Raw genomic sequence first — 115,343 nt, 5'->3', positions numbered from 1 at the left:
TGCAGCCAATAATTACCCAGATGGACCAGTTAAAATTATTGTACCTTATTCAGCGGGTGGTGGCTCAGACAGTGTGAGCCGTGCATTAGCAGAAGCACTAAAGCCTGATTTTCCAAAAGGTATCGCAGTAGAAAACAGGACGGGTGGTGCAGGTTCGATTGGTATGTCATATGGCATGAACTCAAAAGCTGACGGCACCATCGTGACCATGATTGCACCAGAACTGGTTATGCTTCCTCATACTGGTAATGGTGGCGATATTGATTATAAAAAATTCAAGCCACTTGCCATGGTTAACTCAGGCTATGCGGCAATTACAGTGCCTTCCGACTCACCTTATAAGAATCTAGACCAACTTATTGAGGGCGCTAAAACAAATAACCTTCTATTTGGTAACTCGGGGACTGGCTCAATTTGGCACCTAGCAGGCGCAGGTATGGAGCAAGCTGCTGGGGTTGAGTTTACTCATGTACCTTTCCAGGGCTCTTCAGCGGCAATTACTTCACTACTTGGTCATCACCTAGATGGTGTCTCTGTTTCTTACGCTGAAGTCGCGTCTCATGTCGAAGCAGGCACATTAAGAGCTTTGGCTGTTCTTGCACCAAACCGTCTGAAAGACAATCCAGATGTCCCAACAGCGAAAGAGCTCGGCTATGACGTCGTTATCGGTACATGGCGTGGTTATGCGGTTCCATCCAATACGCCAGAAGAGACAGTAGATTTCCTAACTAAGTCGATTCTTAATGCGGCAGAGACAGAGACCTTTGTTAAGTTCATGAACAATACTAACAATGATATTGAAGTCATCGGGACTGATAAGTTTGCTCAGAAAATTGCAAACGAAGATAATTTCTATAAGCAACTAATTGAAAGTATTGGTCTAAATAAATAACTGGCACTGTGGGTCAATGGCACAGGGTTGATGCCATTGACCCATGCAGTTAGGAAGTCATTATGAGATATGGAAAGCTTGTTATATCAGCCATGTTTATGGCGCTATCCCTCTTTACGATATATTTTGCAAACCAGTTACCAGATTCTAGAGGAGGAGTGCCAGGTCCTGCTGTGTGGCCAATATTGATTTCGGCAATCATGTTTGTAGCGGCGTTTATTGTTGGTATTGCGGCACTTAGAGAAAAAGAAAGCCTACCTTTAGAGCTTCTCGGAGATAATCAAATACGCGTATACATCACCATGGTGGCGTTAGTTGTTTACTTCGTTTGCATGAATGTAATTGGTTTTGTGGTATCTACTTTTGTAATGCTATATGGATTTATTACTTGGTTTAGCAATTACAAGTTACTTCAGCGAATAGGTTTTTCGTTAGTTATTACTACCGTGGTTTACTGCATCTTTAACTATGTTCTGAAAGTCCCTTTTAGATTCGGTATTTTATTTTAGGAGTTAATGATGTTAGCTGAAGCGTTAAATTTGGTTCTGCAACCATCTATTATCTTATATATAATACTTGGCGTTGCTGGTGGGATGTGTATAGGGTGCTTACCTGGACTGACCACAACAATGGGTGTTGCTCTGGTATTGCCACTGACATTCGGAATGGATGCAGTACCTAGTATATTGTTGCTGATTGGTGTGTATGTTGGTGCAGTCTACGGTGGTTCAATGGCGGCTATTTTACTAAATACCCCAGGAACACCAGCCTCTGCAGCTACCGCTTTGGATGGCTATAAAATGGCCTGCAAAGGTGAGGCGGGAAGAGCGCTAGGTATTTCAACGACAAGTTCGTTTCTTGGTGGTTTAATTAGCTGCATATTTTTGATTTTAATCTCTCCGATATTGGCGAAGTTTGCTCTCAAGTTCAGCGCCCCTGAATTCTTTATGCTGGCCATGTTTGGTTTGTGCATTATCTCTTCGATATCCGGTAAATCTTTGCTGATAGGATTACTCAGCGGTGGGCTTGGTATTTTACTTGCCACGATAGGTATCGATGACATCACGGGCAATATGCGCTTTACCTTTGACTATATGAACCTTTACAGCGGCATTAATTTTATCCCTGTAATGATTGGTCTATTTGCGATGAGCCAAGCATTGATTGGGGTAGAAGACATACTGAAAAAGCCAAAGTCAACGGGCAAGATCACCCATGTTATTCCACGACGCTCTGACTGGGGTGTCATTATCAAAAACAGTATTCCTTTCGGTTCATTAGGCGCGTTTATTGGCTCTATCCCAGGCGTCGGTGCAGACATCGCTTCGTTTATTTCCTATGGTCAAGCGAAGAGTATTTCTAAGCATCCTGAAAAGTTTGGTACTGGTGTCCCTGAGGCAATATCTGCACCAGAAGCAGCCAATAATGGGGTAACGGGTGGGGCATTGATCCCTATGCTGACCTTAGGTGTTCCGGGGGATGCCGTAGCCGCCATTATGATTGGCGCGTTAACAGTACAAGGTTTACAACCTGGTCCACTGTTATTTGCGAATGATGCACCGACTGTCTATGCAATATTTATTGGCTTGCTTATCGCTAACGTTTGTATGCTAGTGCTTGGCTTGAACAGTGTACGTATTTTTACCAAAGTGTTGTCTGTACCTAAAGCTGCGCTCGTACCGATTATTTTCTTGCTCTGTTTTGTTGGCTCTTATGCTTTAGCCAACAACATGTTTGATGTTGTTGTTATGCTGTTCTTCGGATTTCTTGGTTATTTTTTCCAGAAGCTGGAAATATCATCGTCACCCGTTATTCTTGGCTTAATCCTTGGACCTATGGCAGAGAGCAACTTCCGTCGAGCACTACTTATGTCGCGAGGTGATGCAAGTACATTCTTATCGACAGGAATCTGTTGGGTTTTCTTTATTCTTATTTTGGTTTCCTTGTTCTCACCATTAATAAAGAAAAAGTTTGCATCTAAAGGTCAGCATACTCATGGAGAGCAATATTAATTTTTATCGCTATATAGAAATTAAAGCCTAGTTAATTATCTAGGACCATTACCAAGCACATAGTCAATGTTTAGGTGGTTTAGCTTCATGGCAAGCTAAACCGCGGGGTTTTGTTGTTCTCATCAAACGCTATTTTAAGTTTTAAGCAAGGTTAGGTTATGAAGATTATTGATGTTAAACCACATGCTATTTCCGTACCTTTAGATACGCCTTTTTATTTTTCTCAAGGGTGGGTACACAATCGAAGTGCAATGATAATTGAAGTCATCACTGATGAAGGGGTTACTGGTTATGGTGAAGCGCTTTGCCATGGCTTACAAAGTCCGCAAATTGCAGCTTCAATTGTAGAGCACACCTTTAAACCATTATTACTTGGCCGCAGTCCTTTTGACGTCGAAGTTCTTTGGGAGGAAATGTACAACACGACAAGACCTTTCGGCCAAGCTGGTGCAGCAGTTAATGCAATTAGTGGTGTTGATATCGCGTTGTGGGATGTTATCGGTAAGAGTCTGAAAAAACCTATTCATCAGCTTATCGGTGGGGCGTTTAGAAAAGAAGTGACGCCTTACGCAACTGGTTTTTATCGAGTTGCTGATGGCCATTACCCTAATGACTCTGTCGATGAAGCTTTCCGATATATCGAAGCGGGTTTTACTGCATTTAAATTAAAGATTGGTTTCGGTGTTGATGAAGACATTAAGCTAATTCGTTCAATACGAGAAGCGGTAGGAATTAATGTTCGAATTATGGCTGATGCCAATGGTGCATATAATGCCTCAACAGCTCGCCGCATCATCAAAGAGACAGAAGAATTCAATTTGTTCTTCTTGGAAGAGCTGCTTGCGCCTGAAGATATTGGTGGATATCAAGAGATAAAAACGATGTCGAAAACACCTATCGCGGCAGGAGAGCAGATCTTTGGCAAAATGGGCTATCGCCCGTGGCTGGAAAGTCGTGCTCTAGACATTATCCAACCAGATTTGTGCTCCTCAGGTGGTTTTACCGAGTGCAAGAAAATCGCTGCTATGGCACAAGCCAACCATATCAATATGATCCCACACGTTTGGGGATCGGGGATTGGTATTGCAGCCTCATTGCAATTTATCGCATCAATACCGAGTTCACCTCTTTCGCTTAATCCACAGCAGCCCATGTTGGAGTTTGATCAATCTTCACACCCGTTCCGCAAGGATCTTATTTTTGATGGTATCCAAATGGAGAACGGGAAAGTGCAAATTTCGACTAAGCCGGGTATTGGTGTTGATGTAAATCCGGATGTTATCTATCAATACAAGGTTAATTAAATGAATAATAACAGAACGATAGACTGGATAATTTTAGACTGGGGGACCACTAATTTTCGTGCCTTTGCCATGAGTGAAGGTGGTGAATTAGTGGATAGAGTTGAGCATAAGCTTGGCTTGCTGCAAGTGCAAGATGGTAACTTCGCTGGCCAACTTGAGGTGGTATTAAGTGATTGGTTGGGCGAGTTTGAACATCTACCTATTTATATGGCGGGGATGGTTGGTTCTGCCCAAGGGTGGGTGAATGTTCCTTATGTTAGTACTCCAGTTAAATTAGAAAATTTAGCAACAAATACGCATCAATTTACTCTGCCATGGGGCGCTGAAGCGACAATTATTCCAGGAATAAGCCATTGTGATGAAAGTGGTAGTTACGATGTGATGCGTGGCGAGGAAGTACAGTTATTCGGCTTGCTTGAAATTACCGGCAAATCAACCATTGAGGCTGCTTTTCCAGGAACGCACTGTAAACACTTACAACTCAAAGATAATACGCTGTCTTCCTTTAAAACCTATATGACGGGTGAGCTATTTTCCGCCTTATCCGACCACACCATTTTAGGACGAGGGCTTCCAGAGCAATATCCGTCCAAGGCTGCGTTCGAGCGCGGGATATTGGAAAGTGAGGCTGGGAACTTAACCAACCAGATATTCAAGGCTCGTACCCACCGACTGTTTGGCCTATTAGATGATTCGGAGGTACACGAGTACCTGTCAGGGTTGCTTATCGGCAATGAGATAAGAGAACTGAATACGCAGCATATTTACCTTATCGGCAGCAAATCGCTATGTATGCGATATGAAAGAACCTGCCAATTACTTAACAAAACCAGTGAGCATATAAGTGGCGATGAGAGTTTCCTTGCCGGAATGCTGAAAATTAAAGAGGCGATGAATAATGACTATGCGTAGTTTTGATCTTGCAGCTGAGCTTCCTTTGGTTGCAATACTTCGTGGGCTTGAACCAAGTAACTGTGTCCGCATTACTAAGATCTTGATTGAAGAAGGCTTCACCATGATCGAAGTCCCGCTGAACTCTCCAGATGCGCTTACCAGCATTGAGGTTTTGGTAAAACATTTCGGTAGTGATTATTTGATTGGTGCAGGCACAGTGACATCGCTCGATAAAGCCCGTGCAGTGATAGAAACTGGAGCAAATTTGATAGTGACACCAAACTTCAACCAAGAGGTGGTCGAGTTATCAGTCGCTGCTAACTGCGTGACTTTCCCTGGTGTAGCGACACCAACAGAAGCTTTTGCGGCACTTGCTGCTGGTGCAACTGGCCTTAAATTGTTCCCTATTCAAAGCTTGGGGCTGGTTGGCTTTAAGGCGTTAAAGTCAGTGCTACCTAAAGAGACGATTTGCCTACCAGTTGGAGGTATATGCCCGACTGAAGAAAGCATGAAACCTTACCTGGATGCGGGTGCCAATGGATTCGGTTTGGGCGCCTCGTTATATAAGCCAGGTTTAACCGACGATGAAATTAGAGCAAACGCAAAACAATTTAAACAAGCTTTCGAATCAGCTAAGGGCTAATTGAGCGAGCCAAAATACGGAGATAAAAAGATGGCAAAATACTTAATCACTGGTGCGAGTACTGGGATTGGCGCGGAGACTGCCCGAAAACTAGCGAAAGGCAATGAGTTGTTTTTGGTTTACAACCGTTCAAAAGGCAAAGCCGAGGACTTAGCAGTAGAGCTAGAGAATCGTGGTGCCAAAGTTCAGCTATTTCAGGCAAACTTAACCAGTGAAGCGGCGTGTATCAAGTTGTTTGAAGAGATAGGCGAGGTGACTGATACGCTTGATGCTGTCGTTAATAATGCAGGAGGAATGGTGCAAAGGCAGGGGGTGGATGAACTCACCTGGGATACGATGCTGGATGTGTTCAACTTAAACACATTTTCTTTGTTCAAAGTAACATCGCTTTCCGTACCGTTTCTCAAAAACAGCAATAAAGCCTGTATTGTCAATGTGACATCTATTGTTGTTCGCCATGGTGGGCCAACAGCGACATTGTATGGGGCTGCTAAGGGTGCCGTTGACACCTTTACTCGTGGTGCTTGTAGGGAGTTGGCTCCTCATATAAGAGTAAACTCTGTCTCCCCCGGAGTTATAGAAACGCCTTTCCACGATAAGGTGTCGACTGATGAACAGATGAAAACATGGGCCGAGAACAACCCGCTGCAACGTAACGGAAAAGCGAGCAATATCGCCGATGCGATTCACTTCTGTATCGAAAATGACTTCATCAATGGAGAAAGCATCGATATAAATGGCGGGCTGTTTGTTCGTTAACAGAGTCAATCATCGATAAAAAAACGCCGTCATCATGACGGCGTTTTTTTATTACTCTTAGCGTCTACAACCAGATTTCTGAGACCGGTGTATCCGGAGAAAAGTGGTAAGCAATTTGTGCTTGCAACAACTCAGCTGTTGCAAGAGCATCCGTCATGGCGTGATGGGGGGGATAATCCGGTAACCCATAGCGTTGTCGACAACGTGCAAGTCGCACTGAGCCAGGACGTTTCCCTTTTAGACGGTTGATAAACCCGCCAAAATGACGTTGTTGAATTGCCATCTCAATCGCCATGGTATCAACAACCGGAAAATGTATGCCTTCTTCTAATCGGCTGAGCAGCGCTTGGTTCATGAACTCACGTTCAATTTTCTGATAGTGAACAACAACGATTTTGCCTGCTAGTGCTTTTAGTACACGTTCGAGGATCTTCAGCAAATCAGGGGCGTTTTCTACTTCGGAGTCAGTAATACCATGGATAATGACTGACTCTTCATTAAGTGGACGGTGAGGATTCACAGTCCATTGCGCGGATTCACGACAACGGATGCGTTGCAGGGTGAAAGGAACGAGCCCAATACTGATGATTTCATCTTTTTTAGGGTCAAGCCCTGTTGTTTCGAAGTCTAGTGCTACGAACGGCACCTCACTGAGCGGAGTATCGCCACTTACCATAGGCGCGGAATAGAAGCTTTTTAACCTCTCATCATTGGCTTTGTCGTGCAGTGTTTGGAAAAACGTTGGCCAATCTGGAGTACTGCGGGTATTCAACAGTTGGCGATGCTGTTTGGGTTTATTAACTGTCATACTACTTATTAACGACGGTTACCTTGGTAGCGGAATTTAATAAAGTTTTGCGCGTTGCTCAAGATTTGGAATGCCGCTTTGAGGTTACGGCGCTCAAAGTCTGACATGTTTTCCGGCTCGATACTGTTATCCGCTTCAATTCCTGCTTCTATATCTAATGCCTGGTGGCGAATACGAACCATGTAAATCAATTCCATGGCGTCACGTAAGTCTTGGCCTCGGCCTTTGGGTAAGATCCCTGCTTCAATCACATCATCAAGACGCTCAAAGGAGTTTTGCGAGCGGGAACCTATTGCCAAAGCGTGTACACGAATTAAGTCAGCCAGCGGGGCTGTACCACGACGTTTCAGGTTTATCGAGTTGTTGTGCCTGCCATCTTTTTCCATCACGAAATCTTTGAAGAACCCAAGCGGCGGCGTGCGGCTTATAGCATTGCGGGCAAGGCAAGCCAAGAAGCGGTTGTTTTTGCGGGCCCGGCGCACGACATAGCTGTTGAGTTGCTCGGCCCATTTCTCACGGCCACAGACTCCAGACAAATCGAAGAAGATTGAGCTATTGAGCAGAGCTTGTGGCTTTGGATTGTCGATCCATTCGGCGAAGCACTCTTCCCACTGTGAACGGGTTTTACGCCACTCGGGGTTAGTTGCCATAATATCACCGGTACAGTAACTGTAACCACAAGCCGCTAGTCCGTCACAGATAAACTTGGCGAATTTCTCGAAGTATTCACCGTGAAGTTTTTCGTCGTAGCTATCGTCTAGGATCAAGGCATTGTCCTGATCAGTAACAATGAGCTGTTCATCTCGGGCCATTGAACCCATTGCCATTAGGCAGAATGGAATAGGGGCAGGCCCTAATTCCTCTAGGGCTAATTCTGCAAGGCGTTGCTTGAAACTACGTCCTATCACCGAAAGGGCACTACCAATCATATGGGCATTGGCGTCTTCGTTGACCATTCGAACGAAGCAATGCTTGACCTCTTCAGACACAACCTGAAGTTCTTCAACAGACTGTTGCTGGAAAATGGTGCTTACCAACAACAGGCTGTTTTGGGACTCGTAACGGACGATGTCGGTCAAACCGATGATGCCAATTGGATTTTTGTTTCTTAGCACCGGAAGGTGATGAACATTGTACCTGAGCATCGTCAGCATCGCTTCGAAGACATAGGCATTGTAATCGAGCGAAATAAGCTCGGTACTCATTACCTCAGAGACAGGCGTCGAGGTATCTAGACCTTTGGCAATTACACGAGAGCAAAGATCTCGATCGGTAATAATACCGACTAGTGGGTCATAATCATCATCATCACTGTCTTCATTGGGTTCAACGATTAACATTGCCGAGATATTTTCTTCTGCCATGGTTATAGCAGCGGTTTGAATACTTTCATCCCGGCTGATAGTTACAGGGTCACGAGAAAGTAAAGTGCGGACTTTCGATGTTGTTAGGTCGTTTTCTTCGGCTTGGGTAGATACGACATTACGCAATCTTGCGCTATCTTCCAATTCGACAAAATCAGCAAAAGTATCGAATTCATCGCAAAGCTTGTTAAAGATATCTTCAGGGATGCAATAGACCAAGGTGTCCTCGATGGCTCGGGCTGGCATCCTTACCTTGTTGTTCATCAACAGGCCCATTTGCCCAAACAGATCACCTTCGTCTATCCGATTATACAGTTCTCCCTTACGGCGGTAGATTTCAACAGCACCACTTCTAATGAGGTAGAGATCATGAATTTCATCGCCAAAATTGAGGATCATTGAGTCAGCACGGTAATAGGCAACTTCAATATTGAGGGCGATTTCTTTTAACGACTCTTCCGGGAGTACCTTAAAAGGGAGGTATTGACTGATAAAGTTGAGAATTTCCAGCTGTTCAGCTTCCATCTTTTGATCCGCAATGCTTATGGAGAATGGATACTAGTATACCTAATTCAATCAAGATTGCTTGTGCTAGGCGGTGGGGTTTTTCACTATATGACTGAAAAACAATGACTAGATTACTAACTCGGTATAGAGTTTATGCAGTAGGTGGTTTTGGTGTTTACAGTCTAATTTGTGAAGTATGCTTTTTATCTGCGATTTTGTTGTCTCTTTGGAGACCCCTCTAAGCTGGGTGATCTCACTACCATCGCAACCTTGAGATAATAAATGAATGACTTGCCGCTCTGCTGGGGTTAAGTTTTTCGGTAATTGTATACTTCCGTGATGCAGGGGCGTTGAACCAAATTGGTCAATGAGCTTTTGAGTTGATAGATAAAACTGTGACCACGGAATAAGTTCACCCATAAACTGTTGTAGTTGAACTTGGCAATTTGGTGGGAAAGGGGATGAGTAGCGATGAAATGTAAGTACCTGTACTTCTTGTTTGCTTATAAAGCTATATCCACTAATCGAAAACTTAACTGAAAGAGTGGGGAGCATCACTTCTCTAAACCAGTCATCGTCAATTTTTTTGAGGGGCAACATGGATTGAAGAGGAACCATTTTCCCCTGAAAATGGTGTGTAGAGTAGTGCTGGAGGTAAGCATCATTTTCAGAGTGGCGGTGGTAAAAATCGAGTAGAGCATCTTCGATGCCGCAATAGAAGGTATGCCCAGGTCCAAATCTCGGGGAGGGACCTAAAAATAGTACGCCAACATCGGCCTCGATAGCATGGCATATTTCAGCCAGTACGAGGTTTATATCAGAAGGAGATTGACCCGCTTCTATTAATTTCCTCACCCATAGGCCAGCTAAACTCATATCAAACCTAATCCGTTAAGTCTTATAATGAATTTTGACAATAACGATACTGATTACAAAAAAAAAGCGTGCATCTTGTGAACCCGATCGGTATATGTGTACGGTTTAAGGTGTGGCAACAAGTTAAGAAAGGATTATATGCACATAACATATTGCTCTTATGCACGACATGCTGGTGAGATGCTAGATATCTTTAATGATGCTATTTTGAATACAACGGCGCTGTATGAGTACGAACCCCGAACTATGGCCGTTATGGAACAATGGTTCGAGTCAAAAAGGCAAGGCGATTATCCCGTGATTGGAGCTTTTGATGAAGATGGCAGGTTAATGGGCTTCGCTTCGTTTGGTAAGTTCAGGGAGCAACCTGCTTTTCAGTTCACCGTTGAGCACAGTATTTATGTTTCCGGTGACTACCGCGGCAAAGGGGTGGCAATGGAGTTGATGAAAACGCTCATTGTGTTGGCTTCTCGCCAAGGTTACCGCTCATTAATCGGTGCAATAGATCTAGAAAATATTGCTAGCTTGCGGTTACACCAGAAATTTGGCTTTGAAGAAGTCGGCATTATTAAAAGCGCAGGATATAAATTCGAACGGTGGTTGGATCTAGCTTTTTACCAGTTAGCTCTTGATCTCTGAGCATGATGGGCAGATGGATATTGAGATATATGTCAATCTGATGTCAGAAGCGACTAAAAAATGATCACGCAAGCAGGATTGTTGTCAAAATACTGTATTTTAGTACAGTTATCGTAATGTAATACGGTATACTGGTTATTTATCCAGTTAACGAGACAACGGCAGTTACACACTAAGATTACAATTAAGAACGAAGGCAAATGGTGCCTGAAATTTTGGATGTGAAACTGTCTTGTATATGTGATTACAGTGGCTAATTTCAACACACATCTTGGAACAGCCGCATTAACGAGTAGTTTAGCGGCTACGGCCCTGTTATCTGCAGGGCATATTGTACCGATCACCGCATTATGGTTAATGCTACTTGGTACGATTGGCGGTTTATTGCCGGATATCGACTCAGACAACTCGACGTCGATGACTACATTATTCCGGCTATTTGGTGGTTTAATTACTTTCAGTTTTGTCGGCCATATCTATCAATTGGTGTCGATGCTTGAGCTGGTTGTATACAGTACATTTTGTTATTTGACGATCCGGTATAACTTCAAATCATTATTAGAGAAAATTACAGTCCATCGAGGGTGCTGTCACTCCCTGGCCTTTATTGCGGCTTCGGGGCTACTCACTGTATGGCTTGTATACTTACTGGGCTACAGTGATGTGACAGCTTGGCTATCCGGCGCCTTCCTCTTCTTTGGCGGGGTTGTACATTTGCTTCTTGATGAAGCTTACAGCGTTGATTTAGCCAACCGCCGGTTGAAACTCTCTTTTGGCTCAGCACTGAAGGTTTTTTCACCGAAAAACCCTTTTATTAGCGCTTTCCACTGTTTGTTGATCGCTATTTTATATCTCCATGGCCCTTCGATAGATAATACATGGAACCAGGTGAGTAATTGGAGTGAGTTTCGATTCAAACCAGAGTGGTTAAATCGTGATGAGGTAATGCACTTTTTTGATGCTGTGATTACCTCTACAAGAGAGGCGATGAGCCAAAACTCGAAAGAAGGTTAGGGTGAAAAGCGGTGTGATAACACCGCTTTTTTCGTTTATGCTGAGACGTTTTTTTGACGGTGGCTGTCATAAAATTTACGGTGTAAACGTATTGATAAAAATCAAAATAAGAGTGAAAATTCATGTTAAAGTTGCATTCTTATTACGATTTATTTTTTATTCTTTCTCATGCTATTAAATATTAATAATATATCTGTACGGAAGCAGGTACTTGTTCCAGTTTTACTCATCTGCGTGATTATGGCCATTGCATTTGCTGTAGTGACAAAGGAATCTCGTGCCCAGCGTGCGCAAACCAGTCAAACGACTTTTTCAGCTTTACAGCAAAAAACAGCGTCTCAACAAATACTTGAAAACAGTTTCGCTGCGCGTGTCAGCGCAATTTATGCGCTCTATGACCCATCCGCTTTCAATAACTTGGATACAGCAGTAAAACAAGGGTTTGATGCTAACCGGGTATTACTTGACCAACTTTCACAAACACCGGCTCTTACACGGAATATAAATGCAGTGAAAGAGAAAATGGCTAACTATGAGCGCTTTTTAAATAGTGATCTAAAGCCATTTGTTGCTCGCAAAAATAGCATTGGTGTCACGATGCAAGAATCAGAAATGCTAGCGTCTAACTTCAGGGTTGTAGGTAGCGAATTAATTCAATCGATTGATGAATTAACTATCGCCATTGACCGCTATGTCGAGCAAGAAATTGCAGCCGTTGAAGCAGAATACCGCCAAATGATGCAGAGCGTCATGCTAATTATGGCTGTTATGGTTGTTAGTGGATTAGTGATAGCGTGGCTGGTTTCAGGCCGTATGGTTAAACCTATTCTTGAAGTACGTGAAGTCCTCAAACAGCTTTCTTTAGGCAATTTGACTGGCCGTGTTCATGTCTTAGGTTCAAATGAAATTGGGGAACTTAGCCGAGATTTGAATAATACGCTGGAAAAGATGCAAGATACGATTTCTCACTTGAACCGTATTAGTGAAGAAGTGGCGGCAGCATCGACGGAACTGGCTGAGGTAATGAATAGTTCGCAAGCAAATGCTCAACAAGAAATGGCAGAGATTGAGCAAGTTGCTTCGGCGGTTAATGAACTTTCAAGCACAGCTGATAACGTTAGCACTAATGCTCAGGATGCAGATTCTTGCGCGAAACAAAGCCAAAGAATGGTCGATGAAGGCCGAAATGTCTTTACTCAAAGTGAGCAATCTAATCAGGTTACCTCTGAGAAAATGTCAGAAGCGGCCGATGTTGTGATGCACTTGCGAGAGCAATCGGATCAAGTGAGTAAGGTCATTGAAGTGATTCAGGCTATTTCTGAGCAGACCAACCTTCTTGCTTTGAATGCGGCGATTGAAGCAGCCCGTGCCGGTGAGTCTGGTCGAGGTTTTGCTGTCGTTGCCGATGAAGTACGCATGCTGGCCGCCCGTACCCAAGAATCGACTCAAGAGATCCAAGCGATCATTGAAGATCTCCAACGTCAGTCAGCAAATGCCAACGATGGGATGCAGCAATCATTGCAGATGCTGAAAGAGTCAGAAGAGTTAACTAGCCTAGCTAATGAAGTGTTTGAAGGGATTACTGATGCCATTACCACTATCGGCGATATGAATACCGAGGTTGCAACAGCGGCTGAGCAACAGTCGATGGTGACGCAAGATATCAATAAGAACGTGGTCAATATGTCTGAGCTTGTTAACCAAAATGTGGTGGGCATTAGCCAGAGTGCAAGTGCTAGCGAAGAGTTATCACAATTGGCTGAGCAGCAGCGCAAGCAGCTGGCATTTTTCCGATATTAGCGTGTGAGTATAATTTCAAAATTAAAGGAAGCATTGGCTTCCTTTTTTTATGCCTGTTTGTTTATTGAGCTATATCAAGCCGTTTTAATATTTAATGCATCTAGTGAGTTTTATCCCCCGTGTGGGTGATGCGAGCAAAATTTATCCTGCATATAACCTCAATAACAGCTCTTAACTTAACCGAATAATGAGAATGACGAGGGCTGTATTGTGTAGAGGATAGACAAGGAAGCATGTATGAAACGGCATCCAATAGCTGTCGCAGTAGGGCTAGGCACCTTATTGACGATAGCGGCTTGTAATGACGATAGAAATCACAGTGTCGTACAGCCAATTCCTGAGCCTACAACATCCATGAGTGTCAAAGCGTTAGATGGATATCTCCATAATGCATTTGTCTGGTTAGATATAGATAAAGACTACCAATTTGATGAAGGCACTGAACCAAGCGGCAGGAGTGATAACGGCATCGCAACCTTGGATGTCAGTGGAGTGGACAACCCGCAGTCTTATCCGGTGGTGGTAAAGGCTATTGAGAATGAAACGGTCGATCTCGATAACCCTGATATGACGGTATCAAAGAGCTTTGTGATGTCAGCACCTAGCGGCAGTTCAGTGGTATCGCCTTTGACGACTATGGTTGATTTCAAAATGCGCCAAGAAGGGTTGACGCAGGAAGAAGCAAAAACTGATGTGGCGCAGATGTTTGGTGTCGAGCCAGAGTTGTTAGACAGTGATTATGCAGACACAGAGACAGTTGGCTCTAGTGTTGCTGTAAAGTTGGTCCAACAGTCAGCAAAATCCATTGTCACAGCGGGTGTATTACCTGAGTCAGAAGCTGAGTTGGATGAAAACAGCCTTGATGGAGTTGTATCTCAAGTTATTGAAGAAGGGAACCAAGTTGGTGACGCATTGATCACTGACCGGGGGGAAGCGCTCCCTGATGATTACGATTTTGACCGCGTAGTCAGTGAAGACAATAAGACAGTTGAGGCTGATACAGACAGTGACGGTGTCACTGATTCAGAAGATGATTTCCCGAATAACAGCGCTGAATGGGCAGACACTGACGGTGATGGTTATGGGGATAACAGAGCCGATAAGTTCCCGAATAACAACGATGAGTGGGCAGATCAAGATGGGGACGGTTACGGTGATAACCTTGCTGACAAATTCCCTGATGACAAAACAGAGTGGGCTGACTTTGATTCAGACACCATCGGGGATAACAGTGATCCCGATGATGATAATGACGGCGTTCACGATACGCTCGATGCTTTTCCTTTTGATGACAGTGAGTCGCTCGATACTGATGGCGACAAAATAGGGAACAACGCTGACCTTGATGATGACGGCGATAATGTAAATGACGAGGATGATGACTTTCCACTAGATAGCACCGAGTGGATAGATAGCGATGGGGATGATATCGGTGATAATAGTGATGAATATCCCGACGATCCGGAAAAGTCGGTAGCGGATGTTGTCACAAATAACGTGTATACCTCGCCAATGTTTATCGATATTTTGATGGATACGAAAACGCTGGATGTTATTCACGATATAACTATCGAAACATTAAACAACACGGATGTCCGTAAGACTGAGACCATTACTTATACCGACTCGGAGTCAGGTATATTGTTCGGAGAATGGGAAAGTCATGCGACATATAACAAAGATGGTCGTTTTGAGCGACATAACTTTGGTTATTACGATTACAATCTAGACGGTCAGTTTCAATATGAAAGTCAATCGTTAGATATCGGGACATACACTGACGGTCAGGAAAGTTTCTGGCGTTATATTGATGAGTCAGATGCAGCATTAGAAGGCGGCAGTAACGGTGGTAATCGTGTCTTTGATGATATTGATATTCCTTCACAAGTTGCCCTTGAGAATCTTGACGGTATTGATGCCGTACAATATCTCACTGTTTCTACTTCCAGCCAGCAAAATGTTGCCACAAAGCAAACCGTACTAGAGCAGTACGAGTTACAAGGTTGGGTGTTTGGCGATAAAAATGGTGGGCTTAACTACCGCGCAGAGGCGACTACCAGTGATAGTAACGGGATAGTTGTTGATCATCAGGATAAACGTGATTGGCAAGCTAACGGTGTCATTAATACCTTGATTGGCTTCTCGGTACTCAATGAACATCAATATACTTTTAGCCACTTCAGGCCAATATGGGCAGCACCTGAGCAACCGTATTTTGAAGAGTATGCTCAATATAGCTTTGTACCAGATAAAGCCGATACCTTAGGTAACTACTGGTATGAAGTAACAACAGAATACGATCGAGAAGCTAACTCTGAGCGTGTAACTGGTTATCGCTATCTATTATCAGGAAATGAAGGAAAATTGACAGATGAAGCCAATCCCTATGGGGTCATGTTTAATTCCTTTAGCTTAACAAGAACAGCGATAACAGAGTCAGAATACAGTGAAGCAGTAAATTGGGAGCATATGCCTGTATCTGTTGAGTATTTTGATTCCCCTAATAGTAACTTTACTGTCCAACAGCCTGATGAGGGTCAAGACTACAAAGTGTTTATCCTGGGTGACAATGGGTTGCGGGTAGGCCATCGTTTTGCTGAGTGGGGAACACAGCAGGTTATCGATTTAGCCGGTAAAGTCGAAGGCTTGCGCAGTAGTGGATACAGTCTGGATGAAATAGGCGCCGATCTTCTTCCTGGTTTGAGTGACTACAACGGCATGTTGCTGGATCAGTCATTCCAATATGACACCTTGGGCTCGCCAAGGCAGTGGTATGTTGTGTCGAACAATGATCTATTAACCCCAAATCAAGACGGTGAGTATCAGCTTGTTTCCCTGCAACTAGTCAACGATGGTATTAAGCCAAATTGGCGAGTTGATGATACAAGAAGCGGAGCATTGGTGATTTCCATTCCGCATATAGATAACCCATGGAATTGGTACGATGCATATTGGCGGGCAATGGTTAATGCCGATGACATCGATGTGGCAACTGGCGCTTGGAGCAGTTGGCTAGGCGAGTTTTACTTATCACAAGATGAAGCTGAAGCCGCGATTATTCAACACGGTAGGATCTGTAACCTTGGGAATACCGAGTGGGATGCTGGTGGGCCGATAGATGAACCGCAATATAGTGATTATGCCGATATTCTCGAACAGTGTGTCTATGTGCAAACGACAGAAAGTGAAGTAGTTGGACAGTCATATTACTTGTTCAATGGCCAAGAGCTTCAGCAATGGCATTTCTACGAGCAAGGTAGTGGTCAGGTTATTTTCCCTGATGACACGTCAGCATTGTTTACTTGGCAAGTGAATAGCGATGGAGTCGTTGAGATCACTTATGACTGGGGGGCTGTTGATTACTTTGCGATTACTGGCCGTGATGATCAATATGTCGGGTTTAAAATATATAGCCAATGGGATGAAGAAGGGGGCGAGCGGTTCAATATATGGGCTGCAAGAGTCACAACGTATCCACCAATGATAACAAGCTGCCCGATAGACCAGCAGAATGCTACCTTGGATGACTTTTATCAAGCCATAGAAACCTGTGGTGGCTATACCCCAATTGAAGGTGATTTCAACGATACGCTAGGCGGCATGACTTTTGTGAGAGTGAGAAGTGATGGCGATACACGCGCTTATCAGTTCCATGAAAGCGGTCAATTTAACTGGATTCGAGCGGGAGATTGGCGTTCAGAAGAAGGCACAGAGTGGCAGATTACCCATGATGGTATTTTGCAAATGGTCTCTGATATCAATAATGCAGAGGAATTCATGATGTTGGCCCATCAGCAATACTACGATAACCAAAGTAGCTTTGTTGTGTATGAGCAATATCGAGAAGACGATGAGCTGTACAGTGATATTTGGAGCCTCGTGTTCCGTGAATATGAGCAAGGCCAAACACTTGCGGTCTGTGATGTTGGTGATACCCCTTGGAATGACGTTGACGATCAACCAGCAAGTTATGCGACAGAACAAGCGTATCAGGATGCTGTTCAGCAATGCTTGGTATGGACTGATAATCGGATGTTGAGATTCACTGAAGATATGTTGATAGGCAAGGGGGCAGATCAGCAGACAACTTGGCGGATAGCTACGGATGACGATGGGGAGATGATCCGATTCAGTCCTGATCATACTGGTGCTTTTATTGACCCACAAGACGGTGATTTCCCGTTTAATTGGCAATTGCTAAACGGTCAGGTACATATCACCATTACCCACCCGGAATACACCGGTTCCTCAGAGATCCTCGCGATTACTGAGTCTGATGGTATTCAGTTTGCCATCAAATCTTTCTGGGTTGATACCTCCGGTGAGTGGAGTAGCCCAGCTCCTGAACAAGGTGAAGGGGAGGTTTGGGGCTATATATTAGAATTACAAAGTAAAGAGTAACGCAAATGGGAGCCACTAGGCTCCCATTCTTTGTCATATCTATGCGGCTGCTTCTCTAGGTGATGGTTTGAAGATATTGATGACGGCCTTTACAGTGTAATATCCGCAGAGAACGGTGAAGGAAATTGCACTTATCGACTCACCAAAACTGACTGAGGCACCAATGAAATTGAATATCTCACCACCGAAATCCCTGACATGATCCAATGCCCACTTGTATACCAAATATAACTTTGTGAGGGTAATGAAAACTAGGTAAGCTTTACCGTAAGGTGTAGTTAGAAAATACTTAATTTTACTCCAAAGACTTTTCACTTTACTTGCAACCTCGTTATTTATCGGACGAGGTGAAGTGTAGAAAAAACCACCTTGATACATTTATCAATTCGCGCCATCGATGGGCGAAAAACGTAGCGCACTATGGATAGCTATATTGTTATCTTCGTTATCTTTTTGATTGTTATAGATTAACTATTACTGGGTATAATTGTTTTTTCGTAAGAGATAACTTGATCTTTGCCATGGCGTTTGGCGTAAGCCAGTGCGAGATCAGCTTGGTGAAGTACCGTTGCCGGTAAAGCTGTGGCATCAATAAGGGTGTTAACACCAATACTAATGGTGAAATTAATTTCGCCCTCAGGAATAAGAACATCTAACTTGCTGACTCGCCAACGTAAGCGCTCAGCGAGTAACAATGCAAAATGATGTGACGTGTGGGGAAGGAGAATGACAAACTCTTCTCCACCCCAACGACCAATGAAATCAGATTGGCGGATACTTGATTTACAGCATTGTGAAAATAACCGGATGACCTCATCCCCGGCTTGGTGACCATAGCTGTCGTTGATCAATTTGAAGTCATCAATATCGATATACAGGCATGAGATTGGATAGTTGTACTTCTGAGCTTTAGCTAATTCACTGCTCAGTATGGATTCAAACCGATTCCGGTTAGTGAGCCCTGAGAGTGAGTCAATCGATGCTTGTTGCTCGAGTTGGTAAAAGTCGTTGTACTTTTCAGTGATATCAATAATTGCCAATTGAATCGCCATTTCACCTTTCCAGTGCACAATTGATTCCGCAGCTAGAACGTGAGCGATTTTGCCAGAAGGCTTGGTGACTTTGAATGTCTGCACTCGAGGTCGAGTTAAACCTTCCATCAATCGGTGATAGTGGGCCAGAGCAAGATCAGGGTTGATATCGACAATCAAGTTTAACAAATTAGGCAGAGACATGTCGTTAGGTACTTCGCCTACACCAATGATGTTGCAGAGGTTCTCATCGACATAGAGGATTTTGAATTCGTCATGGATCAGAATGCCGAAATCAGAGGCAAAAGTGTTATCAGGGTCAAGATGGATCTGAGGAAATTCAATCATCTAAGCTACTACTACCGTAAACTTCCATGGTAAGACCTAAATGGGTCGACAACTGCTTTGATAAAAGCATCAATAAAAACAATATGTGACACCGATTCCAAAATTTCAAGCTAAATTGCATTTTATAAGCAAGTTAATTCAGATAATCAGAGGTTTATCATCATTTTTGCAATGATAAAGTTCGTAAATGCAAATTTGTGCTTGCTGGCGCGAATTGATAAGAATCTTTAGCTGTAAAACCTACAATGCAGGCATTGAAAGTTATTAACTAATTGTATGAATACAATGAGGTTGTAATGAGCCAGCAAAGTAAAGCGACAGCAGAACTAACAACAACAGAGCAACAAAATCAGAATCAAGTCACAGAGAGTAATATTGAAACCGATAGCCAGAAAAACAGTGGTGAACAGGCACGGGATCCACGACGAGCGACTTTAATTACACTGCTAGTTTGTGCAGGGTTGTTTATTTTTTATCTCGTCTCTGACCGGGTGATTCCGACAACGGATATGGCAAGGGTAAGAGCCAATATTGTGCCATTAGCCCCATTAGTGAGTGGCCCTGTAACGAAAGTGCACGTTGAACCCAATGATATTGTCGAAGCCGGTCAGCCATTGATAGAGCTTGATCGAACGGATTATGTTATTGCCCTTAAGCAAGCTGAAGAGGATTTGGAAAAGGCAGGTAAGGAAGTCGGTGTTCAGACCGCATCTGTTGAATCGGCACAAGCACAGTTAAGTGATGCAATTGCTAACCAGCAGAACGTTCGCCGTCAGGCGGATCGTGTGTTTGCCATGGTGAAAAAGGGGATTGTAACTCAAGCTGATGCGGATAAAACCCATGCCGCTTTGGCGCAAGCAAGTGCCCGTGTTGATCAAGCGAGAGCTTCTGTTGATCAGGCCAAAAAGCAACTAGGTGCGAAGGGAAATGAGAATACTGAAATTCAAGCCGCCATTCTGGCCCTTCAAAAAGCGCAGTTGGATCTTGAACGTACTGTGATCAGGGCGCCTTCTGCTGGCGCAGTGACAAACTTTAGGTTAGATGAAGGTATCTTTGCCAATAAAGGCCAGCCTCTGATGACCTTTGTATCTGGTGATGAGAGTTGGGTCGAGGCTTATTACCGTGAAAATAGCCTAGGTAATGTTAAGCCGGGCGATAAGGTTGAGATTGCATTGGACAATGTACCAGGTGAAGTTTTTGCTGGAGAAGTTACAAGTATTGATTACGGTGTTGATTGGGGACAGGCACAACAAACAGGCCAATTAGCGACTGTGACTAACCAGTCTGGTTGGCTTCGTCAGACGCAGCGCTTCCCGGTTATGATTCGTTTTGAAGAGCAGATGCCAAAGGGAAGCCTTAGGGTTGGCGGTCAAGCCGATATCATGATGTATACCGATAAAAGCTCACTGATGAATGTGTTCGGAAAAATCTGGATCCGAGTGATCACTTGGTTCTCATATATCCGCTAATACCTTTGGAGGCAGAGGCATGCGTTTAGAACAAAGTCGAAATATCCTCCGATATGTAACGGGTGTGATGTTCTCATTGGTATTGGCTTACAGCCTAAACTGGACACTGGCATATGTAATGCCAGTGTTTGTTGCCAAGCTTCTAGTAGATAAACCTGTCGCGGATAAACAAGTCATGACGGAACTCGGTTTATCTATGGTGGCGACGGTAATCATTGCTTTGTTAGTGACAAATGGGTTAGCTCAATACCCAATTATCATGCTGACTCTTGTGGGCATTTTGATGCTTTGGGCTTATTACTTGTTCCAAGAACAAAAATGGAATTTCTTCGCGACCATGCTGATGATATCGGCATTGTTATTGCCTTATTTGGGTTTGATGCAACCTGTTATTGCTCTTGAAGTTGGTAAGGCCTTAATGCTAGCCGGGGGCGGAGCTGTCGTTGTTTATGGATTAATGCATTGGGTGTTTCCATCTCAACCTACAATGCTACCAACGGTTGAAGAAAAAACGCTAGAACAAGTGCGTCAGGAACAACAACTGAAGATGAAGGAGTCATACAAAGCACTGTTGATTAGTTTTCCGGTCATTGCGTTTTGCTATTTTTTTCAAACCACAGGCGCAATTCTAACAATGATTTTCGTTGGTATTTTGTCGCTGCAGTTAACTGCACCTAAAAGTGTCAAGTTGAGCATGTTTTTGCTGATGACCAATATTGTGGGTGGTTTTTTAGCAATCATTGCCTATGAGCTGTTAGTTACCGTACCTTGGTTCCCGTTCTTGGTTGCGATGATGGCGTTCTTTACATTGAGTTTTGCCAATAAGATATTTAACCAGCCAGAGAAAGCCCCGATATATGCCGGTATCTTTTCAGCGCTTTTGGTGATTTTTGGTGCTGTTGTCGCCAGTGACACGAAGCTAATGGATGTCAATTTCTACACCCGAATTTGGCAACTAGTCCTATTGAGTGTTTATATGATCAGTGTCTCTACATTGATTGAAAAATGGCAATCAAGGAACAATGTGAGTGATGATTCAGGTACCCCGGTGTTGCCGGGCTAAGTGACAAATTGTTTACGGTAGTCTTTGGGAGGGAACCCCGTAAGCTTTCTAAATGCTCGTGAAAAATGGGCAATATCGGCATAGCCTAACTCAACAGCGATGTCGGTTAACGAGTAGTCTTTGTTTTCCATTAGGCGACAGGCTGTTGCCAGCATAATGTTGTCTCTGATGTGCTTAAAGCTGGTGTGTTCCTGAGACAATCTGCGCTGAAGTGTTCTTGGCGTTGTTCCTAAAATGTTGGCAGCGTCAGAAATGGTCATAGATTGTTTGCATAGGTATGGAGCGAGCGCGTGATAGATAGACTCGATATATGTGATTTCTCTAGGAGAGTCACTAGAAGGACTTGAAACAGTAAACCTAGCAGAAGAGTGATAGGGAAGAGCAAGGATGTCATTACTTAATGCAACGGCACCGAGCTTGCGCTTGGTATAATAATGGGTGGTGTTGGATTTCAGAATCAGCGCTAATTTGTCAGCCCCATCGGATTGCATGGCGATATAGCTAGGAGACCAGTCTTGCTTGCTGGCGTAGCGAATAAACTCAATGATGAACAGAATTGCAAATATTTCTGACCAGACATAGCCATCAGTCTCTTCGACTGGCTTAAATCGGCACAACCACGGAGTATCATTGAAGTAACCTATGCTTAACTGAGTGGTTGGCGACTCATGCAGCACTGCTGTTCTCATTTGCTCAATAGCATCGCCAATACTTTCCGGATTATCTAGGTGTTCTAGTAGTTTAGGAATGAAGTATTCACGAATAGAAGTAACCAGCAAACCCCCATAGAACTCAGGTTCAGCGCGCTCGGCCATCATACCTAAAAGGTTTCTTATTGGCGCTTCAGGTAGGTATTCGTGATGCTGCTGCAGTATATCATCAGGGATACCAGCCGCACTTAACAATGGATAAATATCACTTTCGAAATGCTTGACTAAAGCAATGATCGTACTGGCATTTACTGTTTTGATTAGCGGTACCAATTGACCTTGTTGCATCTTTATCGCATTCCAATATGTGTAATCAACAAATTATAACGCTTTTTTCTTAAGCTAAGAACGTTTAATTGAGATTTGTAATCGGGCTTAAGAGAGGAGAGTAGTACCGCCCTTGAGGAATACAGAATAGTACAAAGAGGTACATTGCTAATATTGTGTCGTCAAAGTGCGAACTTTATTCTGCGTTAAAAGAATACTGTTTTATTGGTGTGTGCAATGAATTTGATACGTGATGCATTTAGTACTTATAAAGTCACTTGTCGTAATAAGCCGAAAAGTATAGCAAAATATATTTTACGCGGGGTAATTCACCACAAACCGCTAAAGATATTGAATGAAAATTTTAGAACTGGTGAACGTGTCCAGGTCTTTAGAAACCAACCTGAGTTCGCTCTTAAAGCAATGCGGCCTTATTTAAGGACAGGTTTAACGCGTATGCAAGCCGTCCAGGCTGTTGTTGATCATCATCAGTGGCTAGATTCACACTTCAATTCAACGGCTCGACAGACTATTTATCAGCATGGATTGACCTTACATCGTTTTGAAGTCGGTGATGAGAGTTTTGAACTCAAGTTTCTTTTCCTAGATAGCTACCGCAGGGAAGGTGAGTTAACGTTAGCGCTTTGTGATAGCTCAGGTAAGAAACGTTATGTCATCACGTTTACCGTACATGAAGGTAACGCCTATGTGGGCGGGGTTCAAGGTAGTACAGATACTGACAACTTCAGTAAGAGATTCACCAAAACGGTTTATGGCATTAGGCCTAAAGCGTTTGTCGTCGAAGCATTGAGAATGGTTGCGAATTATTTTGGGATCAAAAGAATCTATGCAGTGAAAAATACAGCCCATGTTTATGCAGATTCACGTTATAAGAAAAAGCTAAATTTTAATTATGATCAGCTTTGGCAGGAACAAAGTGGTACGGAATTTAATGAGTGGTATTATCATTTACCGTTAGTCAGTGAGCGAAAAGAGATCGAATTGGTGAAACGGCCTAAACGTAAAATGTATCGAGAAAGATACCAATGGCTTGACCAATTAAACCATGATTTGAAGCTTGAGCTAGATAAAGTCTCTATAAACTAGGTCTAGCGCTATCGATTCGTATTTCTAAATAGATAGCAGGTGATACATTCTCGTAGAATGTATCACCTTTAATTGCTATAAGTCATGAGCGAATTTAGCCCGTGTCACTAACACTTTCGTAAAGATTACTTTTTTCAAATTCAATTTGCGCTTGCTCTAACTCTGCCATCAAAATCTCAATGTCTGCTTGGTTGCCTAACCTGATTGCTTCACGCACTCTATCCCGACAATGAATTAGCTTTTCTCGTGGAGTTTTTTTATCAAAAAGCTCACGCAATCTGTCCGCTTGATCCATAAATCACCCCATCCCGTTTAACAACTTGTAAAGATCAGTCAGTTTGCGGATACCAATAACGTCAATGTGAAGTAACTATTATGCTTATATGAAAAAGATATCATATTGGTAGGATAGTAATAGTGTTTCTGTGTGATGCTTTTCACGCTTTCATAGTTATTAATTCTAAATCTGTATATTCACTTGTGTTAATTACATTTACGCTTCACATTTGTTTGGCTTTTGTATGAGGTGTGTAAGGAAAGATAAGTGGATAAAGCGACTTTTAAGGCCAATGTTGAGTGGGTTAGGAACAAGCAGGAAATGTTTATTGGCAATAATTTTAGTCGATCACACCAATGGCAGTTCGATGGTGGAGTGTGCGTGCCAGCGAGCGCTTCTCATCAGATCGTCCCATTACCGTATTCTAATCCAGAAAATGTTGACCCTGAAGAAGCCTTTGTTGCAACACTATCAAGTTGCCATATGATGGCCTTCCTCACAGTTGCTTCAAAGAAAAAGTATGTTGTGGAGAGTTATATTGATCATGCGATGGGTGTTTTGGAACAAGGGGAGACGGGGAAGTTTTCGATAACAGAGGTAACGCTGCGGCCTGATATCCGGTTCTCCGGTAGCAGATTACCGTCAGCAGTTGAATTGCAAAAGATGCATAACGTGGCCCATCAGAACTGCTTCATTGCAAATTCTGTCAATACACGGATTAATATTGAAATCTAGTTGATAACAGATTGATAAAGTAATGCCGCCTCAAGAGAATAGGCGGCTTCGACGTTTCACTGATTAGTGAAGAGAACTCTTGTTAGGACCGTTACGAACTAGGTCTTTACCATTCTCATACACTTCTTCGGTTACCCAGCGGCCCATTAGGAGTTGGTGTTTGTCATCAAGGACAGCGACAAAACGACGGCCGTCAGCATTGTTGGTTGCCAATGCAATACCCGCGACATTAGTAAGTCCCAAACCACCGTTCTCAACAGAAATCAGGAAAGCTTCTAGCTCTTCCAAGGTGGTGATAATTTCATTTTCATTGATCATAATATGTATCTTATCAGAAAGGTTGTAGCTGCATTTTACAGAGGATAGAGGAGAAATTGAATTTTGGCCGATTTAGTTGCTTATTTTTAATTCTACCTTGTAGCAATGAATCGTGTGTAAGACATTGTTCTTGCTGGATTGCTCAAATCATGTACATTATTTACCATCAGGTAAAGGTCAGTAGTGGAACAGTATTGGAAAGGAGTCCGTAAGAATGGTTAGCAAAACGTATGTTGTGATTGGTGCAGGTGCTATCGGTGGCTATTACGGGGCTAGGCTCCATCATGGTGGTCACGATGTACATTTTCTTTTCAACACTGATTACGACTATGTTTGCGCAAATGGACTTTCTGTCGATTCTCATTATGGTGACTTTTCAATTTCCCCTGAACGACTCAATGCTCATGGTTCGAGTCAAACGGTGCCAAAAGCCGATGTGGTACTCGTTGCATTGAAAACCACACAAAACGATGTTTTGGAATCTTTAATTCGTCCCATGCTAAAACCAGAGACATTAGTGGTTTTGCTGCAAAACGGTATAGGTGCAGAGCCAGCCCTGGCAGCAAAGTTGGGGCTTGACCATATTGCCGGTGGTTTATGTTTTATCTGTTCAAACAAAACTGGGCCAGGCCAGATTCAACATATTGATTACGGGCGGCTGACTATGGGCGTTTATGGCGAGTCTGGTATGCCTGCGCTCAATGATGTAGCTGCTGATTTTAGACAAAGTGGTGTCGATGTTGATGTGGAATGCAGCATCATGGATGCGCGATGGAAAAAGTTGTTATGGAATGTGCCATTCAATGGCCTCTCAGCCGTTTTGGATACCGATACTAGTTTGATGATGGCCTGTCCCCAGACAGCTGATTTGGCAAAGGCAATCATGTTGGAAGTAAGGGAGGCTGCTCTTGCGTCCGGTTCAACGATTGATCTGTCGATGGTTGATACCATGTTGGCCAACACCGCCAAAATGAAACCTTACCTGACTAGTATGCTCCTCGATAAGCGTAATCGTCGGGAAATGGAGTTGCAGTACATGTATAAAAATGTGCTCGATCTAGCAGATGGCTTGGGTGTGGAAATGCCAAAAACTGAAATGCTGTACCAACAATTGTGTTTTATTAACCTCCAAACGGCAAACAATCGGTAATTTACCTATTATTCTGTCAGCCAATGCTTGTTAGTTGCTACTAAAACAGGGGCTGGACTGTTAGACTGCGCATCCAATTTTTCTATAGTGGTAGTTAATAACCATGACTTTTGCTTCACTGCAACTTAATAAGTCGGTATTGGGGGCTTTACCTAGCCAGCTTTGTCAACCAACCGACATTCAACGCCTTGCTATACCTTCAATAATAAAGGGTAGTGACGTTTTGGCATTGGCGCAGACCGGTAGCGGCAAAACATATGCTTATGGTCTGCCGATGTTGCAGCGAATTGATACAGAAAAAAAGCACGCGCAATGTTTGGTCTTGGTGCCAACTCGTGAACTTGCTTCTCAGGTGAGCGATTCCTTAAAAGATGTTGGTGTTAAGCTGGGTATACAGGTAGCCATGTTATGCGGTGGTGTCTCTGCTGAGTACCAGCAAGCTGAGATAGAAAACGGTGCTCAGCTTGTCGTCGCGACACCGGGCCGCTTGTTGGACTTCCTCAATAAAGAGCTGATTTCGCTTAAATCTTTAGCAATGTTTGCGCTTGATGAAGCTGATAGGTTATTGGAAATGGGCTTTTGGCCTGATGTTCAGAAAATCTTTTCTTTTGTCCCAGCGTCTCGGCAGACTTTGCTGTTTTCTGCCACCTTGCCTGAAACTCTTGAGAATGCCGCGTTAGGTTTAATGTCCAAACCTGAGCGCGTTATTGCCAATGCGCAAAACAGTGTGGTTGAAGACATTCATGAGCAGCTCTACCTAGTCAATAAAGGCAGCAAGCCACAAGCTTTGATTGCCTTGTTGAAGCAGAATAACTGGCCGCAAGTGTTGGTTTTCGTCGCAGAGAAGAAGGCGGCAGATAATTTAGCCAAGCGACTGTCTAAAGCCGGCATCAATGTAGACTCCCTTCATGGTGATAAAGAGCAAGCCACTCGCGAGCAAACATTGGCAGAGTTTAAAGCACAAAATACACAAGTGTTAATCACGACCGATTTGCTATCACGAGGTATTCATGTTGATGAGTTACCAGTGGTGATCAACGCTGACCTGCCTGAAAATGCGGCTGTATATGTTCACCGTGTAGGCAGGACTGCTCGTGCTGGTAATAATGGCCTAGCGATTTCCTTAGTATGCCACGGTGAAACGTTAGCTCTGAATGCAATCCGTAAGCTAACTGGTAGGCCGATGGAAACGACAGAGCTTGAAGGTTTCCCAGTAACGGATAAACCTGCAGATCTCACATCAAACACTGAACGTAAGCGGCCACCGCGTGATAAAAAAGCTAACCGCCGTAGCCAAGCTAAGCGCAGTATTAAGCAGTTCAAACCGAAGAGAAAATCAAACTAATTTTCATATCAATTAAATCTAATGAGCAACTTCGGTTGCTCTTTTTTTTGCTACATGGTTTGACATTGAACTTTGTGATGTTTAGTATCTGCGCCTAATTTTTAGCACGCCGTTATCGTGCCTAGTTCAATGGGTATGAAATTGTGTTTATGGGTATAGCAGAGGTCTAAATGAAAAACGTGTTGTGTGTTGTTTTGTTAATTCTGGTCTTGCCAATTAATGCCAAAACAAGGACTGAAACGGCTGGAGATATATTGCAAGTAGCTCTCCCTTTGACTGGACTAGGTGTGGCATGGTGGAAGGGGGATGATGAAGGTTTGGAGCAGCAAATCAAAGGTGCATTAATCACTGGAGCCATTACCCATGGATTGAAATTTGCTATTGAAGAACAGAGACCAAATGGCAAAAATTGGGACTCATTTCCGAGTGGGCATACCTCTGCAGCGTTTAGTGGGGCTGCTTTCTTACATCACCGCTATGGTATCGAATACGGCCTTCCTGCGTATGTTGCAGCTTCCTATGTAGGTTACAGCCGCTGTTATGCATCCAAACATTGGGAGACGGACGTTCTTGCTGGGGCAGTACTCGCTTATACGGTTAGCTATTACGTTACTACAGAATACAACGATCCAAATCTTACGGTAGCGTCTGCTCGATTCGGTAATAGTGACGCACAAGGGATTTTGTTCAGCTATTCCATTTAATTGGAATAGGGGATCGGGTCAATAGTTATTTTAGCCCTTTATTCATTGCAACCTTTTATCCAGTCTACACTTTCTAGGATTGTTGATGAAAATGACAGGGATGTTAAATGAAAAAATATTGGGTCACAGCCTTTGTTTTGATGATCACAGCCAGTGCCAAAACTCAGGCTCAAACGTATGTGCGATATGCATTTGAGGATCAGGTTAAATATGGCATCTTGCAAGGAGAGAATATACAGCCTTTAAAAGGATCCCCCTTTGACGCCACATTACCTGATGGAAAGCCTTTGAAGTCAAACCAAGTTCAGATGCTCCTACCGACAGTACCTGAAAAAGTGTTTGCGGTTGGGATGAACTTTGCCAGCCATATTTCATCTGATAGTCAATCGCCACCGCCCCTGTTTTTGAAATTACCCTCATCATTGATTGCTACCGGTGAGCCTATAGTTTTCCCCCGTGACGCAACGAATGTACATTTTGAGGGTGAGTTGGTGTTGGTGATAGGTAAGACCTTGAAGGATGCTGATGAAGGTGAAGCTAAAGAAGCGATTTTCGGAGTATTAGCAGGTAACGATTTAACAGAACGTAGTTGGCAAAGTCGCGATCTGCAATGGATGCGGGCAAAAGCCAGTGATGGGTTTGGGCCGATTAGCAACCAGATAGTCACCAATGTGGACTATAACAATGTGTTGCTAACAACCCGCCTTAACGGTGACATAGTCCAGCAGGAGAGCACCAAAAATATGATCCACAAACCGGAAAAAGTGGTGAGCTACCTGAGTCACTATTTTACCCTTAAGCCCGGTGATTTGGTGTTTATGGGCACACCAGGTCGTACCAAAGCGCTAAGCAAAGGTGATGTGGTCTCCGTTGAGATTGAAGGTGTGGGAAAAGTTGAAAACCGTATCAAGTAGGTAAAAGGTGAGGTATTACCAGCACGCTGGTTCACGACTGTTCCTTGCTATTGAGTACTGAGTGATTAGATAATCATTTTGAGAACTCAGGAGACTGAAATGGAACAGATATATGTGGCTGGTGGGTGCCTGTGGGGTGTTCAGGAATTTATGAAACACCTACCCGGTGTGATTTCTACCGAAGCTGGCCGAGCAAACGGGACAACAAGCACCACAAAGAGTGATTATGATGGTTATGCCGAATGCGTTCGGATAGATTTTGATGCCACGGTTGTGAGTGTTGAACAATTGATGGGGTACTTGTTCGAAATTATTGATCCCTACAGCATTAATAAGCAGGGTGAGGATGTCGGTGAAAAGTACCGTACCGGCGTATATAGCAAAGACCCGGCACATATAGATAAGGCTAGGCAATATATCAATGCGCGAGAAGACAAAGAGCGAATTGCCGTTGAAGTACTTCCTTTAGCCAATTACGTCAAAAGTGATGAAGAGCATCAGGATAGGCTAACGCGTTTTCCTAATGATTATTGCCACATTCCGTTAGACCTTTTGCACAAGTATAAGAAGGCAAACTAACTATGATTGAGGGCAATTAGCCTTTGATATACCGGTAAAATAAAAAGCCCGAGCCAATCAGGTTGGCTCGGGCTTGTTGTTTATAGCTTGCGAAGGCTACTCACAAAGATCCAATTCGTTATGGATTAACACCACACATTGGGAAGCGAAAATCATCTTTGGCCCAAGGCTTATCTTCTGGGTACCAAGGCGTTCCAAGCTTTTGAATGTCTTCTTCGGCATAGGAATGTGGTCGGTGAGTAGGAAGCATGAGTTACCGCTGAACTCTTGTTCGCGGATTGAAGCCCCTTTCTTGTCCATCATGTAAAGTTGGTAATCTTCAGCCAGATCTTTGACCAGCTTTTCGAAGCTCAATGTACGGACCGTAATGCCAGGCTCGACCTGACGCTCTTGCTCTTTGGTCATTCCACGTGATACATCGAGTGCTTTGGCTACTTTACTAAGCAATGCTTGCTCATGGAAACCACCGATATTGGTCATTTCATTGGCAACAAAAGTGACTGTGCGGGAGTAGTCTTGGGTGCTTTCTAGTACCAAGTGCACAATCACATCTTCACGGTGCGATTGCGCCACAAAGATCGAATTCATTAGGGTATGGGCCAAAATTTCGGTGTGAGCTTCTTGGCCAACTGAAGCCAGTAGTTGCTGGCTGTCGGTAGGAGCGGATCTGGCTCGTAATACAAAGGCGCGCATTGAAGAATGTCCTACAGATAAAATTACTTTTGAATCAATATTTTGATATCAACCGAGTCTACTCGGCAATCAGAAGGGCAAGATTATCGCACCTTTGCAGTGATATGTAACTGAAATAATGCTTGAGAGTGACATGTGGTGCGCGAGTAATTAAAAATAGGCCACCGAATTGAGGTGGCCTATTTTTAAATGGAGCATCGATAAGGTGCCCTTTTAAAGTTCAAACACTTCTGACAGGGTATCTATCATTTGATCATAGTAAGGGTTGAATGTCAGCCGAGCGTGGACCTTATCTGGTTCTCGGTGATCCCATGCGCTATACCATACCTCACCGCCAGTACGGCAGTAATCTTCAGCCTCCTGCGACTCTTGCCCGTTACGGCAAATAGTTTCACTGCCATTTATGCCATAGTAAGGGTTCTTTGGTGAATATAACACCCCCATATGGGACATATTACTTACACGCAATTCGGGTACTCTGCTGTTTACAAAAACGACGTTATCTTGGTCGAGTTTGGGGCTTGTGCCGTACCACATTAGCTTGTTGTCAGGGTGGGTGAACCGAGTTTGAAATATGTCTTTGATAGCCTTGGTATCCAACACACTGTCATGCTCTGTCAATACCATGAATGTCGGGCGGTCAAATTGACGTTTTTCTAAATCTTCCATGGTAGCTTTGCTTGTGTGGTAATACTGGGCAAAGCCATTGGTCGGCATATTGCTGTAGCGGGTATAGTTGGTTTCGCCATTAGGTATGTTTGTGCGAAGCCAAGGCCTTACCGAAGAGAGCAAGGGGGTCATAAATGCCATAGGCTCATTGGATTGGAAGCCTGGCGAAAACAGCATCAGCCCCGCAATGTCTGGGTTATCCGCGGCATGAAGATAGGCAAGGTTGCCACCGGTTGAAAAGCCACCTAAGTAAACCTCCTCAACCTCTTCCTCAAGTAACGCTACTTGTTTATCAACGAGTTTTTGCCACTGATCATGATCAGCATTCATCATGTCTGCTGGACGGGTTCCATGTCCATCAAGCAGGACGGTCCTGACGAGAAACCCGTTCTCTACCAAGGATTGGCTGATATCAACAAACGAATACGGGGAATCCCCCAAACCATGGATCAGTAATATCCCTTTTCGAGGGCTAGCGGGATTATCAGCAGCCTGCTCTTTGCTTGATTGGGGCCTTAGTTCAAAAGGCATATTTGCTTTTAACTCTTGCTGCTTGTTCTCAGTCAAGTAATACCGGTGCTGGCTGAGTTGTCTCTGCGTTTGGCTTAAATACTCATCGAAAGAATGGTAGCCGTTAACCGGCTGGCTGCCCGACGACTGATACAGTGGATGGTCGACTGTGCTTTGGCAACCAAAAAGGGCAAGAGCGGCGACAGTTGCACTGAGGATTATTGTTTTACTTGGTTTCATAGCAATCTAATGAGTGACGTTATTGTTTATCAGGTTAAAGCTACCACTATCAATATGAATAGGGGATTAAGATGTAGAACAATTTAATTACGTTATTATTCAGGAAAAAGTTGTGCGCATATGTCAAAATGCGCCGTCTCCAGCAAAAAATCTGTAATGTAATGAACTATCAAGCTGCTATTTTCGATATGGATGGTTTGCTTCTCGATACAGAACGCGTCTGTATGCGTATCTTTAAAGAAGCCTGTGAAGTACAAAACCTTCCATTTTATGAAGATGTTTACCTATCAATCATTGGCTGCAATGCGGCGGGAATCGAGGTGATATTCCGCCAAGCCTATGGTGATGATTTAGACCGCCTGCATAACGAGTGGCGTACTCGTTACAATGCAGTGGTAAAACATCAGGCAATCCCGGTAAAAGAGGGAGTGATAGAGCTATTGGAGTGGCTGAAATCGCAAGGAACGCCGATTGCTATCGCGACGTCTACTGCCAAAGATGTTGCCAAAACAAAGTTAGAACTGGCGGGTATTGCCAAGTACTTTGATAACCTCACTACGGGTTGTGAAGTTGCCAACGGTAAGCCTCACCCTGAAATTTACCAACTAGCGGCGAGTCGTCTGAATGTCGCGCCTGAGCACTGTCTGGCTTTTGAAGACTCAAACAATGGTGTAAGGGCGGCGGTTGCTGCAAACATGAAAACCTATCAGATCCCTGATTTGGTCGACCCATGTGATGAAGTGCGTCAATTTGGGCATGCTATTGTCCCATCGCTCTGTGATGTGCTTGCTGAGTTAAAATCGGCGTAATATTGAAAAGCCTCTGTTAATGAACAGAGGCTTTTTTCTTTAGGGCATTGCGTAGGTCTTGGCTCGTTAGTTACCGGCTTCAACTAAACATACAGGCGCATCGACAAGGCTCTGGTAGCCTGTTGGCGTGATTTCTCCCGTTTCGGTGTTACGATGAAAGCTCACGATATTGTTAGAGTGCTGGTTGGCAACTACTAGCCATTGCCCATCTTTGGAAATAACGAAATCCCTTGGAAATTGTCCATGGCAATCATAGGTATGTAATGGTTTCGGCTCCTCGCCTGAAACGTCAAAGGAGCTGATGATGTTTTGTGCTCGACAAGACACATATAAGTACTGCTCATTCTTTGAAAGACGAATAGCCGACGCCGCTTCACCGTTTTCAACTTCAGGCAACAGCTCGCATTGATGTGTTATCTGCCAAGTGCCGTCGTTAAGAGTTAGGACAACGAGCGTTTCAGATAGCTCACACACTACATAGGCACGGGTTTCATTGTGATTGAACACCATGTGGCGTGGTCCAGCACCTGCTGGCATTGTGATAGTTTGCGTTAATTGGAATGTGTGCTGGCCGTTTTCATCATCAAACTGATAAAACCGAATACAATCCGAGCCGAGATCAACAACTGCCAATTGATTGTTATGGGTCAGGAATGTGACTTGGTGGGCGTGAGGAGATGCCTGACGGTTTGAATTTGGCCCGCAACCGTCCTCGTATAAATCGGCAATAGCTTTTATTGGCCTACCATTGTCATCAAGTAGATAAACAGACACATTACCCGAACCATAGTTAGCTACGGCAAGGTAAGGGAATTTGATATCTATATGGCAAGGATAATCCCCCGCGATAGGCAAGAAAACATTACCTAGCTTTGAAGAAAACTGCAGTGCTGCACTTTCTTCCTGAGAGGTTTCACTAAAGCTGTAGAGGCCATTATCCGTGGTGGTCAAATAAGATGGGTTACGCAGCGCGGTTAAATCTTCATTGCGGGTCAGTTCACCCGTTGCCGGGTCTAAAGAGATCTGGGCAATTCCTTTACTGGTACTTGGTGCATCGGTATAAGTACCGACATAAAAGTGCAGGTGATTGTGGGAAGTCATGAAATGCTCTGAAAAACAACTAAAAAAACTGCCTATACCATGCCTTTTGACCCTAGAGACAGCAATGAATTAAACGCTGGGTAGAGTCAAAATGTGAACCAGTTAGCTTGCCTGCATGAAAACTGGGGTTGTTTCTATAAGTGAATTTGATTTGAATAGGGCAATTTTGTACAAAATTAGCAAAGGTCGTTAAGCTAGACTGGCGTCACAGGAATAGTGAGTAAGCAATGTCAGAGCAAACAAAGAAATTCAAAGAGGACGTGAGCTTCTCAATCGCTGATGAATTGGGCGGCCTTGAATTATTACAGGCAAAATATAAGCGGCAGAATTTCTCACTCCATAGCCATGAAGGTTATACCATCGGGGTGATAGAAAAAGGTGCGCAACGTTTTTATCGTACTGGTGGCAATCATGTCGCACCGAAAGATCATATCATTTTGGTCAATGCCGATGAGGTTCATACCGGCCATTCAGCGACTGAAGGGGGTTGGGAATACAGGGCGATGTATCCTCTACCAGAACAGTTCGCTGCAATGACCGAGGGGTTAGGCTCGCACCCGTCAGTTCCGTACTTTCCTGAGCCAGTAGTCCATGACCCCGATGTTGCGCAGCAGTTACGCTTGGTTTTTTCGACTTTGGAAAATTCGGATAACCGGCTATTACGCGAAACCTTGGTATATGGCGCGTTAGTTAAGTTAATGGCAAGGCACAGTAAAACCCGCAATGAGTTTGAACCGCATACCCGAAGCCAGAAACAGGTAATGCTGGTGAAGACTTTTCTCGACGATTTTCCTCAGGCGGATGTTTCCCTTGAAGAGTTAGCGAAACTAGCGGGGTACAGCCCTTATTATTTAGTCCGGGCGTTTCAAAAAGAGTTCGGTCTTCCTCCCCATGCCTACCAAATCCAGAGCCGTTTACGTTATGCCAAAAAACTGCTGAAGGCAGGGCATTCGATATCAGATGCCGCGCAGGAAGCCGGATTTCATGACCAGAGCCATTTCCACCGTCATTTCAAGCGCGCAATGGGAATTACACCTAAGCAATATACTGGCTCTTTAATCTAGCGATGAATTGAGCAATTTTGTACAAGTATTGGTTCCGGTATTTTGGCGATATGAATAGATGATTTCGCAACAAAGAAGATTTTTTGGATGGATACAACGATAGTGGAACACCCAGAAGAAACCCGTCGAGCACGATTATTTGGTCAAGGAGCCTTGGCCATGGTACCGCTGAGTATAGCGGTGATTCCTTGGGGGTTGCTCGCTGGTTCTTTTGCGATTGATGCAGGGCTGAACCCTTTGGAAAGCCAGGCCATGTCAGCAATCTTGTTTGCAGGTTCGGCACAGTTAGTTGCCACGGGTATGTTCAAAACGGGGGCGGGCCTGTTTAGCATGATGCTGGCGACCTTCTTTATAACCTCAAGGCATTTGCTTTACAGCGTATCGATGCGGGAGAAAATCAGCCCGTTGCCGTTGAAGTGGCGCTTGGGTTTGGGTTTTCTATTGACTGATGAGTTATTTGCTATTTGTGGGCAGCAGTCAATAAAGCAGTTTAACCGCTGGTATGCCTTAGGTGCAGGTTTGAGCTTCTATTTGGCATGGAATGCAGCGACATTGGTGGGGATTGTCGCTGGCAGTTATATACCAACCTTGAATGAACTTGGTCTCGAGTTCGCTGTTGCTGCGACCTTCATTGCATTGGTTATACCGCATGTTATTAATCTACCCGTAGTATTTGCGGTGTTATCCGCATTAGGTCTGTCAATCACTTTGAATTACTTCGATATCGGTGGGGCATTAATGATCGCAAGTCTTGGTGGCATGCTGGCCGGTTACTTTGCGGAGAAATGGCGGGGAGAGCAGGGGTGATCATTTTATCGATTCTGGTGCTCACGGCTTTGGTTTTCTTGAGCCGGTATTTGTTTTTGGAGCCTAAACTGCCACTTAAAATTAATCCCGAACTGCAGCGTTTATTGAAATACTCCAGCCCTGCGGTATTAACCGCTATTTGGGCCCCCATCGTGTTTATGCCTGAAGGGGAAGGGTTGTGGCTTGCTGTTGATAATCCTTATCTATTGTCGGCATTATTGGCTGCAGGCCTGGCTTGGAAAACCAAAAATGTACTGTTAACAACAGTTGTGAGTATGTTTGTGTTTTTAATATTGAATCTGCTGATATTTTAGTCGGCAAATTGTGTTTCAAACCTTATCACTGTGAGCAAGATCATATTGGATCTATTGCTGTAAGTAGATTGATACTGTAAAACATGCATCCCCTTACCGCGGCATTCTTAAGCAGAGAAGGTATTATGAAATCAAAGATGTACTCAACGTTCGCTAGCGAATATGACGAAGTTATTCAAGACAACATCTACAATGCTCATTTAGAGCGTCCAACGCTTCAAGCAATGCTGCCAGTCCTCAACGATATTGATGTGCTTGATCTTGGCTGTGGCTCTGGTGTGTATGCTCAATTCTTGCTTGAGCAAGGGGCTAAACATGTTACCTGTATTGATTACTCTGAAGAGATGGTTCAATTGGTAGCAAGCAAGGCAGTAAAAGCAGAGCTAACCGATAAGGTTGTTGCGTATGCGCAGGATCTTTCTAAAGGGTTGCCGAAGGAAAAGGATGCGAGTGTCGATTTGGTCATCTCACCATTGATGGTCCACTACATTGAAGATCTAAATCCACTGTTCAGAGACGTTCACCGTGTATTGAGAGTGGGTGGTTCTTTTGTGTTTTCGACCCACCATCCGTTCGCAGATTTTGAGTGTACGCAAAGCGGCAACTATTTCGAGCGCGAATTAGTGCAAGAAGAGTGGAATACAGTGGGTAAACCGGTTCAAGTAAGCTTTTATCGTCGTTCGCTGACCGAAATTATGAACGCGCTAACCCAGAATGGTTTGGTGATCACCCAGATCTCTGAGGGTGAAGTGTCAGAGAAGGTCAAGGAAATGGATGAAGGCCGTTACGAGTACCTATCAAAGAACCCAAACTTCATTTTCATTAAGTGCCAGAAACTCGCTTAATTTATAGCGATTGTACATGTGTAAAAGGCCGAGTTAACTAGCTCGGCCTTTTTATATCGGTCATGGGTGTGAAAAGGCACGAATAGTCGTCATCACAATGTTATCAATCTTCTGTTCAAGTTCTTCACCTTCAGGTAAAGGCAATATATCCAGTACCATAGGCCAAAACAGTTGGCCTTGTAATAGGCTGACATAAACACTAGTAATAGTTTGGACATCTCGGGCGAATAGCTTTTTAGCCACGAGCGCTTGTGCGAACCACTGGCTTACTGCGTGAGTATGATATAGGCGTTGGGTAATGGATTTTGCCAAGTCAGGTTGACGGAAAAACTCCATCAAAATAGTGCGCGATAATTCAATGCCATATTGCTCGTAAATTATCTTTAATTCATGCTGGGTGATTAAACGTAACTGCTCATCCAGTGGCTTATTCACATCAAACTGATAGTGCTCTTCTTCGACTGATTTCTCTCTAATTTCGGTTAAAACCGCTTCGAACAATAATTCTTTACTCTCAAAGTGCCTGTAAAGCGTCCGCTTAGAGACTTCTGCTGCCTGACAAATATTGTTCATATTGGCAGCTAAAAAGCCATTTTTTATAAATTCTTGTTTGGCTGCACTGACGATAGCCAATCTTTTTTGTTCTGAACGCGCCATTAATTCATTCCGTGATGGTTTTCACTGAGTTTAGCAACGTATTGTCATAAGGTAAACTCATGAGTTTACTTTTGGGTATTCCTGAACTAGAATCCGCCAAAATTTGCTGTACAGATTTTGATCGCCTCAAAAGGGCGACTTTTTTCCTTTCCCAAGAGGAGGATGCTATGGAAAACATACATAAAGTATTTGAGAGATATTCGTTAAAGGCTCTGGCTGTGTCTGTAAGTCTCGCTTTTGCTGGTCTGACGTTGTTTGGCTGTGGTCAAGAACCCACACAACTTGAAATGGCTTCAAAGGAAACTAGGCCTACTGTAAGGCCTGCACTGACTGAAGTAGTGTCAGCAACTCGTGGCGATCACCTGAGTTTCAATGGCGTTGTTCGGGCCGCTGAGCGAGCTGAGTTAGCTTTTCGTGTGGGTGGTAGGTTGACAGAGTTACTTGTCAGTGAGGGGGATAAAGTTAAGAAAGGGCAACTACTGGCTCGCCTTGATTCCCGGGATGCAACCACGGCGTTGGCTTCGGCAAAGTTAGAGCTGAATAACACAGAAGCTGAATTTTTACGCGCAAAAGCGATTTATGACAAGAGTAAAGCCATTTCAAAAAGCCAACTGGACGAAATCACCACTCGCTATAACTTGGCGAAAAATCGACGTGATGAAGCGCAGCGTCAATTAGATTACACACGTATAGAGGCTCCGTTCGATGGCATTATTGGTCGTCGATATGTTAATAATTTCGTGCAAATGCAAGCGAATAATCCGGTATTTACGCTTCACAACATTGATGATCTTGAGGTTGTCATTCACATACCAGATAGCGTGATGTTATCGAGTGTGAGCGGTACGGAGGCCAAAGCCGAAATTAATGGTATTCCAAATCATCTTTTTGATCTGTCGTTGAAAACATTCGCGACTCAGGCTGACCCAGTAAGTCAAACCTATCCAGTTGTGTTGGCCTTCAAGGATGTCCAAGACTATCGGGTCTTGCCAGGTATGACGGTAAAGGTGGTCCCAGCAGAGACCGGCGATATGAGTCAACACTCGATGATTACTGTGCCTTTAATTGCTGTGGTACCAGATAACCAAGGCAAGCAATACGTGTGGGTTGTAGCTGAAGACAATACTGTCAATAAGCGATATGTAGAAGTAGGGGCCTTGAGCCGAGACCGAGTGGCTATCACCCAAAACTTGAAGACTGGTGAGCAAGTGGTTGTTGCTGGTGTGTCGAGTTTGGTGGAAGGGATGGAAGTTCGCCCGATGCAGACGGCAAGTAGTTTGGGAGTAACTACGAGCTGGGTGGTTCACGAGGGCCAGCAATGAACATTGCTCGTTATACGCTAGCTAAACGCACCAGTGTTTGGGTTCTTATTGGTTTGATTTTGCTCGGTGGTTATATCAGCTACCTAAAATTAGGCCGATTTGAAGATCCTGAGTTTATCATCCGCCAAGCAGTGATAAATACCGCTTATTCAGGGGCAACGGCACAAGAAGTCTCTGACGAAGTCACCGATGTGATTGAAGGGGCGGTTCAGTCTCTGCAAGAGCTGAAAGAGGTAAAGTCGGTTTCCAAGCAAGGCATGTCAGAAGTGACGGTGGAAATCAAACTTGAGTTTGCCAAAACAAATGCTGACTTACAGCAAGTATGGGATAAGTTACGGCGTAAGGTCGCTGATGCACAGAGGTTGTTGCCACCTGGAGCAAGCCCATCGATTGTCAATGATGACTTTGCTGATGTTTATGCGCTGTTCTTCGCTGTAACGGGTGAAGGTTTTAGTGATAAACAATTGCAGGATTATGTTGATAGCTTGCGTCGCGAATTGGTGTTGGTTCCAGGGGTAGCCAAAACAGCGACCTTGGCTGAACGTCAGGAAACAATATTCGTTGAGATATCGAGTGAGCGACTAGCTTCCTTTGGGGTATCGGCAGAGCAGGTGTTCCAAGTTCTGCAAAAGCAAAACTTGGTGACAGTTGCAGGTGCGATTGATTCGCAAGAGATGCGCATTCCGGTCATTCCTGTCTCCAATATTCGCTCGTTTGATGATTTGCGAAACTTGCAGATTGGTGTCGGGCCAGACAAGACGGTCATGCGGCTTGGTGATATTGCCAAGGTGACTCGAGGATACCAAGAGCCGGCCAGTATGTTGATGCGCTACAACGGTCAACGAGCGGTCGGTTTTGGTATCTCCAATGTGACCGGGGGTAATGTTGTTGATATGGGGGATGCGGTTAAGGCAAGGTTGGCTGAACTAGAAGGCCAGAGGCCACTAGGCGTAGAACTCCATGTTATCTCAATGCAGTCAGATTCGGTAAGGGACTCAGTTGCGAACTTTATCGATAACTTAATTGCTGCCGTTGTGATCGTTTTTATCGTCCTATTAGTGTTTATGGGATTACGCTCAGGGTTGATCATTGGCTTTGTCCTATTGCTCACTGTTGCTGGCACACTTTGTATCATGTTCATCGAAGATATAGCCATGCAACGTATCTCCTTAGGGGCATTGATCATTGCTCTAGGTATGCTGGTGGACAATGCGATTGTGGTCACTGATGGTATTTTGGTCCGGTTACAGCAAGATCCAGAACAAGATAGAGAAACCGTCGTTACAGAGGTGGTCGACGCGACAAAGTGGCCGCTGTTGGGCGGTACAGTAGTTGGTATTTTTGCTTTCAGTGCGATAGGCCTTTCGCCATCTGATATGGGGGAATACGCCGGTTCACTATTTTGGGTGATCCTTTACTCGATGTTTTTGAGTTGGGTATTTGCTGTTACCGTCACCCCGATGCTTTGCCATGACTTTTTAAAAGTAAAAGCCACCAAGGGTAAGACTAAAATTAGTCCGATGATGGCCATGTACAAAGTGGTATTGGTTTGGGTATTGAAGCACCGTATCGCTACCGTATCTATGCTTGTCGCTTTATTGGCTGTATCGGTTTATGGCTTGCGATATGTTCCACCAGGATTTATGCCTGAATCACAACGGGCACAGTTTGTCATTGATGTCTATTTGCCTCAGGGTTCTGATATTCAACGTACAGAGCGGTTCGTTGCGAATATAGAAGCTGATGTGAAAGCCAAAGAGGGGGTAACCAACATCACTAGCTTTATTGGTGGTGGTGGGCTTCGGTTTATGCTGACTTATGCACCGGAAGCACGGAACACAAGTTATGGTCAGCTGTTGATAGATATTGATGACTATACCAAGATTGCGCCCCTGTTGATTGAGTTACAGGATGAACTGTCGGTTAAATACCAGGATGCTTCCATTAAAGTGTGGAAGTTTATGTTAGGCCGAGGTGGCGGTAAAAAGATTGAAGCGGGTTTCAAAGGACCAGATAGCCATGTATTACGTCAGCTGGCAGAGCAAGCCAAGGCAATCATGCATGCCGATACGAATCTGATCGCGATACAAGATGATTGGCGTCAGCAAGTGCCAGTGTTGAGCCCGGTATATTCACCGGAAAAAGCACAACGCTTTGGGTTGACCACTCAAGAGATCAATCAGGCTATCGCTCAAACATTATCTGGGCGCAATGTCGGTGTTTACCGAGAAGGTGATAGCTTAATCCCTATCGTTGTTCGTTCACCAGAGCACGAGCGCAACCATCAACGTGCAGTTGAAAATACAGACGTGTTTAGCTCTGCTGCGGGGGGATATATTCCGGTAAGCCAATTGGTCGATTCGGTTAACGTGGTATATCAAAATGCTATTTTGCGCCGTATCAACCGTGTGCCGACTATCTTGGTACAAGCCGATCCTGCACCCGGTGTATTGACTGCGGATGCGTTCAATACTGTTCGCGCTAAAATTGAAGCGATTGATTTGCCGGCGGGTTATGAGTTGATTTGGTATGGGGAATATAAAGCATCGAAGGATGCCAATGAAGGGCTAGTCATCTCTGCGCCTTATGGCTTTGCTGCGATGATCCTGTCGGTGATCTTCATGTTTAATGCTATCCGCCAACCATTAGTGATTTGGCTTACCGCACCTCTAGCCGTTATAGGGGTGACAGTTGGCTTGATCGCATTTCAAACACCGTTTGAATTCATGGCGATACTGGGCTTCCTAAGCTTGATTGGCATGATGGTTAAGAATGCGATTGTATTGGTTGATCAAGCTGATATGGAGATCGCAGATGGCAAACCTCCGTACTTTGCAATTATTGATGCAGCAATGAGTCGAGCAAGGCCGGTATTGCTTGGGGCGCTGACAACTATTTTAGGTGTTGCACCTTTACTTATTGATCCGTTCTTTAAGAGCATGGCTGTGACGATTATGTTTGGTTTGCTGTTTGCTACAGTCTTAACCTTGGTTGTTATTCCACTATTTTACGCCTTGCTCTTTAGGGTAAGCGTTGAGAGTTAAAAAAAGTACAAGTAGGGAAAAGGCGAATCTTTTGATTCGCCTTTTTTTATCGTGAATTATGAGCGGGTGCCGACAGTTTGGTAACAATAATTCGTGGTACTTAGATGTTTTGCTCTATAGTGGTACCTGCCGTTGTGAGTATTATCCAATATGTCAGTGGTTTATAAAAAAGATAACAGTTAAAGGAAGAGCTGAATATGTACCCGTTTATGCGTCTAGCGAAAGTAATGTGGCAAGCCAAGCGTAACTCCCCGGTTCACATTACTGATAAGAGTGAAATTTCATTCTCTTGTCGTCCCTGGGATCTCGATATTTTTAATGAAATGAATAACGGTCGGGTGCTTACCCTGTATGACTTGGGTCGAACTGAGTTGGGTATCCGCTGCGGGTTAATGAAAGTGCTGGCAAAAAAACGGTGGGCATTAGTAGTAGCAGGCAGTTCAGTGCGTTATAGAAAACGCATCCATATGTTCCACAAGGTAAAAATGTACTCCCAGTGTGTAGGCTGGGACGATAAATGGCTATATGTCGAGCAGTCTATGTGGGTAGACGGCAAACCGTGTTCGTCTGTATTAATTCGGGCGGGTGTGACGTCAAAGAAAGGATTAGTTTCACCACAAGATTTGCTCGAAGCGATGAATGAGCCGGTGAATACACCGATATTGCCACAATGGGTAACAGAATGGATTGATTCCGAGCAGCACAGACCGTGGCCACCCAATGGTCATTAATTAGTCTTCACCCTTAGGTTTATAAACAGCGGAGAGCGCGATAGGGCTCTCCGCCTACTTGAAACCACATTTAATCGAGTAGTTCGCGTTTTATTACTGTCATTACCCCTGCATCGCGGTGACTTGGCGCTGAGAATCGCGCTATATCTTTTACTTTCGGGTGAGCATTATCCATGGCATAGGAGTGGTAGCTTGCTTTGAGCATTTCTAAATCATTAAGGTAATCACCAAAGCTCATGGTCTGCTCATAGCTAAAACCTAGCGTGTTCTGTAAATGTTCAATAGCAGCTCCTTTAGAAGCCTCGGCATTCATTACATCAAGCCAGATTTTTGCACTCACTACTACCTGATGACTCTGACCAAACTCGCGCTCAAAGCTTGGGAAGACATGTTCTTCAGTACCATTAAAATGACAAATAGCGACTTTAATAAAGTCATCGTCGACAGCTAAGAGGTCGCTGACATACTGACAACGGTGGTAGTATTTCGAAAACTCTTTCAGTGCCTGTGGATCCTCGGTTTCAATATAGGCTGATTGGGTACCACACAAAACGATGTGCGCTCCGTCGATTGCCCGTGCCTGCTGAATAATTGCTGATATAGACGCTTTGTCGATTTCGCAGCGGTACAGTTCTTTACCTTGATGCATCACCATGGTGCCATTTTCAGCAATAAACATCATATCTTCGCTTACCGGTGCGAAAGTCTCCATCAAGCTGTAATACTGACGACCCGATGCAGCAGCAAAAATAATATCGCGTTGCTCTAGTTGCTGGTAAACCGAATAAAACTCAGCAGGGAGCTGGCTATTTTCATCGAGTAAGGTTCCGTCCATATCGACGGCGATAAATTTGATGTCTTTACTTGGCATAGTTGACCGTATTGTTGTCATTAGCAATGGTTCGAGCGTGACAAAGTACATGAGATATGAATCTCTGCAAGTATTTTCGTCTTAACCCCTTCTTAACCCCCGTGCCGTTATCTTATCCGCGTCTTAGTGGGAGATAGCATCAATGACGTTTCGATATTCATTGGCTTCACTGATATTGCTCGGCTTAGCAGGCTGCGCAACAACAGGGGAAGCCGACTTTGCAACGCAAGCCAACAACAGCCAAAACATCGCCATCCAGCAACTTGATGAGCGGGTTGAGCAAACACCGCGAGCGCTGGGGAGCCATCAAGCTCCTAACCGGATCACCGATCTGATCAATGTGCCAGAACTGGAGCAATACTTAACCACAGCGTTTGCCAATAACCCAAGCCTGCAACAAAGTATTGTGGCGCTGAAGATTGCCTATGCCCAAGAGGGGATCAGCTTTGCCGACCAACTGCCAACTCTAACGGCAGGTTTCTCGAGCGAGAAAACAGAAGGCAGTAACGAAAGCTACAATGCCGACCTTACTGTCAGTTGGGAGCTGGATGTCTGGCAGCGCCTGTCTGATGTTACTGCGGCCTCACAAAAAGATGTCGCCGCCAACCAAGCCAACTTGCAAAATGCCACCAACCTTTTAGCCGCAAACATTATGCGTGGCTGGCTTGAGATCAGCGTTAACCAGCAGTTGCTGGATATCGAGCAGCGTCGCTTGGCCATCCTAGAGAACAACGAGACATTGGTACTCGAGCGTTATCAGGTCGGGCTGGGCACATTGGAAGAGTTAGATAATGCCAAAACTAACACAGCCTCAACTCGGGCTACGGTCGCCCAGTACCAAGAGAACCTCGCGCAAAGCAAACGCAGCCTGCTATTGCTAACCGGTGAGCTGAACGCACCGGTTACCGATATCCAGGTTGCGGCAGACTTTCCCCAAATCCTTAACCCCTTGGACTCAATGTCAGTGCAAGATCTCTCCGGCCGCCCGGATTTACAGCAAGCCTTTTTCAATATCGAAGCCGAAAGCTTAAGAACCGATGCGGCCTACAAAGCCATGCTGCCGTCATTTAGCTTGTCTGCCAGCCTGAAAGATATGGCTGAGACACCAAGCGAAGCGCTGTTTGCCAACCCGTTATGGACGGCATTGGGCCAAATCTCTGCGCCGTTATTCCAAGGCGGCAAACTCAAAGCGAATGCGGAAATTGCCGAGTTGACAACAGAGCAAAGCTATTGGGCTTATCAGGAAACCCTGCTGACCGCCGTGAACGAAGTTGAGAATGCCATTGGCCAAGAAAGCGCGCTGGCACAGCAACAACAACATTTAAGCACTTCTTTAACCAGCGCCAAGCGCAGTGTCGTGAGCTATGAAGAGAAATACCGCCAGGGGCTGGTTGATATCTTCGATTTGCTGACCGTCCAGCGCCAAGCCTATGACGTCGAAGCACAGCTGACCAATACCACCTACCAACGACTATTGAACCGAATTGATTTAGGCCTAGCCCTAGGCTTGGGAGTCAACGCATGAAAACCACACTAAAAAAGAGTGCCATTACCTTAACCATCACACTGGCGGCAGCAAGCTCTATCTTTGCCGTCGTAGCCTACAACGGTAGCCAAATGGCACAGGCGGCCCAAGCCACTCCGGCCAAGGCAACCACAAAAAATGAAGACATTATCAATTGGCAGGCAATGGACGAAAAAGCCATGCAGCAAGCCCTGTCTCAGGTTGGGGTGCAGCTTACCCAGGCCGCGAGCTACCAAGCACAAATCATTGGCTACGGTGAGGCAAAACCACGCTATGAACTGGCGTTTGCCAGTGAGGTCAGTGGCCGGGTTGAATGGTTATCTGATGCCTTCGAAGTCGGCGCCACGGTGAAGGAAGGGGAGTTATTGGCAAAGCTGGATACCACGTCCTATGAGCAAGCTGTTACCCAAGCAAAATCAGATGTCGCTTCTGCCACACAAGCACTGCTTGAAGAGCAGCGCCAAGGTGAGCAAGCGCGTTCTGAATGGCAGCGTTCAGGCCTGACTGGGGCTCCGAACTCACCGTTGGTATTGCGCGAGCCACAACTGGCCAGCGCACAAGCCAAACTTGCAAACGCGCAGCAGGCACTGGTGAAGGCCGAAGAAGACTTGGCCAATACCGAAATCCGTGCGCCGTTCGACAGTGTCGTCGTCAGCCGTGATATTCAGCCAGGTAGTTACCTTGGCATAGGCACTAACCTTGCCACGCTGTACAGTATTGATCGATTTGAAATTGAAATTCCGCTCTCTGAGCAACAATGGGCCAACCTACCGCAACACGATGACCAAGATCAATGGACCGCAACACTGACCAACAGTACGGGGGATGTTGAGTGGCAGGCAAGCGTGGAGCGCAGCTATCAATATGTCACCCAGCAAACCCGCCAGCGCTCCATCGTGTTGGTGGTCGACAAGCCGCTCGAGCAAGAACAGCCCCTGTTCCCTGGAACTTTTGTGTCAGCCACTATCCAAGGCGATGACGTCGATAATCTGTGGCAGCTGCCGGCTTCGGCACTCTCGCAGCAAGGGGAGATCTGGACCGTTGACGCACAAGGCGTACTTGCCAAAGCACCTGCATCACCTGTGTTCGAACGCCAACAGCACATTTATGTCGAGCCGACCCAAGCGGGCGATGCCGTGCAAGTGGTACTGCGCCCATTGAGTAATTTCAAAGTCGGCATGAAGGTGTCGCCGACCTTAATGCAAGAAAGCAATGAAGCCCAAGCTGCACAATATGCAGCGGACAAAGCATCCGCCTCATTAACAGAGTCGGGAGAAGGGTAAGATGAGCCGTACCAACCCGAACGCTAAAAGCGATCACCTGGAAAGCAATCAAGCTTCAAGCTATCAGCACAAAGGGATAATTGCCTGGTTCGCGCAGAACCCGGTTGCTGCCAACCTCCTAATGGTCGGTGTGATCCTCGTTGGCCTGTTCTCGATAAACAGCCTGCGCAAAGAAGCGTTCCCAAGCCTCGAGCCGAGTGTCGTTACCGTTTCTGTCACCTACGACAGTGGCGACCCTGTCCAGGCAGAAGAAGGGATTGCGATAAAGATAGAAGAGGCACTGGAAACCGTCTCGGGGATCAAGCGCATCACCTCGACATCAGACGCTAATGGTAGCCATGTCTCTATCGAGAAAGAGAGTAGCTATAGCCTAGATACTTTGCTGGACGATGTGAAAACCAAGGTAGATGCTATCAACAACCTGCCTGTCGAAGCGGATAACCCGGTTATCGATAAAGCCAGAATGCAAGACCACGCACTGTGGATTCAGCTATATGGCGACACTGATCGGGGGACATTGCAAGACCTTGCCGAGCAGTTGAAATCGGACTTATTGAGCAAAAGTGCCATACGTGATCTGGAGATCAAAGCCAAAATTGATCCTATGATCTCAGTGGAAGTTAATGAGGCTAAGCTGCAGGCTTATAACCTGACGCTCTCAGATGTATCCAGTGCCATTAATGCCGAGTCGTCGACCAGCATTGCAACCAGCCTTCGCAATGGCGATAAAACGGTTCGTTTGAAAGTCTCAGAGCAGGCTTATGAAATCGAAGATTTTAAGGCCATTCCTGTTGTTACCACTGACAACGGTAGCCAAGTACTGTTGGGCGATATCGCCAAAGTGACCGACGGTTTCGAAGAAGATACCTTCAACCTCTCGCGTTACAACCAGCAGAGTGCGATGGGTATCCAGATTGTCATGGATGAATACAGCGATGTGATCAACATCGTTGAACAAGCCGAGCAAGTCATCGAGACCTGGAAGGGTAGCCACTTGTTGCCTGAAAATGTCGAGATTGAAAGCTGGTACGATAAAAGTACGATGATCAAAGATCGCCTGACCTTGCTGGTTAAAAATGCTCTGACAGGTATCGCGCTGGTCTTTATCGTACTCGCTCTGTTCCTTAATATCCGTGTTGCCTTCTGGGTAGCGGCTAGCCTCCCGTTTGTCTTCTGCGGCACTTTGTTCTTTATGACTGACTCGTTCATGGGGTTGACCATTAATGAAATGACGACCTTCGGTTTCATTATGGCCTTAGGGATAGTAGTCGATGATGCAGTCGTTGTCGGGGAAAGTATTTACTCAACCCGTCGCAGTGAAGGCGATACGTTAAAGAGTACTATCATTGGTACGCATAAGGTTGCCGCACCAACCATCTTTGGTGTACTCACAACAGTGGTGGCCTTCGTTTCTATCGCGTTGGTTGATGGTAATATGGGGCAGATTTACGCGCAGTTTGGCTCTGTTGTTGCTATTTGCCTACTGTTGTCGTTGGTGGAATCAAAACTAATCCTCCCTTCGCACCTCGCTCATGTGAATACCCAGCGCAGTGAAAATCCGGGGATCTGGAGTCGTATCCAGCAAAAAGCCGAAGCCGGACTGGATTGGTTTAATTTCCGGGTGTACAAGCGTGTTATCACCCAGGCTCTCAGACTCCGTTATGCGGTAGTACTAGGGTTCATCGCCTTGTTTATCTTAGTGATTGGCATGCCGTTTACTGGCGCCGTACGCGTTGCCTTTTTCCCTGATATTGCCGGTGACACAGTAACCGCAGAAATCAGCATGTTTAACGATGCTAGCTTTGGCCAAACCCAAACTAACCTGTTGGTGCTTGAGGCCAATGCCATCGAGGTCGATGAGAAGCTGAGGGCCACTTACGGCGGCAGTGAGTCTGCTATCTCCAGTGTCCAAATCATTGCCGAAGAGGATAAGTCAGGCAAAGTCACTATTGAGCTCAGTGGCGACGCACCCTATAACTCGGATGAGTTCGCCGATATCTGGCTTGCGACGTCAGAGCACATGGAAGGAGTGAAAAAACTCAAAGTGCTATCGATGATGGAGATGGTTGATGCCTTCAAGGCTGAGCTAAAAGCCAATGACGAAGTGCTGCTCAAAGAGGCGGCAAACAAGTTGAAAGGTCAATTGCAGGCCATCGCCGGTGTCAGCGGTATTGACGACAACCTTGACCTTGGCGAGCCACAGTACCGCTTCGAGCTAACCGATCAGGGCCGCGCATTGGGGATGGATACCTCGACCTTGGCCCAGCAAGTATTGCAGTCGTTCGGCGGCGATATTGTCCAGCGTTTCCAACGCGGTAAAGATGAAGTCAAAGTTCGGGTGCGTTACCCGGAAGAGGACCGCCAGACACTGGCTGATATTAGTGCTTCTAGAGTACGTACCCCCGATGGGAAGGTCGTACCGCTCACCGCCGTGGCCAATGTATACTCGGACTACCAGCAATCTGAAATTACCCGTATCGACAACCAACGTGCCGTCTATATCACTGCTGTGGTCAACAAAGATGTTATTGCGTCTAACGAGCTGGTCAGCCAGCTGCAAAACAGCATCGTTAAGGAGCTGAATGCAGACTACCCGACCGTCAAGATAGACTTTACCGGTGAGGCAGAGCAGCAAAAAGAATCAACTGACTCCATGCAGTCCACCTTTGTACTGGCATTGGTGATGATCTTTGCGCTGCTGGCTATTCCGCTAAAATCATACATACAGCCGTTGATCATTATGGTGGCGATCCCGTTTGGTATTGTGGGTGCTATCCTAGGCCATTGGTTCAATGACTTAACGCTAAGCATCCTGTCGCTAAACGGTATCTTGGCGCTGAGCGGCGTTGTTGTGAACGACAGCTTGCTGCTTGTTTCACGCTTCAATGAACTGATAAAAAATCAGAGCCTATCGGTCAAAGAAGCCATTGAGCAAGCTTGTACCGGCCGTCTGCGCGCCGTGCTGCTAACGTCGGTGACGACCTTTGCCGGCTTGTCGCCACTACTGAGTGAAACCTCAATGCAAGCACAATTTTTGATACCTGCGGCGGCGGCTCTGGGGTACGGTATTTTGTTTGCAACCGTGATCACCTTGGTGCTAACGCCGTCGCTATTGATGATCCAACACGACGCGAAACAGTTACTCGGTACCGTAATGCGCAAATTATTACCGCAAAAGGCTTTACCGCAAAAAGTTTTACCGCAAAATAATCAGCCAGAAATGGCTTGATGGCATCAGCGTATTTAGCCCCGCTGGTCATACGGCGGGGCTTTGTTCAAAGCTTAACAAGGAATCAATTATGGCTGACAATTTGCAACTCCTCTTGGTCGAAGACGATATCGACTTGGCCAAAGCCGTTATTGATTATCTGGAGCTGGAAGATATTCAGTGTGACCATGCCGCCAACGGCCAGTCTGGCCACCATCTCATTAGCACAAACCAATACGACGTCGTGATATTGGATCTCAACTTACCCAAGATGAATGGCCTTGAAGTGTGCGAGCGGATCCGGACGCAGGGTATCGATGTACCGATCTTGATGCTGACTGCCCGCGATACCTTGGACGATAAACTAACCGGCTTTTCCAAAGGCGCGGATGATTATTTGGTTAAGCCGTTTGCCATGGAAGAGCTGATTGTCAGGGCACAAGTCCTTGCCCGCCGGCGTAGCGGTCAAATTAGTAAACTCATCGTGGACGATCTTGTACTCGACCTGCAAGAGAAAAGGGCTAGCAGGGCTGGGGAGAACATCAAGCTTTCGCCAATCGGGCTTAAATTGCTCGAATGCCTAATGCGAAATAGTCCCAACCCCGTTTCTCGAGAAACATTGATGCAGGCAGTATGGGGGGATGAACAACCCGATAGCAACAGCTTGAAAGTCCACATGTTCAATGTGCGAAAAGCCGTCGATGCCAGTGCAGAGGGCAAATTAATCCAAACCATCACCGGGCATGGTTTTGCTCTGAGAAAGGGCGAAAAGGAGTGAGTGACAGCCGATGAAAATAAGGCCAAGTATTCGGATCTACTTTTTAGTTGCTATGTTGTTTGCAGGCACAGTGACGATTGGTGTTCTCACCGTTACTGCAGTGAGATACTTTTTCTCCGGCATGGATACTGCTATGACGGAATTTTTCCGCTCTCAAGTCTCCGAGCTACCGTTAGGGAATAACAATGCACCATTGCAAATGGATGAACTCACTATTGCCGCAAAGTGGGAAGACTTACCGCAACAAATTCAGCAAAACTGGCATGCTGATGAGCTGGAGCTTGGTCAATTACATAAGAAAATAGAAGCCACAGCCATTTTATCCCCGCCTGAGTTTGGCTACTTTGTGATGAAAGTGGTTAGAAACGAAGAAGTTCGTTTTATATCATTGGTACTGGATGATTTAGATGCCAATAAACGTCTTAATGAAGAGGTTCCCCCGTTTTTCTACATTATCCTGACTGGATTCGCAGCTATCATCTTTTTTGCTGTGGTGCTGATAGTGGTGCAAAGAAAGATCTCATCTCCAGTTGAGAAATTGCGAGACTGGGCAAAATCGCTGGATAAAGATCAGCTCACTCAGCCAGTGCCGAACTTCCATTACAGCGAACTCAACTCCCTAGCAGGGATCATCAAATCAAGCCTGAGTTCGGTTCAAGAAAGCCTTGAACGGGAACAGCGGTTCCTCGGTTATGCCAGTCACGAATTGCGGACACCGATTGCCGTTACCCGCACCAATAGCGAATTGCTACGTAAGATGATCACCAAGCAAGTTGCGCCAGAAAAGCAGATTGAAGTAGTGGATCGGATCGAGCGGGCCGTGTTTACTATGACTGACTTAACGGAAACTTTGCTGTGGTTAAACCGCCAGGAAGACAAGAGCCTGCCAAGCCGTACTATTAAAGTGGGTGAACTGATTAAGCAAATTGAATCTGAGCTGCACTATCTGCTGCAAGAGAAAAAGGTGGATGTGTCTGTCAATGTTGATGACTCTGAAATGGCTCTCCCCGAAGGACTGTGCCGTATCGTCATTACCAACCTGATACGCAATGCTTTTCAGCACACTCAACACGGTGAAGTCTCGATTGAGCAATCAGGCAGTCACTTCTCAATCGTTAACCGCAACGTTAACACTTCAAAAACACAGGATGACCTAGGATTCGGCCTCGGGCTCGAGCTCACCCAGCGCCTTATCGCCCAGTACGGCTGGCAATATCAAACCACCCAAGCTAATGATGGCTGGAGGGTTGAAGTGGTGTTTGATACTGCCACTTAATAAAATTCTTGCTGTTTAGCTTTGAGTACGAAGGTACCACCACACTAATGGAATCAGAAGAATCACTTCGATTCCTACATATAACCATTGTTTGGCAACTGAGCCGTCCAACATTATTCCTATTAACCTTGCTATAAGTAAACCAAACACAAGAGAGGCACTGGTAGCGGCAATTGTCGTCATCCAAGGTTGTAACTGGTGGTGAAACAGCAACAAAGAACCGAATCCGATCAGCAACCCCCACCATATTCTGCGTTCGATAGCTTGAAAAGTATCATCTGGGATCGGCTTGTTACTGAGGAGTTCTGGGTTGGCTACTAACACCAAGCCAATAATAATCAATAAGATGCCTGCACATCGTAAAATCAAGGTATTTTCTATCATCGTTCTTCAATCCAGAATATAAGTAGCATTTTCGGGTACATATGGTTTCGTTGCACGAAAAACATAGTTACAACGCCCAGTTTAATGCTGTTTTTTGCTCAGAAAGCGACCAGAGTTTTGCTGCCATTTCAGTATCCAAAGCAACATCATCCAATTTACAGGCTCCAACCGGACCAACGGTATCAGCACGTTTGGTAGGGCCGTAAAGTGTTGCGGGCTGTAAATTATCTTCCGTCGCACACATTACCTCAGGCCAAGCGCCTTTTTCTGCCGACTGAGCGATGACACGAGAAAGCACCGACCATAGCATTTTGTTGAAAGTGCTAGCAGTATCCATCAATAAGTTGGTACGAGATGCTCCTGGGTGACACACCTGAACCTCGACTTGTTTTCCTGCAACGTCAATACGGCGTTGAAGTTCATAGGCAAACATCATCTGGGCGAGTTTACTCTGAGCGTAAGAGTCCCAAGCGGTGTATTTACTATTAAAATTGAGATCTTCGAACTTAATTCTTTTTAGGCCCATTTTATAGGCGTTGCTGCCAACAACGATAATACGTCCTTGAGATGCTTCGATTCGATCGAACAGTAAGCCACACAGTAAGAAATGACCAAAGTGATTGACCCCAAGTTGACTCTCAAAACCATCTAAAGTGATTTCTTGTTTGGCGACCTGAGCAATAGCGCCATTACAGATGAGTGCGTCAATTACTGGTGTTGACCCCAATAGTTCATCTGCAGCTTGGCGCACGGATGAAAGCTCGGCCAAATCCATCTGAACGAAACGCACATCAATATGGTCACCTAGATCTTGTTTTAGCTGTTCGATTGCTGCTGCCGATTTGACTGGATTGCGATTCATCATGACAACTTTTGCACCTTTGGAAAGAAGGATGCGAGATGCTTCAAAGCCAGCACCACTGTTAGCACCCGTTATGACGTAAGTCTTGCCATTAAGAGAACCGATACGCTCTGGAGTCCAACCTTTTGTACCAAATAGCTTAGTTGTCATGATGTAAACCTTATCAGTAATGCCTTAAACCGTGATACTGCGAGAAAGGAACTTGTACGCCGTTGTCTGCAGTAGTATCGTTGTCTGGAAGATAATATAACTCTCACGGTGGGGCATAAATAGACGGATTTATCTCTAAAACATGCCTATTTGTATCGATGTGGTCTGGTGGGTATGGCGATGAAAAGGGATAAAATAAAACAGTTGGTAGAAAAGCGTATTACTGAAGATGGTATGGTGGAAACAGGCATTAATGGTGTGCGTATTTTTAAAGTAACTAATGCTATCCCTTGTGCGCCAGCGGTGTATGAGCCTGCTGTGATAGTCATATTAAGTGGAAGAAAAGAAGCAATACTCGATGGTGACAAATATATTTACGATAACAGTCAGTACATGTGCTGTACTGTTTCAATGCCTGTTGAAGCAGGAACGCCAGAGGCTTCGCCCGAAGATCCATTATTGGGTATTTATATCTCCCTTGATACCAAAGTAATGACCGAGTTGGCGATAGAAATGGAAAGTGCGGGTGGCGCAATTAAGCTTCCTAAAGGCAACTCACAACCCCAGGGGCTTTCGCTTGCTAGTTGGGACGATAGCTTTTCGGATGCTCTATTACGGTTACTTCAGCTAGGAGAGGATATGATGGATATATCAATCCTTGGCGAAAGCCGTTTGCGAGAGTTGTATTATGCCGTTTTAAAAGGCGATGCCGGCATTTCAGCTAGAAGATCCTTCGGTATTGGCAACGAAATCGCGCGATCCATTCAGTACCTATCTATGAACCTCAAAAAGAATGTCACGATTGATGAACTCGCTTCGTTAGTTGGTATGAGCCGCGCCGTATTCCACCGTAAATTCAAACAGGCCACCAGAATGTCACCGATTCAATTTATGAAAGCAATGCGCCTAAACAATGCAGCAATGAGGATTGCCGCAGGTATGAATGTCAGTGAAGCGGCTATGGCAGTAGGCTATGTAAGCTCAACACAATTTAGTCGTGAATTTAAGCGGTTGTATGGCCAATCGCCGAAAAAATGGAGCCAATCAAAAGATCTCCTTGAGAGTATTGCATAGTTCTACACTCTGCTGAAAAGATAAATGAACAATCAAAAGGCGAACTAATGGTTCGCCTTTATCGTTTTAGGCTTAGATCATACTTCTGATTTGAGTAATGGTCGTTGCAGCATTTTGGTAATCAATCGGTAGTTGAATAACGCTATCTGAGTTTTGCATGATTAGCGATGGAAAACTATTTCCACCAATTGAGCGGGCAAAATCTATTTCATCTAATAAACGTTGATGATTCTGCTGTGAAAGAAACTCCGCTTCGAATTTGGCCATATCTAAACCAATGTTTTGACCTAGACTGAGCAAGACATCGTTATCGCTGGGGTTTTTGGCATTCAGATAGTAGTCCTCTTGAATCGCATTTAACATTGCGAGCTCAGCACCTTGCGAGCGGGCGGCGAGAATCGCACGGCACGAAGGGTAAGTGGAACGCCGAGGTGTATTGTTGGCCCAGAAATCATAATTGAAGCGGGTGCCTAAGTAGTCTTCGATTTTCTTCCAATAAGACATAATCTGCTGTTGCATGATCTCGGGCATAGGTACGTCAGAATCTGGGGCAAGGCCACCAAGGACATAGACGATTTCCACCTGATCAGTAACGGCTTCGGTGACTTGATCCCATGTTGGCTTATATCCCCAGCACCATGAGCACATTGGGTCGTAAACGTAATACAGTGTTGCCTTTGATGAGGGCATAGTCTTTCCTTCCTTGGTTGTCGTCGTGCTAATAGAAAAAATGGACAAACCGAAGTTTGTCCATTTTTGAAAGGTTAGTCCAAATTATTTTGGGCTATTAAAAGCATTACGCTTTAAACCTTAGTCTTCCATGTAGTTCTCGATGCTTGGGCAAGAACAAACAAGGTTACGGTCACCAAACACGTTATCGACACGGTTCACTGTTGGCCAGTATTTCGAGTCTTTGGTTTGTGCTGATGGGAAGCAAGCAAGTTCACGGCTGTAGCTGCGGTTCCACTCTGCGTCCATCATGTCAGCCTGGGTGTGAGGGGCGTTAACTAGTGGGTTGTCTTTAAGATCCCACTCGCCATCTTGAACACGGGCAATTTCGTGACGGATAGCAATCATGGCTTCACAGAAACGGTCTAGCTCAGCAATGTCTTCTGACTCCGTTGGCTCAATCATTAGCGTACCCGCGACTGGGAACGACATAGTTGGCGCGTGGAAACCGTAGTCCATTAGACGCTTAGCAACATCTTCTTCCGAGATACCCGATGCTTCTTTGATTGGACGGATGTCGATAATACATTCGTGTGCAATACGGCCGTGTGTACCACGGTAAAGCACTGGGTAGTGCGGGCGTAGACGCTCCATTACGTAGTTAGCGTTCAGGATTGCTAGTTTGGTTGCTTCAGTCAAACCTTCTTCGCCCATCATTGCGATGTAAGCGTAAGAGATAGGCAGAATTGATGCAGAACCAAGGTCTGCAGCAGAAACCGCATATTGTGGTTGGTCTGCTTCAGTGTTCTCAACGTGACCCGGTAGGAACGGAGCAAGGTGAGATTTAACACCGATAGGACCCATACCTGGACCGCCGCCACCGTGTGGGATACAGAAGGTCTTGTGCAGGTTAAGGTGAGAAACGTCAGAGCCAATGAAGCCAGGGCTAGTTAGGCCAACCTGTGCGTTCATGTTGGCACCGTCAAGGTAAACCTGACCGCCAGCTTCATGAACAAGCTCACAAACTTCCTGTACAGCTTCTTCATATACACCGTGGGTAGAAGGGTAGGTGATCATGATGCAAGACAGGTTGTCACGGTGTTTTTCGATCTTCGCTTTAAGATCTTCAACATCGATGTTGCCCTGATCATCACAGCCAACAACCACAACTTTCATTGAAACCATTGCCGCTGATGCAGGGTTAGTACCGTGCGCAGAGCTTGGGATCAAACATACATTACGGTGTGAGTCGCCATTAGCTTCATGGTAGCGCTGGATGGCGATAAGACCTGCGTATTCGCCTTGAGCGCCAGAGTTAGGCTGTAGCGAGAATGCGTCGTAGCCAGTGATTTCACAAAGCATCTTAGACAGGTTGTCTGCTAGTTCAGCATAACCTTTCGCTTGGTCTGCTGGTGCGAATGGGTGTAGGGCACCAAACTCAGGCCAAGTAACAGGGATCATCTCTGCAGCAGCGTTTAGCTTCATGGTACAGCTACCTAGCGGGATCATGCCGTGAGTTAGCGAGTAATCCTTGTTTTCCAGTTTCTTCATGTAACGCATCATTAGCGTTTCACTGTGGTACTGGTTGAACACTGGGTGAGTCAGGTACTGGCTGGTACGGCGGCAGCTCTCAGGAATTGCTGCAAACTCGTCGCTGGCGATATCAGCTGTGAACATTGACGCTTTCAGGTCATCGCCGCTGAATAGAGCGAGTAGCTCTTCGATGTCGGCAACCTTAGTGGTTTCGTCAATGCTGATACCTAGCTGTGAGTCGTACTTACGTAGGTTGATGCCAGCATCTAGCGCCTTGTTGTAGAACTCAGTGGTTTTCTTGCCGGTGTTCAACGTTAGGGTATCGAAGAAGCTGTCATTAGCCAGTTCGATGCCTGAGTTGCGAAGACCAGCAGCAAGAATCGCTGTTAGGTGGTGTACACGGCGGCCGATTTTGCGTAGACCTTCAGGACCGTGGTATAGCGCGTAGAAGGCTGCCATGTTGGCAAGTAGCGCCTGAGCGGTACAGATGTTAGAAGTCGCTTTCTCACGGCGGATATGCTGCTCACGCGTCTGCATTGCCATACGAAGTGCTTGGTTGTCACGGGAGTCTTTAGACACACCGATAACACGACCTGGCATAGTACGTTTGTGCTTGTCTTTAGTTGCCATGAAGCCAGCGTGTGGACCACCGAAGCCCATAGGTACGCCGAAGCGCTGTGCCGAGCCGATAACCACGTCTGCGCCCATTTCACCTGGTGCTTTAAGCAGGGTAAGGGCAAGCAGGTCTGAAGCCACTGCAACCAAGGTCTTCTTGGCGTGTGCAGCTTCGATAATGTCTGTTAGATCTTGTACGTTACCTGTAGTACCAGGGTATTGAACCAAAGCACCGAATACATCGTGCTGGTCAAGATCTTGGATGTCACCACGGATGATCTCGATACCGATGTAACCGGCACGAGTCAGGACAACATCAACTGTCTGTGGGTGCAAGTCGTTAGAAACAAAGAACGCCTTGCTCTTGTTTTTGCTAGCGCGCTGGCACAAGGTCATGGCTTCTGCCGCTGCTGTTGCTTCATCAAGTAGGGAAGCGTTAGCCAGTTCCATGCCCGTTAGGTCCATGATCACCTGCTGGTAATTAAGCAGTGATTCTAGGCGGCCCTGTGAGATTTCAGGCTGGTAAGGAGTATAAGCAGTGTACCAACCTGGATTTTCCAGAACGTTACGTAGGATAACGTTTGGCGTAAAGGTGTTGTAGTAACCCTGACCGATAAAGCTGCGGTTGATGATGTTTTTGCTGGCGATAGCTTTCAGAGAGGCCAGCATGTCCGCTTCGCTTTGTGGCAGGTCGAGCTGCATTGCCTGTGGTAGGCGAATTGCTGCCGGAACCGTTTCATCGATTAGCTGATCGACGCTTGATGCGCCAATGGTTTCCAGCATGATTTTTTGTTGTGCCGAATCCGGGCCATTGTGACGACCTGCAAATTCTTTATCGTCACTTAGAGCATTTAGAAGAGTCATGTCGGTCATGGTTCTTTCCTGAACAGTTACTACCTATTGCATTGAGCATATTGCAATAGTTTAGGGTCATCGAGTTGTTGAGCGAATATCTGTGTTAAATGGGCTTTCAGATGATTTACCCGAAAGCCCAGCTCAATTAGTCTTCTTCGATGGTTGCTAGGTATTTTTCAGCGTCGATCAGGTTAGAGAGTTCCTCTACATCCTGAACCTTGATTTTAGCAATCCAGCCGCCTTCGTATGGTTCTTCGTTTACAAGCTCAGGGCTGTCTTCCAGCTCTTCGTTAACTTCAACGATTTCACCCGTAATTGGTGCGTAGATATCAGATGCGGCTTTGACTGACTCAACAAGAGAGAAAGACTCGCCAGCTTCTGTTGAATCACCAACTTCTGGTAGGTCAACAAATACAACATCACCAAGCAGCCCCTGAGCGTGGTCAGAGATACCCATAGTGATAGTGCCGTCACCATTGTCTCGTACCCACTCGTGGCTTTCAGCGAACTTCAGTGTATTTTCCATTTGTAACTCCTTGCGCAATCTTTCCGCAGATTTTATTAGTTGTTTCAGCGACTGGCTTTACCAGCCGCTAGGTCAAAATAAGTGTTAGACAGTTTTATCGTTCAGCTTATTGGTAAAGAGGGAAGCGACTGCAAAGCTTCTGAACTTGTTGCTTCACTTGCTTCTCAACGGCGCTGTTGTCTTCTGGGTTTGCTGCCAAACCATCAAGTACATCGCCGATCCACTGACCAATTTGCTTAAATTCTTCTGCACCGAAACCACGGCTTGTGCCAGCTGGTGTACCAAGGCGAATGCCTGAAGTCACCATTGGTTTTTCTGGATCAAAAGGTATACCGTTTTTGTTACAGGTAATGCCTGCACGCTCCAGTGCTTCTTCAACTTGGTTGCCTTTTAGGCCTTTCGGACGTAGGTCAACCAACATCAAATGTGTGTCGGTACCGTTAGTGACGATATCGCATCCGCGAGCTTGCAGTACTTCGGCCAAGACTTTCGCGTTGTTGATCACATTCTTGATATATAACTTAAATTCAGGCTCTAGCGCTTCACCCAACGCTACCGCTTTACCAGCAATAACATGCATTAATGGACCACCTTGAAGACCAGGGAAAACCGCAGAGTTGATCTTCTTATTGATATCTTCATGGTTGGTTAGGATCATGCCGCCACGAGGGCCTCGCAGTGTTTTGTGCGTGGTTGTTGTAATAACGTGGGCATGAGGGATTGGGCTAGGGTGCTCGCCAGCAGCGATAAGGCCAGCAATGTGCGCCATATCAACCATTAGGAATGCGCCAACTTCATCAGCGATAGCACGGAACTTAGCGAAATCAATTTGGCGAGGAATAGCTGAACCACCAGCAATGATCATTTTTGGCTGGCTTTCGATAGCAAGCTGACGAACCTGCTCGTAATCAATTTCACAAGTCTCTTTATCTACACCGTATTGGACGGCATCGAACCATTTACCAGAGAGAGCTGGGCGCGCACCGTGCGTTAGGTGGCCACCTGCATCAAGAGACATACCCAAAATAGTGTCGCCTGGTTGAAGCAGGGCTAGCATTACAGCGCCATTGGCTTGTGCGCCTGAGTGAGGCTGAACATTGACGTATTCACATTGGAAAAGCTGCTTAGCGCGGGCAATAGCGATGCGTTCTACTTCGTCGACATGCTCACAACCACCGTAGTAACGGCGACCTGCATAACCTTCAGCATACTTGTTAGTTAGACAGCTGCCTTGGGCCTGCATGACCGCTTTAGAGACAATGTTCTCTGATGCAATCAACTCGATCTGCTGGTTCTGGCGTGTGAGTTCTGCAGCAATGCCTGCGTTGACAGCGCCATCAACCTCAGCAAGGTGGGTTGAGAAGAACACTTCTAAATCGTGGTTTTGGTATGAAGCTTTCATTTCACGTTATCCTCTAATCGCGCTCTTAAGAAGGTCATCCCTTGTTCCGAGCCAAAGCGTGTATCGTTGTTATGGATAGTTGTAGTTACACGTTGCTGAATACCAGTAATACGCGTTGAGTAACGTATCACCCTAACAACTGCATAACATGCCTTATTATAGATAGCCGATTAAACGAAAATTTCCAATAGTGGAACATCATGTACTTTAGTAGTCACAATCTTACGCAAACGTTTGCCTTTTGCAAACTAAATTTCTAATATGATGTTAACTTTTTTCTAAAGAGTCGATGGCTGTCAACTGTATTAAAAAGGTTAAAATTGTATACCAGCCCTTGTAACGCAAGGGATTATGATGTTCTACAACGCATTGACAAAGGATTTGTGATTGACGTAGTTATGCAGTTTTAAGTGAGATTCAATGCGAGGGGAGTTATTGATTTTTGCTCTGTTTCCTTTTGGAAACTAAATTTCAAATATGATGCATTGGTCATATTTTTTTTATCGATGCGCTTTTATGTTTCCGAGTTGCTATGCCAGAATGAAGTAAGTGTCGTTACCAGGGAGGGAAGTAATGAGTGACGAACAACAGGTTGATGTCTATCCATCAATGACCGTCGTAAAAGAGTTTGAGTCAGACAAGGCAGATAAGATTGAGCCAATGCAATTAGGAAAGCGGCTCAAAGAAATCCGTATGGCCCACGGCCTGACGCTAGAGGAAGCCAGTAAACGTACAGGTCTTGCTCGCTCTACACTGTCTAAAATTGAAAACGAGCAAATTTCACCGACATTTCAGGCGATGCAAAAGTTGGCTGGTGGCTTAGAGATTGATATTCCACAGCTTTTTGCACCACCTAAGCAACTTAAAGCAACTGGGCGTAGGGACATTACACGCAAAGAGCAGGGCAAGCCACACCCTACAACAACCTATGAACATGAGCTGTTGGCAACACAACTAACTAACAAGAAGATGATGCCTTTTAAATCAAAAGTGCGAGCACGGGCTTTTGAGGATTACTCAGATTGGATTCGTCATGATGGTGAAGAGTTCTTGTTGGTTTTGGATGGTGAGATCACTTTCTATTCAGAGTTCTATGAGCCAGTGAATTTAAGCGAAGGGGATTCTGTTTATTACGATGCCAACATGGGTCATATGCTGACATCGGTCAGTGAAGACGATGCTTTGATTTTGTGGGTCACAGCTTCGTAAGTGACCTTGTCACTTTTTGATGTGAAGAGCGAGCGGCCAAGAAATTGTTTTGATCAATAAACAGTTTTATCTGCTGTCTTTTCGCATGGTGATTGAATGCCAATATTATGGTTGCTGATTGTTAATCTTATTGAGTGTTTTAACAATTGGTGGCTGGGTACTTAAGAAGAGGAGCTTATTGTGAGGCTCCTTTTATTTTGAAAAAGTGTTAACCCAAGATTATTTACCTATGGTTCAAATGTGTGATGTGGCACGGTTTGAATGATAGGAAACTTTGTTTACTATAAGAAACCATGTATAACATGGTTGTAACAGCTGATATGGAGTATCGCCGCATTGCTCGCGGTGTATGGAGTAAAATCGTATGTCACAAGAATTACTGGTAACACCACTACACGCACTACACATTGAGATGGGCGCCAAAATGGTTCCTTTCGCTGGTTATGATATGCCGGTTCAGTATGCGCTAGGTGTACGTAAAGAACATATCCATTGCCGTGAGTCGGCTGGTCTATTCGATGTTTCTCACATGGGGCAACTTCGCCTGCACGGTGCAAATGCAGCAAAAGCCATTGAGGCTCTTGTACCTGTTGATATCATCGACCTGCCTGAAGGCAAGCAGCGTTATGCGTTCTTCACAAACGAGCAGGGTGGCATCCTTGACGACCTGATGGTGACAAACTTTGGTGATCACCTGTTTGTCGTTGTGAACGCGGCATGTAAAGAACAAGACATTGCCCATATCAAAGCGCACCTACCTGAAGATGTCACACTAGAAATCATCGAAGACCGCGCCTTGCTAGCACTACAAGGTCCTAAGGCGGCACAGGTTTTGGCTCGTTTGAACCCAACTGTTAGCGACATGATTTTCATGGATGCTGCAAAAGTTGAATTGATGGGTGTTGAGTGCCTAGTTAGCCGTTCTGGTTACACTGGCGAAGATGGCTATGAAATTTCAGTACCAGCTGATAAAGCAGATGCGCTAGCCCGTGAATTGCTTGGGCAAGAAGAAGTAGAGTGGATTGGCCTTGGTGCTCGTGACTCGCTTCGTCTTGAGTGTGGTCTATGCCTGTATGGTCATGATATTGATACGACAACAACGCCAGTTGAAGGCAGTTTGTTGTGGGGTATTAGCAAGCCTCGCCGTGCCGATGGTGAACGTGCTGGTGGCTTCCCTGGTGCTGACATTATTCTTGAGCAGATCAAATCGAAAGATGTTGCTCGTAAGCGTGTTGGTTTGATTGGTCAATCAAAGGCACCTGTACGTGAAGGTAGCAAGTTGTTTGATGCTGATGATAATGAAATCGGTATTGTTACCTCTGGTACTTTTGGCCCAACGAAAGGTGCACCGGTAGCGATGGGTTATGTCAAAACAGACCTCGCTGTGATCGGCACTGAGATTTTCGCTGAAGTGCGTGGCAAAAAGCTACCGATGACAGTAGAAAAAATGCCATTCGTTCCACAAAACTACTACCGTGGTTAATGAAGTAACCGTCAGTAATGCATTGATATCCTAAGATTTCATTGCATATCTCTAAAGGGGCTATCTAGGCCCCTTTTTTTGTCTCAAAGTCAGGTTGGAAAAGTACGCTGAAATCAACTTTGCTTTAAGTAAGGCGATGCCAACTAAGCAGGGGTTGATATGCAAAAGGGTTGCTTACTTAAGAATCGTGCTTCGAGATATATCTCGACGGTTGCTTTTACGATGGTAATGTCATTCAGTGTGTCCGCCGAATCTTTACTGATGGGGTTTGACGAGTATATGGATAGGTGCATGTCTTCTTTTGGCCAAGACAAGGTTACCCGATCCGTCTGTGAGAATCAGTACAAGGCCATTGAACAAAAAGAGCAGGAGATTTTTGCTCAAACCAATGATTTAAATAATGAGAATTGGCTCGAAGAAAATAAAACTGATGAGAAGTTGAGTGAAAAAAATTAATAGCTAAATATCACTCGTTAATAAGGGATATTTGTTGGGTTAATCATTTTTATTAATTCAACAAATATCTTCTAATCACGCCTTATCAATTCTGAACACAACCTGTCTGATGGTAATATTTATTTGTAATTTTACATTCGTTGTCAGCGCCTTTTAAGCTGCTTGTTGATGTCTTAATGTTTTATTTATCTAAAACAGTGTCTTATGTTGATTTCTCGTTGTTTCAGACGTCTGGCTAATCTATCGGCTGTGATTTAACTGTTCAGCTTATATTTAGCCGATAGGCGTACTATCTCTAAGGTAAATTAATCAATTAATGGAAGCTATTTTATCCTTTGCTTCTTAAGAAGCATCAGGCTTTCATTAAACCTTGTGAGTATATGGTTATGCGGCATTATTTGACTAAGTTTCCATTGTTTGTACGTGAGCAATTAAATATGCGAGAAATGTTATTCGAGATCCTGTTAGCGATCGTAGCAATAGCAGCGGCAATTGGCTTGTTTACCGCTGCTGTAATGGCCTAGTTCTTTGATTCTCCCTCTAGCGTCACTGTTGGTAGCATGACGCAGACTTCAACACCCAGATTATCTTTACGATTCCTCAGTAGAATCTTTCCTTGATGATAGTCAGTAATCAAGCGAGCGATGAACAGCCCAAGCCCTAAGTGAGGTTTGCTTTGCTGGTTTTGAGTACGAACGGATACCATTGAGTTCAGTAACTGATCGCCCATATTTTCCGGAAGCAGTGGACCCTTATTACTGACTATCAGATAAGCTTGGTTATTTTGTTGTGACAATGTCACGCTGATCGGTTGATCATTTTGGCTAAAATCGACGGCGTTTGAAATAAGCTTGTCGAGTAACTGGGCCAAGTAGTCTGGTGCGCCATCAATCATGACAGGACGTGTTCCTGTATCCACACTAAACTGTTGGTTTTCATAGGCCATTTGATAGCCCTGCATGCAGCCAACAACCAACTCGTTAAATGGGAATATTTCTTTTTCCGCGCCTTGCAGGCTTTGTTCAATCCGTGTTGCTTCTGTCATGCTCGACAAAATAGTATTTAGCCTTTGAACGCCTTCCTGCGCTCTATCTATGTAGCGCTTAGCGTCTTCGTCTTGCTCGTGCATGGCGAGGTTTTCAATGGAAGACCGAACAACTGCGACAGGCGTCCGTAATTCATGGGACAGTCGAGAGGAAAGGTTCTCGAGATAATGGTTATATTGGCCCAGTCGATTAACCATACCCGCCAAACTACGGCTAAGATCGCCAATTTCATCACTGTTACTTGCCGCAGTGATCGTATGTTGAATCTTCCCTTGGCTATCGATGGCACTTTCAGCTTCGTTTCTGAGCCTTCGTATACGACGAGAGATATTTGAAGCAAACAAGAAGAGTGTAACTGTACCAACTACAATAATGGCGAAAAGTGCATTGAGTAACTTCTCAAGGGCTCGGTTACGCAATGTCTGGATGCCAATGGTCGACTCTTCTGCGACTACTGCACCCATTACGTTGTCACCTAGCCAGATCGGGTAGGCGGCAGCCAATATCATTGCGTTGCCATCACTTGAACGACGCCAATGTGAATAGCCTCGACCTTGTAGTGCTTGTGAGATATGCACGCCTTCAACTTTGGCTGCATCTTTTAGCGAGTCCTGAAATTCAGTAGGTTCGTTGATGAGGTAGCGATAGTAGAGGGGGTGAAGCCACTTTTGTTCTAATGCTGCCCACCAGGAATCATTGTCATCGCTATATTTTACCGATGATGACCATACGCCATTGGAATCTTGGATATCGCCTGTTTGGGCTAATATGCGCTGGTGCCGGTCTATTACCCAGATACGAGAACTTGTATGATCCATACCTTTGAGGATATTTTCGATCTCTGGTGAAGGAATAAGTACGGTGCCAAGCTTGCTGAGTTGGTTGGTATTTGAGGTACCAATAATCGTCTCGATCTCGCGGTTGCTGGTGTTGTTAACATCATAAAAGGCAAAGCCAAGTTTGCTTCCTAACATTTCCAGAGGAATACGCAGTTCGATGTTGTAGCCACTGTCGGTAGAATGCCAATACCCCTGTATTTGGCTTTCGAGGGTCAAGTCAGCGGGGTTGGAAATATCCCCATTTATTTGCCAGGCATTAAACCAACCGTCTTCATATACAGAGATGACATATCGTTGAAAATCACCGTTGGGCGTTGTCATGGCAATGATCATATGGTCGTTACGGTCGACCCTCGATGATCCTTTCCTTCGTAAGACAGGCTTTTTGTCATTCACTTCAAACATCGCGTAGAGGTAACCCTCATATTTACCGACCATATGATTGAAGTGAATGCTGGTCCTTTGATATGGCCATCGACTAAATTGAACATATTCACGGCTATAGTGGACTACCTGCTCGGAGTAGTCCGCCCAATCATTGATTTGGCCATCAAGTTTTATTGCTGATGTCAGTTCGTAGGCATATAAATCACGCCCTTTTTGTACCGACTGTAGAAAGCTAGCTTGGTCGCTAAATAGGTTAGGGCGCTCATTGAGTGCAGTTGCTACAGCTCTTGTAGTCCCCACCAAGGTTTGCTCCTGGCCTTGGCGAAGTAACTTTTCCATCTCGAGAATGTAGTTATAGCCAATCCAAGGTAAAGTCAGAAGCAAACATGCAATTAGGGTGATTTTTGAACGTAGGCCAAATGTTGGCTTGAGTTTTGGTCGTTCGAAATGTGTTAATTTGGTTTTTAATCTTGTGAGCATTAAGACCCCCAGCGGTAGCCCATGCCATAAACGGTATTGATGCAGTCGAAATTAGTGTCAAACTGCATGAACTTCTTACGGATACGCTTGATGTGTGAAGTGATGGTACTGTCATCAACCACAACCTGGGCTTCATCCATTAAATCATGCCGGCTTTTCACATGGCCGGGACGTTTGGCAAGGGCATAGACCATCCAAAACTCGGTCACTGTCAGCTCTACAAGGTTTTGTCGCCAGAATACCTGCATCTTATTTTTGTCGATGGACAGATCCCCATGCTGAATAAGATCGACTTTCTCAGTCGGTTGTTGCATTAAATCACTACGACGAAACAAGGCTGCAATGCGGGCAATCAAATGTGGCAGGCTGATATCCTTAGTGAGGTAGTCGTCAGCTCCCATGCGTAATCCACATACCGTATCAAAATCGCTGTCCCGTGCTGTGAGAAAAATGATAGGCAAGGTTGGTGATAAGGCTCGTAGAGACTGGCAAAGGGTAAAACCACCATCAATTTCATCCTGCAAGCCAATATCAATAATGGCCAAATCTGGCAGTTCATTTTCGAAGGCTAGTTGTGCGTCTGGGCGGTTGTCATAACCTTGGACATCGTAGCCATGCTTTTTTAGTACATCGATGTAGTTTTCACGGATGGCTTTTTCATCTTCGACAATGACAATTTTTTTCATGGCTTATTACCTATACTGCCGGCGGTAGAATATTGTGAACAGTGTTGATGCTGTGACTATACAACAATCTAGCTGATAGAAAAGGCTTGTAGAGGCAATCGGGTCAATTGCCATTTTTTTGCCACAATTGATCATGACATTGCCTTTTTTTGCGCCCTGATTCGCCAGATCGGCTTGCTTTAATAACCTCATCAAAACGAAACAGCGACACAAACCATGAGTCGCAAACAAGACACTTGATGAGGACATCAAAATGAAAAAGCAGCTTATCTCAACACTAATCGCAACAACGCTTGTAGCATCTTTGGTTTCACCAATCGCAACCGCCAATGACAACATGGAAGATAGCTACAAAGTGGGTGAGCAAGAACAGCTAATTGGTTTGGGCTCAGGTGCAGCCTTTGGTGCCATTGTTGGTGGCCCGGTCGGTGCGGTTGTTGGTGCAATGGTTGGTGGCATTGTTGGAACTGCGGTCGGCCAAGACGAACAAATTAAAGCGCAAGACGCAGAATTGGGTGAGTTGGTCGCCCGTAATACCGAACTAGAACGCATCAGCCGTAAGTACAACCAAGCCCAAATCGAGATTGCCCGTCTCGAACAAGATAAATATGACTTGCTAAACCATCAAGATCGTCAACTTGATCTGGCGTTAGAAATGAATGTTCATTTCAGAACAGGTTCTGCCGAGATCGAGCCTCTTTTCAAAGTCCAACTCGATGAAATCGCTGAAATCATGAAGCAAGCGCCAGATATCCGCTGGGAACTATCGGGTTACTCTGACCGCCGAGGCAGCAGTGAACGAAACCTTGCGCTTTCAGAGCTTCGAGTTGAAGCCGTCCGAAATTATCTGGAGTCACAAGGTGTCGAGAGCGTGCAGCTTTTTGCAAGTGCTTATGGTGACCAAGAGCCGCTTAAGCATGAACAAAACTTCGAAGGTGACTTCTTCGATCGTCGGGTGACCTTACGCAGCTCAAATGACAATGTCAGCACGGCCAAAAGTCACTAAGGGGTAAGTGAATGACGGAACAACAGAAAATGAACGTCAAAGAGGAGGCACCGAGCTGGGTGCTTTCCTTCCTGATAACGCTTTTGCTTACCATGCAATTAACGGTTAGGGCAGATGATATTACCGCCCAAAAAATAGACATTGTGGATGGCGATACCCTTTATGCCTGGGATGAAAACTGGCAGGCAGTTGATACTGAGCAACACATACACCTGTTACCAAATAAAGCTGATAGTGCGCTGATTCAGTCACAAAGGGTAGGGCAGTAATGATGGATAGCATCGTTTGGTATGAACTGTTCCTCAAAGTCTCACTGCTTCACTTTAGCCTTATCTATTGCTAATTAATTAGCTGAAACAGTAAAGGAGGAAACGGAACCGGAGATAGTAATGATATGTGGCATAAACGCTCGCCCTTAAGTGAAGATGAACACTTGAGGGCGAGTTTATGTGGTTAAAGGATCTGCTTTAGCCTGTCTTGAACCACTTCGACCAAAAGGTCGGGCTGGAATTTAGAGATAAAACGGTCACATCCTACTTTTTTTACCATCGCCTCATTGAAATTGCCGCTCAACGAGGTATTCAAAGCAATATGTAAGTCTCGCATTCTTGGGTCGTTACGAATTTCATGGGTCAGCTTGTAGCCATCCATTTCAGGCATTTCTGCATCGGTGAACATCATAAGCAGTTCTTCATTGAGGTTGAGGCCTTTATCACACCAACTTCTCAGCAAATTAAACGCCTGTAAACCGTTATGGGCTTCAATGATTTCTAATCCTAGTTGTGACAAGGTTTCCCTTATTTGCGCACGAGCTGTGGATGAGTCATCGACGATCAAAACTCTTCGACCCTGAAAGTGATTAATCAGCGAAACATCGAGAACTTCCTGCGAAATTTGTGTGTCGTAATCAACGATTTCTGCCAGCACTTTTTCAACATCAATGATGCTGACAAGGCGATCCACTGTATCTTTCTTGATTTTTGTTATGGCTGTCAGGTAGTTATTTTTGCCAACCTGACTTGGAGGCGGCTGAATATCCTGCCAGGTCATGTTCATAATGTTCATTACTTGGCCCACTAAGAAGGCCTGCACCGAACGGTTGTATTCTGTAATGATGATATTACTTTCTTCCTCGTAATCACCAGTCCTCATGCCAATCGCCCTGCGCAAATCGATGACAGGAATTGATGCACCTCGAATATTGGCAACACCACTGATATTGGGGTGAGAGCCCGGTAATTTGTTCAACCTGGGCAGTTTAACGACTTCTTTTACCTTGAACACATTAATGGCGAACAACTGTGAAGTGTGGAGCCGGAAGATGAGTAGCTCTAAGCGGTTTTCACCAACAAGATTTGTACGTTGGTCAACAGAGTCGAGAATATTGGTCATTAAACGTGCAAGGAATCAGTAATATTAAATTTATCAATATATTATCTCACTGCCATGCTCTTGTCTAAGTCAGTGTTATTGAAAGCAATAAAAAGCTAGAACAGATCCGATCTCATTAAATAATTTACAAAATAAATACCCGAAATGTTTCAAATCAAAGAATTTGATTCTACAGGGAGATAGGCTGACCTAATAACTAAAAAAGATGATCGACTAAACCCAATATAAAACTACTGGTTATCATCCTGAGCGCTGTGCTGCTTCTCCCTATGAATAAGAAGTTAGCTATTTAAAGAGCCTATGAAACTCATAATAAAGGCACAGTGCCAGCAACAGCAAAGAGGCAACTATGAGTAATGTCACGATAGACGGTCAGGTTCTGGCTACTGACGGTCAATTGTCAATTCTTGAGCTCGCTCAACAGTTCGAGATTGAAATCCCATCTTTATGTGGGCTAAACAAAAACGGTGAAAAAGTACCATGCGATTTGTGTGTGGTTGATATTGAAGGCCAAGGCATTCAGCGTGCATGTGAAGTGACAGCTAAACCTGAAATGGTGATCAGCACGCAAAGTGAAGAACTTTCTGAGCGCCGTCGCCAATCACTAAACCGTATTATGTCAGACCACTATGCAGACTGTGAGGCGCCTTGCCAAACTGCATGTCCTGCTGGTGTCGATATTCAGTCCTATCTTTACCATATTTCTCAAAACGACCATCAGAAAGCGGTAGAGGTGATCAAACGCACCTTACCGATGCCGTTATCTATCGGTCGTGTTTGTCCTGCATTCTGTGAGACTGAATGTCGCCGTGGTATTGTCGATGAGCCTATCGCAATCCGCCAATTGAAGCGTCACGCTGCAGATATTGATCTTGAAGCCCAAGAGCAATATGTGCCACTGCGTAAAGCTGACAAGGGTAAGAACGTTGCCATTATCGGTAGTGGTCCGGGTGGTTTGAGTTGTGGTTACTACCTTAGCAATGAGGGTTACAACGTCACCGTTTTTGAGTCGATGCCAAAAGCGGGTGGTTGGCTGCGTTATGGTATTCCCGAGTACCGCCTACCAAAAGCGATTCTTGATAAAGAAATTGAGCTTATTTGCCGTAATGGTATGAAGGTAGAAACTAACACCAAGCTAGGTAAAGACTTCTTGTTGTCTGAGTTGACTACACAGTATGACGCTGTTTGCTTGGCGGTAGGTGCATCACAAGCGGTTGAAATGAACTACCCGGGTAGTGATCAAGACGGTTGCTACCTAGGTGTCGATTACCTGAAAGATTATGTCACGACGCAAAACTACACCACAGGTAAGAAAGTAGCGGTTATTGGTGGTGGTAATACCGCGATTGACTGTGCGCGTACCGCTGTACGTGCTGGTGCGGATACCACACTTATTTACCGTCGTACTCGTGACGAAATGCCAGCCGAAGATTATGAAATTGTTGAAGCTGAGCATGAAGGGGTGAAGTTCCACTTCCTGACCAACCCGGTTGAAAACATTGCTGATAGCAATGGCCGAGTGACAGAAATTAAACTGGAAAAAATGGCTCTGGGAGAGCCGGATGCATCTGGCCGCCGCCGTCCAGAAGCCACTGGTGAGTACTTTGTCGAGCATTTTGATACTGTGATTTCTGCGGTATCGCAAAAGCCAGATCTGTCTTTCCTAGACAATGACTCAATTGAACTACCTGTTACACGCTGGCTCACCCTAGAGTCAAATGACGACACCATGCACTCTGGTGTGGAAAACATCTTCAGCATTGGTGACTTCCGCCGTGGTCCTGCGACCGCTATTGAAGCCGTTGCTGATGGCCGTGTTGCTGCAGAAGCTATCGATCGTTTCTTCAATGGCGACATGGAGCATATTCCTGTTAAGCCATACAACTCGCAGAAGGCCGCCAAGGTTAAAGATGTGGATCCTAAGCAATTTGAAGGGATCCAAAAGGCCATGCGTTCGATCATGCCTGAGCTGACCAGTGAACAGCGCCAGTTGAACTTTGCTGAGGTCGAGACCGGTTTCATCAATGAAGAAGCTATGCGTGAAGCTGCACGCTGTCTTGAGTGTGGTTGTCAGGCGAATACAGACTGTAAACTGCGTGACTTTGCGACTGAATATAAGGTCGACAAAGACGAGTTGGATATGTCCAGCTGCCAGAAGTTTGCTGTCGATGACAGCTCTGAATTTATCGTCTTCGATGCTAACCGTTGTATCAGCTGTGGCCAATGTGTCGACACCTGTAATAACAAAGCCGTTCACGGTGTACTTAGTTTCATGAAGGACGATGCGGGCAACAGCGCCAAACGTCCGGAATGCCGTCCAGGCTTTGAAAATGGCTACAACATGGGCGACTCCAACTGTGTGCAGTGTGGTGCTTGTGTACAGGTATGTCCTACGGGCGCATTAACAGATGCCCGTGATAAGTCTCAGGGCCGTATCGAAATGCTCAAGCCGGTAGATACAATTTGTACCTACTGTGGTGTGGGCTGTAAGGTCACTATGTATGTGGATGAACTGACTGATAAGATCCGCTACGTACAAGGTGCGAAAGATTCACCAGTGAACCAAGGCATGCTGTGTGTGAAAGGGCGTTTTGGCTTTGACTTTGTCCAAAGCGAAGAGCGCCTGAGCCAACCGTTGATCCGTAAGGACGGCGAACTGCAACCGGCAAGTTGGGAAGAAGCGATTTCACTCATTGCCGATAAGTTCTCTTCTATTAAGAAAGAGTCCGGCGGTAATGCACTGGCTGGTTTCTCTTCAGCGAAAACCACCAATGAAGATAACTTCGCTTTCCAGAAATTCATCCGCCGTGAATTTGGTACCAACAACGTCGACCACTGTGCTCGTTTGTGTCACTCCACAACAGTGACCGGCCTTGAAGCATCACTGGGTAGTGGTGCTATGACTAACGATATTCCGAGTATTGCCCACTCTGATCTGATCTTCATTATTGGTTCAGACACGACGTCAGCTCACCCAATTATTGCCTCGCACATCAAGCAAGTGCTTCGCAAGGGTTCTGCTCGTCTGGTCGTCGCTGATCCGAAGAAAGTGGATATTGCAGACCATGCTGAGCTCTATGTTGCACACCGCCCAGGTACAGACGTGATGTTGCTCAACGGTATCATGCAGCAAATCATCAAGAATGGTTGGCAAGATCAGAGCTACATCGAACAGCGTGTCGAGGGTTATGAAAACCTTAAAGCTGAGGTTATGAGTGACGCTTACGCACCTGATAAAGTCGAGCTGGTTACTGGTGTTAAGCAAGCAGATTTGATCAAGCTGGCAGAGGCAATCGGTACAGCTAAACGCACTGCGATTTACTATTCAATGGGTATCACCCAGCATACAACAGGCCACGATAACGTGCGTTCAATTGCTAACCTGCAATTGTTGTGTGGCAACATTGGTATTGAGGGTGGCGGTATCAACCCACTTCGTGGTCAGTCGAATGTTCAAGGTGCTTGTGACATGGGTGCACTGCCTTGGGATTTCCCTGGCTATCAGAAGGTGACCAACAAAGAAGCACATGCCAAGTTTGCCAAAGCATGGGATCGCCCAGACTTGTCTGCTGAACTTGGTTTGACACTGACTGAGATCATCGATGCAGCCTGTAAGAGGGAAGTACGCGGCTTGTACGTAATGGGTGAGAACCCGGTACTGAGTGACCCAGATCAGAAGCACGTGCTGGAAGGTATTGATAAGCTCGACTTCTTGGTGGTGCAGGATATCTTCATGACAGAAACTGCGCAGCTGGCAGATGTCGTACTCCCTGCTTATTCATTTGCAGAGAAAGCGGGTCACTTTACTAATACCGAACGTCGTGTTCAGCGCTTGAACCCAGCAGTTAAAGCGCCGGGGCAGGCAATGGAAGATTGGCAGATTATCCAAAATATCGCTAATGCCATGGGCAGTGATTGGGCATACCAGTCGGTTGAGGACATTACTGCCGAGATTAATGCGCTAACACCGCAATATGCCGGTATCACTTGGGACCGCGTAGGTAAAGATGGCCTGCAATGGCCGTGCCGTGATGAAAACCATCCTGGTACCCGTGTGATGCACCAAGAGAAATTTGTCCGTGGTGAAAAAGCAGAAATGGCTGCCATACCTTTCTTGTATGCCGCTGAGCTTCCGGATGACGAGTATCCTATGGTGCTTTCAACGGGCCGTTTGTTGGAGCAGTTCCATACCGGAACCATGACACGTAAAACCAAAGGCTTGGATAATCTTGCAGGCCCAAGGGTGATGATTTCTGTATTTGATGCAGAGCGGTTAGGTGTGTCAAATGGCGAGATGCTGACTCTATCAACCCGACGTGGTTCGATTAATGCACCGGCATTTGTCACTAAGCGAATTCAACCAAATGTTGTCTTCGTGCCATTCCACTTTGCGGAATCAGCGGCAAACAAACTGACGGTTACAGCCACAGACCCATACGCCAAGATCCCTGAGTTCAAGGTCGCAGCAGTAAGGGTTGAGAAAGCGTTAGAGCTTGTCGAGTAAGCCATTACCACATAACAGAATTGAAAAGCACTCATTTTTATGGGTGCTTTTTTTTGCTTGTGAAAATCAAAGGGTGATATGTGTCACAAAAAATGCATGTGATAAGAGTATCATATTCTAATCGTTTAGCTTGATTCACTACATCCCTCTCTTGCAATAAGAGATCTTTCATAAACGTTACAAATCATTGCTGCTCCATGCGAAATTGTAATCATACATTGCAAATATTTAATATAAGAAAAATTTGTTTGGCATTATAATGCTATCAGTTTTTTTTATTCACGCATTTATTCACTCTTTGACCTGCCAGATTGAGCTTACCGCTCTAACCGATGGGAACATTTTTGTGGATAAAGATGCGTAACACTTGGGGTAAGCATGAGTTACGGAGATACCAGCAATAATCAACTGTTTTCGCCGATGGAAATGATGGCGGAAGCGGAGAAGTTTGCTCTTAGCAAAGCAAAGAAGACCAGCAGCATGACGCTGGGATTAGCGATGATGGCTGGCGCATTTATCGGGTTGGCTTTCGTATTTTATATCACTGTAACAACAGGGAGTGCTTCTGCTGGATGGGGCCTGAGCCGGTTAGTCGGTGGCATGGTTTTCAGTATGGGGCTGATTCTCATTGTGCTCTGTGGCGGTGAATTATTCACAAGCTCGGTACTTTCCAGTATTTCGTGGGCAAACCGGCAGATCACATTAAAGAAAATGTTATCGATTTGGGGCAAGGTCTATATCGGTAACTTTTTCGGTGCCATGTTCATGCTTATGCTCATCACTGGTGGCGGTATGTTTCTACTGAACCATGGTCAGTGGGGCCTTAATGCCCTTAATATTGCTCAGCACAAGCTTCATCATACGCCTATTCAGGCATTCACTTTGGGTGTTCTGTGTAACTTACTGGTTTGTTTAGCTATTTGGATGACTTTCAGTTCAGCAAACGCATTAACCAAAGCGGTGTTGATGATATTGCCTGTTTCCATGTTCGTCTCAAGTGGGTTTGAACACTCCGTAGCCAACATGTTTATGGTGCCGCTTGGTATTGTGATTCAAAACTTCGCACCGGATCAATTCTGGCAAATGGTCGGTAGCACACCACAGCAGTATAGTGACCTGAATATCAACAACTTTCTATTTGCGAACCTGATACCTGTTACGCTTGGCAACATCGTCGGTGGGGCAGTATTGGTTGGGCTTGCTAATTGGTGTATTTTCCGTCGCCCGCAACTTAAAGCGACCAACGTGACATCAATTTCCCAAAGTGTAGAACTCTCGACTGCCAAGGAGGTGGACATGCTCTCACATGTAACAGTAAAGGACTTGGTCGATTCACATCCACTTACATTATCCGCTGATCTAACTGTGCCACAAGCCGTAGATTTAATGACAGAGCATCAACTTTCAGGCGCTCCTGTCTGTGATGTCAATGGGCGTCTGATTGGATTCTTATCGATGTTCGATGTAATGAAAGAGCTTTGGTACAAGGATTATCAACCAGCCAAAGAAACCAAAGTGGTCGATTTGATGAGCAGCGAAGTCGTTGCTGTAGATATCAATGATCGTCTGGTCGATTTGGTTGAATACATGTGTATTGATAAAGACATGCTTTACCCAAGTTCTGATATGGGAATAGCAACCAGTGCGACGTCTTTATCACTAGATCAGCGCGTAAAAGCATTGAAAGCCAGTAAGCCCCGTGTTCTACCTGTGCTGCAAGATGGTCAGTTTGTCGGGGTGATAACACGCGATGGCCTAATGGCAGAATTGCGCAAGGTTTACCACGATGTCGCATTGACAGAAGTGAAGAAGCTTGAGATCGCATAATTATAACCATTAGATGTGTGAAATTTGTGATTGTTAAAAACACCCAGTTTTACTGGGTGTTTTTTTATATCCGTCACAAAATGGAATGTCACATAACTGAAAGATTAAATTCCATATTTAATGTCGCGCACAGGTTATCTGATGAAATTGAATACTAAGATTTCACCATTAAGCGGTGGTAACTTAGATGTATTCAGCGAAAAAAGGCTCTTCGACACTATTTCTTACATTTTTAAGGCTTGGTTACACATTATTAACAAATGAATGGTAAACTTATACACGGTAGATATTTAGGGTGTTACAAAATGTAAAATAATGAAAGTTAGGGAGAAAAGCTGTGTGCTACAGAGCGTCAGGGTGTATGCATTTTGATCGGAAAGTGGGAAAATGCTCGTATTAGCTTAAAGCACATTGAAAGGACGCAATTCTAACTTTCTCAAAGAGGTGTCTATGAAGTTCGGTTTGATTTTTTTGTTGTCTGCCGTTGCTGGTGTTCTATCTGGTGAACATTTTCACTCCTTTCTAGTCGGTTTTGGAGTTGCCTCGGTGGCTGTCGGCGCGGGCTATTGGTTAGCTTTCCGCTGTTCAACTCGATATCCACAACTTGCATTGCTGATGCTTCTTATGGGGCTGATGGCAAAAATAGGTGTAACAATCGCCGGTGTAATGTGGGGACTTGAGTCTAATCTTATTAATTCTCCATTCGTTTTCTCACTGTCGTACTTGTTCTTCTCTATTGTTGTGACCTACTTGTATGCCAAGCTACGTGAATTCCAGATGTCTCGTACATCCGCAACACTCACTGCAAAAGCTGCTTAATAAACGCATTAAAGAAAAAACGGGCTATTTGCCCGTTTTTTTGTGCCTGTTACAAATGGATAATGAAATTGAAAATAGAAGAGGCGGCATAGATACACTCAGGAGCTATTCTTGGGGGTGTCTACAAAGTAGATAAATAACTAGTCCTATGCCGCCATGTACCTCTTGGGTACTTGGTTATTTTTACGCTAAAATAGGAAACCTAAAACAGAAGAAGCAAAATAAATAGGTTCCTCTTTTATGAGCGGTCAACGTCTTAAAGTCCAATTTCAACGTTTATACAATCACTTCTCTGGCCAAGATGCCGATACTAACCTTCAAGATATTGCCGAAGTACTGTTTTGTACTCGCCGCAACGTGCGTATGGTCATTAATAAAATGGTCGATAAAGGTTGGATTAACTGGGAGCCTGCCGTTGGTCGAGGTAAGCAATCAAGATTGACTTTCTGTAGTACCGACAGTGAATTGCAGCTAATGCATGCAAGAAAGTTGGTAGCAGAGGGGAAGTTAGAACCGGCGTTGGAGGCCTTAGAGCACAATGCTGACAAACTGGCCCAGATCATTCAGGAACAATTAGGCCATACAACCGCACACGGTAAACAGATTGTGCGACTGCCATATTATCGCGCGTTTAGTAACCTTAATCCGCTGCAACCATTGCGACGATCAGAGCAACATTTGGTACGACAAGTGTTTAATGGCCTCACTAGAATAAACGAGGAAAAAGAGGAAGTAGAAGGTGATTTAGCCCACCATTGGGAGGCACTGACTCCTCGTCATTGGCGTTTTTACATCAGGCCATCAGTCCGTTTCCATGATGGCCGGATATTAAGTAGCGAAGATATTATTGCCACTTTCAATCAGGTCAAGCAGCACCGGTTGTTTAATCATATTAACGAAATTCAGGCGCCTTTTAATCACACCATCGATTTCTATTTAGCATCAGATGATCATCGCTTTCCTGATTTGCTCACCAACTTGATAGCCATGGTCCAGCCCGCTGATGCTGATATGAGCAACCCTAATGTCCTTTTCCCTGTAGGCACTGGCCCATATAAAGTGATCCAGAATGACAGTAAGCGATTCAAGCTGGAAGCGTCAGATCAGTATTTTGGCTTTAGGGCTTTGATTGATGTCGTCGATATTTGGATGCTGTCTGAAGTGGCATCTTGTTATCTTCAACCAGCCACTGATGCGAGCCAACTGGGGGGAGTCAGTGTCTCAACGCGTTTGAAACTCGATGAGGGGTGTAACTTCTTGCTATTTAACCGCACCAGTGGGCTACCGGCTGATCCTGAGTGGTTAAATTATCTGAAAGGGCGCTTAACTGCACTGCAACTGCTACAGCGTTTGAATAAAGATCAAATCGGTGATTTCCGTCTGACCAATGCTTATGGCATCTTGCCGGGGTGGACACATGTCCCGCTGCACTCTATACCTGTCCAGACTCCTCCTTCCAAGCGTATTGTGACGATTGCTTTTGCCTGCCAGCATCCCGTTTATCCTCATGTTGCCAAGGCCATCCAAGAGATTTTGGCTGAAGACGGTATCAAGTTACGTATGCTTGAACTCACGACGACAGAGATTGCGCTGGGCAAACATAGCCAGAAAATTGATTTCTGGCTAGGGGGGATGAGCCTAATGAATTACCGGGACGATGCCCTGCTATCTTGGTTCTTTAACTTTGACCATATTGCCAGAGCAATGCCAACAGATGAGTTCCAACTTCTCGAACAGGAAGTGATGAGGTGGCGTGCAGACCCAGAACAAGCATCACCCTGCCAAGACCTCGGCGCAAAGTTAGTTGAGTTTGGTCAGGTAATGCCATTGTTTCATAACTGGCTAGGGGTAGATGATACTGGGGCAGTGCAGGGGATGCAGTCTAATTCAATGGGCTGGTTTGATTTCAAATCCGTTTGGATGAAGCCTGATCTTGAAGATACCGGAATCTAATCAGGTATTTATCTCTCTGTTGAATCTTAATATATCTAACACTTTTTATTCATCGTTCTGACATCCTGACTGATTACAAAATAGCCATGCCTTGTCACTTATGTTCCGGCATTAAGTGGCACGGTATAGTTATTACTAGCATGGAGAGTCACAATGTTTGAGTTTGATCCGAATGATATTGAGCTTAACGAACACGATCTGTGGGACGAGAATCAGGATGAGATAGAATTCGATGACTGGTTTGAATCTGAAGATCTTGAAGATGAATATGAGTAAACCGAATTAAAAAACAGAGAACAGGCCGGAGCTTGTTCTCTGTTTATTCAGTAATTCATTCATCGATCTAGGTTTGATTTACCGAGGCTTTTAATGCTTCATTTTGGTCACTGAACCATTGATTGATAGGTCGCCAAACAACATCAAACATCGACTTGTACCACGGTGCTTCTTCAACCGCTCCCTTTGAAAGTAAGGGTTGCTCTGCGATAACTTCGTCTTGTATATACCACACGACCTTACCGACTTCTTGCCCCTGAGTGATTGGCGCCTCAAGGTTTTCGTAATGAATGCTATATTCAACGTTCTTTCTTTGCCTACGGGGAATAGTGACTTTGCCACCCGAGGCAACTTCAACATCTATCGTGGATGGACTGCCGTACCAAACGCGTAAAGGAACGAGTTCATTACTACTAAAGTTTGGATCGATATCTTGATAGAAACGAAATCCCCAAGTTAACAGCTTTTTGCTTTCAGTGCGGCGAACATTGGCGCTTTTTGTTCCAAGTACAACTGCAATCAAACGCTGGCCATTTTGCTCTGCTGAAGAGACAAGGCTATAACCCGCTTGTTTGGTATAGCCGGTTTTTACCCCATCTACATTGATCGTGGTATCCCATAACAGGGCATTTCGATTACCTTGCTTAATTTTGCCAAAGGTAAAGGACTTTTCTTTGAATAGCGGGTACATATCAGGCAAATCAGCAATTAATGCTTTTGTCAGCAGTGCCATATCATAGGCTGTAGTCTGTTGGTCTGCTGAATCAAGCCCATGGGGGTTGGTAAAATAAGTGTCCTGCATGCCAACTGTATCAGCATACTTGTTCATCATTTCAATGAATGCAGACTGGTGACCTGCTACATGTTCGGCGAGGGCAACCGTTGCATCATTGCCTGACGAGATAATGACGCCCCGATTGAGATCATCGACCGTGACCTGATCGCCTACGTTGAGAAACATTTTAGATGAACCGGGGAACTTTTTACCCCAAGCATTTTCGCTGATCACCACCATATCTTCTGCCGTGATATGGCCAGATTGAATCTCTTTTCCAACCACATAGCTGGTCATAATTTTCACTAGACTGGCAGGCGCATGGGGCGCATTGATGTTTTCACCAACAATGACCTGTCCAGTGTCGTAGCTCATCAAAACCCAAGACTGGGCGGCAACTTCGGGTGGTGTAGGCAGGTAATCTGCATAACTGTGAGTAGCGATCACCAACGAAAAAGCACTTATTGCCAGTCTACGGCAAGCTTTCGCTAAGGTTGGAAATGTCATTGGAATAACCCCGTGTTTGCTGCATCGTTGCACTTTTCAGCATAGTAAAAAAATACAGACAAGAATAAATTTGATGCTAAATGCGCGAGATAATTCACTAGGTGTCTCATGGCTGAGATTAATATAAATATTTTTTATAACAATATATTAGGGTATGAAAAGATCATTGTGGCGCTACGAAGACCGAACCTAACGATAAATTTTGGTGGTTCATTGACTGCATATAATGAACATGGGCATCGATGAGTTGCTGACTTTCATTTTGCCAAACTACCGTTGGTTGTTGTTGGCAGTATTCCAGCATGTTGATGATCATTATTTCGAGCTTTTTAATGCACCATCGCTTGATTGCCTCATCCTGTTGCGGCGCTATCGCCAGTGCCTGTAGTTTGCTGTAACAAAACTGTTTGTAACGAAAAGCAAGCTCATAATCACCGTTATTTTGGTAGAAGTTCACTAGTTGTTGGCAGAGTTCTAGCCAATAGGCAATGTCCTCGTTTTGACTTTCGGTAATGACAGGACCAAAGATCACTTGTGGTGCGCCATTGAGTAGCTGGATTGCTGGGTTAATATCACTCTTTAATTTTAAATCTAGTTTGCTGACGCTTTTCAACCAACAATCAACGTTGTGTTTGTTCTCAATGTCATTCATCTGATCGAATCCTATTTCCTTCCAATACATCTCTACTAATTTAGTCAAAATGGTTAAAAGCAATGGTGGTAGCAAGAAAATGTGATGGAGTGCATGCAAAATAATACTGACAAATAACTCAATTTACGCATGTTCTTTTGATGTTAATTGTCTGTTGTAATATTTGCTAACATATTGGATTGGTTCACGTAAATGTCTTCAAGGAATGTGTAGACTATCGCTAGATAAATCACTCAGGGAGTTGAGTTGCGAATGAAACTGTTACGAGGAAGCATGTTTTTCGGGGGCATTGCTGCAGCCCTGATGGCATCAAGCAGTGCTTTAGCAGTGGTTCCGGGTACAGACCTTACCCAATCAACAGTCGGTTATGCCTCACTGGTCATTTTTGGTCTTGCCTATTGCTTAGTCATGGGTGAAGAGTATCTACAATTGAGAAAGTCGAAGCCGGTGCTGTTGGCGGCAGGTATTATTTGGTTAATGATTGGCTTCGTTTTCCAGCAACAAGGCCAAATAGAGCTAGCGAAATCGGCACTAGAACATAATTTATTGGAATATGCAGAGCTATTGTTGTTTTTGTTAGTCGCGATGACATACATCAGTGCGATGGAAGAACGCCGGTTGTTTGATTCTTTGCAGGCCTGGATGGTAAGCAAAGGGTTTAATTTTAGAAGTTTGTTTTGGCTTACCGGTTTATTATCTTTTGTTATTTCACCTATCGCCGATAACTTGACGACAGCACTGCTGATGTGTGCAGTCGTTATGAAAGTGGGGGGGAGTAATCTTCGCTTTATCAATATCGCCTGCATTAATATTGTTGTAGCCGCTAATGCTGGTGGGGCATTCAGTCCTTTTGGTGATATTACGACCTTAATGGTGTGGCAAGCCGGTTTGGTAACATTTACCCAGTTCCTCGACTTGTTTGTTCCATCTCTGGTGAATTACCTGATCCCTGCACTTATCATGTCGTTCTTTGTACCTAAGACAAAGCCGAATACAACCAGTGAACATGTCGAATTGAAGCGTGGTGCAAGACGTATTGTATTCCTCTTTATCATGACCATTGCAACGGCTGTCAGTTTCCATGCTTGGGTCCATTTCCCTCCGGTTATTGGCATGATGATGGGCTTGGCCTACTTACAGTTCTTTGGTTTCTATCTTCGGAAAACCCTGCCACGTTCGCTAGAAAAGAAAACAGCATTGGCGATAGCGAATAACGATGAAGAGGCCTTGAAACGTATTGGCTCAGTGGTGCCATTTGATGTCTTTAAGCGGGTATCACATGCCGAGTGGGATACATTATTGTTTTTCTACGGTGTGGTGATGTGCGTGGGTGGCTTGAGTCTATTAGGCTACCTCGGCTTGGTTTCTGAGGTGATGTATTCTCAATGGAACCCGGTGTGGGCCAATGTGATGGTCGGTATATTATCAGCGATTGTCGATAATATACCTGTGATGTTTGCTGTTTTGACGATGCAACCTGAACTGTCTTTGGGGAACTGGCTCTTGGTGACTTTGACTGCGGGTGTCGGTGGTAGCTTGTTGTCGATTGGATCAGCGGCAGGTGTTGCTCTAATGGGGGCTGCGCACGGTAAATATACTTTCTTTGGACATCTGAAATGGATGCCTGTTATCGCATTAGGTTATGTGGCCAGTATTTTATGTCACCTGCTATTGAACGGTCATTTGTTCTAATTGACACATCAATAAATTGCCAACAATGGAAATTGACTAAATTTCACGCGGGTAAGCAAAAGTTAGTAATTAGAAAGTGTGTAGAACGTCACTAAAGAATAATGAAATGTAAGCCCAGCAAATGCTGGGCTTTTTTTTGGGTAATTGTCGTGCTTAACTAGACATATAAAGCTGTAGTAGTCATAGGAATGGCGCATGAAAAAATATGGATGTTATGTTGTTGGCGCATTGACGCTTTTTTCTGGAACTGTTGCCCATGCAATGAACTTAGAAGACTTATTCAGGGTTCCTAGTGTTAAATTAGGTATTGCTAAGTCGACTGGCAACGTTGATATTTCAAAAGACGGTGAGTTTAACGACATTCCATTTAACTCATCAAATTCGGTTACGCCCGTTGTTAGCCTTATTCAATCACCTTACTTTTTCACTGAATCTACCCGCTGGGGTTACCACACCGAGCTATCGGCGAGTTACTTTGACCTAGATTATGATGACGACGATGACGATCAGTTCTCTGGTGGCGATTATAAAGGATATTCAGTGGGCTTTACCCCTGTGCTGTTTTACCAATGGGGCGATCGTAAACTCTGTTCAACGTGTAAGAGTTGGCGGGTAGAGATTGGCGCAGGTGTTCATTACCTGAATGCCGATGGAAAACTCAAGAATGCAGACAACAGTCAAATTAAGTTTGATTCATCTGGCTTTGGCTTTAACTCGCATCTAGGTACTGTCGTTAACTACAAAAAGTGGGAGTTGGGCCTGAGGCTAGTTGCCCCAACCAGAATGGATGACGGTGATATCAAGGTCGAACATGGTATTTCTTCTGTCAGCCTTGGCTATCGATTCTAGGGTTAACACCACTTAATAAGTGGGGCACTTAGGTGAAGATAAAGGCGCTTAATGTTATCAACATTAAGCGCCTTTTCGTTTTATGGCCGTTTAAAGAAGGTAAATTAAGCTAGGGTTATTTCCAGTTCTTTAAGGAAGGTATCAATGTCGTCACGGGTAATATCAATATGGGTGACCAGTCGCATTGGATTTCCTGGGGTGATGATGATGTCTTTTTCTTTTAGCTTTGCAGCCAGTGCTTGTTGGTCGATAGCCGAGTCCACTTTGGTAAATACAATGTTGGTTTGAACAACATCAGTATTGACCTTGAAACCGGGAACGCGATTAAGGCCTTCAGCTAGCGCTTTAGCATTAGCATGGTCATCCGCTAACCGATCTACATGCTCAGTCAATGCGATCTTAGCGGCAGCAGCTAAAATACCTGCCTGACGCATACCGCCGCCTAATACTTTACGCCAGCGTCTTACTCGTGAAATAAAGGCTTTGTCACCGAGAACTAGAGAGCCAATAGGCGCACCTAATCCTTTAGATAGACATACTGTCATTGAGTCAAAGTACTGGCTGATTTCTTTAATATCTACACCTAATGCAACCGCAGCATTGTAGACTCGAGCGCCATCTAAGTGCAGTTTAAGTTTATGCTGGTTTACGAACTCCCTTGCTTCAGCCATGTATGACAAAGGGAGTACTTTGCCATTGATGGTATTTTCAAGGCTCAGAAGTCGGGTACGCGCGAAGTGTGCATCATCCGGCTTAATGGCAGCAGCAAGTTTAGTAAAAGGAATCGTACCATCCTTTTCGTTTTCAATCGGCTGCGGCTGGATAGAGCCAAGTACGGCAGCACCACCACCTTCAAACATATAGTTGTGTGCTTGCTGGCCGCATAGGTATTCATCACCGCGCTCACAGTGGGCCATTAGCGACAGTAAGTTTGCTTGTGTGCCCGAGCTACAAAATAGAGCACTCTCAAAACCATGACGCTCTGCTGCCCATTGTTCTAGTTCATTGACGGTAGGATCGTCACCATACACGTCATCACCAACTAGTGCTGCAGCCATTGCATCGCGCATGGCTTGTGTCGGGCGGGTAACGGTATCAGAACGAAAATCTATCATGGCTACTTCCTTGGTTTATTCTGTTTAGCCCATTGCTTATTTAAATGGGATATAACACTTTGCCAGAAACAAAACAAAGAGAATAGAAATCTATGCCATGATTTTTCTGGGATGGCGAAAATTTGATACCGAGCAAAAAAATGATTGAATAATTGTTATCCTTTCGTGAATTTTCATTTCCCACTTGCTGGTTTAGCTAGACTTAAGATGAACCGAGATTGGGAGCGCTGCTTTGCAGCGTTATTCAGCACCTTACGTTGTAAGTTTGCTGAAGCGGGAGAATCATGGCGTAAGTCAGATAGGAGGCTGTCATATGTTGGCTGAGCATAGGCATTTCATTTTACCTGGAGAGTCAAGACTTCATGCGGATGTTACTGTAAGTCCAGTTGGCGAACTTGAAGTGAACATCTTAGAGCAAAATAGCCATTTAAGTGGTGAATTTGATCAGCTCTATTTTTATTCTGAAGGTAAGAAAACGGAGCTTGTTTGTAAAAGCCAGATTCAAAAGGATGATGTGCAATGGCACTTACCTTTGTCGAGTGACGATGCAAGGGAACTGGCCAAATTGATCGAACTTGCAGAGGAAGAATACGAAATTCTGATGCGTGATCTATAGCGACTGCTTTACATTGGGTGTGACAATTATCTTTTGATCCTGCTTTTTCAAGCAGGATTTTTTTATGGGGGACTTAATCCTGACTCAACAACTGGATAATTGTTTCGATAATATGCTGGTATCGCTTAGGAAGAGGACGGTGTTGTTTTCTCAATAAGTAAAGCTCTTGCATAACCGTGTTTGGTAGCGGGAGTGTTTTGATCTTATCTTGGTAGCTGAACTGGCTAACAGCCTTTTCCGGCAACACCGTAAAGCCAAGTCCTTTTGAAACAGGTAATAGGATTTGATTAAGCTGGTTGATGTAACCCGATTTGGTGATTTTGTTGAAATCAAAGTGACTGTCACTGAAATTTGCCAAATGCACCTGCTGGAGATAATGCTTTCCATCAGGGTGGTTGATAAAACCGAACGAGTAGAGCGACTCTTTATCTAAATCTTCATCTGGATAGTTGGCAGGCACAACCACGCATAGGGCCTCTTGTCCTATTTGGGTCTGCTCGAAATACGGATCATCCAATGAATGAGTGATGATACCTATATCAAATTGGCTACTCTTGATCCCTTCTATAATACGGTGGTTCGGTGCCGACTCTAAATGAATACTAATAGCAGGGTAATTTTGCTGATGGCTGAGAAAGTGGGGGTAAAGGAACATGGCGAGTGATCCTGAACAAGCCACGTAGCACTCACCACTAAAGGGATCATCTGCTAATAATTGGCTCAACAATTGCCTTTCATCTTCTTGCCGTTTAACACCATATTGATAAAGTTGTTGTCCTGCAGGTGTCAGCTCAAATCGTTTACCAATACGTTTGATGAGCGGCGTGCCGGCTTGTTCTTCGAGCTTCTTGATATGTTGGCTGACTCCAGGTTGAGTCATAAACAGTTTTTCTGCAGTCTGCGTGAAGTGGCCGACTTCAACCAAGGTAATAAAGGTATGTAACCATTGGGTGTTTAGCATGGCAGTTAGCGATCTTTAAATGATTAACTCCTTTGATTAGTATCATTTGCTGATTAAGCACGTCAAGCAGATACCTAGATAGGTATCTGCTTGTTGTGAAAATAAAGTGCAGAAGAATAATACTAATTAAGTCGTGTACATTAGGAAGTCTCTACCATTAAAGGCGCTTGTTGCCCATTTGATATACCGCGCATACTTCATTGTGATCGTTCAGCAGAGTGATATTGGCTTTGTAGCCGGGCAGTAGTTGGCCGTATTGGCCATCAATTCCTGCCGCTTTTGCTGGGTATAAGCTCGCCATCCGAAGTGCTTCTTCGCGGCTTAGCCCAACATGCTGGATAAGGTTTTTGATACCTTCGATCATTGTGATGGCTGCGCCGGCAATGGTGCCATCGGCGTAATGACACTTCCCGTCTGTAACGTATGCCGTGGTACCCGCCATATCGTACTCCTTCATATCTGTTCCAGCGGGAGCTACAGCGTCGGTAACCATGAACAGTTTTTCACCAAGTATTTGGTGGGCAATACGCACAGAAGCGTAAGAGGAGTGAATACCATCGACGATAATACCTGCATGGGGTTTTTTATCGAAAATGTAACCCACAGTACCTGGCTCACGGGAGCCGAGAGGGGTCATAGCATTGTACAAATGGGTTGCCATTTTTAGATGGTTTTTCGCTGTTAGCTGGTGGTAGTCGGCATTGGTGTGACCCAGAGATACCGTGATGCCTGCATCATTGAGTATATCGATAACAGCTTGAGAGGTATTTTCTGGTGCAAGCGTAACCACGGAGATATGTTTGGCATTATCTGCCATATAATGAGCCGTTAGTTCATCGAGGATGCGAATGTGATTCTCGTCATGAGCCCCTTTTTTTTCTTTGCTAATAAAAGGCCCTTCAAGGTGCAATCCGATGATGCCTTCGCTTTCATGGCTTTCAATGGCCGAAATCAGTTCAACAGCTTGGCACATTGTTTCATGCTTACTGGTAATTAAGGTCGGCAGGTATTGCGTGGTACCCGATTGAATGTTGGTCTCATTCATTGTGTCGAGGGTTTGCTTTGAAATATCGACATTTAGCATCACGCCACCACAGCCATTGAGCTGTAGGTCAATAAAACCAGCGGTTGCCGTCAGTCCCTGACCATCATAAACGGTCTCTGGTAAGTTAGCAGTTTCCATTGGAACAACGGCTTCAATGGTATCGCCGGCAACAATAATGGCTTGGTTCTCAAGGGTATCTTGACCGTTAAAAACATTGATATTTGTGATAGCGTACATAGGCGTCCCAACTCTTGAAGCTTTATAGAATAAGTGAAAACGTAACCCTGCAAATAAGCAAATCGGTGCCATACAAGGTAACTTATTTTTATTTAAAAAATAAGTTAGAGTAATGTCTGCCATTTGTCAATGCTCAGCGTGTTATAAGTGAGAGCTTATGCTCCATAATCTTCTGTTTTCGTAATCAAATGTTTGATTTATCCTTGTGGCGCATTCATAGGAGGGCACATGTCGCCTAAAACGATTTTTGCCAGCGTCGCATTAGTTATTGCGCTGGGTTCATTAGAGAAAAGTATTGTAACGACGCCTTTACCTATTATTGGTGAAGAGCTTGGTGCCGGTCAGGCATTGACCTGGGTGGTGACGGCCTATTTATTGGCGGCAACTGCAGTGCTACCAGTGTATGGTAAGCTGAGTGACATCTTTGGCAGGGTCAAGATGCTAAATATTAGCGTGGTATTGTTCCTGCTAGGTTCGGTTGCCTGCGCGATTGCACAAGACTTGCCGACATTGGTCGCAGCGAGGGTATTGCAAGGTATTGGTGGCGGAGGCCTCATTGCTCTGGCATTCACTGTTATTGCTGATTGTATTCCTGCTCGCGAAGTGGGCAAGTATCAGGGGTATATCTCGGCGGTTTACGCCGCTTCGAGTATCGCCGGGCCGCTGCTTGGGGGGTATTTCGCTGAGCACTTAAGTTGGCGTTGGGTCTTCTGGATTAATCTGCCTTTGGGGGCTTTAGCTTTATGGATGATAAATACCAACCTAAAGCATCTAAGCAAAGGGCGGGATAGCCGCTTTGATTGGGCGGGAGCGGGTTTATTGATGACAATTACTACGCTCTTGCTGTTACTGATGTCGCCAGATATTGCGATCAGTCAAATCAGCTTAATTATTGCAACGGTTGTCGCAACGATAATTTTTATGATTGTAGAAAAGCGAGTGCCAGACCCAATCCTTCCGGCGCGTTTGTTTAACCTTCCCGGTTATATGATTAGTGTGTTGCTTATTATGTGTTCTCAGCTTCTGATGTTTGCAGTGTTGGTGTATTTACCACTGCAAATGCAATGGCAGCATGGAATGACTGCTTCAGCAAGTGGCCTCATCATGATGGTGTTTATGATGAGTATCACCAGTGGGGCGTACCTCGGAGGTAAGCGAATAGCCAGAACAGGTTATTATAAGTCCCTTGTGGTTATTGGGTTTGCAATGGCTGTTGTTGCCGTTTTTCTCCTTTATCAAGGCATGCTGATGACAGTTGCGCTGGCGTTTGCCGGGTTAGGATTAGGGCTTACCCTGCCTAGCCTAAATGTAGTGGTACAGAATGTATTGCCCCCTCAAGATAGGGGAATAGGCCTTTCTATGTTCGGTTATGGCCGTGAGTTTGGTGGGGCAATAGGTGTTGCATTTTGTGGTGCGCTATTTCATATCAAAGTGCCTGTGTTGGTGGGGGAAGGGAGTGCGGAAGGACTTTCACAGTTTGATCCGATTGCCTTGGGACAAGGCTTTACTATGACATATGGCGGCTTAGTTATTGTCGCATTGGTCTCTTTGATCGTGACGGTTGTGTGTTTGAAAGCTCAACCACTATCAACCGATGTAGCGAAGCCAAAGCGCTCATACAAGCAAGAAAGCCTAGATTAACCAGAGGTACTTTATCGGCAAATAGCCCTGTTAGCTTGCTAGCAGGGCTTTTTTGTGGACAAATTATTGCTGTCAGGCACAATACGCCGCCTTATGTTTGTAATATCGCTGCATAGTGTGGCGACGAGGTGAGTCATGGCATGGTTTGAATGGCCATTAATTCTTTCAAGTGTATTAACCCAACTGGCAATTGGTGCATTTATTGTTCTCGGTATCGTGCTGTTGACGGGCAAACTGTGTTTTGGTCAAGCTGATAGACTGTATCGAACCATGCCTGCTTTGTGGCTTATGTTATTCAGTGCGCTATTGCTGCGAGAGCTTAACTTGATGCTTGCCGATACTGCCGAGGTCTACCAAATTGGCGACGAAGCGCTTCTTGCTATCACCTTTTTCGCTACCGCCTTGATGTATTGGTTTGCTGAGAAAGCCTTGATTGGTTCAGATACCTTCCGCAAGGCATGCCTGAGCTTGGCAATTTTGGTCGGTTCTGGTTATTTACTCAACGGCCTGATGTTGCGCAGTGAGCAATGGCTTGTTAGCTCTCATTTCCTAGCGACAACGCTTTGTGGGGGAACATTATTGGCACACGCAAGCCTTATCAGAGCGAAGCATAAAGTCGAAGCGCTAAATGTTGTCCTGCCATGCGTTGGCGCTGTTATCGCGCTTGTTTGCATGCTTACGGGCTTGCCACAGCTGGGTGAGTTGTCGAATCAAATTGAAGTGGATGGCTCTGCCATGCCCTTTATTGCCCAAGTTGTGAGCCTTGGCTTGCTGTTAGCTGCTGTCGGTGTTTGGTCTCTGCCAATTATTACCAAGAGCAAACCGGTAATGGGTGTAATGACTTTTGCATTGGTATTAAGTGGTTTTTCATCCTATTTTGCAGGTGTTGGCTATTAAGTCCCTCCCAAACGGGGCATAAAGAAAAACCGCGATGCTAACATTTACACATTGGCATCGCGGTTTTTTTACATTAACGCGCTAAGTCGCTATTTCACAACGCTGAGAATTTCCCTAAATCGCTCACCTTCGGCAACTTCTTGAAGCTCAAAAATGAGCATTTCAGCAGTCGTTAACGATGCGCCAAATTGCTGCATTTTTTGGAGTGCGACCTGTTTATTCGTTGGGTTGCGTGACGATACGGCATCGGCAACCACTTCAACATGATAATCCGCTTCTAGCAGTTGGCGAACAGTTTGGTATACGCAGATATGGGCTTCGATACCGACGACAACGACATTCTTACAACCTGATGCTGCCAAGGCATCCACGAATTTTGGTTCGCGATAACAACTAAAGCTATTTTTGGCGATAGGGCTATGTTCATGCAGGTGATCAGAGATTTGTGGAATGGTTGGACCTAGCTTGTGTGGGATTTGCTCAACCCAAATAATCGGGATATCAAGAATCTTGGCGCCTTTGACAACGGTTTCCAAACTTTTGAAAAGCGTTTCTTTGTTATCCATGATTTGAGCCAGCTTTCCCTGGACATCAACTATCACCAGTGCAGTATCGTTTGTTGTAAGCATATGAATATCCACTCATTAGTTAAGCTTTTACCATATAGGAATTTTTACGAGATTAACAATATCGCCTTCGCAAAAATCCTATTCACGTTGCTTAAAGCCTGAGTATTCAATACCTGCAAGCTGAGCCATATCACTATTCCAAGTTGCTAAATCATCTTGGTTAAACTGGTTAAGGTGATGGTGCCCACAGGCTCTAGCCATGACTTGCATTAGCTCTGTTGAGGCGGTCAGGAAATTAGCAAGCTTGGTCGCGGCAATATTGGGATCGAGTTTTTTGCGAAGTTCTGGATCCTGAGTTGCTATACCGGCAGGGCAGTTGTTGGTATTACAGATCCTGGCTCCGACACAGCCGATGGCTTGCATGGCACTGTTGGCAAGCGCAATACCATCAGCACCTAAAGCCATAGCTTTGACAAAATCTGTTGGTGTACGTAACCCTCCGGTGATAATCAGTGTCACTTCGCCCGTCATGCCTTGTTTATCGAGGAAGTATCTCGCTCTGGCTAAGGCCGGAATGGTTGGTACACTGATATGGTCACGGAATATTTCAGGGGCGGCACCGGTACCGCCTCCACGCCCATCAAGAATGATGTAGTCTGCGTCAGCTTCAAGGGCAAACCCCATGTCACGTTCAATATGGTTTGCGCTGAGCTTAAACCCAATGGGGATCCCACCTGTTATCACTCTGACATTCTCAGCAAATGCTGCAAAGTCTCGAGGTGTTTTTAAGTCTTTAAATGTGGGAGGGGATATCGCATCCGTCCCTTCTTCTAGGCACCGTGTTTTCGCTATTTTACCGGTATTTTTAATCGCCGGAAGGTGTCCGCCGGTGCCCGTTTTTGCGCCTTGCCCGCCTTTAAAATGAAAGGCTTGGACTTTCTTTAGCAACCCCTCATGGTAGCCGAACATCGCACTGGCAAGTTCATAGAAATACCGGCTGTTGGCTTGTTGCTCTTCAGCGAGCATGCCTCCCTCACCAGAGCAAATGCCTGTGCCAACTTTTTCCGCACCCATAGCAAGCGCCGTTTTGGCTTCTTCAGATAACGCACCAAAACTCATGTCAGAGACGAACAGTGGCATGTTTAACACCAATGGCTTTTTCGCTTTAGGGCCAATAACGAGTTCTGTACCGACCTTAGCGTTTTCCATAAGGGGTTTGCTGGCCATTTGAGCCACCATGATTTGGATGTCATCCCAATCAGGCAGTTTATGCCTGGGAACCCCCATGGCGGTCATGGCACCATGATGGCCAAGGTTGCTAAGACCTTCACGGGCTAACTGGTGAATATATTCAACGGTAGGCTCTTCTTTAGTCGCTTTTGCAATAGGTAACTCATTAGCACTGGATGTGATGCCTGGGCCTTCTTGTCCAATGTTAGTGTCATCGAACTGTTGGTGGGTCCCATCACAGAAAGGAGCGTTGCCAGTGTGCTTGCAGGCGCAAAGAAAGGCATCGCCATCTTTCTCCGCTTTAAAGCTCATAGGTTTGAAATCAGTGGTTTGATGTGAACCATCACAGAAAGGTTGTTTGGCGGAACGTCCACAAGTGCAGAAGTAGTAGGTTTGCCCTTTTTCTAGGTTAACTTTGCTCGGCTTGATATTTGCGACCACTGGCTTACTCATTTAACGCTCCAACGAAGATAGGCACAAGGATGCTCAAAGTATGGGAGACGATGGGCATATTTGCATAATTGGCAAAGGTACAGAAAATGTTCTATCTGTTGGATATCAGAGATAGTTTTGCCTAAATCGAAAAGGGGATTTAATCTTTTGTAACGGTCAACTACTTTACAGTTGACTCATTTCACGGAACAATGCAGATGTTTACGTTTAGATAACTTTGTAAAATATTATGACGGAAAAGAAAGCTAGTCCTCTTAACGATTTGATTTTTAATGTCATCGTGCCTTCAGTTGTACTAATGAAGCTCAGTGGTGATGAATACCTTGGCTCTGTTGGCGCACTATTAGTTGCTTTAGCTTTTCCGGTTGTACTGGGTGGCTATGAGCTGATTAAGTACAAAAAGTTTAACTTTATCTCGTTGTTAGGCTTTGTCAGTGTCTTACTCACTGGTGGTATCGGTCTTTTGCAGCTAGACCCTAAATGGTTAGCGGTAAAAGAAGCGTTGATTCCAGGCCTTATCGGTATTGGTGTGTTTGCTTCAACATTTACAAAATACCCTGTTGTGAGCAAGATGCTTTTTAATGAAACAGTATTAAACCTTCCTCTTATCAATGAAAAGCTGAACGAGTTTGGTCGTAAGCGCGATTTTGATCGCCGCTTGCTGACATCAAACTACTTGTTTGCCGGGACGTTCGTGTTTTCATCTGTGATGAATTACGTATTGGCGAAAATGATTGTGACTAGCCCTTCCGGGACTCAGGCCTTCAATGAAGAGTTAGGCCGCCTGACTTTGGTCAGTTACCCAGCTATCGCGATTCCATCAATGATTATGATGATGGGAATTTTCTTCTACATGTGGCGTCAGATCCGCCAGATGACACAGCTTGAAACGGCTGAAATCCTCAAGACCGAACAATAGCCATCAGTATTGGATAGAAAGCCAGCACATGTGCTGGCTTTTTTGTACCTGAATTAATGCAAAGTTGGTTGCAAAGCCAGAGACGTGTATAGTTCAGACCAAACGCTTTTACTTATATTGCTGTATGTAAGGGCAAGATAGATTTAGTTGTGCTGCAAAAGCAGCATAGAATGATGAGGTACTCCATGGCTCGCACAGCGCATGCTCTACATATCTTGGTGAAACACAAAGAATTGGCTGAAGATATTCTTCAGCAACTGAAGAAAGGTGCTAAGTTCCAGGCTCTGGCTAAGAAGCACTCGACGTGTCCATCAGGTAAAAAAGGTGGGGATCTGGGCGAATTCCGTAAAGGCCAAATGGTGCCACAGTTCGATAAAGCTGTTTTTTCGAATAAAGCAATCAGTACCAGTGAAGCACTAAAATTGAAGACCCCAGAACTCCGTGGTGTGATTCCTGAAGTGGTAAAGACAAAGTTCGGATGGCACATCATTAAGGTGTTATATACGGTGTAAACCCGTATTTCATGTAAAGAAGGCGCTTACGCGCCTTTTTTTGTTAGTGCTTTCAGTCGTCAGACTGGCGGGGAAACTCAATCACAGCTGATGTCTTTTGCCGGGTATCAGACCATCTTAAAATTGCGGAATAATAGTACCGAACGATTGTGATCCAAAAAGCCGTTACAATGCACCCAGCTAACACCAAGCCCCCCTCAATTCGTGTTGATGGTGATTGGATTAAGATTGCAGAGAGGATCAAACCGACGGTGATAAGACCGAACAGAGGCTTGAATGTAAGTTCAAAGAAAGCCCTCAGATGGTAGAAAAAAAGATATATACCTTGTTTTAAATGCATTCGCTTTCCCTCCTTCCTTGAATCAGAGCTCATCGCCTTAGCTATAGTTAACATAGTATTTACATTTCATGTGCACTGCAATAGTGTTATCACTCAATATGCTTGCTAGGAGAAGGTAGTGACTGTGCAGATAAAGGGTCGGGGCACTTGGTTTCAAGTAGTCTTAGTGTCTTATCCTGTAGGGCGATATCTTTAGCAATGTCAGGGTAAAGTTGGCGGAAGGACTCCATGCATAATGTCGCTGCATTGATGGTTGCCATCATCTCATCTTGTGACCTTGTCACTTTAGCTAGATCATTAGAACCTTGGTCACCATTTAGTTGAAGAAGGGATTGTTCAGCCTGTTGGTAGGGAGCCTCAAGGCAGAGGCAGATTTCATCGGCTGCTTTTTCGAGGTGGCTGCCTGCTTGAGAATACAATGACAAGTGTCCGAGAAGAAATAGCATATTAATATTGCTTATCATACAACCTCCTCTCTGGACGACCTGATAATTATATACCCAAGTTGAAAAAGTGGGTTTACGGACAGGTGGGCTGGTTTTCAAAGTCTATTGGCAGCTCAGCACATTTCTCCCCGAGGATGAATTGCTTGAATACATTGTCATTACTTCCTTTCTTGATAAACCAATGAAAACCATAGCCTTCAGATAGCCATAGTTGGAGGTGAGGTTGGCGATAAAGCAGGTAACTGATGTACTTTTCAACATCTACATAGAAATCATTAGTCAATGTTTCTAGTGGGCCGGGGGGGTTTATTCCAAGCTTTGCTTTATCCGCTGGACTAAGCACCCAATAAAAATATTCTGGGTAATTCGTTACAGTTATGAGGAATGGCAATTTACTTTCCGTTTCCATAATAGAGCGACCACCACGAAAGGAAGCTGCAATGTATTCACTCTGATCGCTATTCGGGCGGTAATTTATCGATGTAAAAAGCCAAGTAGAATCGTCAACTTGATTGACGAAGTGGTGTGAAAGGTTGGTTGTAAAGTCACCATCTTCAAGGAAAATGTTATAAGACTTAACACCAGATTGCATGGTGGTATTGTCCTTTAAAACATTCATAGCAGCTAACGGTGGGACTTGTGGCAGGTAGTTATCCAGTAATTCCCATAATGTGCTGAGCTCCGAGTGGTTGAAGCTAATGGCATGTGCTGTATCAATATCACAACCATCCGGGGTTTTAGTACAGATGGCAACCGAAAACTCGTCATCAAGTTTGTGGATAAACATTAACTTATTGCTGAGCTTAGCTGGCTTGAAAAAAAGCTCACTGGTTTGTAACAAGTAGTCAAAATCATCCTGATTCATGGATAAAAAGACGAGGGTATTGTTTTTGTCGTCATTGATCAGTTTGTACTTATATTCAGTTGGCCAGTTGTTATAAAGAAAACTCACAGATAGGATGCAAATAGCAAAGGCTATTGCCGCAATCAGATAGCGCTTATTATTCAAAAGCGGTTTCTTTTTTTCCTGCTTAGGTATCTCAGGTATGTTGTAAAGGTCTTGATAAGACACAAAGCCTTGGATTTTGATTTGATAACCTAATCGAGGAACGAGTTCAATGACTTGTCCAATCTCTTGCTCTTTCAGCTTAATACGTAAAGTTCGAATAGTCTGAAACAGAGAGGTTTCAGCGACTTCTTTTCTTGCCCAACCTGCAGTAAGTAGCTCTTCTTTGCTGACCATATTCGGCGCTTCGGTAATAAGTTTATAGAGGACACCTTTCTCCGCTCTATTCAGGGAGATACTTCCTACTGTTGTGAATAGCGTTTTTTTTTGGCAGTCAAAGAAATAATTCTCTGAAATTTGTGCTACGTGAGCCGAAGCCTTAACTTTCTCAGACATGAAGTGCACTCAGTGTCATAGTTGTTGGAATGAAACAAATCTTATCAAGCAATTATAGATATAAGTATCTATTTATTCAGATAATTTTGCCATACATCTAGAATTACGACTACTTAAAATAGAGTAAGTGTGCTCATCAATAAGACAAAATCTTTCAAAGGAAAAAAGTTTTAATATCAAAAAAAAGAGATGTGTTTATTTTTTGCGACTGCAGGGCAGTTCGTACTTTTTGCTTGTGACTGCTAACTACACTCAAGTCATAACCACGAAGCAGTAAAGAATATAAGTGGTATGAAAGTTTGGGGGCAATATGTTTGCGTCAGTTAATAGGGCACCATCAAGCCTGCCCGTCATTTATATTGTATTCACAGTAGCATCAGGAAACGCCATTGGCTCGGATTTTTTTGATGGGTCATTGACCAAAAAGCTATCAGCCGAAGTTGATACGGCAGTGTCTGAAATCAAAGGCATAGCAAGTCACGTTCGCGGCGATAAAGTTGATAGGAAGTACCGAAGCTTAAACAACTACTCATCGTCACCAGGTGTTAGGCATTCAGTGTCTAGCAGTCGTCATTCATCAACTTACGTTCCTCTTTATAGCAGTGATCCTTTTTCAGGTTATGCTCCTCCTGGTTTGCCGGAACAAGCATTATCTGATTCCAGCGTCTTTGGTGAAGGGCATCATTCTCAAGTTGCTGGTTATATACGTGTTGATAATACTATTCTTGGTGATAATGCCTCGCTAAACAAATCGTCTGAACAAGAACACAGCGGCTACTCGTTGACATTGGGTGGAGATTATTTGTTCCAAAACCAATACCTTTTTGGTTTAACCCTTGGGTTACCGTTCTACAAACCCATGGCTGAGGGAAGTGATACCGAAATTGATGGGCTAATAGCATCTGGGTATTTTACTTACTTCCAAGATTCATGGTTTGTGGATTTCAATGCCAGCTATGCTGTGATGGATACGGACATAGAACGACAGGTAACCTTGTACACTGACCCTGTGATAAACAACGCCAATGAAGCAGACTCGGACATCTGGGTGTTCTCTCTAGGTACAGGTTATATCTTTGACTATAACTACCTGCATCTGGCCTTTGAAAGTAGTTTGCAATACACCTTATCTGATACCGACCGATATGAAGAAAGGTCAGCGCTTAATAGTTCGAGCTATCTTTTCTCAAAGATTGAGGATGTTGACGCGCTAGAATCGACCATGTTGATCACCGGGATGAGTATCTCGCATCCTTTCCGCACACCGTTTGGCGTTTTTCAGCCCTATGCGAAAGGCTATCTTCATTATGATATTGCAAGTGGAAGAGAGCGGATAATATCCCAACTAAAATCTAACTATTCAGGCAGTATCTTACCGATTGTTGTTGAATCCAATGATGATGTTTATGGACGCGTTCATTTTGGGATCTCTGGGGCGCTGAGCAAGGACTGGTACGGGTATGCCGAAGCCAGTCAGTTAGTTTGGCACGATGACCTGTCGGCATATACCATCTCTGTCGGATTGAGTATGGCATTGGATTAGAAGCACAAGTTGAATTTGAAGAATTATTGACCCGGCTTATGCCGGGTTTTCTTTGTATCAGTGAGATGTGACTCCCCGCATATTATGCAGGCTATACAAACAGTGACCTTAAGCCAATATGTTATGAACTGTTGTAAATAAACTACATTTTGGTGCTTTTGATCACAGTATGCAGAGCCTGAGATTCAGTATCGTTCACTCCATAATTAAAACTCAAATTTTATACTTCCCCACATAAAATTATGAGTATAAAGGGAAAAATCTCGTGAACTTTAAATTATCAACGGTAGCCAAGGCCGTCATACCACTGTGCTCTACGTTTCTGTTCGTTGGCTTAAGCAGTCACAGTATCGCATCTGAAGATGTAAAATTTGATACGACAAAGCCACCGAAGATCAAAATTAAGTTACCTAAGACGGATGGACCTACTGCATTTCTGCCTGAAAGTGGTTCGGTTGAAGAGCCGGTTCGAGCTGGTGACAATGAAGCAGTCATTTATATGGTTGCTCGAAATGGAGAGAGTCAATCACTAGGCAACTATAGTGGATATAGCCTTCATGTCTGGAATGACAGTAATTGTGACCGCGCCGGAGAAGTTAACTCTGGCTGGGGCGATGCGTCTATTACACCAGATGGTGAGGATGAGTTTGGCCCTTACTGGCAATTGCCACTCAAAGGCGGAGATACACAGTGCCTTAACTTCATCATACGAGATGAAAACTTGAGCAATATGTCAGGCAGTGATGCAAAGATTGATTTCGTTGAGATTCCAGACAGAACAGCATCCTATGTAACAGGAAGCCCTGTTGCATATGATGACCGTGGTGATGCATACGTTAAGTTGTTCGGTGTAGCCAATGCTGAAGCACATTTGGTTGAGGGGCATACTCTTATTTGGGATGGTGCAGAATCGGCTGATGAAGTAAGGCTGTATGTGCAACTGGAAGGAGGCTTCTCACCTGATAACGATAATAAGTACGATGCGGATTACATTGTTCTTAAGCCAACAGTACTGAGTGCGGAAGTCAAAGCTAAGTTCCCACACCTTGCAAACAAGCAAGCCTATTCGATCGACAAAAAAGTCGATATGCGTCCAGTGATTAAGGCTGAGTTAGCCGCATTGGCTGTTGATGAGGCGGGGCTGGTATTGAATGGTACGAAAGTACAACCAGCGGGTGCATTTGACCAATTATTCGCTAAGCATGCGGAGAAAGTTGATTTTGGTGCAACAGTAAAAGGTCGTAACACGACATTTAATGTTTGGGCACCATCGGCACAGAATGTTGTCGCTGTGCTGTTCAATAACAACAAAGAAGAAATTGGCCGACTTCAGATGAAGTATAAAGAGAAGTCGGGCGTATGGTCATTAAAGACCGACAAGGCACCAAGCGGTACGTATTTCCGTTATCTTGTTGATGTGTTCCATCCGGTATCCGGCAAAGTAGAAAGCTACCAAGTTACAGATCCTTACTCACTGAGTTTGTCTATGAACTCGGAATTTAGCCAGGTCATTGATCTTGATGATCCAGCTTTAAAACCTAAAGGCTGGGATGATCTGCAACGACCGATAGATCAATCAAACCCAGCTCAGTTTGTGATTTATGAGTCACACGTACGTGATTTTTCTGCTCAGGATCAATCAACCACGGAAAGTGCTCGTGGAAAGTTTGTTGCTTTTACCCAGCAAGATTCGGTACCTGTTCAGCACCTGAAATCTTTGAGCGATAACGGTGTTACTCACTTACATCTACTGCCGATTTTCGATATAGCGACAATTAATGAAGATCCAGACCAGGTTGCGAACATCGAAGATTCATTTGCCAAACTATGCGAAGTAAATCGTGATGTTAATACTTCAAAGTTCAGCGGTTACTGTACAAGCGGTATGACCATAGCTGAAGTCTTGGCAGAAGTTAAACTAGACGATTCGCCGGAAAATCCGGTGGTGCAGGAACTTAACCGTTTCGTATCTGATGTCGATAGCTTTAACTGGGGTTACGACCCATTCCATTACACTGTACCGGAAGGTTCTTATTCGACTAACCCGGATGGACCGCAGCGTATTCTTGAGTTGCGTGAAGCTGTCATGTCTATCAAGAATGACATTGGTATGAATGTGGTGATGGATGTCGTTTATAACCACACTAATTCAGCTGGGCCTGAAGCACGTACTTCAGTACTTGATAAGCTTGTGCCTTGGTATTACCAACGTTTGAATCCGGTCACTGGTAACGTTGAAAATTCAACGTGTTGTTCAAATACCGCGCCAGAGCGAGCGATGTTTGAAAAAATGATCAGTGATTCGCTGGTGGTCTGGTCTCGTGATTACAAAATTGATTCATTCCGTTTTGATTTGATGGGACACCACCCATTGGATCAAATGCAGCGTTCTTTACACGAAGTCCAGAAGGTTGATCCTAACACCTACTTCTACGGTGAAGGTTGGAACTTCGGTGAAGTAGAAAATGATGCATTGTTTGTACAGGCAACCCAGCCGCATCTTGGTGGCACGGGTATCGGTAGTTTCTCTGATCGATTGCGTGATGCCGTTCGAGGCGGAAGCCCGTTTGATAGCCAAGAGGGCATTCGTAAAACACAAGGCTTTGGTAACGGTGCATATGTGCAGCCAAACGAAACCAATGGTGTGACGATAGACACAGCTCGACATTATGCAGACCTTACGCGTCTTGGTATGGCCGGTAACCTGAAAGACTTCAAGATGATTGATTCTACAGGGGCGGTTATTACTGGTGAGGAGTTGGATTACAACGGCGCACCAGCAGGCTATGCGGTTGATCCAACTGAGATCCAGAACTACGTATCTAAGCACGATAACCAGACTTTATGGGACAACAACCAATACAAAATTGGTTACGATGTGACGACGGAAGATCGTGTTCGCATGCAGGCCGTTTCTCTATCTACCGCAATGCTGGGTCAAGGTATGCCATTTACTCATATGGGGTCTGAGCTGCTACGTTCTAAGTCGATGCAGCGTGACTCTTATGATTCTGGTGACTGGTATAACTTGGTCGACTTTACCCTACAGGATAATAACTGGGATAAAGGTTTACCTCGTAAAGATAAAGATGGCGATAACTACGATTTAATTCAAGAAGTGATTACATCTGCAGGAGATAATGCCAAGCCTAGCCGTGAAGATATGGCAGACATGGTTGAATACTTCAAGGAGTTAGCATTACTTCGTAAGTCATACCCATTGATCTCACTGGGTAAGGGCGAAGAAGTTAAGAAGCGTGTTGATTTCCACAATACAGGCAGATCACAAACGCCAGGCTTGATTGTTATGTCTATTGATAACGGTACTGCTTCAGGTGCTGATTTTGATAGCAGGGTTGATGGCCTTGTGATTGTGATTAATGCGTCTAACACTGAGCAAGAGATCAATTTGGCAAAAGAGTTAACGCTAAGCCCATTCCATACTTCGGATTTAGCCTCGGGTGCGACGGGTGGCGATATTGCGAAAGTACCAGCTTGGACACCTGCAGTGTTTGAAATTGTACGCGAAAATGGTATTCGAGGGACAGGTATTCCTGTAGCCGCAAAATAATTAGCACGTAAACATTAATCTAAGGCCCTCTTTTTAGAGGGCTTTTTTCATTCTATTTCTGTGGGGAATGATTCAGGCATAAAGATAAACATATTGTTCATCATTGGTTCATTTTCGCTGCTTTACACTGCAAAACATGAAAGTACGATAGAAAAGAAGGTTAGCGATGAAAAATACACTTACCAGCATTTTTGCTCTAGTACTGGGTTTCTTTACTGTGACATTTGCGGCTGTCATGGGGCTATTCATCGGATTGGGTGCACTGATTGCTAGACCGTTTATCAGAAAGAAAATCAATGCAGCTTATGAAGAGGCATTGAAACAACAGGGATATACCCAGCAAAGCTACACCCAGAGCTATGGCCAGGAACAAAACGGTTCGACCATCGATGGTGAATATGAGGACATTACGCATTCAGCACCGCACGGCTCGAAGCAGTCAATGGCTTGAAATAATGAGAAAGGCTAGAAGACAGATACGTAGCCTTAATCCAGAGTTTTTCGAAGAAACGCCAGCTTAAAAAGCTGGCGTTTTTTATGGGCGTTATTCTTCAGTTATATCAAAGATGTCTCTTTTTATATGAATGAAGCTGACTAAAGTCGTTCAGGGCCGATAGTTGCTTTTAACGCAAGCGAGGAAGTCGGTTACGTCCTTTTCACTAGCATTGAATCGGTATTTCTTTTCGTTACCGCGTAACTCGAAATGACCATTGTCTTCTTTAATCAAGGCTGCAAAGACATCGAAGGCTTGTTTGTCACTGGTTCCTCCTAACATGACAAACCTACCGACTGTATGCTTGTTGCCATTGTTGCGCCAGTTGGTGGTAAAGACTTCAACGGGACTGCCAGAACGGTAGTAGTGGATATTCTCAAAGCCCGTCGGGTGTTCGATATCTGTTTTTAAGTCGACATAGCGATGACGCATTGTGTTGTTGGTTATGACGGCTATCTGCAAATCCGGAATGAAGGTATTTTGCTGGCTTTTGGTGAGATGGTACATATCAAGGCGGCACATGCCTTCGTTATTAAGTGTTCCACTAGTCGGTTGGATTTTGGCACTAACGCTAGTGCTAGCCAGAATTGAAAAAAGTAAAAAAGAGAAAGTAAGATGCTTCATACAACTGCCCTTGAAAACGTCTTTTCAAAGCATAGTGATTCATACTCTTTGAGCCCTGTCTTAAATTAGCTACAAACATAAAAATCTTTTCAATCTGCAATCATGGGTTGTATATCTTGGTCTTGACCATTCTTCGGTATTGGCTAGGGCTTACATTAAAGTGCTGTTGGAAGCGGGTGGAGAAGTGGTGTGCATCTTTATAACCAACTTGCTCAGCAACGTCTTGCACCGACATGCCAAAGTCACGCAACAGTTGCTGCGCAGCATCCATTCTTAATCGTTGTAGGTGCTGGTGAGGTGTTTCTCCAACTTGATCTTTGAACTTACGGTTAAATGTTCGCAGCGGTACACCACAATGATCCGCGATGCTCTGTGCGGTAATTGGACTAGTAAGGTTTCGTTTCATCCAATCCTGCGCCAGAGCTATTGACTCGTCGAACTGAAGTTGTCCACCAATTTGATAAAACGGCTGTTGTGTGGACTTAGAAATTTCATGACCAAAGTGGGTTTCTATGGTTTGCGCTGTCTTTTGACCGAAATACTCTGTAATCAGGTAGAGGATCATTTCTGACTGTGAGTTGATACTCGTTGTACAGTAAATCCCATCTGCAGCCGTTATTGATGCCTGACGGTTCAAAATTACCTTGGGATAACGGTTTACAAAGGTATCGAAGAAATACCAATGGGTTGTTGCGACTTGGCCGTTTAACAGGCCCGTTTCGGCTAGCCATGCTACACCGGTTCCCGTTGCCACCAACTTAGCGCCTTTTTGATACTGAGCTTTTAGCCACGGAATGATTTCCGGCGAGCGATGAATAGATTGTTGCGGATTTCCCCACATAGGAGGGAGGATCAATATATCGAAGGCTTGCGTATCATCGTAGGTGATATCTGGTTGTAGCTTGAGTCCTGCCGTAACTTTGGTCGGCTCCAGTTTGGGCGCAATAAGCTTGATTGAAAATGGCTGGCTTCGCTGAAGTGCACGTGGTCGTAAACTGGCGGCAGAACTGAGCATCTCGGCGGCAAGGGAGATACCGGTGATCAGTGCTCGTTCATAAAGAAGAAACCCAATTTTCATGATAATCAGTGACCTATGATATGAATCAATAATAGCAATGTGGCTAATCTTAATACTAATTGGCATTTTTGTCAGATAAATTGGCACAAATGTCTGATGATTGAACAGTGTAAATTGGTAATCTATGTGCTCTTCAATTTTGAGAGCAGGTTCAGGATGTCAAAATTACCGCTAATTGTAGGTTTCGGTGGTATCAATGCCGCAGGTCGTAGTTCGGGTTTTCATAGCTATAAGCGCATGGTTTCAGATGTGCTTACCGACCAAGATATGGCGTCGACTTGGCAGGACCTTGCACACCGTATGGGGCTTTCTGAAGGTTCAGCTTCAGATCCTGAAGTTATCGAAGCGATTAAAGCAGGTACGCTGGTTAGACGTATTGAATCATTTGATCCTGATAGTTTGCGCTATCAATATAAAGCCGCTCTAAACGGCGGTCAGGAAACCATTTCTTTTTCGCTGCGCAAATCGAAGATGCCATCGCGTATCCCTGAAAATTGGCAGGTGGAAGAGCAGGGCAGCAAAGTAAAGATCACTGTAACAGGTGAGTTGAATGCGTTGTTGGAAGACCGCGTTTCTTTCCCGGTAACGAGCGGCGGCAATATCCCTACAGGTTTTGAACCGTCTAAGCTTTATAATTCTCGTTTTCATCCGCGTGGGCTTACCCTGTCGGTTTACGGCGCATCAGATGCACTGAACTCTCTGGGCCTGGACTGGGAAGAAGTGCTTAAGCATATCAAACCCGATGAAGTTTCAGTTTATGCGGGTAGTGCGTTGGCACAGATCGATGATCATTCTTTATCCGGTATGTTAGCCGCCCCTTTGACCGGTGGCCGTGTCAGTTCGAAAATGATGGCGCTGTCATTTGCAGAAATGCCTGCTGACTTTATCAATGGCTACGTGATCAACAGTGTGGGAACGACGGGAACGAGTATGGGTGCTTGTGCGACGTTCCTTTATAATCTGCGTCAGGGCATGCTTGATATCCAGCAAGGTCATTCTCGTATTGCCATTGTCGGTAACGCTGAAGCTCCGGTTGTAGCCGAGGTGATGGAAGGTTTCCGAGTGATGGGTGCATTGGCTGAAGATGCCCAGCTCAAAGCGCTAGACGATAGCGATACCGTTGATAACCGACGTGCGTGCCGCCCATTCTCATCAAATGCCGGCTTTACTATGGCAGAGTCAGCTCAGTTTGTAGTACTGATGGATGACGAGTTGGCTCTGGAAATCGGCGCGAGTATTTATGGTTCGGTTGCAGATGTGTTTATTAATGCTGATGCCAACAAAAAATCAATTTCTGCTCCAGGGGTTGGTAACTATGTCACCGTCGCCAAGGCTACGGCATTAGCTAAAGCTATTCTCGGTCCCGAGGGTGTCAAGCAGACATATGTACAGGCTCATGGCACGGGTACTCCGCAGAACCGAGTGACAGAAAGCCACATCCTAAATGAAGTCGCAAAGACCTTCGGTATCGATAACTGGCCTGTTACGGCAGTTAAATCTTACGTAGGCCATTCAATGAGTGTTGCGCCGGGCGATCAATTGATTTCGTCACTTGGGGTTTGGAAATATGGTTGGATCCCGGGGATCAAGACGATCGACCATATCGCTGAAGATGTACATCAGTCGAATTTGAACATACTGACGGATCACCATTTTGCAGGCGAGCATGGTGAGGACTATAAAGCTGTGATCCTCAATGCCAAAGGGTTCGGCGGTAATAATGCTTCCAGCCTTGTTCTTTCGCCTCAGCAAACAATGGCAATGTTGGCGAAGAAATACAGCAACGAGAAAATCTCGGCTTACTGTAATAAGAATGAGGCGGTATCCCTGCAGGCGGCAGCTAATGACAAGGCGGCATGTGGTGGTGAAGAAACTATTCGCTATCATTTCGGTGAGAATGTCATGGATGAAACGAATGTAGAAATCACTGCTGATTCGATTATCCTGTCTGAGTTTGCCAAACCAATCCCGTTAGCTACCGAGAACCCTTACGCAGACTATAGCTAACAGGCTTCTATGGTTCAGTTAACGATACAAAGCCGCAGTTAATACACTGCGGCTTTTTTATGGTAGCGTGTACATAGCAGCAAAAAATTATAATTAATTAGGAGTTATACACGTTGGCTAACGTAATGCTGGTGGCAAACTTGAATTGCGATCGGGTTTTGCAACTGAAAGAACCCCTCCACGCTGGTGGCAGGCATCACTATCATGACCTTGGTCGCCGTTTGGGTGGTGGGGGTGCCAATACCGGGTTGGCTTTGGTGTTTGCAGGCCATAATGTTTCATTGGTCAGTCAGGTCGGGCGGGATGAAACCGCTGATTGGCTGCTCGCTGAAGCGAGTTTGAAAGGTCTTAACTGCTCCCTGTTACAGCGTAACGATATAGTTACTCCTGAGCTGATGTTATTAATGACCCCAGACGGTGAACGTACAATTATCCGTCCAGAGCGGCCGGCTTTTTCGTTGGGCCCAGCACCTGATTTTTCTAACTGGGATGCAATCTACATCAATTCCAGTGCTGATGGAGTTGTAGAATGGGCAAGTAAAGCCATTGAGGACAACAGGCAGCAAGCAGCTTCTATATCAGATCAGACTTTGGTTGTTGCTCAATTACCCAAAAATCATGATGCCCGTCCTTGCCATGTACTGATCACTTCACGCTCTGATTTAGATGTCCATATTTCATCTATGAATAATGATATGGAAATTAAAGATCTTGCCCCTTTTCAATATGCAAGCTCGATAGCCGGCGACTCACTCCAGCATTTTATAGTGACTGACGGGGAGCATGGTGCGACTGTCTATTCGGAATGTGGCCAAGACTATGTTTCAGCGCATACAGTCGATGTGGTTGATACAACAGGGGCTGGAGATGCCTATGCCGCAGGGGTTATCCATGGCCTACTGGACAAGCTAACGATTACCGAGTCTATGGCGGTTGGAACACAGTGGGCATCAATTGCTGTTTCAACAAAAAGTTCTGTACCCGGAGAAGAGTTCAAAGCCTATTTAGCGCAGATTTAAAACGCCGATTGCCGCAATGTAAACAGAGATGTGAACAAAAAAGGGTTAGCCAATGGCTAACCCTTTCTTTTAATTAATAGAAACTCAATTATTTCTTTAGTTTTGTCACTTTGGATTTATTCAATACCGCACGGCGCAGGCGAGCACGACGTTCTGCATCAGACTGATCCGCAGGGTTGTTTGTACGGCCTTGACGGTCACGGAACGCCGCTTTATTGTGGATTTTATTCAGTAGTGCATCACGGCTCTTAGGTTCATAACCCGCAAGTTGAATACGGCGAATGCGCTGTTTGATTAGGTTTTCAACCTGCTGAAGCGTTAGCTCTTCATCACGGCTAACAAAAGATACAGCATGACCTTGTAGGCCTGCACGACCTGTACGGCCAATACGGTGTACATAGTCTTCAGCCAAGAAAGGCATGTCAAAGTTAACCACATGCGGTAAGCCTTGGATATCCAAACCACGGGCAGCAACTTCAGTTGCAACCATCACACGTGCTTTGCCTTCTTTGAACTCATCTAGGGCACGGCGACGTGCACTTTGCGCTTTATCACCGTGGCAAAGCACAGCTTTGATGCCATCAAGCTTTAGCTCTTTAACGAGCTCGTTGGCTGTTTCTTTGTAGTTAACGAAGACCAGAACCTGTTGCCAGTTTTTCTTACCGATAAGCTCAGACAGTAGCTCACGCTTGCGCTCTTGGTCTACAGGGTAAACAACGTGGGCAACCGTGTCGGCGGTAGCATTTTCTGGGCTAACTGAAATACGCTTTGGCTTACGGGTAATTTCGTTTGCCAGCTTGTTCATCTGTGCAGAGAAAGTCGCAGAGAACAACATTGTTTGAGGATGGTTGCGAATATCACCCATGATCATACGGATATCAGAGATGAAGCCCATATCCAGCATACGGTCTGCTTCATCGAATACCAGGAACTCAAGGTTAGCAAGTGACACATTGCTTAGTTCCATGTGCTCAAGCAGGCGGCCTGGGGTCGCAACCAGAATATCCAAACCAGGCTCAAGCTTTTTCTCTTGAGAGCCCATCTTAGTACCACCGTAAACAGCGGCTACTGAAATATCAGTGTACTTGGTGTAATCCTCGATATTCTTGGCAATTTGTGCGACTAGTTCACGGGTAGGTGCCAAAATAAGCGCCCGCACATTGAAACGGCTACGAGGCTTAGGATTGTCCAGGATCTGCTGGATGATCGGTAGAGAGAAAGCGGCTGTTTTACCGGTACCTGTTTGGGCATTGGCAAGAATATCGTTTCCGCGACGAGCGTGTGGGATCGCTTGTTGTTGGATTGGAGTTAATTTCTCATAGCCGCACTCGGTAAGTGCGCGAACAATTTCCTGAGAAAAGTTTTGTGATGCAAATGACATTCTTTATTCCTAAAGCAGACGGCAGAGCCTGACAAAAATATGGCCGAAGATTATAGATGAATATTAGACATATGTGGGGACTAATTTGGAAAAAATGATGTTAATTTCGGCAGTTGGTGTGGGTGTAGCGAAGCTAGTGCCTGATTATTAGGGCTGGTAAAGGGTTATACAGCCCAACATGTCGTTCTGTTAGCGCTAAGGACAATCTACTATTTGAGCTGAGAAGGTGAATTACTCACCTTCTGACATAGCTTCAAACGGTAGTGACATTGTCACTGGATACTCAGCCGGTAGGTGACTGTTATTAGTAAAAATTTGATCAAACTGCTTCAGCGGAGTGACTTTCATAGCCGCAAACCGCCCCCATTTGCTGGCATCTGCCACCAACCACTGTTTACGGCTGTTCTTGATTATCGCTTTGGTAATATCCGCTTCAATATTTTCATGCTCCATGACGAAGTGGCTGTCAGTTACTGCGGCGCATCCACAAATACCGATATCTGCCTCAAAGCCATTGAAAAAATCTACCGCGCTACTGCCCATAATATCCTGATGTTCACGCCGGAACTGGCCACCGGCTAGGTAAATTTCGATGTTCTCGTTGGCTTCAAGAATCTGGACGACTTGAAGGTTGTTGGTGATAACCCGCAATGACTTCTTAGCTAACAGGTGCTGGGCTAGATGGGCAAGGGTGGTACCAATGCCAATCATGATCGTAGAGCCATCGGGTATGGCAGCAGCAATCTTTGCTGTCAGGTCTCCCTTCGCCTTAGACTCTACTTCTGAGCGGTAACGATAACTGGTGTTGGTCATCGATGCGGGCAAACTGACGCCACCATGGACTCGGCGCGCAAGTCCCTGCTCGCAAAGATGATTGACATCCCGCCTGATGGTTTGTGTCGTAACAGCAAATTTCTCTGCGAGATAATCAATTTGTACTTCGCTTTCTGCCCGAATCGTCGCGAGTATCTGTTTTTGGCGGTGATTTAATTCCATTTTAATATTTACCAATCAGTCTGTTAGCCAACATATCGCACAAGGTTAAAATGTATCGGGTTTATCAGTGATGATGCTGTCTACACCTAGATCATAGAAATGCTGTGCTTTCTCGACGTTGTTCAAGGTCCAGATTTTTAAAACATAACCGGCATCTTTAATGCTTTTGGCAATGGTTGGCGTCAAAATGCGGTGATCAATATGAACGCTGTAAGGCTGACTTGCTGCAATAGAGGTCAAGCTGTAGTCATTCCATACTTCACAAATAAAACCACGACGCACTTCAGGCATTTGTTGCTGACAGCGTTCTAAAGCCGGCTTCTGAAAGCTGGAGAAAAGGAGTTTATCAATTGGATAATTCTTTTCTTTTATCAACGCAACGACGGCATCGATTAGCGGTGCGGTGTGTTCTTCGTGATGGATTTTCAACTCAAGGTTAAGCGTCAAATCAAGTGCCAAGCATGTATCTAATGCTTCACTCAGTGTTGGTATTTTTTCTCCAGTGAATGCTTCGCCAAACCAACTTCCTGCATCGAGAGACTTCAATTGCGCTAGAGTTAAGTCAGCAATTTTACCTTTGCCATTGGTGCAACGGTTAACGGTTTCATCATGGAAAACAACAGGAATCCCGTCTGCACTTAACTGAGTGTCGATTTCTACCCAACTAACGCCGGCGTCGGCTGCTTTCTGGATGCTAATTAGGGTGTTTTCGGGGGCTAGGGCTGCGGCACCGCGATGACCAGTGATCATGATATACCTATGATGAATGTTGATGGATGATTATTAATGTTCATTTGAAAATTAGCATAACAGTATTCGGCTAATGTTACCGTATTATGACACTCGAAGTGCGTTCTACAATTGAAAAAGAAACTGATGATATTTACTTAACGTGTTGGATTTATGGCCTGACAAGCATTTTCAAATGAATGTTCAAATCGGTTTTAGTAATGTTCATATGAATGTAATATTTTCATTTCATACTCGCTGCTGTAAATCGTTTTTCATCCGAATAAATATATTGAAGGCTAAAGGATATGAAAAAGCTACTAGGAACTGTTTTGACCGCTACTGCTCTGCTGGTTGGCTGTGGTGAAGCTGATAATCAAACTGCTGATACAGCTGCTCCGATTGATCTGAACATGAGCTTGGTGTTTACCCAAAATGAGCTGCTGACACAGGAATTGATCAAAGCAACAGATGCTATCCGTGAGCGTACGGACGGTTCGGTAAACATTAAGGTTTTCCCTGGCGGTCAGCTTCCTGTTTATAAAGATAACCTAGAGCAAGTTGTGAATGGTGCTAACTGGATCGCGGTTGAGGATTTGAGCTACCTAGGCGATTACGTGCCAGATTTTGCCGCTTTGGCAGGTCCAATGCTATACAACACTTACGATGAATACCTAGCAATGATGAAAACTGACTATGTGGCAGGTTTGTCTGCACAGGCAGAAGCTAAGGGTATCAAAGTACTGAACGCGGATTACATGTTTGGCTTCCGCCACATGATCAGTAACAAAGAGATTGTGAACTCAGAAGACATGAAAGGAATGCGTATCCGTGTTCCTCAAAGCCAACTATTCATCAGTACACTGCAGTCAATGGGTGCAGCCCCTGCAGCATTACCTTTCCCAGAGACCTATGCCGGTGTCCAGCAAGGTGTTGTTGATGGTCTAGAAGGTTCTATCCTGACAATGTACTCAACCAAGATCTATGAAGTGGCGAAGAACATGTCTTTGACCAAGCACTTCCTTGGTACCGTTGGTATTTATATCTCGCCATCTGTCTGGGACAAGTTCAGCCCTGAGCAGCAGCAGATCATTATGGAAGAGCTAGAAGCGGGTGCAGAATCAAACACAGCTGAACTTATCAAGCTGGATCAAGAATACACCGAGAAGCTTGAAGCCTTGGGTGTGACTTTTAATGAAGTTAACTCTGAAGAGTTCAACAAGCTGACCGCTGAGGTATACAACCAGTTCCCAACCTGGAGCGAAGGTGTACACGCCACGATCATGAACGAGCTGGCGACTATCCGAGCTAACGAAGAATAAGCAGTTGCGTCGCTACGCTATGAATCGCCGGTGAAGTAGGGAGCACCGGCGTTTCGTTATCTGCTTAGGAGAACAATGTGTTTTTAATACGTAACCTAGAAGAGATTTTGGCTTCTATTGCTATCAGCATTACTGTGCTGATGGTCATTGTGAATGTGGTTTTACGTTACGGCTTCGGGTTTGTCGTGCCGTGGAGCGAAGAACTTTCTGTCGTGTGTTTTATTTGGGCGGTCTATCTGGGTATCAGCTCATGTTACAAGCATAAGCTACATATGGGCGTCGATGTCGTTGTGGCTATGCTACCGAAAAAAGCCAAACGTCCTTTTCATCTGCTGGTATCACTTTTCTTGCTGGCTCTTAACATCTTGATGGCAGTACTGAGCTACCAGTACACGATGCTGTCTAATAAAGTCACTCCGGTGATGGGAATGTCTTACTTCACCATAAATGGTGTGCTGTTTGTCAGCTTCGTGCTGATGGCGCTCCATACGGTGAAATTCATTATCGATGATCTCAACACGCTAAAACGCGGTAAAAAATAGGTCTTGTTGTGGAAAGCTATCTACCTATTGTAATTCTGTTTGTTCTATTTCTTCTGAACATCCCCATTGCCTTTTCGCTGATTGCTTCGGCGATGGTGTATTTTTTGTTTTTGAACAGCTCGATTCCTGTCACCTTGGTGATGCAGCGGTTTATTAGTTCTGCGGAATCTTTTCCTTTGCTGGCTATCCCATTTTTCATCATGGTGGGCTCTGTGATGAACTATGCCGGGATAAGCCGAAGCTTACTTGCATTTGCCGATGCGATGATAGGGCACCGAACCGGTGGCCTTGCTCAGGTTAACGTTTTGCTAAGTACTCTGATGGGCGGGATTTCAGGTTCTGCCAATGCAGACGCAGCGATGCAATCAAAAATCTTGGCCCCTGAAATGACAAAACGTGGTTATGGCCTGCCGTTTACAGCAGCTGTCACTGCGGCATCATCCAGTATCAGTCCCGTCATACCGCCGGGTATCAACCTGATCATCTTTGCCTTGCTGGCAAATGTATCAGTACACCAAATGTTCATCGCAGGCTATGTTCCTGCATTTTTGATGGCAATTTCATTGATGATAACCATCGCCTTTATTGCGAGGAAGCGTAACTACAAACCATCTCGTAGTGAAGCTGCTTCTGCGAAAGAGCGTTGGCAGTATTTCTTTAAAGCTATCCCGGCCTTGTTGATCCCGTTTGGCATCATCCTTGGGATGCGCTTTGGCCTGTTTACACCGACTGAAGCTGGGGCAATTGCTGTATTGCTCTGTACTATCATCGGGATCTTTATTTACCGTCAGTTGAAATTTCGCCACTTCCCTATGATTTTGCGTGAGACTATTCAGGGTACCAGTAGTGTCATGTTTATCATCATTGGCGCAATGGTCTTTGGTTACTACATGACGTTGGAGCAGATCCCGCACAACGTTGCCTCTGCGTTGATTGAGCTGACAGACAATAAGTATGTCTTGTTGTTACTAATCAATATGTTGCTGCTAGTCGTAGGGATGTTTATTGAAGGTGGCGCTGCGATGATTATCCTAACGCCTTTATTGCTACCGGCAGTATTGAACTTAGGTGTCAATCCAGTGCACTTCGGCATCATTATCATCGTTAACATTATGATAGGCGGGGTGACACCACCGTTTGGCTCGATGATGTTTACCGTGTGTTCCATCCTAAAAGTCAAGATGGTGGATTTTGTTAAAGAAGTACTCCCGCTGCTATTGGCTTTATTTAGTGTATTGATGCTACTAACATTTTCAGAAAGTTTGGTGATGTTCTTGCCGAATATGCTGTAACACGGTTCCCTTGGTGAATCAGTACCAAGGGAGTCACCAAGAAAGATTTGAGGTAATTATGAATTCGCAAGTAACGGACCTGTCACCAGATTGGAAAGACATTGAATGGGTGTTGACGGATGTTGACGACACCCTAACTTGGCAAGGGCAACTGCCGCCAGAGACATTAATTTCACTGCAAAAGCTGCGTACAGCTGGGAAGAAAGTCGTTGCGGTGACCGGTGCATGTGCTGGTTGGGGCGATCACATTGCCCAACTATGGCCAGTAGATGCGGTACTGGCTGAAAATGGCGCCGTGATCATGGAAAAGAAAGATGGCTTTTTGACGATGCGCTCCGATGTACCCATTGAAGATATTCGCAACACGCAGCAGCGCCTCAAAGTAGAGATAGAAGCAATCCTAGCTGATTATCCCGACCTGAATTTGACTCTGGACCAAGCCTATCGAATTTGCGAGGTAGCAATTGATATTGGCCAGAACCGGCCTAAGGTTGACAGTGAAACAGTAAATCAAATTGTTGCGCGTATCCATGCCTTGGGTGCTAGTGCGACAGCGAGCTCTATCCATATCAATGCTTGGTATGGTGACCATTCCAAGAAAGACACAGCGACGGCCTTCTTAAAGGAAAAAGGTCTAACGGATCAACAGATCAAGCAGACGGCCTGTTATGTGGGTGACTCTATGAATGATCAGTTCATGTTTGAATTGCTACCAAAGAGTGTAGGTGTGGCAAATATCATGCACTACTGGGATCAATTACAGCATAAGCCACAAGTCGTAATGTCAAAGCCGGGAGGCTTTGGTTTCGCAGAATTTACTGAAAAGCTACTTAGCGTGAAATGATTAACTAAAACAGGCCGAAAATGGCCTGTTTTTTTATTGTTTCTGTGTTTCGAGCGTACCACCAATCGAAACAAAAACTGTCCGCAACCCACAATCTTTACACATATCCTTATGCTAACCTCTACAGTCGTTTTATTGGCTTATTGTTCAATTTATTGACGTTGTGAATATAAGAGCAAAAAGCTGCCAGTGACGCAATGTATCGTGTCTCATAGATGCGACACTTGAAGGCAACTGCAAGGAGGAAATCTTTGAATAGTCAAAGATTGAAGACATTTTTTGTCAGATTCTTCGCCCAAAGTGTGACGCTTGTTATATAATCAGCGGTCAAGCAATTTACCCAAGCATTTGGTGAAAGGGTATTGCGAAGAAAGATAAGGTAACTACATGAATTTAAATAAAGAGCTTCAGAGTCTAAATAACCGTTTAGATAAACTTCGTCGTAAGTTGGCTGGGGCACAAGAGCGTGGTGATCAGGCGATTGCTGGTCAGGCGACACAAGAAATCGAGACCATTACCAAAAAAATTAATAAAGTTAAGCACCAGACCAAGCGTCAACTTAACAAAAAAGGGTCTGATGTGACGTCTTTGCCTTTTAACCGCCCACTGACTAAAGCTGAACAATCTGACATGGGTAAGCTTAAGAAATCAGTAAAAGGTTTGGTTGTTGTTCACCCAATGACTGCACTTGGCCGTCAAATGGGTATCACTGTTGTAACAGGTTATGCTCCTAAAGAGTTTTAATCGGCTGCACGAGGTTTTGGTTACCAGCTAAAACCAGATTTAGCTGGTAAGCCTATAGCGAGGGAGCCATGGGGTCCCTTGTTCTGAATTTCTCCAATCCTAACAACCCACTGGGTGTTGTAATTTAACTATAAGCCGGATGCTATCAGGGTAGAGGCAATCAAGGTTTATCGTTACTATCCAGTTGGCTATAAGGATTAATTTTACTTAAAGGAAAGTTGCATGAAGCTGTCTGTTTTGGATCAAGCACTGTTCGATCACCTTTACCGTGATATTCGTGAATTTCGAAATACTTTTGACTTGGATATCGAGTCGCCTTCCAGTTTGAACGAACAGGCTGATGCACTACATACATCGCTGGCGGTTGAAGAGTTAACCGAACTTGCAGAGGCGGACTCTCTAGTAGAGCAAGCCGATGCAATTGTTGACTCTGTGTATGTCCTGATGGGCCGTTTGGTTCATTTAGGTGATGACAAAGTTGAATCAAACGTTGGTATCAGCTATTTGATCGACTTGCTTCTTCAGATTGCCAAGCGCTTAGGCTTTGATTTTGTTTCTTGTTGGGATGAAGTTCATTCAAGCAATATGAGCAAAGTATGCCGTAACGAAACAGAATTTGAAGAAACAAAAGCTTTCTACGCAAAACAAGGCGTAGAAATTGTCGGTAGCCAGAAAGGTGAATTCATTATTGCTAAGTGTGCCAAAGACGTTGATCTTGGTGGCAAGCTTGTTCGCCAGGGTAAAGTACTGAAGTCAGTCTACTACCGTCCTGCTGATCTTGTTAAACTGGTGACAGCGTAACTTAAATCGGCAACGATAAAGCTCGGTTAGGTGAGAAACTAAGGATTCTTACTGCCGAGCTTTTTTGTATATAGACTTTAATAATCAAGAATAAAGATACTTAAACACTATGCCTTCAAAATCAGAAACTCAGCCTTCTTCTGAAACGTCCCTTGGTCGTCAATTATTTGATATGACTTGGCCAATGCTGTTTGGCGTCCTCTCGCTCATGAGCTTTCAATTGGTTGATAGTGCTTTTATTGGTCAGTTAGGTGTGTTGCCGCTTGCTGCACAAGGTTTTACGTTACCCATGCAGATGGTGATCATCGGTCTGCAAGTGGGGTTAGGCATTGCGACAACCTCTTTAATATCCCGGGTGTTAGGTAGCGGTGAATACCAGCGAGCAAAGCAGTTGGGTGGGTTGGTTGTTATTACAGGAGCGCTCAGCGTCTTATTGATTTGCCTATTCATATGGTTTGCACGCGGCGGTATTTTACAGTTGCTCAGTGCACCGCAGGACGTCTATCCCGTGATTGATAGTTATTGGCCGGCATGGTTGGCAAGTTCATGGTGCGGTGCGATGTTGTACTTTGCTTACAGTTTGTGTCGTGCCAATGGGAATACTATGTTGCCGGGAATCATGATGGTAGTAACCAGCTTACTGAATATGGCTCTTGACCCATTATTTATCTTCACCTTCGATATGGGACTCGTCGGTGCCGCTTGGGCAACCGTTGTCGCCTTCGGTGTCGGTATGATTGCGGTTTACCCCAAGGTGATTCAACGCCACTGGTTGAGCTTTGAGTGGCAGGGCCTGGATATTTTCGCCTCGATGAAAGAGTTGGTGAATATCATGGCACCAGCCATGCTTAGCCAATTATTGCCGCCGTTATCGTCAATGCTGGCGACCAAATTAGTCGCAGGCTTTGGGGCGGCTACCGTTGCCGCTTGGGCGTTAGGCTCAAGGCTGGAGTTTTTCTCTATCGTTATTATCCTTGCGCTGACCATGTCTATGCCGCCAATGGTTGGCCGCTGGTTGGGCAAAGGGGAGATAGGTAAGATTAAGTCTCTGGTTTCGCTATCGGTGAAATTTGTCTTGGTCTGGCAGTTAGCTATTGCCGTTCTTCTGTTTATCGCGCTTACCCCCCTAACAGATTTACTCACAAGTGAAGATGCCGTTGGAGATATTCTTGCCATTCATTTAACTTGGGTACCACTGAGCCTTGGTCCATTAGGTATCTGTATGTTGATGGTGTCTATCTGTAATGCGCTGACCATGCCAATGCGGGCTTTGGTGATATCGGCACTACGCCTGTTTGTTTGCTTCCTACCGCTACTTTGGCTTGGTGCAGAGTATGGTGGTATTAAAGGTCTGTTTATTGGCGCTATGCTCGGTAATGTGCTGGCAGG

At 44.8% G+C, this 115,343-nt stretch carries 98 protein-coding genes (2 of these 98 only partly in view); 63 read left to right on the top strand and 35 right to left on the bottom strand.

Annotated features, from left to right (window positions below; all coding sequences use genetic code 11):
* The 7 genes from C9J01_RS03585 to C9J01_RS03555 all read left to right on the top strand — a co-directional run.
* Positions 1 to 892, top strand: the 3' portion of a protein-coding gene (locus C9J01_RS03585) for a Bug family tripartite tricarboxylate transporter substrate binding protein (protein ID WP_107296722.1). It extends 68 nt beyond the left edge of the window; the window shows 892 of its 960 coding nt (coding positions 69–960); its start codon lies beyond the left edge, outside the window; its stop codon occupies positions 890 to 892.
* A gap of 62 nt (positions 893 to 954) precedes the next feature.
* Positions 955 to 1,401 carry a tripartite tricarboxylate transporter TctB family protein gene (locus C9J01_RS03580; RefSeq protein ID WP_107296721.1) on the top strand — a complete coding sequence of 149 codons (447 nt, stop codon included), beginning with the start codon at positions 955 to 957 and terminating at the stop codon, positions 1,399 to 1,401.
* Between the two features lie 9 nt (positions 1,402 to 1,410).
* On the top strand, positions 1,411 to 2,904 hold the full coding sequence (locus C9J01_RS03575) for a tripartite tricarboxylate transporter permease (RefSeq protein WP_107296720.1): 1,494 nt from the start codon (positions 1,411 to 1,413) through the stop codon (positions 2,902 to 2,904).
* A gap of 158 nt (positions 2,905 to 3,062) precedes the next feature.
* The gene (locus tag C9J01_RS03570) at positions 3,063 to 4,208 is read left to right on the top strand and encodes a mandelate racemase/muconate lactonizing enzyme family protein (protein ID WP_107296719.1); all 1,146 of its coding nucleotides are present in this window, start codon (positions 3,063 to 3,065) and stop codon (positions 4,206 to 4,208) included.
* The gene (locus C9J01_RS03565) at positions 4,209 to 5,120 is read left to right on the top strand and encodes a 2-dehydro-3-deoxygalactonokinase (RefSeq protein ID WP_107296718.1); all 912 of its coding nucleotides are present in this window, start codon (positions 4,209 to 4,211) and stop codon (positions 5,118 to 5,120) included.
* A complete protein-coding gene (locus C9J01_RS03560; protein ID WP_107296717.1) occupies positions 5,107 to 5,745 on the top strand; it encodes a 2-dehydro-3-deoxy-6-phosphogalactonate aldolase in 639 nt (212 codons plus the stop codon). The genes C9J01_RS03565 and C9J01_RS03560 overlap by 14 nt, the downstream gene beginning before the upstream one ends.
* 30 nt (positions 5,746 to 5,775) lie before the next feature.
* Positions 5,776 to 6,504, top strand: a complete 729-nt coding sequence (locus C9J01_RS03555; protein ID WP_107296716.1) for an SDR family NAD(P)-dependent oxidoreductase — start codon at positions 5,776 to 5,778, stop codon at positions 6,502 to 6,504.
* Positions 6,505 to 6,568: 64 nt separating this feature from the next.
* Here the strand turns inward: C9J01_RS03555 and C9J01_RS03550 are convergent, their stop codons facing one another.
* The 3 genes from C9J01_RS03550 to C9J01_RS03540 all read right to left on the bottom strand — a co-directional run bounded on the left by C9J01_RS03550 (position 6,569) and on the right by C9J01_RS03540 (position 10,059).
* On the bottom strand, positions 6,569 to 7,312 hold the full coding sequence (locus C9J01_RS03550) for a 3'-5' exonuclease (RefSeq protein WP_107296715.1): 744 nt from the start codon (positions 7,310 to 7,312) through the stop codon (positions 6,569 to 6,571).
* An 8-nt stretch (positions 7,313 to 7,320) separates the two neighbouring features.
* Positions 7,321 to 9,201, bottom strand: a complete 1,881-nt coding sequence (locus C9J01_RS03545) for a DUF294 nucleotidyltransferase-like domain-containing protein (protein WP_107296714.1) — start codon at positions 9,199 to 9,201, stop codon at positions 7,321 to 7,323.
* Between the two features lie 108 nt (positions 9,202 to 9,309).
* Positions 9,310 to 10,059 carry a helix-turn-helix transcriptional regulator gene (locus C9J01_RS03540; protein WP_107296713.1) on the bottom strand — a complete coding sequence of 250 codons (750 nt, stop codon included), beginning with the start codon at positions 10,057 to 10,059 and terminating at the stop codon, positions 9,310 to 9,312.
* A 138-nt stretch (positions 10,060 to 10,197) separates the two neighbouring features.
* On the opposite strand from C9J01_RS03540, the gene C9J01_RS03535 reads away from it, so the two are divergent.
* From C9J01_RS03535 to C9J01_RS03520, 4 genes are all read left to right on the top strand, one after another.
* Positions 10,198 to 10,698, top strand: a complete 501-nt coding sequence (locus C9J01_RS03535) for a GNAT family N-acetyltransferase (protein WP_107296712.1) — start codon at positions 10,198 to 10,200, stop codon at positions 10,696 to 10,698.
* A 249-nt stretch (positions 10,699 to 10,947) separates the two neighbouring features.
* Positions 10,948 to 11,712, top strand: a complete 765-nt coding sequence (locus C9J01_RS03530) for a metal-dependent hydrolase (RefSeq protein ID WP_107296711.1) — start codon at positions 10,948 to 10,950, stop codon at positions 11,710 to 11,712.
* Between the two features lie 240 nt (positions 11,713 to 11,952).
* Complete coding sequence (locus C9J01_RS03525; RefSeq protein WP_237156853.1) at positions 11,953 to 13,512, top strand: methyl-accepting chemotaxis protein; 1,560 nt, start codon at positions 11,953 to 11,955, stop codon at positions 13,510 to 13,512.
* 237 nt (positions 13,513 to 13,749) lie between these two features.
* A complete protein-coding gene (locus tag C9J01_RS03520) occupies positions 13,750 to 17,913 on the top strand; it encodes a hypothetical protein (RefSeq protein ID WP_107296709.1) in 4,164 nt (1,387 codons plus the stop codon).
* A gap of 467 nt (positions 17,914 to 18,380) precedes the next feature.
* Here the strand turns inward: C9J01_RS03520 and C9J01_RS03510 are convergent, their stop codons facing one another.
* Complete coding sequence (locus C9J01_RS03510; protein ID WP_107296708.1) at positions 18,381 to 19,292, bottom strand: GGDEF domain-containing protein; 912 nt, start codon at positions 19,290 to 19,292, stop codon at positions 18,381 to 18,383.
* A 296-nt stretch (positions 19,293 to 19,588) separates the two neighbouring features.
* On the opposite strand from C9J01_RS03510, the gene C9J01_RS03505 reads away from it, so the two are divergent.
* A complete protein-coding gene (locus C9J01_RS03505; protein ID WP_107296707.1) occupies positions 19,589 to 20,761 on the top strand; it encodes an HlyD family secretion protein in 1,173 nt (390 codons plus the stop codon).
* Between the two features lie 19 nt (positions 20,762 to 20,780).
* Entirely contained in the window at positions 20,781 to 21,824 is a 1,044-nt protein-coding gene (locus tag C9J01_RS03500) for a DUF2955 domain-containing protein (protein WP_107296706.1), read from the top strand.
* Here the strand turns inward: C9J01_RS03500 and C9J01_RS03495 are convergent.
* The gene (locus tag C9J01_RS03495) at positions 21,821 to 22,822 is read right to left on the bottom strand and encodes a helix-turn-helix domain-containing protein (RefSeq protein ID WP_107296705.1); all 1,002 of its coding nucleotides are present in this window, start codon (positions 22,820 to 22,822) and stop codon (positions 21,821 to 21,823) included. The two genes, C9J01_RS03500 and C9J01_RS03495, sit on opposite strands and share 4 nt — an antisense overlap.
* Positions 22,823 to 23,038: 216 nt before the next feature.
* On the opposite strand from C9J01_RS03495, the gene C9J01_RS03490 reads away from it, so the two are divergent.
* Complete coding sequence (locus C9J01_RS03490; RefSeq protein WP_107296704.1) at positions 23,039 to 23,908, top strand: VirK/YbjX family protein; 870 nt, start codon at positions 23,039 to 23,041, stop codon at positions 23,906 to 23,908.
* A 94-nt stretch (positions 23,909 to 24,002) separates the two neighbouring features.
* Here C9J01_RS03490 and C9J01_RS03485 read toward each other — a convergent pair whose 3' ends face one another.
* On the bottom strand, positions 24,003 to 24,203 hold the full coding sequence (locus C9J01_RS03485) for a hypothetical protein (RefSeq protein ID WP_107296703.1): 201 nt from the start codon (positions 24,201 to 24,203) through the stop codon (positions 24,003 to 24,005).
* A gap of 303 nt (positions 24,204 to 24,506) precedes the next feature.
* On the opposite strand from C9J01_RS03485, the gene C9J01_RS03480 reads away from it, so the two are divergent.
* Positions 24,507 to 24,920, top strand: a complete 414-nt coding sequence (locus tag C9J01_RS03480) for an OsmC family protein (RefSeq protein ID WP_107297407.1) — start codon at positions 24,507 to 24,509, stop codon at positions 24,918 to 24,920.
* 63 nt (positions 24,921 to 24,983) lie between these two features.
* On the opposite strand, the gene C9J01_RS03475 is transcribed toward C9J01_RS03480, so the two are convergent.
* On the bottom strand, positions 24,984 to 25,238 hold the full coding sequence (locus tag C9J01_RS03475; protein ID WP_107296702.1) for a hypothetical protein: 255 nt from the start codon (positions 25,236 to 25,238) through the stop codon (positions 24,984 to 24,986).
* Between the two features lie 214 nt (positions 25,239 to 25,452).
* On the opposite strand from C9J01_RS03475, the gene C9J01_RS03470 reads away from it, so the two are divergent.
* From C9J01_RS03470 to C9J01_RS03450, 5 genes are all read left to right on the top strand, one after another.
* Positions 25,453 to 26,388: a 2-dehydropantoate 2-reductase gene (locus tag C9J01_RS03470; RefSeq protein WP_107296701.1), complete on the top strand. Its 936-nt coding sequence runs from the start codon at positions 25,453 to 25,455 to the stop codon at positions 26,386 to 26,388.
* Positions 26,389 to 26,491: 103 nt separating this feature from the next.
* Positions 26,492 to 27,733, top strand: coding sequence for a DEAD/DEAH box helicase (locus C9J01_RS03465; RefSeq protein WP_107296700.1), 1,242 nt, complete (start codon positions 26,492 to 26,494; stop codon positions 27,731 to 27,733).
* Positions 27,734 to 27,903: 170 nt separating this feature from the next.
* Positions 27,904 to 28,437 (top strand): phosphatase PAP2 family protein, encoded by a 534-nt coding sequence (locus C9J01_RS03460; protein ID WP_107296699.1) that lies wholly within the window; start codon positions 27,904 to 27,906, stop codon positions 28,435 to 28,437.
* A 107-nt stretch (positions 28,438 to 28,544) separates the two neighbouring features.
* Positions 28,545 to 29,351, top strand: a complete 807-nt coding sequence (locus C9J01_RS03455) for a fumarylacetoacetate hydrolase family protein (protein WP_107296698.1) — start codon at positions 28,545 to 28,547, stop codon at positions 29,349 to 29,351.
* Positions 29,352 to 29,450: 99 nt separating this feature from the next.
* Complete coding sequence (locus tag C9J01_RS03450; RefSeq protein ID WP_107296697.1) at positions 29,451 to 29,930, top strand: peptide-methionine (S)-S-oxide reductase; 480 nt, start codon at positions 29,451 to 29,453, stop codon at positions 29,928 to 29,930.
* 96 nt (positions 29,931 to 30,026) lie between these two features.
* Here C9J01_RS03450 and trmY read toward each other — a convergent pair whose 3' ends face one another.
* Positions 30,027 to 30,623, bottom strand: coding sequence for a tRNA (pseudouridine(54)-N(1))-methyltransferase TrmY (gene trmY, locus C9J01_RS03445; RefSeq protein WP_107296696.1), 597 nt, complete (start codon positions 30,621 to 30,623; stop codon positions 30,027 to 30,029).
* Between the two features lie 213 nt (positions 30,624 to 30,836).
* Positions 30,837 to 32,042, bottom strand: a complete 1,206-nt coding sequence (locus C9J01_RS03440; RefSeq protein WP_107296695.1) for an alpha/beta hydrolase — start codon at positions 32,040 to 32,042, stop codon at positions 30,837 to 30,839.
* A 161-nt stretch (positions 32,043 to 32,203) separates the two neighbouring features.
* On the opposite strand from C9J01_RS03440, the gene C9J01_RS03435 reads away from it, so the two are divergent.
* Entirely contained in the window at positions 32,204 to 32,851 is a 648-nt protein-coding gene (locus tag C9J01_RS03435; RefSeq protein WP_107297406.1) for an HAD family hydrolase, read from the top strand.
* A 66-nt stretch (positions 32,852 to 32,917) separates the two neighbouring features.
* On the opposite strand, the gene C9J01_RS03430 is transcribed toward C9J01_RS03435, so the two are convergent.
* Positions 32,918 to 33,952: a lactonase family protein gene (locus C9J01_RS03430; protein ID WP_107296694.1), complete on the bottom strand. Its 1,035-nt coding sequence runs from the start codon at positions 33,950 to 33,952 to the stop codon at positions 32,918 to 32,920.
* A gap of 227 nt (positions 33,953 to 34,179) precedes the next feature.
* Between C9J01_RS03430 and C9J01_RS03425 the strand changes: the two genes are divergently transcribed.
* The 4 genes from C9J01_RS03425 (at position 34,180) to C9J01_RS03410 (ending at position 36,982) form a co-directional block, all read left to right on the top strand.
* A complete protein-coding gene (locus C9J01_RS03425; RefSeq protein ID WP_107296693.1) occupies positions 34,180 to 35,016 on the top strand; it encodes an AraC family transcriptional regulator in 837 nt (278 codons plus the stop codon).
* Positions 35,017 to 35,103: 87 nt separating this feature from the next.
* On the top strand, positions 35,104 to 35,823 hold the full coding sequence (locus C9J01_RS03420) for an AzlC family ABC transporter permease (protein ID WP_107296692.1): 720 nt from the start codon (positions 35,104 to 35,106) through the stop codon (positions 35,821 to 35,823).
* Positions 35,820 to 36,137 (top strand): AzlD domain-containing protein, encoded by a 318-nt coding sequence (locus tag C9J01_RS03415; protein WP_107296691.1) that lies wholly within the window; start codon positions 35,820 to 35,822, stop codon positions 36,135 to 36,137. Before C9J01_RS03420 ends, C9J01_RS03415 begins: the two co-directional genes overlap by 4 nt.
* 125 nt (positions 36,138 to 36,262) lie before the next feature.
* Positions 36,263 to 36,982: a class I SAM-dependent methyltransferase gene (locus C9J01_RS03410; protein ID WP_107296690.1), complete on the top strand. Its 720-nt coding sequence runs from the start codon at positions 36,263 to 36,265 to the stop codon at positions 36,980 to 36,982.
* Between the two features lie 60 nt (positions 36,983 to 37,042).
* Here the strand turns inward: C9J01_RS03410 and C9J01_RS03405 are convergent, their stop codons facing one another.
* Positions 37,043 to 37,639 carry a TetR/AcrR family transcriptional regulator gene (locus tag C9J01_RS03405; RefSeq protein WP_107296689.1) on the bottom strand — a complete coding sequence of 199 codons (597 nt, stop codon included), beginning with the start codon at positions 37,637 to 37,639 and terminating at the stop codon, positions 37,043 to 37,045.
* 167 nt (positions 37,640 to 37,806) lie between these two features.
* Between C9J01_RS03405 and C9J01_RS03400 the strand changes: the two genes are divergently transcribed.
* The 3 genes from C9J01_RS03400 (at position 37,807) to C9J01_RS03390 (ending at position 42,736) form a co-directional block, all read left to right on the top strand.
* Positions 37,807 to 38,961 (top strand): efflux RND transporter periplasmic adaptor subunit, encoded by a 1,155-nt coding sequence (locus C9J01_RS03400; protein WP_107297405.1) that lies wholly within the window; start codon positions 37,807 to 37,809, stop codon positions 38,959 to 38,961.
* Positions 38,958 to 42,005, top strand: coding sequence for an efflux RND transporter permease subunit (locus C9J01_RS03395; RefSeq protein WP_107296688.1), 3,048 nt, complete (start codon positions 38,958 to 38,960; stop codon positions 42,003 to 42,005). The genes C9J01_RS03400 and C9J01_RS03395 overlap by 4 nt, the downstream gene beginning before the upstream one ends.
* Before the next feature lie 197 nt (positions 42,006 to 42,202).
* Positions 42,203 to 42,736 carry a thioesterase family protein gene (locus C9J01_RS03390; RefSeq protein WP_107296687.1) on the top strand — a complete coding sequence of 178 codons (534 nt, stop codon included), beginning with the start codon at positions 42,203 to 42,205 and terminating at the stop codon, positions 42,734 to 42,736.
* Positions 42,737 to 42,806: 70 nt separating this feature from the next.
* Here the strand turns inward: C9J01_RS03390 and C9J01_RS03385 are convergent, their stop codons facing one another.
* Positions 42,807 to 43,607, bottom strand: coding sequence for a Cof-type HAD-IIB family hydrolase (locus tag C9J01_RS03385; protein WP_107297404.1), 801 nt, complete (start codon positions 43,605 to 43,607; stop codon positions 42,807 to 42,809).
* Between the two features lie 142 nt (positions 43,608 to 43,749).
* Here C9J01_RS03385 and C9J01_RS03380 point away from each other — a divergent pair, with 142 nt between their 5' ends.
* From C9J01_RS03380 to C9J01_RS03360, 5 genes are all read left to right on the top strand, one after another.
* Positions 43,750 to 45,132, top strand: a complete 1,383-nt coding sequence (locus C9J01_RS03380; RefSeq protein WP_107296686.1) for a TolC family protein — start codon at positions 43,750 to 43,752, stop codon at positions 45,130 to 45,132.
* Positions 45,129 to 46,415: an efflux RND transporter periplasmic adaptor subunit gene (locus C9J01_RS03375; RefSeq protein ID WP_107296685.1), complete on the top strand. Its 1,287-nt coding sequence runs from the start codon at positions 45,129 to 45,131 to the stop codon at positions 46,413 to 46,415. Before C9J01_RS03380 ends, C9J01_RS03375 begins: the two co-directional genes overlap by 4 nt.
* Position 46,416: 1 nt before the next feature.
* Positions 46,417 to 49,644: an efflux RND transporter permease subunit gene (locus C9J01_RS03370; RefSeq protein WP_107296684.1), complete on the top strand. Its 3,228-nt coding sequence runs from the start codon at positions 46,417 to 46,419 to the stop codon at positions 49,642 to 49,644.
* Between the two features lie 70 nt (positions 49,645 to 49,714).
* Positions 49,715 to 50,401, top strand: a complete 687-nt coding sequence (locus C9J01_RS03365) for a response regulator transcription factor (RefSeq protein ID WP_107296683.1) — start codon at positions 49,715 to 49,717, stop codon at positions 50,399 to 50,401.
* 10 nt (positions 50,402 to 50,411) lie between these two features.
* Positions 50,412 to 51,677, top strand: a complete 1,266-nt coding sequence (locus C9J01_RS03360; protein WP_107296682.1) for a sensor histidine kinase — start codon at positions 50,412 to 50,414, stop codon at positions 51,675 to 51,677.
* A 15-nt stretch (positions 51,678 to 51,692) separates the two neighbouring features.
* Here C9J01_RS03360 and C9J01_RS03355 read toward each other — a convergent pair whose 3' ends face one another.
* Positions 51,693 to 52,061 carry a DUF4345 family protein gene (locus C9J01_RS03355; protein ID WP_107296681.1) on the bottom strand — a complete coding sequence of 123 codons (369 nt, stop codon included), beginning with the start codon at positions 52,059 to 52,061 and terminating at the stop codon, positions 51,693 to 51,695.
* Between the two features lie 67 nt (positions 52,062 to 52,128).
* Positions 52,129 to 53,073, bottom strand: coding sequence for an SDR family oxidoreductase (locus C9J01_RS03350; RefSeq protein WP_201797781.1), 945 nt, complete (start codon positions 53,071 to 53,073; stop codon positions 52,129 to 52,131).
* A gap of 180 nt (positions 53,074 to 53,253) precedes the next feature.
* On the opposite strand from C9J01_RS03350, the gene C9J01_RS03345 reads away from it, so the two are divergent.
* Positions 53,254 to 54,147, top strand: coding sequence for an AraC family transcriptional regulator (locus C9J01_RS03345; RefSeq protein ID WP_107296679.1), 894 nt, complete (start codon positions 53,254 to 53,256; stop codon positions 54,145 to 54,147).
* A 72-nt stretch (positions 54,148 to 54,219) separates the two neighbouring features.
* Here C9J01_RS03345 and C9J01_RS03340 read toward each other — a convergent pair whose 3' ends face one another.
* The 4 genes from C9J01_RS03340 to C9J01_RS03325 all read right to left on the bottom strand — a co-directional run bounded on the left by C9J01_RS03340 (position 54,220) and on the right by C9J01_RS03325 (position 59,747).
* A complete protein-coding gene (locus C9J01_RS03340; RefSeq protein ID WP_107296678.1) occupies positions 54,220 to 54,837 on the bottom strand; it encodes a DsbA family protein in 618 nt (205 codons plus the stop codon).
* 120 nt (positions 54,838 to 54,957) lie between these two features.
* Positions 54,958 to 57,837, bottom strand: a complete 2,880-nt coding sequence (gcvP, locus tag C9J01_RS03335) for an aminomethyl-transferring glycine dehydrogenase (protein ID WP_107296677.1) — start codon at positions 57,835 to 57,837, stop codon at positions 54,958 to 54,960.
* A gap of 127 nt (positions 57,838 to 57,964) precedes the next feature.
* Positions 57,965 to 58,345 carry a glycine cleavage system protein GcvH gene (gene gcvH, locus C9J01_RS03330; protein ID WP_107296676.1) on the bottom strand — a complete coding sequence of 127 codons (381 nt, stop codon included), beginning with the start codon at positions 58,343 to 58,345 and terminating at the stop codon, positions 57,965 to 57,967.
* A 106-nt stretch (positions 58,346 to 58,451) separates the two neighbouring features.
* Positions 58,452 to 59,747, bottom strand: coding sequence for a serine hydroxymethyltransferase (locus C9J01_RS03325; RefSeq protein WP_107296675.1), 1,296 nt, complete (start codon positions 59,745 to 59,747; stop codon positions 58,452 to 58,454).
* Positions 59,748 to 60,320: 573 nt separating this feature from the next.
* Here C9J01_RS03325 and C9J01_RS03320 point away from each other — a divergent pair.
* From C9J01_RS03320 to C9J01_RS29580, 3 genes are all read left to right on the top strand, one after another.
* Positions 60,321 to 60,956, top strand: coding sequence for a helix-turn-helix domain-containing protein (locus C9J01_RS03320; RefSeq protein WP_107296674.1), 636 nt, complete (start codon positions 60,321 to 60,323; stop codon positions 60,954 to 60,956).
* Between the two features lie 364 nt (positions 60,957 to 61,320).
* A complete protein-coding gene (gene gcvT, locus C9J01_RS03315; protein WP_107296673.1) occupies positions 61,321 to 62,439 on the top strand; it encodes a glycine cleavage system aminomethyltransferase GcvT in 1,119 nt (372 codons plus the stop codon).
* A gap of 291 nt (positions 62,440 to 62,730) precedes the next feature.
* On the top strand, positions 62,731 to 62,895 hold the full coding sequence (locus C9J01_RS29580; RefSeq protein ID WP_158264483.1) for a hypothetical protein: 165 nt from the start codon (positions 62,731 to 62,733) through the stop codon (positions 62,893 to 62,895).
* Between the two features lie 520 nt (positions 62,896 to 63,415).
* Here C9J01_RS29580 and pdsS read toward each other — a convergent pair.
* Together pdsS and pdsR are read right to left on the bottom strand one after the other, a co-directional pair.
* The gene (pdsS, locus tag C9J01_RS03300) at positions 63,416 to 65,647 is read right to left on the bottom strand and encodes a proteobacterial dedicated sortase system histidine kinase (protein WP_107296670.1); all 2,232 of its coding nucleotides are present in this window, start codon (positions 65,645 to 65,647) and stop codon (positions 63,416 to 63,418) included.
* Positions 65,647 to 66,333 carry a proteobacterial dedicated sortase system response regulator gene (gene pdsR / locus C9J01_RS03295; protein WP_107296669.1) on the bottom strand — a complete coding sequence of 229 codons (687 nt, stop codon included), beginning with the start codon at positions 66,331 to 66,333 and terminating at the stop codon, positions 65,647 to 65,649. Before pdsR ends, pdsS begins: the two co-directional genes overlap by 1 nt.
* A gap of 253 nt (positions 66,334 to 66,586) precedes the next feature.
* On the opposite strand from pdsR, the gene pdsO reads away from it, so the two are divergent.
* Positions 66,587 to 67,339: a sortase-associated OmpA-like protein PdsO gene (pdsO, locus tag C9J01_RS03290; protein ID WP_107296668.1), complete on the top strand. Its 753-nt coding sequence runs from the start codon at positions 66,587 to 66,589 to the stop codon at positions 67,337 to 67,339.
* Between the two features lie 11 nt (positions 67,340 to 67,350).
* A complete protein-coding gene (locus C9J01_RS03285; protein ID WP_107296667.1) occupies positions 67,351 to 67,608 on the top strand; it encodes a hypothetical protein in 258 nt (85 codons plus the stop codon).
* Between the two features lie 184 nt (positions 67,609 to 67,792).
* Here the strand turns inward: C9J01_RS03285 and C9J01_RS03280 are convergent, their stop codons facing one another.
* Entirely contained in the window at positions 67,793 to 68,731 is a 939-nt protein-coding gene (locus C9J01_RS03280) for a chemotaxis protein CheV (RefSeq protein WP_107296666.1), read from the bottom strand.
* Positions 68,732 to 69,080: 349 nt separating this feature from the next.
* Between C9J01_RS03280 and fdhF the strand changes: the two genes are divergently transcribed.
* From fdhF to C9J01_RS29985, 5 genes are all read left to right on the top strand, one after another.
* A complete protein-coding gene (fdhF, locus tag C9J01_RS03275; protein ID WP_107296665.1) occupies positions 69,081 to 73,235 on the top strand; it encodes a formate dehydrogenase subunit alpha in 4,155 nt (1,384 codons plus the stop codon).
* 378 nt (positions 73,236 to 73,613) lie between these two features.
* Positions 73,614 to 75,062 (top strand): formate transporter FocA, encoded by a 1,449-nt coding sequence (focA, locus tag C9J01_RS03270; RefSeq protein ID WP_107296664.1) that lies wholly within the window; start codon positions 73,614 to 73,616, stop codon positions 75,060 to 75,062.
* 450 nt (positions 75,063 to 75,512) lie between these two features.
* On the top strand, positions 75,513 to 75,881 hold the full coding sequence (locus tag C9J01_RS03265; protein WP_107296663.1) for an NADH:ubiquinone oxidoreductase: 369 nt from the start codon (positions 75,513 to 75,515) through the stop codon (positions 75,879 to 75,881).
* Between the two features lie 240 nt (positions 75,882 to 76,121).
* A complete protein-coding gene (gene sgrR / locus C9J01_RS03260) occupies positions 76,122 to 77,834 on the top strand; it encodes an HTH-type transcriptional regulator SgrR (protein WP_107296662.1) in 1,713 nt (570 codons plus the stop codon).
* A gap of 153 nt (positions 77,835 to 77,987) precedes the next feature.
* Entirely contained in the window at positions 77,988 to 78,110 is a 123-nt protein-coding gene (locus C9J01_RS29985; protein ID WP_272898705.1) for a hypothetical protein, read from the top strand.
* 67 nt (positions 78,111 to 78,177) lie between these two features.
* Here C9J01_RS29985 and C9J01_RS03255 read toward each other — a convergent pair whose 3' ends face one another.
* Positions 78,178 to 79,392, bottom strand: coding sequence for a D-alanyl-D-alanine carboxypeptidase family protein (locus C9J01_RS03255; RefSeq protein ID WP_107296661.1), 1,215 nt, complete (start codon positions 79,390 to 79,392; stop codon positions 78,178 to 78,180).
* A 163-nt stretch (positions 79,393 to 79,555) separates the two neighbouring features.
* Positions 79,556 to 80,044 carry a hypothetical protein gene (locus C9J01_RS03250; protein WP_107296660.1) on the bottom strand — a complete coding sequence of 163 codons (489 nt, stop codon included), beginning with the start codon at positions 80,042 to 80,044 and terminating at the stop codon, positions 79,556 to 79,558.
* Between the two features lie 303 nt (positions 80,045 to 80,347).
* On the opposite strand from C9J01_RS03250, the gene nhaD reads away from it, so the two are divergent.
* Positions 80,348 to 81,736, top strand: a complete 1,389-nt coding sequence (gene nhaD / locus C9J01_RS03245) for a sodium:proton antiporter NhaD (protein WP_237156895.1) — start codon at positions 80,348 to 80,350, stop codon at positions 81,734 to 81,736.
* Positions 81,737 to 81,931: 195 nt separating this feature from the next.
* Positions 81,932 to 82,585, top strand: a complete 654-nt coding sequence (locus C9J01_RS03240) for an acyloxyacyl hydrolase (RefSeq protein ID WP_107296658.1) — start codon at positions 81,932 to 81,934, stop codon at positions 82,583 to 82,585.
* 104 nt (positions 82,586 to 82,689) lie between these two features.
* On the opposite strand, the gene ltaE is transcribed toward C9J01_RS03240, so the two are convergent.
* Positions 82,690 to 83,697 (bottom strand): low-specificity L-threonine aldolase, encoded by a 1,008-nt coding sequence (gene ltaE, locus C9J01_RS03235; RefSeq protein WP_170114881.1) that lies wholly within the window; start codon positions 83,695 to 83,697, stop codon positions 82,690 to 82,692.
* Positions 83,698 to 84,013: 316 nt separating this feature from the next.
* Here ltaE and C9J01_RS03230 point away from each other — a divergent pair, with 316 nt between their 5' ends.
* Positions 84,014 to 84,316: a hypothetical protein gene (locus C9J01_RS03230; protein WP_107296656.1), complete on the top strand. Its 303-nt coding sequence runs from the start codon at positions 84,014 to 84,016 to the stop codon at positions 84,314 to 84,316.
* Between the two features lie 73 nt (positions 84,317 to 84,389).
* On the opposite strand, the gene C9J01_RS03225 is transcribed toward C9J01_RS03230, so the two are convergent.
* Entirely contained in the window at positions 84,390 to 85,277 is an 888-nt protein-coding gene (locus C9J01_RS03225; RefSeq protein WP_107296655.1) for a LysR family transcriptional regulator, read from the bottom strand.
* Between the two features lie 157 nt (positions 85,278 to 85,434).
* Entirely contained in the window at positions 85,435 to 86,559 is a 1,125-nt protein-coding gene (gene nagA / locus C9J01_RS03220; protein WP_107296654.1) for an N-acetylglucosamine-6-phosphate deacetylase, read from the bottom strand.
* Between the two features lie 228 nt (positions 86,560 to 86,787).
* Between nagA and C9J01_RS03215 the strand changes: the two genes are divergently transcribed.
* Together C9J01_RS03215 and C9J01_RS03210 are read left to right on the top strand one after the other, a co-directional pair.
* Positions 86,788 to 88,200 carry an MDR family MFS transporter gene (locus C9J01_RS03215; protein WP_107296653.1) on the top strand — a complete coding sequence of 471 codons (1,413 nt, stop codon included), beginning with the start codon at positions 86,788 to 86,790 and terminating at the stop codon, positions 88,198 to 88,200.
* Positions 88,201 to 88,335: 135 nt separating this feature from the next.
* Positions 88,336 to 89,097, top strand: a complete 762-nt coding sequence (locus tag C9J01_RS03210) for a DmsC/YnfH family molybdoenzyme membrane anchor subunit (protein WP_107296652.1) — start codon at positions 88,336 to 88,338, stop codon at positions 89,095 to 89,097.
* Between the two features lie 89 nt (positions 89,098 to 89,186).
* Here C9J01_RS03210 and C9J01_RS03205 read toward each other — a convergent pair whose 3' ends face one another.
* Together C9J01_RS03205 and C9J01_RS03200 are read right to left on the bottom strand one after the other, a co-directional pair.
* A complete protein-coding gene (locus C9J01_RS03205; protein ID WP_107296651.1) occupies positions 89,187 to 89,726 on the bottom strand; it encodes a hydrolase in 540 nt (179 codons plus the stop codon).
* A gap of 78 nt (positions 89,727 to 89,804) precedes the next feature.
* On the bottom strand, positions 89,805 to 91,349 hold the full coding sequence (locus C9J01_RS03200; protein WP_107296650.1) for a glutamate synthase-related protein: 1,545 nt from the start codon (positions 91,347 to 91,349) through the stop codon (positions 89,805 to 89,807).
* A 229-nt stretch (positions 91,350 to 91,578) separates the two neighbouring features.
* Here C9J01_RS03200 and C9J01_RS03195 point away from each other — a divergent pair, with 229 nt between their 5' ends.
* Both C9J01_RS03195 and C9J01_RS03190 read left to right on the top strand, forming a co-directional pair.
* Positions 91,579 to 92,268, top strand: a complete 690-nt coding sequence (locus tag C9J01_RS03195) for a VC0807 family protein (RefSeq protein ID WP_107296649.1) — start codon at positions 91,579 to 91,581, stop codon at positions 92,266 to 92,268.
* A 185-nt stretch (positions 92,269 to 92,453) separates the two neighbouring features.
* Entirely contained in the window at positions 92,454 to 92,780 is a 327-nt protein-coding gene (locus C9J01_RS03190; protein WP_107296648.1) for a peptidylprolyl isomerase, read from the top strand.
* 429 nt (positions 92,781 to 93,209) lie between these two features.
* On the opposite strand, the gene C9J01_RS03180 is transcribed toward C9J01_RS03190, so the two are convergent.
* Together C9J01_RS03180 and C9J01_RS03175 are read right to left on the bottom strand one after the other, a co-directional pair.
* Positions 93,210 to 93,584: a hypothetical protein gene (locus C9J01_RS03180; RefSeq protein WP_107296646.1), complete on the bottom strand. Its 375-nt coding sequence runs from the start codon at positions 93,582 to 93,584 to the stop codon at positions 93,210 to 93,212.
* Between the two features lie 55 nt (positions 93,585 to 93,639).
* Positions 93,640 to 94,968 (bottom strand): winged helix-turn-helix domain-containing protein, encoded by a 1,329-nt coding sequence (locus tag C9J01_RS03175; RefSeq protein ID WP_107296645.1) that lies wholly within the window; start codon positions 94,966 to 94,968, stop codon positions 93,640 to 93,642.
* A 310-nt stretch (positions 94,969 to 95,278) separates the two neighbouring features.
* On the opposite strand from C9J01_RS03175, the gene C9J01_RS03170 reads away from it, so the two are divergent.
* From C9J01_RS03170 to C9J01_RS03160, 3 genes are all read left to right on the top strand, one after another.
* On the top strand, positions 95,279 to 96,511 hold the full coding sequence (locus C9J01_RS03170; RefSeq protein WP_107296644.1) for an autotransporter outer membrane beta-barrel domain-containing protein: 1,233 nt from the start codon (positions 95,279 to 95,281) through the stop codon (positions 96,509 to 96,511).
* A 265-nt stretch (positions 96,512 to 96,776) separates the two neighbouring features.
* Positions 96,777 to 100,082, top strand: a complete 3,306-nt coding sequence (gene pulA / locus C9J01_RS03165; protein ID WP_107296643.1) for a pullulanase-type alpha-1,6-glucosidase — start codon at positions 96,777 to 96,779, stop codon at positions 100,080 to 100,082.
* A gap of 166 nt (positions 100,083 to 100,248) precedes the next feature.
* A complete protein-coding gene (locus tag C9J01_RS03160) occupies positions 100,249 to 100,533 on the top strand; it encodes a hypothetical protein (protein WP_107296642.1) in 285 nt (94 codons plus the stop codon).
* A gap of 153 nt (positions 100,534 to 100,686) precedes the next feature.
* On the opposite strand, the gene C9J01_RS03155 is transcribed toward C9J01_RS03160, so the two are convergent.
* Positions 100,687 to 101,199, bottom strand: a complete 513-nt coding sequence (locus C9J01_RS03155) for a hypothetical protein (RefSeq protein ID WP_107296641.1) — start codon at positions 101,197 to 101,199, stop codon at positions 100,687 to 100,689.
* Between the two features lie 100 nt (positions 101,200 to 101,299).
* Positions 101,300 to 102,277, bottom strand: coding sequence for a GlxA family transcriptional regulator (locus C9J01_RS03150; RefSeq protein ID WP_107297403.1), 978 nt, complete (start codon positions 102,275 to 102,277; stop codon positions 101,300 to 101,302).
* Positions 102,278 to 102,433: 156 nt separating this feature from the next.
* Here C9J01_RS03150 and C9J01_RS03145 point away from each other — a divergent pair, with 156 nt between their 5' ends.
* A complete protein-coding gene (locus C9J01_RS03145; protein ID WP_107297402.1) occupies positions 102,434 to 104,284 on the top strand; it encodes a beta-ketoacyl synthase in 1,851 nt (616 codons plus the stop codon).
* Between the two features lie 113 nt (positions 104,285 to 104,397).
* On the top strand, positions 104,398 to 105,303 hold the full coding sequence (locus tag C9J01_RS03140) for a PfkB family carbohydrate kinase (protein WP_107296640.1): 906 nt from the start codon (positions 104,398 to 104,400) through the stop codon (positions 105,301 to 105,303).
* An 88-nt stretch (positions 105,304 to 105,391) separates the two neighbouring features.
* Here the strand turns inward: C9J01_RS03140 and C9J01_RS03135 are convergent, their stop codons facing one another.
* The 3 genes from C9J01_RS03135 to C9J01_RS03125 form a co-directional block, all read right to left on the bottom strand.
* Positions 105,392 to 106,684: a DEAD/DEAH box helicase gene (locus C9J01_RS03135; RefSeq protein WP_107296639.1), complete on the bottom strand. Its 1,293-nt coding sequence runs from the start codon at positions 106,682 to 106,684 to the stop codon at positions 105,392 to 105,394.
* Positions 106,685 to 106,915: 231 nt separating this feature from the next.
* A complete protein-coding gene (locus C9J01_RS03130; RefSeq protein ID WP_107296638.1) occupies positions 106,916 to 107,680 on the bottom strand; it encodes a DeoR/GlpR family DNA-binding transcription regulator in 765 nt (254 codons plus the stop codon).
* 45 nt (positions 107,681 to 107,725) lie between these two features.
* Complete coding sequence (locus C9J01_RS03125) at positions 107,726 to 108,430, bottom strand: glycerophosphoryl diester phosphodiesterase (protein ID WP_107296637.1); 705 nt, start codon at positions 108,428 to 108,430, stop codon at positions 107,726 to 107,728.
* 287 nt (positions 108,431 to 108,717) lie between these two features.
* Here C9J01_RS03125 and C9J01_RS03120 point away from each other — a divergent pair, with 287 nt between their 5' ends.
* From C9J01_RS03120 to C9J01_RS03090, 7 genes are all read left to right on the top strand, one after another.
* The gene (locus C9J01_RS03120) at positions 108,718 to 109,731 is read left to right on the top strand and encodes a C4-dicarboxylate TRAP transporter substrate-binding protein (protein ID WP_107296636.1); all 1,014 of its coding nucleotides are present in this window, start codon (positions 108,718 to 108,720) and stop codon (positions 109,729 to 109,731) included.
* 77 nt (positions 109,732 to 109,808) lie between these two features.
* Positions 109,809 to 110,273 (top strand): TRAP transporter small permease, encoded by a 465-nt coding sequence (locus C9J01_RS03115; protein ID WP_107296635.1) that lies wholly within the window; start codon positions 109,809 to 109,811, stop codon positions 110,271 to 110,273.
* 8 nt (positions 110,274 to 110,281) lie between these two features.
* The gene (locus C9J01_RS03110; protein ID WP_107296634.1) at positions 110,282 to 111,565 is read left to right on the top strand and encodes a TRAP transporter large permease; all 1,284 of its coding nucleotides are present in this window, start codon (positions 110,282 to 110,284) and stop codon (positions 111,563 to 111,565) included.
* Positions 111,566 to 111,623: 58 nt separating this feature from the next.
* Positions 111,624 to 112,409 (top strand): HAD-IIB family hydrolase, encoded by a 786-nt coding sequence (locus tag C9J01_RS03105; protein ID WP_107296633.1) that lies wholly within the window; start codon positions 111,624 to 111,626, stop codon positions 112,407 to 112,409.
* A gap of 387 nt (positions 112,410 to 112,796) precedes the next feature.
* Positions 112,797 to 113,153 carry a YibL family ribosome-associated protein gene (locus C9J01_RS03100; protein ID WP_107296632.1) on the top strand — a complete coding sequence of 119 codons (357 nt, stop codon included), beginning with the start codon at positions 112,797 to 112,799 and terminating at the stop codon, positions 113,151 to 113,153.
* Positions 113,154 to 113,375: 222 nt separating this feature from the next.
* Positions 113,376 to 113,954: a nucleoside triphosphate pyrophosphohydrolase family protein gene (locus C9J01_RS03095; RefSeq protein ID WP_107296631.1), complete on the top strand. Its 579-nt coding sequence runs from the start codon at positions 113,376 to 113,378 to the stop codon at positions 113,952 to 113,954.
* A gap of 109 nt (positions 113,955 to 114,063) precedes the next feature.
* Positions 114,064 to 115,343, top strand: the 5' portion of a protein-coding gene (locus C9J01_RS03090) for an MATE family efflux transporter (RefSeq protein ID WP_237156852.1). 76 nt of this gene lie beyond the right edge of the window; only the first 1,280 of its 1,356 coding nucleotides appear in the window; the start codon lies at positions 114,064 to 114,066; its stop codon lies beyond the right edge, outside the window.

The organism is Photobacterium rosenbergii, from assembly GCF_003026455.1.
GTDB lineage: Bacteria > Pseudomonadota > Gammaproteobacteria > Enterobacterales > Vibrionaceae > Photobacterium > Photobacterium rosenbergii.
Note: the sequence above shows the minus strand (reverse complement) of the source record. Positions and strands in the feature narration are given on the sequence as shown.

What these genes read in the sequence shown, in the direction of transcription:
- C9J01_RS03580 (WP_107296721.1), top strand. Translation starts at nt 955, where the DNA reads ATGAGATATGGAAAGCTTGTTATATCAGCCATGTTTATGGCGCTATCC.
- C9J01_RS03575 (WP_107296720.1), top strand. Translation starts at nt 1,411, where the DNA reads ATGTTAGCTGAAGCGTTAAATTTGGTTCTGCAACCATCTATTATCTTA.
- C9J01_RS03570 (WP_107296719.1), top strand. Translation starts at nt 3,063, where the DNA reads ATGAAGATTATTGATGTTAAACCACATGCTATTTCCGTACCTTTAGAT.
- C9J01_RS03565 (WP_107296718.1), top strand. Translation starts at nt 4,209, where the DNA reads ATGAATAATAACAGAACGATAGACTGGATAATTTTAGACTGGGGGACC.
- C9J01_RS03560 (WP_107296717.1), top strand. Translation starts at nt 5,107, where the DNA reads ATGACTATGCGTAGTTTTGATCTTGCAGCTGAGCTTCCTTTGGTTGCA.
- C9J01_RS03555 (WP_107296716.1), top strand. Translation starts at nt 5,776, where the DNA reads ATGGCAAAATACTTAATCACTGGTGCGAGTACTGGGATTGGCGCGGAG.
- C9J01_RS03550 (WP_107296715.1), bottom strand. Translation starts at nt 7,312, where the DNA reads ATGACAGTTAATAAACCCAAACAGCATCGCCAACTGTTGAATACCCGC.
- C9J01_RS03545 (WP_107296714.1), bottom strand. Translation starts at nt 9,201, where the DNA reads ATGGAAGCTGAACAGCTGGAAATTCTCAACTTTATCAGTCAATACCTC.
- C9J01_RS03540 (WP_107296713.1), bottom strand. Translation starts at nt 10,059, where the DNA reads ATGAGTTTAGCTGGCCTATGGGTGAGGAAATTAATAGAAGCGGGTCAA.
- C9J01_RS03535 (WP_107296712.1), top strand. Translation starts at nt 10,198, where the DNA reads ATGCACATAACATATTGCTCTTATGCACGACATGCTGGTGAGATGCTA.
- C9J01_RS03525 (WP_237156853.1), top strand. Translation starts at nt 11,953, where the DNA reads ATGGCCATTGCATTTGCTGTAGTGACAAAGGAATCTCGTGCCCAGCGT.
- C9J01_RS03520 (WP_107296709.1), top strand. Translation starts at nt 13,750, where the DNA reads ATGAAACGGCATCCAATAGCTGTCGCAGTAGGGCTAGGCACCTTATTG.
- C9J01_RS03510 (WP_107296708.1), bottom strand. Translation starts at nt 19,292, where the DNA reads ATGATTGAATTTCCTCAGATCCATCTTGACCCTGATAACACTTTTGCC.
- C9J01_RS03505 (WP_107296707.1), top strand. Translation starts at nt 19,589, where the DNA reads ATGAGCCAGCAAAGTAAAGCGACAGCAGAACTAACAACAACAGAGCAA.
- C9J01_RS03500 (WP_107296706.1), top strand. Translation starts at nt 20,781, where the DNA reads ATGCGTTTAGAACAAAGTCGAAATATCCTCCGATATGTAACGGGTGTG.
- C9J01_RS03495 (WP_107296705.1), bottom strand. Translation starts at nt 22,822, where the DNA reads ATGCAACAAGGTCAATTGGTACCGCTAATCAAAACAGTAAATGCCAGT.
- C9J01_RS03490 (WP_107296704.1), top strand. Translation starts at nt 23,039, where the DNA reads ATGAATTTGATACGTGATGCATTTAGTACTTATAAAGTCACTTGTCGT.
- C9J01_RS03485 (WP_107296703.1), bottom strand. Translation starts at nt 24,203, where the DNA reads ATGGATCAAGCGGACAGATTGCGTGAGCTTTTTGATAAAAAAACTCCA.
- C9J01_RS03480 (WP_107297407.1), top strand. Translation starts at nt 24,507, where the DNA reads ATGTTTATTGGCAATAATTTTAGTCGATCACACCAATGGCAGTTCGAT.
- C9J01_RS03475 (WP_107296702.1), bottom strand. Translation starts at nt 25,238, where the DNA reads ATGATCAATGAAAATGAAATTATCACCACCTTGGAAGAGCTAGAAGCT.
- C9J01_RS03470 (WP_107296701.1), top strand. Translation starts at nt 25,453, where the DNA reads ATGGTTAGCAAAACGTATGTTGTGATTGGTGCAGGTGCTATCGGTGGC.
- C9J01_RS03465 (WP_107296700.1), top strand. Translation starts at nt 26,492, where the DNA reads ATGACTTTTGCTTCACTGCAACTTAATAAGTCGGTATTGGGGGCTTTA.
- C9J01_RS03460 (WP_107296699.1), top strand. Translation starts at nt 27,904, where the DNA reads ATGAAAAACGTGTTGTGTGTTGTTTTGTTAATTCTGGTCTTGCCAATT.
- C9J01_RS03455 (WP_107296698.1), top strand. Translation starts at nt 28,545, where the DNA reads ATGAAAAAATATTGGGTCACAGCCTTTGTTTTGATGATCACAGCCAGT.
- C9J01_RS03450 (WP_107296697.1), top strand. Translation starts at nt 29,451, where the DNA reads ATGGAACAGATATATGTGGCTGGTGGGTGCCTGTGGGGTGTTCAGGAA.
- trmY (WP_107296696.1), bottom strand. Translation starts at nt 30,623, where the DNA reads ATGCGCGCCTTTGTATTACGAGCCAGATCCGCTCCTACCGACAGCCAG.
- C9J01_RS03440 (WP_107296695.1), bottom strand. Translation starts at nt 32,042, where the DNA reads ATGAAACCAAGTAAAACAATAATCCTCAGTGCAACTGTCGCCGCTCTT.
- C9J01_RS03435 (WP_107297406.1), top strand. Translation starts at nt 32,204, where the DNA reads ATGAACTATCAAGCTGCTATTTTCGATATGGATGGTTTGCTTCTCGAT.
- C9J01_RS03430 (WP_107296694.1), bottom strand. Translation starts at nt 33,952, where the DNA reads ATGACTTCCCACAATCACCTGCACTTTTATGTCGGTACTTATACCGAT.
- C9J01_RS03425 (WP_107296693.1), top strand. Translation starts at nt 34,180, where the DNA reads ATGTCAGAGCAAACAAAGAAATTCAAAGAGGACGTGAGCTTCTCAATC.
- C9J01_RS03420 (WP_107296692.1), top strand. Translation starts at nt 35,104, where the DNA reads ATGGATACAACGATAGTGGAACACCCAGAAGAAACCCGTCGAGCACGA.
- C9J01_RS03410 (WP_107296690.1), top strand. Translation starts at nt 36,263, where the DNA reads ATGAAATCAAAGATGTACTCAACGTTCGCTAGCGAATATGACGAAGTT.
- C9J01_RS03405 (WP_107296689.1), bottom strand. Translation starts at nt 37,639, where the DNA reads ATGGCGCGTTCAGAACAAAAAAGATTGGCTATCGTCAGTGCAGCCAAA.
- C9J01_RS03400 (WP_107297405.1), top strand. Translation starts at nt 37,807, where the DNA reads ATGGAAAACATACATAAAGTATTTGAGAGATATTCGTTAAAGGCTCTG.
- C9J01_RS03395 (WP_107296688.1), top strand. Translation starts at nt 38,958, where the DNA reads ATGAACATTGCTCGTTATACGCTAGCTAAACGCACCAGTGTTTGGGTT.
- C9J01_RS03390 (WP_107296687.1), top strand. Translation starts at nt 42,203, where the DNA reads ATGTACCCGTTTATGCGTCTAGCGAAAGTAATGTGGCAAGCCAAGCGT.
- C9J01_RS03385 (WP_107297404.1), bottom strand. Translation starts at nt 43,607, where the DNA reads ATGCCAAGTAAAGACATCAAATTTATCGCCGTCGATATGGACGGAACC.
- C9J01_RS03380 (WP_107296686.1), top strand. Translation starts at nt 43,750, where the DNA reads ATGACGTTTCGATATTCATTGGCTTCACTGATATTGCTCGGCTTAGCA.
- C9J01_RS03375 (WP_107296685.1), top strand. Translation starts at nt 45,129, where the DNA reads ATGAAAACCACACTAAAAAAGAGTGCCATTACCTTAACCATCACACTG.
- C9J01_RS03370 (WP_107296684.1), top strand. Translation starts at nt 46,417, where the DNA reads ATGAGCCGTACCAACCCGAACGCTAAAAGCGATCACCTGGAAAGCAAT.
- C9J01_RS03365 (WP_107296683.1), top strand. Translation starts at nt 49,715, where the DNA reads ATGGCTGACAATTTGCAACTCCTCTTGGTCGAAGACGATATCGACTTG.
- C9J01_RS03360 (WP_107296682.1), top strand. Translation starts at nt 50,412, where the DNA reads ATGAAAATAAGGCCAAGTATTCGGATCTACTTTTTAGTTGCTATGTTG.
- C9J01_RS03355 (WP_107296681.1), bottom strand. Translation starts at nt 52,061, where the DNA reads ATGATAGAAAATACCTTGATTTTACGATGTGCAGGCATCTTATTGATT.
- C9J01_RS03350 (WP_201797781.1), bottom strand. Translation starts at nt 53,073, where the DNA reads ATGACAACTAAGCTATTTGGTACAAAAGGTTGGACTCCAGAGCGTATC.
- C9J01_RS03345 (WP_107296679.1), top strand. Translation starts at nt 53,254, where the DNA reads ATGAAAAGGGATAAAATAAAACAGTTGGTAGAAAAGCGTATTACTGAA.
- C9J01_RS03340 (WP_107296678.1), bottom strand. Translation starts at nt 54,837, where the DNA reads ATGCCCTCATCAAAGGCAACACTGTATTACGTTTACGACCCAATGTGC.
- gcvP (WP_107296677.1), bottom strand. Translation starts at nt 57,837, where the DNA reads ATGACCGACATGACTCTTCTAAATGCTCTAAGTGACGATAAAGAATTT.
- gcvH (WP_107296676.1), bottom strand. Translation starts at nt 58,345, where the DNA reads ATGGAAAATACACTGAAGTTCGCTGAAAGCCACGAGTGGGTACGAGAC.
- C9J01_RS03325 (WP_107296675.1), bottom strand. Translation starts at nt 59,747, where the DNA reads ATGAAAGCTTCATACCAAAACCACGATTTAGAAGTGTTCTTCTCAACC.
- C9J01_RS03320 (WP_107296674.1), top strand. Translation starts at nt 60,321, where the DNA reads ATGAGTGACGAACAACAGGTTGATGTCTATCCATCAATGACCGTCGTA.
- gcvT (WP_107296673.1), top strand. Translation starts at nt 61,321, where the DNA reads ATGTCACAAGAATTACTGGTAACACCACTACACGCACTACACATTGAG.
- C9J01_RS29580 (WP_158264483.1), top strand. Translation starts at nt 62,731, where the DNA reads ATGTCTTCTTTTGGCCAAGACAAGGTTACCCGATCCGTCTGTGAGAAT.
- pdsS (WP_107296670.1), bottom strand. Translation starts at nt 65,647, where the DNA reads ATGCTCACAAGATTAAAAACCAAATTAACACATTTCGAACGACCAAAA.
- pdsR (WP_107296669.1), bottom strand. Translation starts at nt 66,333, where the DNA reads ATGAAAAAAATTGTCATTGTCGAAGATGAAAAAGCCATCCGTGAAAAC.
- pdsO (WP_107296668.1), top strand. Translation starts at nt 66,587, where the DNA reads ATGAAAAAGCAGCTTATCTCAACACTAATCGCAACAACGCTTGTAGCA.
- C9J01_RS03285 (WP_107296667.1), top strand. Translation starts at nt 67,351, where the DNA reads ATGACGGAACAACAGAAAATGAACGTCAAAGAGGAGGCACCGAGCTGG.
- C9J01_RS03280 (WP_107296666.1), bottom strand. Translation starts at nt 68,731, where the DNA reads ATGACCAATATTCTCGACTCTGTTGACCAACGTACAAATCTTGTTGGT.
- fdhF (WP_107296665.1), top strand. Translation starts at nt 69,081, where the DNA reads ATGAGTAATGTCACGATAGACGGTCAGGTTCTGGCTACTGACGGTCAA.
- focA (WP_107296664.1), top strand. Translation starts at nt 73,614, where the DNA reads ATGAGTTACGGAGATACCAGCAATAATCAACTGTTTTCGCCGATGGAA.
- C9J01_RS03265 (WP_107296663.1), top strand. Translation starts at nt 75,513, where the DNA reads ATGAAGTTCGGTTTGATTTTTTTGTTGTCTGCCGTTGCTGGTGTTCTA.
- sgrR (WP_107296662.1), top strand. Translation starts at nt 76,122, where the DNA reads ATGAGCGGTCAACGTCTTAAAGTCCAATTTCAACGTTTATACAATCAC.
- C9J01_RS29985 (WP_272898705.1), top strand. Translation starts at nt 77,988, where the DNA reads ATGTTTGAGTTTGATCCGAATGATATTGAGCTTAACGAACACGATCTG.
- C9J01_RS03255 (WP_107296661.1), bottom strand. Translation starts at nt 79,392, where the DNA reads ATGACATTTCCAACCTTAGCGAAAGCTTGCCGTAGACTGGCAATAAGT.
- C9J01_RS03250 (WP_107296660.1), bottom strand. Translation starts at nt 80,044, where the DNA reads ATGAATGACATTGAGAACAAACACAACGTTGATTGTTGGTTGAAAAGC.
- nhaD (WP_237156895.1), top strand. Translation starts at nt 80,348, where the DNA reads ATGGCATCAAGCAGTGCTTTAGCAGTGGTTCCGGGTACAGACCTTACC.
- C9J01_RS03240 (WP_107296658.1), top strand. Translation starts at nt 81,932, where the DNA reads ATGAAAAAATATGGATGTTATGTTGTTGGCGCATTGACGCTTTTTTCT.
- C9J01_RS03230 (WP_107296656.1), top strand. Translation starts at nt 84,014, where the DNA reads ATGTTGGCTGAGCATAGGCATTTCATTTTACCTGGAGAGTCAAGACTT.
- C9J01_RS03225 (WP_107296655.1), bottom strand. Translation starts at nt 85,277, where the DNA reads ATGCTAAACACCCAATGGTTACATACCTTTATTACCTTGGTTGAAGTC.
- nagA (WP_107296654.1), bottom strand. Translation starts at nt 86,559, where the DNA reads ATGTACGCTATCACAAATATCAATGTTTTTAACGGTCAAGATACCCTT.
- C9J01_RS03215 (WP_107296653.1), top strand. Translation starts at nt 86,788, where the DNA reads ATGTCGCCTAAAACGATTTTTGCCAGCGTCGCATTAGTTATTGCGCTG.
- C9J01_RS03210 (WP_107296652.1), top strand. Translation starts at nt 88,336, where the DNA reads ATGGCATGGTTTGAATGGCCATTAATTCTTTCAAGTGTATTAACCCAA.
- C9J01_RS03205 (WP_107296651.1), bottom strand. Translation starts at nt 89,726, where the DNA reads ATGCTTACAACAAACGATACTGCACTGGTGATAGTTGATGTCCAGGGA.
- C9J01_RS03200 (WP_107296650.1), bottom strand. Translation starts at nt 91,349, where the DNA reads ATGAGTAAGCCAGTGGTCGCAAATATCAAGCCGAGCAAAGTTAACCTA.
- C9J01_RS03195 (WP_107296649.1), top strand. Translation starts at nt 91,579, where the DNA reads ATGACGGAAAAGAAAGCTAGTCCTCTTAACGATTTGATTTTTAATGTC.
- C9J01_RS03190 (WP_107296648.1), top strand. Translation starts at nt 92,454, where the DNA reads ATGGCTCGCACAGCGCATGCTCTACATATCTTGGTGAAACACAAAGAA.
- C9J01_RS03180 (WP_107296646.1), bottom strand. Translation starts at nt 93,584, where the DNA reads ATGATAAGCAATATTAATATGCTATTTCTTCTCGGACACTTGTCATTG.
- C9J01_RS03175 (WP_107296645.1), bottom strand. Translation starts at nt 94,968, where the DNA reads ATGTCTGAGAAAGTTAAGGCTTCGGCTCACGTAGCACAAATTTCAGAG.
- C9J01_RS03170 (WP_107296644.1), top strand. Translation starts at nt 95,279, where the DNA reads ATGTTTGCGTCAGTTAATAGGGCACCATCAAGCCTGCCCGTCATTTAT.
- C9J01_RS03160 (WP_107296642.1), top strand. Translation starts at nt 100,249, where the DNA reads ATGAAAAATACACTTACCAGCATTTTTGCTCTAGTACTGGGTTTCTTT.
- C9J01_RS03155 (WP_107296641.1), bottom strand. Translation starts at nt 101,199, where the DNA reads ATGAAGCATCTTACTTTCTCTTTTTTACTTTTTTCAATTCTGGCTAGC.
- C9J01_RS03150 (WP_107297403.1), bottom strand. Translation starts at nt 102,277, where the DNA reads ATGAAAATTGGGTTTCTTCTTTATGAACGAGCACTGATCACCGGTATC.
- C9J01_RS03145 (WP_107297402.1), top strand. Translation starts at nt 102,434, where the DNA reads ATGTCAAAATTACCGCTAATTGTAGGTTTCGGTGGTATCAATGCCGCA.
- C9J01_RS03135 (WP_107296639.1), bottom strand. Translation starts at nt 106,684, where the DNA reads ATGTCATTTGCATCACAAAACTTTTCTCAGGAAATTGTTCGCGCACTT.
- C9J01_RS03130 (WP_107296638.1), bottom strand. Translation starts at nt 107,680, where the DNA reads ATGGAATTAAATCACCGCCAAAAACAGATACTCGCGACGATTCGGGCA.
- C9J01_RS03125 (WP_107296637.1), bottom strand. Translation starts at nt 108,430, where the DNA reads ATGATCACTGGTCATCGCGGTGCCGCAGCCCTAGCCCCCGAAAACACC.
- C9J01_RS03120 (WP_107296636.1), top strand. Translation starts at nt 108,718, where the DNA reads ATGAAAAAGCTACTAGGAACTGTTTTGACCGCTACTGCTCTGCTGGTT.
- C9J01_RS03105 (WP_107296633.1), top strand. Translation starts at nt 111,624, where the DNA reads ATGAATTCGCAAGTAACGGACCTGTCACCAGATTGGAAAGACATTGAA.
- C9J01_RS03100 (WP_107296632.1), top strand. Translation starts at nt 112,797, where the DNA reads ATGAATTTAAATAAAGAGCTTCAGAGTCTAAATAACCGTTTAGATAAA.
- C9J01_RS03095 (WP_107296631.1), top strand. Translation starts at nt 113,376, where the DNA reads ATGAAGCTGTCTGTTTTGGATCAAGCACTGTTCGATCACCTTTACCGT.